Origin of the sequence: Bradyrhizobium sp. BR 10261, assembly GCF_019455395.1 — a bacterium.
GTDB classification, from domain to species: Bacteria; Pseudomonadota; Alphaproteobacteria; order Rhizobiales; family Xanthobacteraceae; genus Bradyrhizobium; species Bradyrhizobium manausense.
Window position 1 is genome coordinate 1 of sequence record NZ_JACOFQ010000034.1, and the last position, 84,344, is coordinate 84,344.

An 84,344-nucleotide genomic window follows, 5' to 3' on the forward strand; every position below is an offset into this window, starting at 1 on the left:
CGCTGATCGGGCACCACATCGTCGCGTTTCCTTACGTGACGGAGCTGCACCTATTTGTAAAACAGGGCTGACCGCAATACTCGGCCGTCGGTCGTATCCCATTCACTTGCTGCGGTGCATGACCCGATGCTGCCTACCTCGAAGTTCGTCCAAGTGTCGGCTGTCGAGTGTAGACCAGAAGCGCCTTGCGGGGAGCTAGACCGCCGATTTTGACCCTTAGCCGACTTGCGCGCCTTCATTCAGCGCGCCGCTCTTGCCTTCATCAAAACGAATAGGTGGGAGCCCGCGGCGACCACCGAGAAAATGACTATTCCTAATTCAACACGGTGCACACGCTGCGGCACATATGTCGAGGTCAGCCAAATAAAAAGCCGAACGGCCGCCATGAAGACATTCATTCCCCACATCGCCAACCTTCGCTGCCGTATCCAAGGCCGAAGATATGTCGGCTCTCAGGGGTCGACCGGACCTAACTTGAACCGGGCCAAACCGTCGCGATTGATCCCGAAGCAGACGAAGGGTTGGGAAGGTTCGCGACAGCCGAACCGTCGTGGTGGGCCCGAGATTGACCGGAGCGCAATGACGTTCGTGGTGAGCTCCTATCCAGTGTTTCTGACCGCCTCAGCCAAAATGGCGTAAAGCTGCTGCCTGTTGAATTCCTTTGGCGGCTGGCTCTCTGCTGTACTCGACGACACCTTCCGCGCGACGGGACGGGCGCAGGCTGCGGACGACGGCGTCAGCTTCGGGGCCGGCCTTATCTGGGGCCGAGCTGTGGGCGGCTTGTGGCCCCGCTTGAGGCCCAGACGGTTCAGCATACCGCAGACCGCGTTACGGCTGCAGCCGAGGTGTCGCGCAATCTGCGCCGCGCTCAGTCCTGCGGACCAGAGCCTTTTGAGAAGCGCTATGTCTTTCGCATCCCAGCCCATGGTAGATATTATAACGCTGACTGCCAGACACTGGCTAGTCTAGTCTTCGTCCGGCTCGCGCACGACTGCCGGTTCGTCAGCATCATCTTGCTCATCCTCGTCTACGTCTTCGTCCTCCTCGTCCTCGTCGGGATTCCTGGGTGGCATCACGCTGCGAGTCAGCATGAGTGGTGTCCGGCCGATCGCTGCAGTGGAAAATACTTCGCAGGTGTGTTGCTTCATGTCCGTGTGCTCCTTGAAAACATATGCGCAGTCGCAAAGTCTTTGCCGGCAAACGCAGGTGCCAGGGCGCGATCGCCGCAAACGCGATGCGGGTTAGGTTGACTGCATCATCAGCGGGCGGCAGGCCATGCAGCAGGCAGCGTTTTCGGCTACTTGATGCCTGAGGACCCATTAGGCTCTATGTTTACCAAAACCTCGCCGGCAGCGATTTCAGGAACCCCAAGATCGAGGTCATGGAGACTGGCTTGAACAAATGCCAGTATCTTGGCGTTCGCCGCGTCGGCGCTTTCGCGGTCGTCAAAAATCATCACGGCGATACCGACACCGTCGCCCGCATCCAGCACATGGTAAGATCTGAATCCCTGCGATTGCCTTAGGATCTCGCCAACGCCGCTCCTAGCGCGACGAGCGGCGTCCGCCACCGAACGAACCTTGCTGTACTTGCGAATGACCATGTACATGGGGCCACCACGCGCCATACGCACCCTCGCACCAAAGCATTCAATCTTAGTCGGACTAGTGCCAACTTCCGGGATGGGCCGCGGCCTCCGATCGGCGGATCGCAACGCGCCCTTTTCCAACAGGAGCCATCCTCGCCCTAGAAGGGGCGAGGCGCTGAGGCTCAGGAGCCCTCGAACTTGAACGATACGTTGAGCTTGGCGCGATAGGCCTCGACTTTCCCCTTGTCATCCAGTTGCATATCGAGCTTGACCACCTCTGCAATGCGAAGATCCCGGAGAGATCGAGCAGCTTGCTCGACCGCATTAGCGGCGGCCTTCTCCCATGAGTCGGTGCTGGTACCGACCAGTTCTATGACCTTGTAGACGCTGTCGGGCATATTCGTCCTCCTAATCGGTAGGAGCAGGAAGTCTAGCACCAGGATCTCGACGCTGATACGTCTCGGGAATGCCGCGGAAAAGGTCCGACTGGCTGTCATTTTCCTGTTCGGCCCGATGGTTTCGGGATCAGGACCTCGCACCCATTGAACAGGTATTTAGTTGGGGTGTCCCGCTCTACTACTCGGAACTCGGCCACTTGCACCACAACCGAGCGATGCCGAACGATCGCCCGTCATCACAGTGACCAAGATAAGCGGAGTTCGTTGCACCTTGACCCATAGAAAGTCGGCCCGGAGAAATTGGTACGCCACCGCATCCAATTCCAGGATCCATCGATACCTGACATCAGAGCTGACAATCCGACTGATGCCTGCGCAACGATTGTAGCCGCCATCACCTTGGAGCGCGGAGCCAAGACTGCGATCTGATCGGGAGGCGGACATGCCGTTGAGCATAAGCGTTGGTGTGGGCGTCAGCTCCTCAACATTCGCCCCTCCTATCAAGGCAACTGGTGTGCCGTGATCGGGAAGCCCGCAAGTTCAAGCGTTGGAAGCTCCGCAGCCGACGCTCTGGCTATACTGAGGAGAGCTGCAATAGCTCCGCTCGAAAATAGCTTCTTCATAGAAATCTCCTACGCAAAGAAATATTCGCAGCAGGACGTGTTTGTTCTAGTTGGATTCTCCGGCGTCCCCTGTGAGCCAGTTCGCATGTCGCATCGAATTCTGATGCACGTTATCAGCGAAGCATGGCCAACTGCCGCACGTGGTGCTTAGTCGGATACCGCCAAACGGAAGCGGTCTTCGCTTACTCGTGAAGTGCAGTAGCGCTGACCTGTTAAATTCGTAATGCGATTGAACTATGGGATATCCGTCGGGACCTATAAGTGAACGGGCTAACACAACGACTCGGCGCTCACGTGTAAGGTAATCTTGGAATTTGCAGTACCCCAAACTCGGAGGGGAAATCCCAAACACTCACAGAATCAAATTCAAGGGGTGTTCCTATGGATTATTTTAGTGAGGATTCCGCCCATGTTACCAAGCCGTTTTCACTGGACGAACCTGCTGCCAGAACTCACGAAGACAGGATCACTCACAGGCGCTGGGCGAGAGCAGTCCTAGCCTTGTATGCGGTCTTGTTCTTCGCTGGCGCTGTCGCGATTGGTCTCCACCAGAGCATGATTATGTCGGGCGGCATGGAACAACACGCTAACTTGCGCGACGAAAATCGATCAGCTCACTAACTGTCATTTCACCACATACACCATCGCCTCATCTCAGCACGTCCATCGAGTGCAAACGGGAAGGACTTAGGTCATGGCAACCACAGCATATACTCACGCGCCGTCAGCCCAGCTAACAAGGGATTACGACGGACGGATTATCGCCGGCTACTGCGTCCTGGGGATTATCGCCCTAGCTGCGCTATATTTTGCGGCAGCTGGTCCGGGAAGTGGCGGGGCTGCTCTTGCTCTCATGGTGGCTATGCCTTGATTTGACGACGAACAATGCGAGGGCTCTTAATACTCTTTGTCGTTTTCGCGCTGATGTTGGCGGCGCGTGGCCAGCATCAAACTGATTTCTTGCCGCGCGCGGCGGCGCCTATGCCGCCAGTCAACGTGCCCTAGCTTCGACCCCATGTCGCCTCCTTGAAGTGGCTGAAAGCGCGGCTTCCCTGCCGGCGAACCCCCGGTAACCGGCGACTTAGTTGGTGCGACCATGACGAAGGCGAGATACTTCGAGATCGGGGTGGACTGCCTCGAAGTCATCGCGGTGTTGCTTGCGCTCCTTTTGGCAGTGTACGTCTCCATCTGGGCCGGCCTTTTCCTGCTCGGGGTGCTCCTCCTGGGATTGGTCTCGCTGATTTGCAACTATGATGCCTGGGTCGTGCGACGTCTATCGACGCTGGAAAACCCGCTGATCTTGCCGCTATGCAAAACTGGATTCGTTGGCAGGCACCGGCGAATGCTGAGGCTACTCCCGTCAGAGCCGCGATGTAGGTTCTGCATGGTGCCCTTCGGTGGCCTGGGCAAAGTGTTCGGCATCAGGCCGTCGCCGCCCAACCCAAACTACTGCCGGAGCTGCTTCGAAGCCTTGCCGACAACAACTCACGAGCTGGAAGTCGGAGTGCTTTTCGCCGACCTACGTGGGTTCACCTCGTGGTCCGAGACCCACAGCTCGAGCGCAGCAGCTGACTTGGTGAGCCGCTTCTACGCGAGAGCTAATCGGGTGCTCACCTCCGATGACGCCTTGGTCGACTTCATAGGTGACCAAGTCATGGCTATCTACCTCGTCGATATGCCCTCGCTCGGCGCGCGAACGGCGGACATCATGGTCGCAGCGACGAGACGGCTGATCCAGGCCGAGGGGAAGGTCACGGACTTGCTGCCGGTTGGTGTCGGGATTCATATGGGCAAGGCGCAAGTCGGCTCCCTGGCCACAGGAGGATCGAAGAATTTTACAGCTATCGGGGACGTGGTGAACACGGCTGCACGCCTGCAGAGTGCGGCCAAAGCTAATGAGATTCTAATTTCCGAGACGGTTTACGATGCCCTTTCTGAGAAGAAGCAGCAGGCAGACCGCACAACTTTGGGACTGAAAGGAAAGGCCGAGCTACTGACAGCCTTTATCTTGCGGTAGCCGCCACTTGGCCGGATCAATCCGCCGTGTCGGCTGCGGCATTGCCATGGCTCTTGGCTGCAAACCAGAATCTTAAGTTGCACAGAGCATTGCCTTAAACAAGCCAGCGTGATCGTCGATCGCGGCAAAGTTGATGGAGCCACGTTCAAAATGAACCTTTGGCTCTAATTCCAAACGACAATCGTGAATGGGTCCACCAGAAGTGCCCGGCCGTTGGTCAAAACGGCGAATGTTTCCGTCAGAGCAGTGGTTGACGTCCAAGGTCAGATCATAAAGTCGCTACGTCAGAAGATACAGTTATCCCGCTTCGACTTGTCGAACACAGGGATATGTGCGCGATGGCCTTCTCCTCGACCGGCCAGTTCAGCATCGGAGCAGCCCCATAAGCGATATCTCTCTGTCTACCCGCTGAGCGCCCCTCCGAGTCGTTGACGCTTCCCTGCGGCCTGGATGTCTGAGGCGCGTTGCATCTCGGTTTTATCTAGCCGGCGGTCACACCGGCCTCCTGCAGGCCCGCAACATAACGATCCAAGAAACGCGGGTCCTTGCAGAAGAAGAGTTGCTGCTTTGCGGTATCGGTGCTGTAGCCCGGCTTGCTCTGAAGCAACCCGGCAGCAGCCTCCCGTGCCTGTGCCGTCTCTCCCAAGAGACCCAAGGACGCCGCCAGCGTAGCGAATGCCTGATAATTCACATTCCTCTGCCGGACTGCTCGGCGGGCGAACTCTGCCGCGATGTCGTACTCTCCCAAGGAGAAATGCGTCAAGGAGCGAACGTGGTGGAAACTCCAGAGATCACTGTCCCGAGGGCTGAGGATTGTTGCTCGATCGAGCAGGACTTCTGCCTCGATCTCACGGCCATGCCAGAGCAAGTTGAAGCCTTGAGCAAAATGCGCTTGCGCGAAGCTCGGGTTGAGCTCCAAAGCCAAATCGATTGCCGCGAGCGCTTCATCGTTCTGATGCGTAAGGCATAGGGCTCGCCCGAGCACGCAATGGCAGAAGCAATCCAGATCGTCGAGCGCGACGGAAGCGCGCGCTTGATGAAGGGCCTTCTTCAATCGTGGCAACCGATCGCTGGGATTGTCCAGGAACGCCCGCTGAACGTTTACATAGGCCAATGCACCGTGAGCGCGTGCGAAGTTCCGATCGGCTTCTATTGCACGTTGAAAGTAGGTCTCGGCCTCGTCAAAGCCCGGAGTGGTGAACCGCCATAGATTCCACAACCCGCGCTGATAGCAATCCCATGCATCCAGGCTGCTCGGCGCCTTGCGGGTAGCCAACTTCTGCTCAACCCTCGACAATTCGGGCTCGATCGTTGCGGAAATCTGGGTAGCCATTTCTTCCTGAATCTCGAAAATGGATGCCAGCTGGAGGTCGTAGGTCTCGGACCACAACTGCAGGCCATCGGAGGTTCGAACCAGTTCCGTGGCAATCCTGACGGCGTCGCGCGACCTCCGAACGCTGCCCAACACCAGGTATTTGACCGACAATTGCTGCCCCGCCTCGCGGGGATCGATCTGCCTGTTTTTGAATGCCACCGTCGAGTGACGTGAAATGACTGAAAGCCAGCGGTTGCGCGCCAGCAGTCGAATGATGTCTTCCACCAGTCCGTAACTGAAGTAATCGTTCTCAGGATCGCCCGAGATGTTTTCGAACGGCATCACGGCGATCGAGGCTCGCAGAGCGGCGTCCGCTCGGATAGACTCCGAAACGACATCGCCCAGTGCGCCGACTTCAGCAGAAGCCGAGATCTCGGCTGGAACGCTGGACGTCGGGACGGCAACAGGAGCAAGCGGAATCTCCTGATTTGCTATTTCCTGCACATCCCCAACGAAACGAAAGCCGCGCTTATGCAGCGTCTTTATGAAGATCTGGTCGTTTCCAGTATCGCCCAACGCCCGGCGCGCGCCGTTAATGCGGCTACTGAGTGCTGCCTCCGAAATAACGCGACCGTTCCAGATTTCATCTATGAGCTCATCCTTGCTCACAATCCGATCCCGGTTGCGCACCAGGTGGACGATCAAGTCAAACACTTGAGGTTCGATGTGCACGGACTCACCCGCGCGCCGGACCTCCTGCCGGCCGGGGTCAATCTCAAACTGCGAGAAGCGGTATCTCACCGTCACCTTGATTGCGCCTCTTGGTAGGACGGATCGGGAAACTGACGGCCGACAAAATGAATAGTGACGAGAGCAAGCAGCCGTCCGCCAAAGCTGAAACAGCGTGCAGCTGCGCAGGCCTTCCCGCAGTCTACAGATTGGCCTTTGGGCCTTCAACCGGCATGAGCGACCCTTTTCCGCGGGATCGGACGCCCGTGAAGGCCTCCGGGTGCTGACGAGCACCTGCGTCGCTTTCGCGCATGCCCATCAATTCGCCGCGACGTATCGCGGCACAGCCAAGCAGAATATTGGCTGTAGCCCGGCTTTTTGTCCGGCTCACCAGCCCCGGACACCCGGATTACCCGGAATTTGGGCCCTATCCTGAGCCAGAGGTCGCCTTCGAAGCAGCGGCCGCCGATCGCGGCCTGGGAGCGAGAGCGGCACACAGTGCTGCCAGATCAGAAAAACAAGGTTCTCTGAAGGTTCTCTCAATCTGGGTTGAAAGGCACCAAGTCTCAGTTGGGCCATACTCCAGTCCATGAGGCGAAGAGATTTCATGGCACTGCTTGCTGGAGCACTTGCGTGCCCGTTAGCCGCTCGGGCGCAAGAGGCTGCGCGCAAGCGCCGCATTCTGTGGCTCTCAACGGCCTCCAGTCCGGATCCGTTCCTGGATGGATTTATCGAAGGACTGCGGGCGCAAGGGTATGTCGAAGGCAAGAACGTGATCGTGCAATCCCGCTATTCTCCCGGCGACCCGCAGGGTCTTCGGGCGATCGCATCCGAACTGAAGGCCGGCGACGTCGACCTCATCGTCTCGAGCGGACCTGCTACGCGCGCGATGATTGCCGTCAGGGACATTCCCGTGCTGTTTGCGCAGAGCGGCGATCCGGTGGCACTCGGCATCGTCAAGAGCCTGTCTCAGCCCGGCACCAATTTTACCGGCACCACGTTCCTGTCGCTGGCGCTTGCCGGCAAGCGCGTCGAACTGCTTAAGGATATCTTTCCGAAATTGCGTCGGCTCGCGGTGCTCTCAAACCGCGATCATCCAGGCGAGCCGTCCGAATGGAAGGCGACCCAGCAGGCTGCCTCGGCTTTGGGTATCGACGCGCTCTACATTCCATTTTTAGGTCCAGGGGAATTCGAAGCGGCGCTGAAGTCGGTGGCCGAGACTCCAGCAGATGCGCTGCTGGTCTTTCCAGAGCCGGTCACCATGGTCAACCGGGCGACCATTGCGCGATTCGCCGCGAAGCAGCGGCTGCCATCGATGTTCGGCTGGAGCGAATACTGTGAGGCCGGAGGACTGCTCAGCTACGGTGCCAATCAGCGAGCGACCTATTTCCTGCTCGCCAAATACGCCGATCGAATTCTGCGCGGCGAGCGGCCAGCCGATTTACCCGTCGTGCAGCCCGAAAAGTTCGAACTCGTCGTTAATCTGAAGACGGCAAGGCTGTTCGGCGAGGACCTGGATCTGTCGTCCATCCTCTTCCGTGCGAGCAGAGTGCTGGAATGAGCCTTTCAGAGCACAAGGCACTCCGTTCCCCGCCGCGCCGCGCCTACATGTGGTGGCTGGGGCTCCGCCGATCGCTCGGCTTCAAATATCTTGTGACGTTGTTCACAGCCGTCGTGTTGCCGCTGACCATGGGTGCAGCAGGCGAAGCATGGTTCGGCTACCGCGAGCAGAGCCGGCATACCAGCGACGTTCTTCAGCTTCAGTCGAGCTCCGCCGCTGAACGGATCGATGCCTTCGCGGATGAGATCAGCGATCAACTCGGCTGGGCGGTGCAGTTCCCATGGAGTGATGGCAGTGAAGGCACACACAAGATGGATGCACTTCGGCTGCTGCAACAAGTGCCTGCGATCCTCTCCCTGGTCCTGGTCGACCAGAACGGGATCGAGCGCGTCTCCGTGTCCAGGACACGGCTGAACGTGGTCGGTCGTGGTAGCGATATGTCGAACGATGCCGCCGTCCTCGGCGCGCATGCAAACAGGGTCTGGTACGGTCCCGTTCGGTACGAGCAGGACTCCGAGCCATATATGCGGATTGCAGTGGCGCGAGAACTCGCCGCAAGCGGTGTCGCTGTGGCAGACATCAATCTGAAGCTGATCTGGGAAGTCATTGCCGCCATTCGGATCGGGAAGACGGGCTATGCTATTGTCGTTGATGATGCAGGCCGGCTGATTGCTCATCCCGAGATCAGCCTGGTTCTGCGCGGCACGGCAGGTTCGGAGGATTATCAACGGCTGAAGCAGACACTCAGTGGGAGTGGCGCTGCCACGGTGACAACGGTTGTCGCCGGCAAGGCCAGCATTGCCGCGGCAACCCCGGTTTCCAAGCTGGGCTGGACTGTCATCGCCCTGCAGCCCACCGGAGAGGCCTATGCAGCCCTCCGTGCGGGGCTGTGGCGCTCACTCGTTCTAATCGGCATCGGCACACTTATTGCCGTCGCGTTGTCCTATGTGCTCGCGATGCGCATGGCGAGCCCCATTCGCGAGTTGGAGGACGGAGCAAGGCGAATCGGGAGAGGACAGTTTGATCATCGCATCACTCTTTCCAGCGGTGATGAACTGGAGAAACTCGCCGCGCGCTTCAACCAAATGGCCGGTGAACTCGCGGCCTCGAAGCAGAAATCCGAACGCATCAACCTCCTGAAGCGCTTCCTCGCACCCCAGGTCGCCGAACTCATCGAAACGCCCGAAGGACTGCTCGAAGGGAAGCAGCGTGAGGTGGTCGTGGTTTTCGCCGATTTGCGCGGCTTCACGGCGTTTTCGTCGCGCGCCGATCCCGAGGCCATTATCGCCACGTTGCGGGAATATTATGAAGCCGTGGGCGTCGTGATCACCGCGCATGAGGCAACGCTCATCCAGCTTGCTGGCGACGGAGTCATGATCCTGCTGAACGCGCCGCTTGCCTGCACCGATCCTGCCCGCAAGGCGGTGCAGCTTGCCGTGGACTTGCAGGCTGCGGTCCAGCTTCTTGCAAGAGGTTGGTCCGCAAAGGGATACGCCATGGGGTTCGGCGTGGGTATCGCGATGGGACCGGCCACTGTTGGAACGATCGGCTACGAAGGCCGGCTCGACTACACCGCGGTCGGGAGCACCGTCAACCTGGCCTCACGGCTTTGCGATCTGGCCCGCGACGAACAAATCCTTGTGGATTTCATCGTGGCAGAGCGCGTCGCTGGCAGCATATCGATGGATTTCCTGGGGGAGCGAGCCATCAAGGGATTCAACGGCTCTACCAGGATCTTCGCCGTGACGGCTGGCTTGCAGGGCCCGGCAGCCATGGGAGCATCCGGAAGAGAGGCCGCGGAGAGTGCCTTGCTACCGCTCTAACTTGCAATGGGAAAAGCAGGACATGCGAGGTGAACACCCCGCGGGTGTTGCTGTCGATCAAGGCCTGGAGCGCTAACGAGATGTCGCTCGCAGGCCCTGGACCTTTAGCCCGGGCTCCGATCTATTTAATCGCATCGTCATAGGTAGCAATCCAGTCGAGCTTCCCGTCCAACACCCCATTGATTTTCGGTCGCTTACCTTGACCTAAGGCTGCCAGCTATTCTTAGAGCGTTTTAGATACGGCTTGCCGTGTCGGCTCCATTAGGCAACACTCGCCCTGTTTCAGAGTAGTTGTTTTTGAGGCAATTCATGCCTGAGATATTGGAAGTGCTGCTGTGGTGTGCCGCGCTTGCGACGTGGCTGTTGCTTCTCTTCGCCTTCTTGAGCGAGGCCCTGAAACCGCTCTCAAAGAGCGTCCGCCGAGTGATCGAGGAAGCTTTCAGACCCAACTTGAAATGATGTCGGCTACGATGAGCTTAGCCGTGTCGCGGTCTTATCTTTGGAGGCAAAATGGCTGAACTCATCGAGGTTGGCGCAATGCAGTTACGATTTTTGCGTACCAAGTATGATACGAGCGGGGCGCTTGATATGTTTGAGGTGGTGATCCCGCCAAACTCCCGTATGCCGGTCCCGCACCATCATCGTAACTGGGAAGAAACAATCTACGGCCTTGAGGGCGTCGTCAGTTGGACGGTCGCCGGCAAGCGCATCGAGATCAAGCCGGGAGATGATCTTTTCATCCCGCGCGGTGTTGTCCATGGATTCCTCAACGAGACGCAGGCGATTGCGAAAATGCTTTGCGTTCTCACGCCAGGCGTTCTCGGGCCGGAATTCTTCCGGGAAATGGCCGTTGCCCTCGGCGGCCCTGCGCCTCCTGATCCTGCCCGGATGGGCGAGATCATGAAACGTCATGGCCTAATACCTGCGCCATCTTAATGAAGGGGCATTCTGCATTCGCGCTCTGCTCGCGAACCGCGTTACTTCTGGATGTCGGCCCGTGGCTGACCTTAGCCCAAGGCGCCGTGAGGTCTGCTTCCTGATGGTAATCCGAACAAGGCCATGCAAGGTGGCCAAGGCAGCCTTTGACCCCGAGCTGACCTCGCTCATCGGTGACAATTCCGAACGCCGCTGCGCGGTTGAGGGAACGATTTCGGATTCAGGACCTCGGAAGAGATCGAGTCAGGGAACCTTGCCACGGCAGGCCCATGCGACGTTTGCAAAGGATCGCGGCCCATCGGGCCGGCCGGCCTCGTAGGCATCGCGCACGGCGGCATCGGTGCGCGCTCGCTCCGCAGCGTCGAGCGCTGCCACATACTTGCCGAGCGGCCCTTCGCCAGCGGCAATCGGAGCCCAATAGTCGGCAAAGTCTTGGTAGTCCATGCGGATCATCAGCTCCATTTCCGCAATGTCCACGAGACCCTGTTCGGCAAATGTCCGTCTCAGTTCGCCTGGCTGCATCATCGGTTGAAAGCAATAGCGACGGCGCAGCTCGCGTCCGCTTTCTCCGAGTGCCGCCACCGTGTCGACCATCATGCGCATGCCGGGCATGCCGCCGAGATGATCCCACACCGTTGCCGCGACCACGCCGCCCGGCCGAACGACGCGGCGCATCTCGGCCACTGCCTTGCCGGCTTCGGGAACGAAGTGGAGCACGAGAAGCGCCAAAGCACGGTCGAACGCGCCCCGCTCGAAGGGCAGGGCGCAGGCATCTGCCTGTCGGACCTTTATCCGCGGGTTCGTGTTGCGCCGGATCACCTCCTCGACAAAGACTGGTGAATAGTCGACCGCGTCAATCTCGGCGAGGTCGGCGGCTTTGACGAGCGCGAAGGTCAAGCTCCCGCTGCCGCAGCCGAGGTCGAGAATCCTTTCGCCGTCGGCAACCCCTGTGAAGTCGATGAATAGCGGCGCGAGTCGTCGGCTCCAGCGGCCCATGAGTTGCTCATAGCCCGCAGCGCTGTGGACGTTGAATTCCGAGGTCATCGAAGTCTCCGTGCGCTCGCCAAATTCTTGGACCTCGACGGGGTGGTTACCAAGCCGCTAAAGCATCGCATTGCAATCGTGGCGAGCACGCCGTGCGGCTGCTCTATGACGCGTATGAGAAGATCTGCCACGGCGGGCTCCATTTGACGGCTACCATGCCTCCTCGAGGCCGAGATGCTCGAACACCTCGCGACGAAGCTTAACGAAATGCGGATCGCCCCGGTGGCGAGGATAGGGCTGGCTGTTGACGACTTCGGCCTTGATCCGTGCAGGTCGGTCGCTCAGCACGATGACGCGGCCGGCGAGCAGGAGCGCCTCCTCGACATCGTGCGTGACCAACAGCGCTGTGAAGCTCGAGCGCTGCCAAAGTGATACAAGTTCCGTCTGCATCGCGATGCGAGTGAGCGAGTCGAGCTGGCCCAAAGGTTCGTCGAGTATGAGCAGCGTCGGGTCGTTGACAAGCGCACGTGCCAGAGCCGCGCGCTGTGCCATGCCGCCGGAAAGCTGGTGCGGGTAGGCATTGGCGAAGCCCGTGAGCCCCACCAGGCGCAAGGCGTCTTCGATACGTTCGCGATGGGTGCGCAGCAAGCCGCGGGCTTCCAGACCGAGCGCAACATTGCTCCATACTGTCCGCCATGGATAAAGCGTGGGGTCTTGAAAAACGACGACGCGCGACGGATCGGGTGCCTCGATCTCCCTTCCCTCCGTTAGCAGGGCGCCGGCTGTTGGAGTGTCGAGCCCCGCGACCAGGCGGAGCAAGGTCGATTTTCCGCATCCACTCGGTCCAAGGATAGCGACAAATTCGCCGCGGCCGACCTGCAGGCTGATGCGATCCAACACCGGTAGGGGCTGCCCTTCGAAATTGAAGCGATGGCTCACTTCGCGGAGTGTTAGCGTCGATCCACGGACCGAGTGATCGCCTGCCATCGCCGCTACCATCGCACCAGACCTTTCTGCCAGGATAGCAGGCGATCCCGGAGGCGGAACAACAGTGTGATCAGCCCTGAGCACAAGAACGCCATGAGCAGCAGCGCGGCGTACATATTGGCATAAGCCGCCCAACCCTGCGCCCATTGCAGATACCAGCCGAGCCCGGCCTTCACGCCCAGCATCTCGGCTACGACAAGAACCGCAAACGAGTTGCCGAGCCCCATGAACAGGCCAACAAAAACATGCGGCATTGCCGCCGGAATGGCAACCTTGAGCACGAGGAAGCGCTGGGTTGCTCCCAATGTCCGCGCAATATCGTAATAGGCACTCTTCACGCAGGCAACACCTGACCAGGTGAGCACGGTGACCGGAAACCCGGTGGCGAGCGCGATCAGGAAAATGCTGGCGCTGAAGCTCGACGGGAAAACGAAAAACGCAAGTGGCAGCCAAGCTGTCGCGGGCAGCGGCCCGATGAACCGCAAAACTGGGTGGATCCAATAACCGGCGAGCCGCGACCAGCCGATCGCGACGCCGGTTACGAACCCCACCGCCGCACCGAGAAAATAACCGGTCGCGAGCAGACGCGCCGAGGCGAAGATGCCTTCAGCCAGCCGCCCCCAATCATCGATGACGACTTCGACAATGGCCTGCGGCGGCGGAAAAAATGGCAACGGCAGCAATCCAAGCTTTGCTGTGACGGCCTCCCAAGCTGCCAAAAACAGCCCGAGCGCGAACAGCCACGGAGCAAGCCGCTGGAGACGCTGAAAAGCAACAAATCGAACGCCGGCAAAGGCCGCCAAGGCAAAGGCAAGAGCCCATGCGCCGCAGGCAGTGGCGAAGCCGCCCGTATAGACCCAATCGCTCTCGGGCTTATCTGGCCAGAATGCAGTGAGCGCGGCGACTAAAGACCATGCCACCGCAACAGACAGCCCGCCAATCAACGACCGAGTGGTCGAACTTTCAAAAAAGCCGAAACCCGATTTCTCTGATGGCCTCGGCACTTCATCGACGACCGAGCTCACTGCGGATCTTCCCAATTGGCTCAGCTTAGAACGTCAAGATAAATCCGGTCCGCGAACTTGGCCGGGTCAGTGCTTCGCTTGATGACGTTCACTGCCCTGAGTTCATCGGTATAGAGTAGAAGTTGCTTCTTGAGCTCCGCCCCGACGGGATGCCTGTGGTGAGTATGGCTACGATACATCGTGGCGAGATCCTCTACGGACCCTCTCCCGCCATAGCCCGAATAGATTGCCGCGGCATCGGCGGGATCGCTGGCAATTCGATCTGCCGCTTCCAGTATCGATCGTGTCAGAGCGGCCGCCACCGCCATTTCGCCTCGGGTGAGGCTGCCCCGTATCGCGAGAACGCAGCAGGTGCGGTCGGCGAATTCACCCGTTAGGTTCGTCGCGATCTCGTTAAGTTTGCCTTCCTTGAGCCAGAGGTAGGGCAGCGGATCTATCTCGGCTAGCGCCTGCACTTCGCCCTTATCGACGGCAAGCGCGAGCAGATTGGCTGGGTACTGGCGCCACTCTACTTCTTGGGCCGGATCGATGCCCTTCTTGGCGAGGTAGATCGAAAAGAAGTTCTTCGCGGGGCTCGCTTGATCGCTAATCGCGATAGCCTTGCCCCGCAGGGATTCCAGGCTGTCAATATTCGCAGCCTTGGAGCCGAGGAGCCGGATGCAGCCGCCGTGCACACCCGCGGTGATCCGAACGTCAAAACCTTGCTCGAGCGGTTTGAGCCAGCGCAGGGCCAACCCCAAACCGGCATCCGCCTTGCCAGTTGCAATCGCCTCCAACAACTGGTCGGTCGAACCGCCGAAATTGACGAAATCGACATCGAGGTTGTGCTTGGCGAAGATACCCCGTTCTTTTGCGACTGGCGCAGCGACAGTGCATGCCGCGTTCGCGTTCCAGGCGAGTTTCAGTTGACGGGGTGGACCCTGCAGCTCTTCACTGTTCGCTGCGGTGCGGCAAATGAGGGCCTCGCCAGGAACATAAGACAGCGATCCAGTCCCAGAAGCCGTCAGCGCGCGAGCCGCTCCGAACATCCCAAACGGCGCCGCGGCGCCGAGAGTGCAAACCATCGTCAGCACCGAGCGGCGGGACAAGGTGCCCCGCTTCGCTTCAGTCAGATCTTTCGTTAAGCTGTTGCCAATTTCGCGCTTTTCCATTTGTCGCTCCCAAACTCGCGTGTGAATGGAATAGAACCGGGCGGCGCTTTGCGGGGCTTTAGCTCACCTCTCCGCGGGCATCATCCGAGCCCGTCTGCTACACAGGTGTGAAGACGTTCACATTAGCGCAAAAAATTGGAAGGCGATAGCGGCGAGGGCGACTAAGGCTCTTGTCAATCGTGTTGACCTACTGACGGCAGCCCTGTCGCATTTAATCGCGATCGGCGGGGGTAGATGATCGAAATTTCGATCGTGCGCACGCACCAGCATGGAGCCAGCGTTGCGTGGATTCAGCGACGCGATCTAACTTCTAACGCCAGGTCGGCATGATCTGGGATATTCGGCTGGTCGCAGCAGAAGGAAAACTACTGGTTAGGCTTTGCACTTTTGATCCATTTCGGCTTCCCGCTTCACTTGCTTTCGCGGGAATGTCAATTGAGCTGGGGCATCCTTACAAGGAGGTCGCATGATTACCGCCGTTGTACGATACAAACTGCCGTCGCAGATCGACCACGCCACGTGTCGCGAGCATTTTCATAAGATCGCACCCAACTTCCGCGAGGTGGCGGGACTGATCAGTAAGCACTTCATCTGGTCCGAAAGCGGCTGGGCGGGCGGCGTGTACCAGTGGGAGCGCATTGAGGATGCCAAGGCGTTCTACACCGGGCCGTGGCTCGACGGCATCATCCAGCGCTACGGCATGAAGCCGCAGATCGATTTATACGAGGTTTTTGCGGTGACAGACAACACGAGCGGCAAGGTTGAGCTGTTCAAGGAGACCGTTGCCTCCAAATGACGCCTGAGCAGATCTCGCTGATCTGCTGTGCGAGAGGTGGCGGTCGGTCGCACAGGCGAATGCCGGCGCTCGCTTCCGCTTGTGGGGGGAGCTCTTGACGCAATCCAGCGCGCCGCAGGCTGCACCGCGACGCGCAGTGTCGCCTAGGCGAGGCTCATAAAGTCGCGGACGTCAGCTTTCGACGACCATCGAGCACAATGTGGCCGTGCGGTGCGGCGATAGTCGGAGCCTTGGTTACTATCGAGTGGCTACGGCAAGCATGCGCATAAGCTTTCCGTGGATCGTGGGTTGGCGACAATGTGCAGGTTGCCGTAGTGCATATCCTTCATGCCGCGCTCCCCTCTAGGAACAGCATATCGTCAGTTCTAGGATATTCGAAAAATCAAACGCTCGCCCTTCCAGGACCACCCTCATAGGAGGTTCGACGGCGTGTTGGCCGGTTTGGCACGTTCTGAAGCAAAGTCGTGGAGCGTTGCACATTTGCAACCCGCACAGCCGTTTGGGGGAGTAAGCTGGTCGATCAGAATGACCGAAATATATTTCGTTTTAGTTCGACAGTCTCAGCGGGGGCGAAAAGTGTTTGATGTCTATCGCAGCGGGAAGCGTGACTTGCTCGTTCTAAGCACAGGGTCCGCGATACCCGGGGCTTACTCTGCAAATAAGTGGCGCAAGAGCAGAAAAAGAATTCTCAAAGTAAGCGATGAGATTCGGTCAAGCGTTCAGCGACAAGGCTATTACGTTCGTTGCTTGCAGGTGGGGAAGAAGGCTTCGATTTAGTTCAAACGCATCGGGTCGGATCTGCCGATTTGTAGAGCTGTACTGGGTCCGACGGAACCGGTCATCCCGCGGCTATGACTTCCGGCCGGCCGCGCCGAGCGGACATTGTCAGCGTCCGTTGGAGGGTCTCAAATAGACCATCAGCGGAGGCCCTCAACCCTCGTTACTCGGTATGTGAACGAATCCCTCGGACCAACCAATGCGGTCGAAGGGGTGATAGTCTACTGAAAGCCGAGCGGGTAGTCAGCAAAGCCCTGCATCTTCTTCAAAACGCCTACTGCAGCCTCTGCGCTCTCTTTGGTGGAAAAGATGCCGATGAATTTTGTGTGTTCGTCTCCGTTCTCCTCCTCATAGCTATGAAACACCGCAAATGCTCCTGCTACCATCCAGTCTAGCTGTTCAATTGTGTGCTCATCCATAAGCCGTGCTCGCCGCGGATCGCGCTGGTCGATTTCGATGATCCATTCGTCCGTGGGGCCTAGCCATAGCCAAGTGCCGATTACTGGGGGGTGCCAATCGGCACATGCTCTTGCATCCAAGGCGCGAGTGCAAAGGAGGAGGCGAGACGGTGGGCAAGATTATTTTTTCAGAATAAGCCCCATTGCGCGCGCCATTCGCCTCACGGATCCGGCGTGCCGACCCAGCGCAATCGCTATCTCCGACACGACACGACGACGCGCCAGCCACGCAAGCCGTTTCCGCTCAGCCTCAGTCCATTCCTTTGGCTTCGACGATCTCATTTCGAAATGATCGAATGAGCTCGACGCGTGCGATATTGGGAAATTTACGGGTGGCGGCGAGCGACTAAAGCACTCCGTAGCGCCCCGGGACGGGGATGGATGGAAATCAGCTCGGGCGAGCGTCAATGGGGTCTCTGGTTGTTCTCAGCCAGCCGGACCCTCTCTCTCAGCCTCTCTAGGTCCTCCATTGCTTTAAGCAATCTCACCAGATCGGAGACCATGTGTGCCAGAGTGGGCTTGCGCGGCTTTGGGACTCGAGATTTCTGTTTCATCGCGAAACGGCTCCCTTCCAGGACCGACGGAGATCGGCTGGCTCCGCAAAGAGCATGCCAGCGGGAGTGCAACCGGGGAGTCACGCCAGAGAGCGCAGGGGCGGGTGCAAGGACCTCTCCGCGTGTCCCCAAAGCTTATGCGGGGAGCGCAAGTAGCCAGGGTTGCACTCGCTATCCGCTCAAAGCCACGCGACCCGCCGCGGTAATTCGGTATTCAGTTTCGCCGGATGTTTGGGGGATTGCGTCAACCAGGCCCAGTTCCACCAGGCGCGCGACGAGTTCGTGATCAAACAGTGGAGTGCTGATCCACGGTTCGGAAGACAGCTCCTTCAGGAACGTGCGCTCGATCTCAGTTAGATCCACGGTCGCCTCTCTGGAGACAACTCGACGCGCAAGACTGCCGTTCCGTGTTTGGGGATGAACCTATCAACTAGGACAGGAAGCACTTGCAAGCCCGATTACGACGAGAACTTGCCCGATGAGGGGGCAGTTAGGACAAGTGAGCTAGACGACACGCAGGCTGTATTCCCCCGGACGCCGAAGAGGATCGTCGTCGAAATTTCACAATTACCGTGGGCGGATCCCGCCGCGTCCGGCTGTCCTAAGTGCTGGAGGGGACCTTTAGTGACGGCGCGAACCGTTCCGAGAATGTTGCGGCCTTCGCGTCCCGCGCTGCAGAAAGGGCGGCCGAAATAAACGATGAAAATCCGAGCGTTCCTAGCCCTACAAGCACTGCGCCGAAAACGAGGACACGCATTAAACCCTCTTTCATGGGCGACAATCCTTCTGAGTATCGGATCGCATTGTTTCAACATCGCTTCTTTCGACAGGGAGGGGCGGTCGGATGAAACCGAACGTGAGCTTGATGAATGCTCAATCTGAAAGCAGCTCCCATCGAGACGCTTGGCGTTTGCGCATTGCAGCAAAACGCGCGCTCGGGCAACGCCGCGGCGGAAGCTAGGCCAACTGTCTGATTTATGAGGAGCCCGGGCATTTGAAATCACGGCGCCTGCGGCGGGCCGCTGCTCGTCTCCTTGCGGAAATGAGCGCTCTAGCGCCGTACCCAGTAATGACGCCGATGATGAATGCGGCCGCCACTATCAAAGATACAGACAACCGCTCCATACCAGCAACTCGCTACCAGGCTGCAGCGTTCCTCGTGGGCCACCTATGGGCCCAAACCCCGAGGGTTAGTGCAATACTCGTGCGGCCTCTGCGACGCGAACCTTCTCTCTAAGGTCCTCGAGCTCCTGAATCATCTTCAGGAGATCGGGCAAAAGGTGCGCCCGCTTCAGAATTCGAGCCTTTTGTCCCATCGCCATACGCCTCCATGGCAAGCTAACGCGAGCCACATCAAGGCGCACACAGGCAAATTTTCCGCTGCACAGAGAATTGCATTTTTAACGAACCGGCTGAACATGTCCGTCTGCCTGATAGCCCGGACCGAGATATATCGTCCGCGACGAGTTCGTGAAGGCGTCTGGTCGCGCGCTTTCCAGATTGGCACGACTGGCGACGAAGGCGGACGTTTTGATAACCTTCGAGCTCCATTCGCTGGCTCGGGTTGCGAGCTTCATCATGAAGGAGGCCGCAGAGCAGGGGTATTGTATCGAAGCCGAGGGGTCGAGTTGCTGATATCGTTCGTGGTCGAGCACCTTGTCGCCGCGCAGTACGATCGGGAGTGCAAGTCGAAGCCGCGGCGGCTTGGCAGGCAGACACATGAGGCGCCGGCCCAGATCACATAGAAACGCGGCCAGTGGCTGGCGGCACATGCCGGAATGCTGAGCGATGAATAGGGGCCCGCCAGGTTTGGCGGGCTGCTCTCTTGCCGCTCTCTCGGGCAACCCGTTTAATGGTTTCGATAGCTGGGAGGATCGCAATGCAAAAAATGATCACGGTGAGCGTTATGACTGTCGCGCTGGTCCTTTCAGCGTGTGGCAGAGAGCCTGGACCAAAGGGGGATCCGGGACCGCAGGGCCCAGCCGGCCCGCAGGGGGCCCAAGGTATTCAGGGTGTGCCGGGGCCACAGGGCCCTGCCGGCGCGCAAGGACCACAAGGACCGCAGGGGCCAAAAGGTGACAAGGGAGACAAGGGCGATCCGGCGGCGGTCAATATCCGAGCGGTACAGGTCGATGGCGCCGTCAATTGCGACAACGGAGAAACCCTTGTCTCAGTGTTTTGCCCCGGTGGTGGGAGCGCAGATGGCGCGAAGTGCGGCACTTCACCGACGATTGGTCTTTGCCTGAAAAAGTGAACTCGGAAGAAGGCCCGCCGGTTCACGTTGGCGGACCTATCATCTCATATTGGGACACGACGCCCTCCGGGTCGTGTTCGTCAAACCACGCCCGCGGCTTCCGCGGTGGCGAAAACTTTCAACTGCTTGCCCTAGGTGCTCCATAACTTGGGCCAGGTCGCGCATGTCAAACACCTCGTCCGCAGATTAGGCAGCGCATAAAGTGTTCGGACTCGCTTCGCACTGGCGGGCCAACGGATCGCCCTTCGCTCGTCATAGCTCGCGCTCCATGGCTGTCTCTTCATTGGCCGGGAGCTAACTGGTGCTTGTTAGCTCAAACTTGCCCATGATGGATTGGAGCGAGAGTTCAGGTTTTTCAAACGCTTAAAGGGCAGCGTGTGCACCATGTGTGCACCGAGAGGTCAAGAAAAATCTAAAGTGATCAAGTTTGGTGAGGCACATTCTTCCACGTGCCGGCGCGACTCGAGGCGTGAATCGTCTCAACGAGCGTTTGGATGCGCAGGCCAGCGCGGAAGTTGAATGGCTCCGGTTGACGTCCGGCGATAGCGTCAAGGTACCCTGCAGCTTCGATCGCTTTCAGGTCATTGAAGCCAAGCTGATGGCCCGGTGCGACGCAGAACAAGCCGTATGGCCGATGGTCCGGGCCCGCCTCGATCCGGCGGAATCCCTGACGGCCGCGGCGGTCATCGGTCGAGAAGAAATGCAACTCGTTGAATCGTTCCTGGCTGAAGGCGAGGGCGCCTCTGGTTCCATAGACTTCGAAATCGTGTTGCATCTTCCGCCCGGTCGCAATCCAATTCCCCTCGATCGAGCCGGAGGCACCGTTCGCGAAACGGAGGAAGGCTCGCCCGACATCGTCGACTTCGACGCGCTTGCGCCCGCCTTTGCCGTCGGGACGTTCCTTGATCATCGTCACGCAATCTCCCATGACCCCGGTGATCGGCCCGGCGGCCGGACCCACCAAGAACTCGGCCGTTGCCAACGCGTGGCTGCCAATGTCGGCCAGAGCGCCGCCACCAGCCGGATCATGCCGGAAGGTGAAGGGCCCAGCGCTGTCTGCCATGTAATCCTCGGCGTGGATTCCGCGGTAGCCGCGTAATTCGCCGAGTTCTCCGGCGGCGATCATGTCGCGCGCGAGTTGCAGCATCGGGTTACAAAGGTAATTGAAACCGACTTGTGTCTTTACACCGGCCGCTTCAGCGGCCTCGGCCATTTCGCGGCAGTCCGTCGCAAGCGGAGCCAGTGGCTTCTCGCAGTAGACATGTTTGCCACCGGCAATCGCAGCCAGGGCCATTTCCTTGTGGAGCGCGTTGGGCGTGGTGATGTTCACAACGTCGATGGCTGGGTCCACCACGAGCGAGCGCCAGTCCGAGGTCGCGCGCGCGAAGCCCAGGGCTGAGGCTGCTTTCGCTGCCGCCTCGTCGCTGATGTCCGCGATCGTATGCAGTTCCAGTTCGAAAGGCAGATCGAACACCCGCGCGGCTATGGAGTAAGCGAAAGCGTGCGCTTTGCCCATGAAGCCACTACCGATGAGACCGATGCGAAGCTTCGGTTTGGTCATGTTGGAATCCCTGATCACGATGAGGCCTGAGTTGAGGCGACTAGCGAAAAAGTCCAGGGCGTATGTCGTTGACGTTGCCGTCTTTAGCAATAGTTGTTGCTAAAAAATATGATTGTCAATATTTAATGCAGGAGGCTATGCTTCTCCCAAACTGTCGAGGGAGGACATCACATGACAGGCGCCACAATCCGACTCACCATGGCCCAGGCCGTGGTGCGATGGCTGACACAGCAGTTCACCGAGATCGAAGGTGTTCGCGTGCCCCTGTTCGCCGGCGTGTTCGGTATTTTTGGTCATGGGAACGTAACCTGCCTGTCCGAGGCGCTGGAGGCTGTGCAGGATCGTCTGCCCACATGGCGCGGGCAGAACGAGCAGTCGATGGCGTTGGCAGCCGTCGGTTTTGCCAAGGGCAAGCTTCGGCGGCAAATCATGGTCGCGACGTCGTCCATTGGTCCCGGCGCGCTGAACATGGTGACGGCAGCGGGAACAGCTCACGCAAATCGCTTGCCGCTTCTTCTCATAGCTGGCGATACGTTCACCAACCGGCTGCCGGATCCGGTTCTTCAGCAGGTCGAGCATTTTGGCGACCCGACCGTTACCGTAAACGACGCCTTCAAGGCGGTCACGCGCTACTGGGATCGGATCACCCATCCCGCGCAGATCATTTCTTCGCTTCCACAGGCGGTCGCCGCGATGCTCGATCCGGCTGACTGTGGCCCGGCCTTTCTCGCTCTGCCCCAGGACACACAGGAGGTGGCATTCGACTACCCCGAGGCCTTCTTCGAGTCTCGAACCTGGACCATTCCGCGAGCGCGTCCCGACCGTCAGAAACTCGCGGAGGCAGCCGCGCTGCTCAAGGCTGCGAAGAAGCCGATCCTCATCTCCGGCGGCGGTGTGCGCTACTCGCTGGCGGGAGATGCCGTCGCGGATTTCGCGGTCAAGCGTGGAATTCCTATTTTGGAGACGATCGCCGGCAAGGGCGCCGTGACCCACTATCACCCGGCCCATGCGGGCCCGATCGGAATTATCGGCTCAACCTCAGCGAACACGCTAGCAGCCGAAGCCGACGTGATCCTTGCGATCGGAACGCGTCTTCAGGATTTCACGACGGGTTCGTGGACCGCTTTCAGCCCGGGCGCGCGCTTCATCTCGATCAACGCGGCCAGGTTCGATGCGGTGAAGCATCGTGCGCTAGCGGTGGTAGGCGATGCGCGGGAGACGGTCGCAGAGCTGGATGGGGAGCTCGGCGCGTGGCGAGTCGACCCCGTCCACATGACGCGTGCCCAGATGCTCTTCAGAGAATGGGACGCACTGCTCGAGTCATTGCAGGCCGCCAGCAATGCTCCGGTACCGACCTACGCGCAGATAGTCCAGGCGGTGAACGCGTCCGCCGGCGAGAGAGATACCTTGATTTCGGCTGCCGGCGGTCTCCCGGGAGAAGTGACAAAGGGCTGGCGCGTCAAGGCGCCGAATACATTTGATCTCGAGTTCGGCTTCTCTTGCATGGGCTACGAGATCGCCGCCGGTTGGGGCCATGCAATGGCCAATTCCGGGCCAGGCGGGCTCGGCGGCACGCCCATCGTGATGGTCGGCGACGGCACCTATTTGATGATGAACTCGGACATCTACTCGACGGTTCTGAGCGGCCACAAGATGATCGTTGTGGTCTGTGACAATGGCGGGTTCGCAGTGATCAACCGGCTGCAACAATTCAAGGGCGTGCCAGGCTTCAACAATCTGTTGACCGATTGTCGGGTTCAGAATCGCGACAATCCTCCTCACGTTGATTTTGCCAAGCACGCCGAGTCGATGGGCGCGGCTGCACGGCGTTGCGAGAGCCTTGCCGACCTTGTTGCAGCGCTCGAATGGGCCAAAGGCAACGATCGCACCACGGTGCTTACGATCGCCTCGGATGCGTATTCGTGGGTTCCTGGCGACGCCGACTGGGACGTCGGCGTCCCCGAAGTATCCTCGCGCGAGGCGGTTCGAAGTGCGCGCAAGCAACAAGAAGCTATCCGCGCGAAGCAGCGCATCGGAGTGTGATGAGCCATGAAAGCGAAACTCGGAATCGCCCCCATTGCCTGGTGGAACGACGATCTTGCGGAGCTATCCGATGACGTGAGTCTGGAGGAGTGCTTGCGTCAGGCGAGGGTCGCCGGTTTCACGGGAATGGAAACCGGTCGGCGTTTCCCAATGAACATGACGGAACTCGGGCCGATACTCGCCCGGTTTGGGATTACCGTGTGCGGCGGCTGGTTCTCCGGCCTTCTGCTTGACGGCGACATCGAGCGAGAAAAGGACCGCATTCGCGCCCAGATGGACTTCTTCATTGCGGCGAAGGCGCCCTGCATCGTCTACGGCGAAACTGCGCGTTCGATTCAGGGCAATCGCTCCGCGCCGCTCGCGACCAAACCGAGGCTCTCGGACGAGGAGATGAAGGCCTATGGACGCAAGATGACGGCGTTCGCCGAGTGGTGCGCGGGGCAGGGAATGCCGATCGCCTACCATCACCACATGGCTGCAGCGATCGAGACCGAAGCTGAACTCGACCTGCTCATGGCGAATTCGGGAGAGGCGTTACCGCTGCTGTTCGATGCAGGCCACATGGCTTTTGCCGGCGGCAACCTCTTGCGTGTGATCGACAAGCATCATTCCCGCATCAGTCATGTGCATACCAAAGACGTCCGCAGCGGCGTCATTGAGAAACTCGACCGGATGCGGGAGAGTTTCCTCGACGCGGTGGTGAAAGGGGCGTTCACCGTGCCAGGCGATGGCTCGCTCGACTTTGTCGCGATCATCGCCCGTCTCGCGTCCTATGGCTACGAGGGGTGGTTCGTCGTCGAAGCGGAGCAGGACCCGAGGATCAGTCCGCCGTTGGAAATGGCCAGGAAAGGGCACGCGGAACTGATCCGCTTGATGGCGTCGGCCGGTTATGAGGTCGTGCCATGAACCGCATGGATCGGGTGTCGCCGCATTCCAGGAACCGCCGCGGTCTTGCCCTGGATTGGCGGGACAATATTGGCACGAGACTGGGTGTGGAGACGAAATGAGCATCGGGATAGGAATTATCGGAACAGGTGTGATGGGCGCCGAGCACGCTCGGATACTCCGACATGAGACCCCCGGTGCCCATCTTGCGGGGATTTTTGATGCGGACGTGGCTCGGGCGCAGGCAGTTGCCTCTGGAGCAACCGTCTTTTCGGATCCTCAATCGTTAATCGCATCGGATCAGATCGACGCGATCGTGATTGCATCTCCCGATTCGACACACGCGTCGCTAACACGCGCATGCATCGCGGCGGGCAAGCCGGTTCTCTGCGAAAAGCCGTTGGCGTCTTCAGCATCTGATGCCCTGGACGTGGTGCAGGCAGAAGTCGGTTTGGGACGTAGGCTCATTCAGGTCGGATACATGCGCCGGTTTGACCCTGGCTATCGGGAGATCAAGCGGGCCAAAGACGCCGGTCACTTGGGTAGGGCCGTGCTATTGCACAACGTGCACCGCAATGCTCGCGCGCCGGATTGGTTCAACGGCCCGATGGCCATCACGAATTCGTTTGTCCACGAGATCGACGTTAGTCGTTGGCTCCTGGGATCGGAGATGGTTTCTGCGCACGTAGAAGCGGGGCCGGGCGGCGAACCCCTCATGATCATGATGAAAACCGACAAGGACGAGATTGTTTCGACTGAGGTTTTCGTAAACGCCAGCTACGGCTATCACGTCCATGTCGAGTTGGTAGGTCGGCAAGGCACGATATCGCTGGCTCCGGCATCGCTGACGTTGCTGAACAGGGACCGAGCTGGTGGTCTTTCGTATCCGGACAATTGGGTGCCTAGGTTCGAAGAGGCATACCGCAGGCAGATGGCCGATTGGGTCAGCGCAGTGAAAACCGGTGCCTCAGTCGGAGCGAGCGCATGGGATGGCTATGTCGCCTCGGCCATTGCGGAGCAAGTCGCTGAGGCACTCGCCGGAGGGGGTGTGGCAACCCTGAAATATGGACCGCGTCCTCCGTTGTATGATTGATGGCGAGCGAACGCCGTTACCCGCTGGACCCGGGAGAGGAAACGATGATCAAGTATGCAGTTGTCGGCGCGGGCTGGATTTCGCAGCAAGCCTTCCTGCCAGGGGTTGCGCAGTCCGCAAACTCAAAGGTCAGCGCGATCGTGACGGGCGATCGAGACAAGGCCGCCCGTTTGGCGGATTTCTATGGTGTCGGCCGGATCGCCGACTATGACGGATACGATGCGCTTCTAAGAAGCTCTGAGATCGATGCAGTGTATATTGCTCTGCCCAACGACTTGCATGCAGACTACGCAATTCGGGCAGCTCGAGCCGGCAAGCACGTTTTGGTTGAGAAGCCGCTGGCCACAAGTGAAAAGGATGCTCTCGCCATGATCACCGCCGCGCGTGAAGCCGGCGTATTTCTGATGACGGCGTACAGGCTCCACAACGAACCCGGAACCGTCGCGGTTCTCGAGCACATTCGCAGCGGCGCGATCGGCCAACCGCTTTTCTTTCAATCGATTTTCAGCTTCCAGGCAGCGGCAGGCAACCACAGACTTAAAGCTGCGAGTTGGGGTGGCCCGCTCCAGGACGTCGGCGTCTACTGCGTCAATGCGGCTCGTCACATCTTTGCCGAGGAGCCGATCGAGGCAATGGCCATGGTCAACCGACCGATCGATGATCCGCGCTTTCGCGAAGTGGAAGCATCCGTCGCAGCCTTACTGCGTTTTCCTTCTGGCGGTCTGGCGCAATTCGTCGCCAGCTTCGGGGCCACTGCCGTAGACACTTATCGGGTCGTCGGAACGTCGGGCGATCTCGAACTCGACCCCGGCTTCAGGTTCGAGACTGCAACAAAACTGCGCTTGCGCCGCGACGGCGATGTCCGAGAAATCACCTTCCCGCAGATCGACCACTTTGGTGCCCAGGCGGAATACTTTTCAGATTGCATCGAGCGTGGAACGCCGCCGGAGGCTGATGGCGAGGAGGGCCTGGCGGATTTGCGCGCGCTGGTCGCAATTGAAAAAGCGGCCCTGACCGGACAGCCACAATCCATTGCATCACCTCCACGTGGCCGCCATCCAACGGCCGACATGGTGCGAAAGATCCCAGCAACCGATCGGCGACTTGTTTTGTGAGGCGCTGCGTGCCGTTCGGGCCTTGCCGGATGACGAAAGTCGAGAACGTGACTGAGCCACCGCAAGCCACCTCGAGTTGTGTTATTGATTAGTAACTGTTGGGATCCGCGGGTTGATGTCCTTCTGCAGTCTTGCTGCCAGCGCCACCGTCAAGGCCTGGGCAAGGCACATCGGAGCGGCAAGGGAACGTGAAAACGTGTATTCATGCTCGGGGACGGCGAACAGAACGCGGACACTCTTTGCCAGCGGAGACAGTGTGCTATCCGATATCGCGATGATCGGAATCCCCTTGCGCCCGGCTTCGTCCACGACATTGACGACCTCGTTGGCGTAGAACCGGAACGATACCGCGAAGAGCACGTCCTTCTTGCGGATCGTGCGCCCGATGTGTGTCGCGAGTCCGCCGCCTGCGTCGAGCAAAACGCAGCGCTTTCCCAGCATGGTCAATATGTAACGAAGGAATTCGACGACAGGCGCCGAACGCAATTGCCCGATCAGAAAAACGGAATCGGCCTTTTCAAGGAGGGTGACCGCGTCCGAGAGAGCTTTCGGCGAAATGTCCGCGAGCATGTCCTGAAGGGAGGCAATGTCCCGAACTACCAGGTCGCGCAGGAAACCAACTTCGCTACGATCGGCGCGGGCACCCAACTCGATGTCCAGAGCTTTGATGCGGGCCTCGAAACCCGGGGCGGCGGTTGACAGGCGCCGTTGAAATAAGGCCTGCAGCTCCTTGAAACCTTCATAGCCAAGTGACTGGGCGAAGCGCACGAAGCTTGAGGCGTGGATGCCGCAGCGATCGGCGATTGCGTTTACCGACAGGACCGCGACATCATTCGGGTTCTGGGTCAGATAAACGGCAATCTTTTGATAAGACTTGCTCATGTCATCATGGCGATCGTGGATGACACGGATCAATTCCTCATAGTCTTCCGGTGTCTTCACGCCCTGCATTTAATGTGCTCTCGTCACTGGTTTCATCGTGTGCGGATGCTGACAACTTCACTCTCGTTCGGAACGTTGTCCTCTCCAAAAATTCACAAGCGCCAGGGCGTCGGCATTTGGTCGAGTATCCAGCTGCACAGCCTGGCCGTTGACCGGACGGGTCAAGGACCAAAGAGACTCGCGCGCCCTCGCATCACCATCCCTGGCGGCGGAGCACATCATCGATAGCGCCGGCGAACAGTTATTGACACTTATGCATATCCGCAATAACTCTTGCAAGCAAATCGAACATTCGTCGGCATTCATTGCGGGCGTTCGCGACGCTGCGCCGTCCCAAGCGACATTCGACGACGGATACCGCGCGCTCATGCTCGCGGACGCAGCGGTCGAGTCCGGCAGGACCGGAAAGAAGGTCGGAGTTCGCAATATCGCGTGAACCTTGAGGTCCCTTTGGCGTCGAGCAGCAGCGACACGCCGAGCAGCGCTCAGGCCGACTCTTGGAGAACCCAAATGACTTCGATGCATGGAAAGATCGCGATTGTCACGGGCGGGACCCAGGGGCTCGGTGCCGCCATCGCCAAACTCTTCGCCGAGCGCGGCGCGCAGGGCATCGTCACGTGTGGTCGTGACGAGGCGAAGGGGCGAGCAAAGGCCGATGCAATCGCCACAGCCACGGGCGCAGCCGTGGTGTTTGTGCGCGCTGACCTGACGAAGACCGAGGATTGCGCCAGAGTCGTTGCTGAGGCGGACAGGGCCTTCGGGCGCGTCGACGCCTTGGTGAATGCTGCGGGTGATACGAGCCGCGGCACCATCATCGATACAAGCCCAGAATTATTTGACAAGATCTTCGCCGTCAACGCGCGTGCCCCGTTCTTTCTGATGCAGGACGCGATCAAGCTGATGCGCCGCGACAAAGTGCAGGGAACGATCGTCAACGTCTCTTCAATGTCGGCGATGGGTGGCCAGTCTTTCATTGCGGCATATTGCGCATCGAAAGGCGCGCTCGACACGCTGACGCGAAATACTGCCCATGCGCTGCTGCGCAACCGCATCCGTGTGAACGGTCTCAACATTGGTTGGATGGCCTCAGAAGGCGAGCTCAACACGCAGGAGGTCTACCATGGCCGGTCCGCGAGTTGGCTCGAAGAAGCCGCCGCGCGGCAGCCTTTCGGCCGATTGCTCGATCCCACCGAGGTGGCGCGCGCCGTCGCGTTCCTGTCCTGTGATGAGTCTGGGATGATGACGGGGGCCACGATCAACTTCGATCAAAGCATCTGGGGCGCCTATGATGCATCACGCACCCGGAAGCCCCGCTCTGAGAGGTTTCGAGGCCATTGGCTTTACTCTGCGACTAGCGGGCGACGGCATGGACGGCATCGCGCCAGGCAAGCTGGACGTGGTCTTCCTACACTCGCGATGTCCACGCATTCTGGCCAAGCCGCCATGAGCGTCCATGCAAGAGCCCTCGCCAGCATGTGAAATAGGTGTTGCAGGATTGCAGGCCATGCAATATTGATTGCAAAAAGAACGATGTGAAGCGGCCGGATAGAGCCGCCACCGCATGGAGGGAACGCGTGGCTTTGCTCGATGTGCGAAGCATCTCGAAGAGCTTCGGTGCTATTCGGGCGCTGTCCGATGTCAGCTTTTCGGTTGATGCGGGGGAAGTGGTCGGGCTGATGGGCGACAACGGCGCCGGCAAGTCGACCATGGTGAAGCTGATTGCCGGAAACTTCCCGCCGACCGAGGGCGCCATCGTCGTCGATGGCAAGGCATGCCATTTCCACAGGCCGATCGAGGCCCGGGCCGAGGGTATCGAAGTTGTATATCAGGAGCTCGCGCTCGCCGACAACCTCACGGCCGCGGAGAACGTCTTCCTCGGACGCGAAATCAAGAAGGGTTTCTGGCCGTTCCGCATCCTCGACAAGCAGTCGATGATCGGGCGCGCCGGCGAGCTCTTCGCGGAGCTCAAATCGGAAACGCGTCCCCGGGACCTCGTGAAGAAGATGTCGGGGGGGCAGCGCCAGGCTGTTGCGATTGCCCGAGCCCGGCTGTCTAATGCCAAGCTCGTCCTGATGGACGAGCCGACAGCCGCCATTTCCGTGCGACAGGTCGCCGAGGTGCTCGAACTTATCCGCCGGCTGAAGTCTCGCGGAGTATCGGTGATGCTGATCAGCCATCGCATGCCTGACGTGTTTTCCGTCTGCGACCGTATCATTGTGCTCCGGCGTGGCTCAAAGGTGGCCGACAAGGAAACCGCGACGACCTCGCCGGAGCAGATCACCGGCCTGATTACGGGGGCGATCCGTGAAGCCTAGTTCTGCCAAAGTGATAGAAGAAACACACGCCGCAATCAGTGATGTCGTCAGCATTCGCGAGCAGACCACCTTCCAGCGCCTGATGGCCAATCAGGCAATCTGGGTCGCAGCCGCACTCTTGGCTCTGGTGATCTTCATGACCTGGCTGGAGCCGAGCTTCGGCACCACGGACAACGTCACGAACATCACGCGCAACTTCGCTCCGCTTGCGATCATGAGCCTTGGCATGACTGTTGTCATCATCACGGGGGGCATCGATCTGTCTGTCGGCTCGGTGATGGGGCTCGTTGCCATTGTCACCGGGTTGCTGCTGACCTGGCATCATTCCTGGTATGTCGCCTTCGCAGCCGGACTCCTTGCGGGGCTGGCGTGTGGGGCCTTCAACGGCTTCTTCGTTGCCTATGTTGGCATGCCGTCCTTCGTCGTGACGCTCGGCATGCTGTCGATCGCGCGCTCGCTGGCCGTGGTGCTGTCCGGCAACCAGATGCTCTACCAGTTTGGTCCGGACGCGCCGATCGTCAGGGCGATCGGCCAGGCGAAGTGGCCGCTCCATGCGCCAGCTGGCTGGGCTCCACGCTGGATTCCCGAGCTCTCATCCCATTTTTGGGTGATGCTGATCCTTGCATTCATTCTTGGCGCCGTCTTCATATTCACGGCCTGGGCGCGCCACCTCTATGCGCTCGGCTCCAACGAAAACGCCGCGCGCCTGACCGGCGTGTCGGTCGACTGGATCAAGTTTCAAGCCTACCTGTTTTCGTCATTCACGGCTTCCATTGCTTCGCTGCTGCTCCTCGGCTACAGCGGCTCGGCCATCAACGCGATGGGCACCGGCTACGAGCTTCGTGTGATCGCCGGCACGGTCATCGGCGGCGCCAATCTGATGGGCGGCTATGGGACCGCCTTCGGTGCCGTGATCGGCTCGGCGTTCCTCGAGGTCATTCGCAACGCGCTTCTGATGGCCGGCATCGATTCGAACTGGCAAGGCGCGTTCGTTGGCATGTTCATCGTCATTGCCGTGCTGCTCGGCATGCAGACGAGCGGGACGTCGCTTCTTGCTGCGATCCGCGAGTGGATTGTTTGGAAGCGTAGTTAGAAATCCGATGGCAATCAGGTCGGAGACTTGGAGTCAACAAAAAGGGAGGAGAACGTGCATAAGCATTTATTGATGGCCGCCGTGGCGTTTTCAGCGCTGTTGGGAGGACAGGCCAGCGCACAGCAGAAGTTCACCTTTGCGCTCGTTCCCAAAAACATGAACAATCCGTTCTTCGATCAGGCGCGGGACGGCTGCAAGAAGGCGGAAGCCGAGTCCAAGGGCGCGTTCCAGTGCATGTATATCGGCCCCGGAGAGCATGGCGGCGGCGAGGAGCAGGTGCAGATCGTGCAGGACCTTGTGGCCAAGAAGGTGGACGGCATTGCCGTGGCACCGGCCAACGCGGCGGCGATGGCCGTTGCGCTGCAGGCCGCCAAGGGCGCCGGCATTCCCGTGTTGACCTGGGACTCCGACGTTCTCCCCGAGAACAAGGATCTGCGCCTTGCCTATATTGGCACCCACAACTACGAGATCGGCGTCAACATCGCCAAGATCGTGCAGACCATCAAGCCGAAGGGGGGCACGATCTGTATCCAGTCCGGCGGCGCAGCTGCAGCCAACCACAACGAGCGCATGAAGGGTATCCGTGACACGCTCTCAGGCAAGGAATCCGCCCAATCGCCCGGGGAGCGGCTGACCGGACAGAATGGCTGGAAGGAGATCGAGGGCTGCCCGCTTTACACCAACGATGATTTCCCTCTGTCGGTGCAGCAATTCCAGGACATTATGGCAAAGAACCCGAGCCTGGACGCGTTCACGCCGACGGGCGGTTTCCCGCAATTCGTGCCGGACGCTAATCGCGCTGCGGTCGCGCCCTTCAAGGACAAGATCGGCAAGAAGGACTTGGCGTTGGTGGTTGCCGATACGCTGCCGGTTCAGATCGATCAGATGAAGGAGGGGCTGTCGCTCGGCCAAGTCGGGCAGCGTCCGTTCGAGATGGGCTACAAGACCATGTTCGCTTTGAAGGACGTCAAGGAAGGCAAGGCTCCGCCTAAAGATCCGACCTATACGGGTCTTGACGTTTGCACTTCCAAGAACGTCGATACCTGCATCGCAAAGTAGTTTGGATGGACGGCAGCGGGCAAGGGAGCTGGCCCGCTGAGAAGTTCGTCGAAACTGGTTCCATTGTCGGAGACGGCGTAGCCAGAAACGTCGGCGCACGGGCTGGTCTAAGTGCCAGGCCCTGGCCGCACGTTTCCGGCTGCCGGCTCCCCGTATCACATGGACTCAGGCGCAGATATGGCGCCCGCCGGAACTTTGAGAGCAAAGCCGAATGGCCGAGGTAATCGACAACGATTGGCAGCGCTAGGCTTGGTTCGCGCAGCAGGCCACCGCGGTTTTGAACTCACTGTTTGCGAAGTCCATTTTGGCCAGTGATCGGATTCCGGACGAGCGCAAGTGATCCGATCGCCATGGGATCATCGAGATCGAAGTCGCCGGCATGACGATCCGATCCAAAATAGCGGCCAAAGTACGATACCGCGTTGAGATACGATCGTTGCGTCGCCGGCGACAGATTGCGGACAGTCATATTCTCCATCATGGGTCGGCGCAGAGGGCTGAGCTGGCCCATCGGCAAACCTCCTGTCTGAAGGAATTTGGCTCTGAAAATCCTCAATCCTCGCCAGCGGCTTCGTTCAATCTCCGCCGATCCCCGTCCGATTGGCTAACGTTCCGGGGCAGGGACGTTACTGCGACCATCGATCGGACTTCCGTCTGGCTTCGCAGCTCGTGTTCCAGGATCCTTATTCCTCGCTCGATCCGCGCATGCGCGTCGGCGAGATCGCCGCCCGAACCGTTGCGCCACGTGCCGAAATTGACGCCGGCCGAACGCGACAAGCGCGTCGAGACGATGCTGGAGGAGGTCGGGCTTGCCGGTTTCAGGGCGGCAAGATCGTTGAGCAGGGCTCGCGTGACGACGTGTTCGATTACCCTCGACGCGCAAAGGCGTCGCTTGCAAAAGAGGATGCCGATGCAGACGCTTTCCCCGGAATTTAAGCGGCATTCCTCTGATAACGAATCGTGAAAGCTACTTGGTGGCGTTCCGCGCGAGAAACGGCCACGGAACGTAGCAACCAAGCGCGTTCGATCGGGCGGGACGCAAGCGCAGCCTCTGCATTTCCTAGCTCAATCGGTTGCCGTTGGGAGGAAATAGACCGGTACCGAACCGAGTCTGGCTCTCACATGAACGGCATTGCAATGGCAACGAATATAAAGTAGTTAGGTTGTATACTTCAGTGATTACTACCGCAGGGACATGAGAAAAAGTCGAGTGGGAGTGGTTCGTGGATAGACCATTAACAATCAAGAAGTTGGTCTGTGCCGCAGCCACGGCTGCGACGGTTTTAGTCAGCGCCGGGGCTGCGCTCGCCGATCCGATCCGGGTGGCGATCGCCAATTTCGGGGAACATCCCGATCTCGCCGCGACGATCAAAGGATTCAAAATGGGCCTCGCCGAAAGCGGGTTCGCGGACGGAAAGGACGTCGTCTTCAACGAGAGCCATACCAACTTCGATCGCACCCTCCTGCCACAGATGCTCGCGAAACTACTCGCCGCAAAACCGCAGCTTCTCCTCACCGTCACCACACCGGTGTCGCAAACGGCGCAAGTCACGCTGAAGGACAAGAGAATTCCGCAGGTGTTCGCCGCTGTCACCGATCCGGTTTCTGCAGGCCTTGTTCCAGACTGGAAAAAAGGTGGGCCGGGGATCACTGGCGCCTCCGATTTGCAGAGCGGCGCCGCCGTGACGGAGCTTGCGCGCAAGGTGCTGCCGAACGTCAAAACCATCGGCGTTCCCTACAACCCCGGTGAGTCAAACGACGTGGCTGCCGTTAAATTCATGCAAGACGCAGCGGTCGCGGCGCATTTGCAATTCGCTTCGGTCGGCGTTGACAGCACCAACGATATTCCGCAACGCATCGCGTCGCTGAAGGGTAAAGCAGACATCATCTATGTGCCGGCCTCGAACCTGTTGCAGCCTGCGGCGCCTGCTATTGCGTCCGCGGCCCGCGAAGCTGGGATTCCGGTTCTGTCGCCTGACGATGCCTCGGTGAAGGAAGGTCTTGCCGTCGCGACGACATCCGTGAATTATCTGCAGGTCGGCGAGAATGCGGGCCGGATCGCCGCACAACTCTTGAAGGGAGCCGATCCCGCAACGATCGCTGTCAGCGTGCCGACGCTTGCGGAACACCAGACTTTCGCATCTAAGAAGGCTTTCAAATCCTTCAAAATGGACATTCCGGCGGCTCTGAAAGATTGCAATTGCTTCGTCGATTGAGATCACGAAGGCGGCCTGGAAAGGCGACCTTTTCATCATTGTGGAGCAGAGCGTGCTTTCGATCGTCGACGTTCGGAAAACGTTCAATCGTGGACAGTCGGCTGAGAAGATTGCACTCAACGGGCTGACTTTCAACCTCCAGCCCGGCGATTTCGTGGTCGTGATCGGATCGAATGGTGCCGGCAAAAGCACCATGCTAAACGCGGTCTCGGGCGCTCTGACGATCGATAGCGGCTCTATCCTGATCAACGGGCAGAACGTAACGGCCATGCCTGTGCACAAGCGCGCTCGTTATGTCGCACGCGTGTTTCAGGATCCGATGCGCGGGACGGCCGCAAGCATGACCATTGCAGAAAACATGCTGCTCGCGGAATTGCGAGATCAGACCCGCAAGATCAAGATCGCCCTGACGCAACAGCGGTTGCAAAACTACAGGGAGCGCCTATCGGTATTGGGCCTCGGCCTTGAAAATCGGCTCGGCTCACGGATGGATCTTCTGTCTGGCGGGCAAAGGCAATCCGTGTCTCTGGTTATGGCGGCCGGCGGCAAGCCCGACATCTTGCTGCTTGACGAGCATACTGCCGCTCTTGACCCGATCACTGCCAACCGCGTGATGTCGGCTACGGTCAAGGCGATCGCGGCATTTCGGATCACGACGTTGATGGTTACGCATAACCTGCAGTACGCCATCGACTACGGCAACCGGATCATCATGCTCGACGGCGGCAAGGTCCAGCTCGAAATTGAAAAGCGGCCGGAGCAAAAGCTGACTGTGTCCGACTTGATTCAGAAATTCTCCCGTCAAGACGATCGGCTGCTGCTGCGGAACTAAGACGATGATTGACTATATCGCCAATACATTCTCGACGTTCCTGCAGATCGTGCCGGCCACGCTCGCGCAAAGCCTTGTCTTAAGTTTTGTCGTTCTCGGCGTGATGATCCCGTTCCGTATGCTGCAATTTCCAGATTTGACCAGCGAGGGCGCCTATCCGTTGGGCGGATGCGTCTCTGCGGTGGCGCTGAATGTCGGCGTGCCGCCGATCCCGGCGATTCTCGTCGGTGCGGGCGCCGGTTTTCTCGCCGGCTGCAGTACTGCGCTGATCCATTTGCGGTTCAAGATTCACACGCTCCTGTCCGGCATCATCGTTACGACCATGCTGTACAGCATCAATTTGGCCGTCTTGGGCAAATCAAACCAGTCGGTCGCTAACGCGAATTCGATTTTCGAGGCCGCGGATGCGGTTGGGCTATCCGATACGCAGTTCAAAATTTGCGTCACCGCATGTTTGGCCATCGTCGTCACTCTCGCGCTCGTCTGGTATCTCAAGACAGAGAAAGGCATCGCCTTTCGCTCGGTCGGCGCCAATCCTGACATGGCCGAGGCGCAGGGGATCAGCGTCTGGTTCGCAACCGTCGGCGGCATCGGCGTGGCCGGGGCATTCTCCGGGTTCAGTGGCGCGTTGATGACGCAGTCGCAAGGGTTTTCCGACGTCAATATGGGCCTCGGGATTTTGATCAATGGCCTTGCGGCGCTGATCATCGGCGAGGCAATCGTCGGCCGCTCCAGTGTGCCGCGCCAGATCTTGGCGCCGTTCGTTGGCGCCATTGCCTATTATCTGCTCGTCTCGCTTTGTCTTTCCGCCAACATGCCGCCACCGAACCTGAAACTGGCGACCGGCCTGTTCGTGCTGATCATGCTCGCGCTTCCCACCTTGAAATTCGGTCGCGGCGCTGCACCCGCCCGCGAGGAAGTCCGCGAATAGAGGCCCAATATATTCGATTTCACAACTTCCAAGGCTCGCGGCGATGCGCCGCCATTGTGCTCACGCCGCCCCAAGATCGTCCCGGGCGAAGGCGGTGGCGATGAGGGCGGAGACGACGCGCCGTCCGCTCTTGCCGCCATGCCCCGGCGAGTTGTGTGTTTTGGGGTGGGGTCTCGACCCGAATCGGCTAGCTGATAAGGCCTCATCGATGCGATCACTAGCAATGAACCGAAAGCAGGGTGCTGACTTCCTGCCGTTCATTTCACCGCATATTTGTGTTTTGAAATCGGAAGATAAGCTCACGCTGGATGCTCTCGGGGCAACCTATCGATATGCCGGTCGTGCCGCCAGACTGATGCGGCCGCTTCTATCGCAGTTGCGAGGTCAGGTCGATGCTCAAGGGCTGGGCCGAGGATACAAGAACTGCGCCGACAGTGGTCGATGCGGCTCACGGCATGGTCCGCTTGCTCTGTGAATGTTTTTGACGGAATATATTCGTACTACCGATCGCCCGAGCAAAGATCCCGCGTCCGTCACGAGCGTGAGAGATAGGTAAGACCCCGGCTGGATTCGAGTCCGGCCTGCGCGGGCCTGGCGAGTCGTTCGCGCAAGCAGGCGATGTTGCTGATCTCTCGGGAGCTGGCGAAGGGATCGTGGGTTGCGGACATTGATAGCCTGACGTCGCTCCTTGGGGGAGCGCAGGGCCATGCAGTTTTCCGACTCACGCTTTAGCCGTCAGCTTGCATTGCGCCAGCGCGCTCGACGCGAGGCGACGGAGACCGCGTCGAGAAAGCGGTCGATATCCTCCTCACTGGTGTAGGCGTGAGGTGCGACGCGATTGACGGCCTCGAGGCCTCGTGCCTCGAGATCCGCCCGCGCATAGTCGCGATCGACCACCGCCGCCGCGATGTTAGCTTCGGCGAGATTATCGTTCAGCGCGGCCGGCGCGAGAGCGTCGGTCGTGAATGTGAGGAACGCGGATTCGGTCGCGTCGTCTTCGAACACGGTCACGCCCGGAATGGCCGTCAGCCCCGCATGGACACGGACGAGGCGCGTGCGGATCAGGTCACGAATATTCTCAATCCCGTGCCGCAGCACGTGCGTGATGGCCGAACCCAGCCCGAGCCTGCCGGCGACCGAAAATTCGTAGGTTTCGAAGCGTCGCGCATCGGCGCGCGTGGCGTAGCTGTCGATCGCTGTCCAGCTCGAACCGACTTGGCTCAAAACGGGAGGATCGCCGAGCCGCTCCAGGGCGCGATCCGAGAGCACCATGATGGCCTCGCCGCGAGGACCGCGCAGCCATTTCCGGCTTGGCGCGACCAGCAGGTCGGCGCCCGTATTCGCCATCCCGACGGGAAATTGTCCAACTGCCTGGGCGCCGTCGACAAGGACTAGGCATCCCTCCGGCCGCGGCAGCGCGGCGAGGAGCTCCACGGGTTGCCTCACGCCAAATCCGCTCGCCGCCACCGGAAGGCAGATCGCGACAGTCCGCTCATCGATCAGATCGGCAACACGGTTCACGTCAATTCGGCCGGTCCGCTCGTCGACCGGCATGACATCGATCGTGATGGCGTCGGCCAGACGCCGCTTCATCAGATTGAGGACATTGCCGGCCCATTCCGATCGCGCGACCAGGACGCGTGAACGCCGCTTCACCGGCATGGCCAGGAACGCCATGGCCCACATCGTGCCGGCGCTGCCGCCGAATGCAACATTGTGCGGGCGGCATTGCAGGAGTTCGGCGGCGGCGGCACGGACGCCATGGAGGTCATCCCGTGCCCGCGCGGCTGCCCAGTGCGGGCCGACGCTTGCTTCCTCGGCGAGGTGACGCATGACCGTCTCGGTCACGATGCGTGGCGGCAGTCCGGCGCCGGCCGCGTTCAGATGAACAACCGTTGCAGCGCCGGGCGTGTCGGCGCGAAATGCGGCTGCGTCGAAATGCTCGCGGGAAGGGGCGATACGCATGGGTCGTTTCTCTCCTTGGTGTCGTTCCGGCGAATCATTTGCGACCGCCGCCGGAGTGATGAGATCGAAATCGTCATCGGCTCCGGGTTATTGTTCGAGCATGGTCTCCGCGCAGACGCCCGGAGCGCCTGTTGCGAGGGAAAACCGCCGCGTGCGTCTCCGGATCATGATGGGAATCTCATTGGCGCAATATCTTGGACAGGAAAATGCGTGCGCGCTCGGTCGAAGGTTGTGCGAAGAAGACGGAGCTCGGGGCATCCTCGAGGATGCGTCCGCCGTCCATGAACACGACACGATCGGCAACATGGCGCGCAAACCCCATCTCGTGGGTCACGACCATCATGGTCATGCCGTCGCGCGCGAGTTCGGTCATGACGTCGAGCACATCCTTGATCATTTCGGGGTCGAGCGCCGATGTCGGTTCGTCGAACAACATCGCGATCGGATCCATGGCCAGTGCGCGCGCTATGGCGACCCGCTGCTGCTGGCCGCCCGAGAGCTGGGCCGGATGGCAACCGGCCTTGTCGCCCAGGCCGACACGGCGAAGCAGCGCCATGCCCTTTTCACTGGCCTCGATCTTCGACCGGCGCAGCACCTTGACCTGAGCCAGCGTGATGTTCTCGAGCACCGACAAATGCGGATAGAGCTCGAAGTGCTGGAAGACCATGCCGATCCGGCTTCTGAGCCGGGTGAGGTCCGTGTTGCGGTCGCCGACGGACACGCCATCGACCACGATCGACCCGCTCTGGAAGGTCTCGAGACCGTTGACGCATTTCAGCAGGGTTGACTTGCCCGAACCCGACGGTCCGCAGACGACGACGGCTTCGCCTTTCCGAATGCTCATGGAACAGTCGTTCAGGACTTCCAGCGCTCCATAGCTCTTCGAAATCCGCGTAATCTCGATGGTTGCGGGCCGCTCGACGGATGCGGGTGCGATCGGGGACGCCTTACGGACGGCGGAGATGGTCATGGACTTACCGACTGCCTGTTGAGGAGCTGGACCGATTGGGAGGCGACGAAGCAGAGCGTGAAGTAGATGGCAACGGCGAACAGATAGAACTCGACCAGATGTCCTTCCCGGTTCGCCGTCACGGAGACCGCCGTCATGAAGTCGTGCAGGCCGACGACATAGACGAGCGAGGTGTCCTGAAACAACGCGATGCTCTGCGAACACAGGATAGGCAGCATCTTCCGGACCGCCTGCGGCAGGATCACAAAGCGATAGGCTTGCAGCGGGCCCAGCCCGGATGCGAGGGCGGCCGCAAGCTGCTGCTTCGGCACGCTCTGGATGCCGGCGCGTATGATCTCGGCATAATAGGCGGCCTCGAAAATGACGAAAGCGACCAGCGCCGATGTGAACGCGCCGATCGCACGGCCGATCAGCAGCGGCACCAGGAGATAGAACCAGAAGATCACCATGATCAGGGGCACGGAGCGCAACCCGTTGACATAGCAGGCCGCCAGGGCGGCGATCGGTCTTGGTCCGGCGATGCGCATCACGGCGAGGAGGGTGCCGAGCAGCCCGCCGCCGGCCATCGCAAACAGCAACAGGCCGAAGCTCGTCAGCAGGCCGTCCCAGAGAAACGGCGCCACGGCCTTGAGGAGATCGGGATCGAAATCGCTCATGGATCAGGCCCGCGCCATCAAACCGGGAATCGCAACCAGCCGCTCGACGGCGCGCAGCACGAGGATCACCGCGGTCGTCAGGACGACATAGGTCAGCGTCGCGGCGGTGAACGCCTCGATGCCGTGAAACGTTGCGCTTTCGATCTGGCGGCTCTGACCGGTGAGCTCGAGCAGGCCGATCGTCAGCGCGAGCGAGGAATTCTTGATCACGTTGAGAAATTCGGACGTCAGCGGCGGCAGGACATTTCGCGCGGCGATCGGCAGCAGGATGTAACGATAGCTCTGCGCAAGGGTCAGGCCGCTGGCCGCCGCGGCCAGCACCTGGCCGCGCCCGATCGCCTGGATGCCGGCGCGAGTCTGCTCGGCAACCCGCGCCGCCGTGAACAGGCCGAGGCCGATGACGGCGGTCCAGTATTCCGGCAGCGGCAGCTCGCGCTTGATCCAGTTGCCGATCGGAGCCGGCAGCAGTTCCGGGAGCACGAAATACCAGACGAACAATTGCAGCAGCAGCGGGATGTTGCGGAAGGTTTCGACATAGGCTGTGCCGAGCGTTCGCGCCGCACGGTTGGGCAAAGTCCGGAGCACACCGACCGTGACCCCGACGGCGAGGGCCAGCACCCAGGCCGCGCCCGCAACCAGCAGGGTCCATCCCAGCCCTGCCAGCAGCCAGCCGAGATAGGGGTCCGAGACCAGCACGCTCCAGTCCCAGCGATAGGTCATTGCGGCAGAGCCTGGATCGCGAAGGCCGTCTTGAGCTCGGGTTCGATCTCGATGCCGAGCGGGCCGAACCATTTCGCGTAGAGCTTCTCGGCCTCGGCCGAGCGGAACGCATCGGCGAAGGCGCGCTTCACCAGCAGGGCGAATTCCAGGTCTCCGCGCTGCATCATGGCCGAATAGGGATCGTAAGTAAGCAGACGCCCGATCACCTTGAGCGCTCCCTTCGGCTGCCCCTTTGTCGCGGCGTAGACCTTGATCTGACCGCCATCGGCCGCAAAACCGTCCACCCGGCCGCTGGCCACGAGCAGCGCACCTTCGCCGAGATCCTTGGCATAGACGAGCTCGATGCCGAGCTTCTCGGTATCGTTCAGCATCCGCAGGGACTGCTCGTTGCTCGATCCTTGAAGCACGGCAACCCGCTTGCCCTTGAGATCTTCGACTTCCCTGGCGCCGTTGTCGGTCTTGACCAGGACCTGCGTGCCCGTGATGTAGAAGATCGGCGAGAATTCCACCTGCTCCTGCCGCGACAGGGTGTTGGTGGTCGTCCCGCATTCCAGGTCGATGGTGCCGTTGGCGACCAGCGCAATGCGGTTCGTGGTGTTGATCGGCACATATTTGACCTCGAGGCTCGGCATCTCGAGCCGGGCCTTCACGGCCTCGACCGCCTTCATGCAGAGGTCGATCGAGTAGCCCTCGACCTTCTGGTCACGGTCGATGAACGAGTAGGGGGCGGACGCTTCGCGATGCCCGATGGTGATTGCATTGCGCGCAGCGATCCGTTTCAGGATCGGACTTTCGCCGGGGCCGGAGGCCCGGGCCGGGGCCGCCAAGGCGATCGCGCCCAACAGGCCGGCAATAGAGCAGCACCAAAAGCTTCGCCTTTGCATGAAGGTCTCCTCAAGATGATGGCCGCACGTCCCCGCTCACCGCGGCGGCAGCACGGCCGGCGGCTATCGGGAAGTCCCAAGAGATGTCCCAGATGAGGTCAACACCCGGTCCGGTCGAAATCGACAGCACCGGGATCAAGGGGAGACTAACCGTGGCATTGCGGCTCGGCCAATGCCGATCGCTCGGTCTGCGATGCGAAATTCGCATGATGCGAGGCGAGCGCGGCGTGTCATCATCATGTCAAGGCGGTCTGCGGCCGCCTTGACATGAGGGTGCGATGCTCGACATACGCTGGCTTGAAGATTTCATCGTCGTCGCCGAGACGCGCAACATCACCAAGGCCGCCGAATTGCGCAACGTCACGCAGTCCGGCCTAAGCCGCCGCATCCAGTCGCTGGAGAATTGGGCCGGCGCCCCCCTGATCGATCGCCGCCATGCACCGCTCGAACTTACCGAGGCCGGTCACAAGCTGCTGGATGTCGCCAACGAGGCGCTCGGTCGCCTGAACGGCATTCGCCGCACGATTCGTGAGGACCAGAACGAACGCTTGCGAAGCATCCGCTTCGCGGCCCCGCATATTCTGTCCGTCACGTTCTTTCCGCGCTGGCTGCTCGCCATCCAGGCGAAGCTCGGCTCCACCCGACTGTCAGTCACCTCGGACAATCTGCCGGGCTGCGCCAGCCTGTTTGAAGATGGCGGGGTCGATTTCGTCGTCTGTCTTGTCGATGCGAAAGGAGCGATTCTGCGCGGCGCGGGCCGACCATTGGCCATCGAGCGCTGCGCATCGATCTCGATCGGCAAGGAGCGGCTCATTCCGCTCTCCGCCCCCGCCGCCGACGGCAAGCCTCTGCATCGGCTCGACCTCAACCCGCGGCTCTCCACATCCTATCTCGCCTATAGCCGGGAATGCTCGCTCGGCTGGGCGGTCGAAGACCTCATCGCGCGCCGGCCCGATCTGGTACAGCTCCATAGTCTCTACGACAACTCTCTGGCCGATGGCCTGAGGACCATGGCGCTTGCAGGCCTGGGTGTTGCGTGGCTGCCGCTGACGACCACGCATAACGACATCATTCGCGGCAAGTTGGTGCGAACCGGCGATCCGCAACTCGCCATCGATCTTGATGTTCGGCTCTATCGTCCTGCGCAGCGGCTGGCGAAGAAGGCCGAGGAGCTCTGGTCCCGGTTGACGACAGAAGGACTGGGAGCTCTGCTGGGGCCCGCTGCCTTCCCTCCCGACATCGCTACGACGGTTCACGCCGAGGACGTGCAGACGCTTCGCCAGTAAGCCCGCGAGGCTGCTCCAGTACTTTCAATCGAATGCTTGGCTAACGCTTTGTTGTTGTCGGCAGGTGGCGATGACTTACGGCTGCATCATTCGTTTCAACGTCTGCTTGTTATGATGGCAGATTGCACCGGCTGGTGCCGCCGATATGAGCGGATATCGTCATGATGCGAAGTTGTCATGGTCGAATTCGTCTTCGGAATTGGACAAATCATTTCGCGCCGCAATAATTCGATCGTCGCAATCGCAGCAAAGGGGCTGACGCGATGCTCGACCGACGTGGCTTCATCGCATCAGGTGGTGTTCTTGCGCTCACACGCGGCGAAGCGGCTGCCGCGCCGGCGGCGGAGGCTGCCACGAAGGACAGCCCCGCCGCGACCTCCGATGCGACGGCAGGGCCGCTTTATGCGCTGACGCCGAGCGAGGCGGAATTCCTGGTGGCTGTCGTCGATGCCTTCATCCCGGCCGATGACCTGTCGCCGTCAGGTTCTGAGTGTGGCGTGGTCGCCTTTATCGATCGGCAGCTCGCTGGTGCCTACGGCGCGGGGGCGCGGCTTTATCAGGACGGGCCGTTCCACCCGTACAACGGTCAGCCGGGGTTCGGGCCGCAGTCGCCGCTCGCGCCATTGGCTTTCATCCGGCTCGGCATTGCCGAACTCGACGCATGGGTGGTGGCGCAGCGCGGCGCTCAGGTCAGCCAGCTGCCGATGCCCGCTCTGGAGGCGCTGCTGCTGGAGGTCGAAGGCGGTAAAGTCGCTCTTCCGCGCATCGATGCGCGAGCATTCCTGGCCGCGTTGCTGCAGCTTTCGATGGAGGGCTTCTTCTCGGATCCGATCTATGGCGGCAACCGCGGCAAGGCATCGTGGCGGATGATCGGCTATCCCGGGCTGCCGGCGACCTACGCAAAGGCAATCAAGGAGCATCGGGGGCGACGCTACGTAGCCGAACCTCGCTCGATTGCCGATTTCCTCTGATCGGTTGGTGAAGCGGAGCGCATCATGGCAAAGGTCTTGAAGGCGACGGATGCCGTGATTGTTGGCCTCGGATGGACGGGCGCGATCATGGCGCGCGAGCTGACCCGCGCCGGCCTCGAGGTAGTGGCGCTGGAGCGCGGACCGGATCGCGACCCCGCTGCTGACTTCGCATTGCCGGCGATCCGTGACGAGCTGCGCTACTCCGTTCGCCAGGAGCTGATGCAGGACCCGAAGATGGAGACAGTCACGTTGCGTCATCGCCTCGACGACGAGGCGAGGCCGGTTCGGCGGTTCGGCGCCTTTCTGCCTGGTGACGGCGTCGGCGGCATGGGCACGCACTGGAACGGCAATACGTTCCGCTTCCTTCCCTCGGACCACAATCTCAGAACGCATCTTACCGAGCGTTATGGCCGCGGGCGCATTCCCGACGATATGACAATCCAGGACTGGGGCGTCACCTATGATGAGCTGGAGCCGCATTATGCGCGGTTCGAAGCCCTCTGCGGCGTGTCGGGCAAGGCCGGCAATATCGGGGGCAGGATTCAGGCGGGTGGCAATCCTTTCGAAGGGCCCCGCAGCGGCGAATATCCGAATGCGCCGCTGGTATCGTCTCACGCCAACGAGCTGTTCCGGCGCGCGGCGACCGAGCTCGGTTTGCATCCGTTTCCGGCACCGGCCTCGAACTCCAGCGCGCCATACCGCAATCCGGAAGGGGCCCAGCTCGGAGCCTGCCAGTACTGCGGCCATTGCGATCGCTTCGGATGTGAAGCGAACGCCAAGGCCACGCCGCTGAGCACGCTCGCGCCTGCGCTCGGCAAGGCGCCCGGCTTTCGCAAGGTGACCAATGCCTACGCGACGCGCGTGCTTTACGATCCGCAGGCCCGACGCGCGACGGGGGTCCGCTACATCGACCTGAGGTCCGGCGAGACTTACGATCTGCCGGCGGAGATCGTCATTCTCTCGGCCTGGGTATTCGGCAATACCCGCCTGATGCTGTTATCGGGGATCGGCCAGCCCTACGATCCCCGCGCCGGCACCGGCGTCGTCGGCAAGAACTACTGCTACCAGATCCAGCCGACGGTGCAGCTGTTCTTCAAGGACGAGGAACTGAACCCGTTCATGGGCGCCGGCGGTCTCGGCATGGTGGTAGACGACTTCAACGGTGACAATTTCGATCACGCCGATCTCGGCTTCCTCGGCGGCGGTTACATCTCGTTGAACAGCACCAATGGCCGACCGATTTCGTTCCGCCCAACTCCACCCGGAACGCCCGCATGGGGCGCGGCGTGGAAGCGGGAAACCGCGAAATGGTACCGCAAGACTGCGATGGTGCTGTGCGAGGGCATGAACTATGCATCGCGCGCCAACTCGATCGATCTCGATCCGACCTATCGCGACATGTTCGGCCAGCCGCTGTTGCGGATGACGTTCAATTTCTCGCAGAACGATCGCGCGATGGCCGATTATCTGCTCGGGAAGGCGGCGGACATCGGTCGCGCGATGAATGCGACCATCGTCGCGCCGCAGCCGCGCAAAGGCGATTTCAACGTCGTCTCCTACCAATCGAGCCACAACACCGGCGGCACGATCATGGGGCGCACGCCCGCGGCCAGCGTGGTGAACCGCTATCTGCAGAGCTGGGACGCGCACAATCTGTTTGTGCTGGGATCATCGGTGTTCCCGCAGAACGCCGGCTACAATCCGACCGCCGCGGCCGCGGCGACGGCCTATTGGTGTGCGGATGCGCTGGTCAAGACCTACCTGAAATCTCCTTCTCCCATGGTGCAATTGTGACGACACGCTGGATCCTTCGACTTGATCTTGGGCTCGGTCTTGCCGCGCTGCTGTTCGGAGTGACAGCAAGCGTCACGAAGGCCGTAGCCGATATCGTTGCCGGCAAGGCGTTGTTCGAACAATGCGCGGCCTGCCACGGCGCGACCGGCGAGGGCAGCGAGCAGGGCCCCTCGCTGCATGGCGTTGTCGGCCGTAAGGCCGGCCAGATGCAGAATTTCCGCTACTCGCGCGCGATGCAGCGGAGCGGGATCGTGTGGAGCGAGGAGACGCTGGCGCGATACCTGTCCGATCCCCAGGATGTCGTTCCCGGCAATCGCATGCCTTTCGGGGGGCTCGCCACGCCGGAGGAGAGCAAGGACGTCGTGAATTACTTGGAAAGCCTGAAGTAACCCATCGCGAAAGACCGATCGAATGCACATCCGGCGCACATCTTTGCGCCGGACACACCACCCCTTTGCCTGAAGCCGGACCAAGCAATGACCAGATTCCCTTCTCAACAGACAAGAGGACGAGAATGCCGAAGACCCTGATACTTGGATGCTGCTCGACCGGTGCGAAATATACGCCCCTCAATCATCATCCGTCGGGCGACGCCGTGCTCGATCGCATCTGCACCGGCGTCGATATCGCCATCACTGAGGAGGAGATCGCGCGAGAGGTGGAGGAGCTGACCGATCTCGGCTGCCGCTATTATCACTATCACGGCCGAAATCCATTGACTCGCGAACAGACCACGGACAACGACATTTATCGCAGGGTCAGCCTGCTGGTGCAGCGCCTGTCGCCTGACATGTTGATCAGCTTCGGAGCCAGCCGGAACGGCCGGGAGGTGATCCAGCGGATCAGCGCGAATGGCGAGTGGGAGCGGGTCAGCCACGCCGGCCTGTCCCTCGGTGCGGGCGGCGCACATTTCATCACAATGCAGGCGGCCATCGAGCTGCAGATCGTCTGCGACCTCGAGGATCGCATCGGTCCGCTGACCCGCGAGCTTGTCGACAGCGATCTATTCCTGCGCGAGGTCGAGCGTTATCAGCCGTCGACCCGTCAGGAGGAGGTGAAGATGAACACCAACTCGACGGCGAATGGCAACAACTACGGCCGGTCATCGCCCGCGGTGCAGCTGACTGCCTATGGACAGGCGGTGGCAGCACGCCGGCGGCTGCATCTTCTCGACGAGATCGAATGGGTCCAGACCATCCGCAGTTATGCGATGTCGCGCATGGCGATCGCGCGCCACGACATCAGGCTGGCCGGAGCCGACCAGCTCAATGTCACCCTGCTGTTCGGCTTCTCGCCGAAGCTGCCGTTCCCGGAGACCTACGATCAATTCCGGTCCGTCGTCTCCATGGCCAAATCGCTCGAGCGTGATACCCCGGAGGGGGTGCGCAAACGAAAGGTATCGATCACGGTCGGAGCTGCGATCCTGCCGCATCACGCCGCGCGCGAGGTTCGGGTGATGGATGTAGGCCCGTTGGCAGGCCATCCGCTCGACGCCATGCTCAGGGTGATCGGCTATGCCGCACAGGATGACAGCGAGGTGGACGTCGTGCGCGTCGGCATGGAAGACACACCGTTCCTGCTCGGCGATGACGGCAAGATCAGGCCGACCACCAATGTCGAGCTGTGCACCGTCGCTGCCGACATGCTGGATCGTCACGGCGTGACCGTGCGGACCGATCCATCCGACATCACCGAGCGGCGGGCTCCCCTGATGCGCGCGGCCGCATGATCGGCATCGCGCCGGGCCGGGCGGGCGCAATTCCGACATGTAAATCCGTTGAGAGTCATGATGACCTTGACCGTCCTCGTGCCGATTTTCGCGATGCTCGCTCTGGGCTTTGCCGCTGCCCGGAGCGGGCTGCTCACGGCCGAGGCCAATGGCGGGCTTCTCAAGCTGGTTGCCTGCTTCGCAATTCCGGCGCTCCTCTTTCGATCGCTCGCGGGAGGCGCGCAGGCGGCTGGCGACGGCGAGATAGCGTTGATCTATCTACTCGGCTGTGCGGCACTGCTCGTCATCGCCTTCATTTACGGGCGTCTTGCGCTCGGCCTGAGTCTGGCCGAATGCGTCGTGTTCGGGATGGGCGTGATCTATTCGAACTCTTCGCTGATCGGTGTTCCGATTGCCCAGGCTTTGCTCGGGAACCAGGGTGTCGCGCTGCTGAGCCAGATCATCGCAATTCACACGATCGTCCTGATTCCGCTCGCTACGCTGTTGCTGGCATTCGGCAACAGCGCAAGGGGAGGCTCGAAAGCGCTGATCTCCGCGATCAGCAACCCGATGACAGTTGCTCTGGCCGCCGGCCTTGTCTGGCGCCGAACCGGGCTCGCTGTTCCGGAGCCGATCGATCACGTCATCGGCATGCTGGCGGCCGCAGCGCCGGCATTGTCGTTGATCGCACTGGGGGCGACTGTGGCGCGCGTGCCGCTGCCGACCAATTTCGCGGCGCCGGTCGCGGCGGTCGTGCTCAAGCTCGTCATTCACCCGCTGCTGATCTGGTCCATTGCGCATGCGATGGGGTTACCCAAGGAGCAGATCCTGATCGCAACGATGACCGCGGCGCTGCCACCTGGCATCAACGTCTATGTCCTGGCGTCGCATTTTGGTCGCCATGCCGAGGACGCCGCGCGCTCGTTCGCGCTGGCGACGACGCTGTCGGCCGTCAGCATTTCCATTGTCGTCCAGGCGATCGCCTGGCGCTGAGTCCAATCAAGAAGGGAGAGTACGCATGACACCGACAATTGCGATCATCGCACCTGGTGCAATGGGGAGCGCCATTGCGGCCCGCCTGACCCGCCAGGGCGTGAAGGTCCTCACGTCCCTCGAGGGACGCGGTCCCAGGAGCCGGGAGCGGGCGGAGGCAGCCGGCATGCAGCATGCCGACGACCAGCGGCTCGTGGACGAGGCCGGCGTGATCCTGTCGATCGTGCCGCCGAGGCAGGCGAATGCGCTTGCGGAGCGCTTCGCTTCACGACTAGGACGCGCCGGCCATGCGCCGCTCTTCGTCGATTGCAACGCCGTCGGCGTCTCGACCATGGCAGGCATCGAACGCGTTTTCCGGCGCACCGGCGCACGCCTCGTCGATGGCGCGATCATCGGCTTTCCGCCAAAAGGCGACGATCCAGGACCCGCCTTGTATTTTTCGGGCGATGCGGCGTCCGACCTCAAGGGATTGGCCGAATATGGTCTCGACGTCCGTATCGTCGACGGTCCAATCGGCGCGGCCTCGGCTTTGAAACTATCCTACGCCGGAATTACCAAGGGGCTGGTGGCGATCGCGACCGCGATGGTGCTTGCAGCCGAACGCGCGGGAGCGGGGTCGGCGCTGAAGGTGGAACTGGCCTTGAGCCAGCCAGAATTATTGGCCCGCTTCGCCAAGACCTTGCCGGACATGTATCCGAAAGCCTATCGCTGGGTCGAAGAAATGCATGCGATCTCCGAGTTCATCGGCGCGGAGTTTCCGGAAGCGCTGATGTACAAGGGCGCGGCCGGCCTCTATGAGCGGATCGCCGCCGACGTCGCGGGCGATCGTGAGGCCTGCAAGCGCATCGGTGCGTTCCTCGCGTCGTAGCGGTCCTGACGGCGGGCCTTTTTGTCCCTCCTGGAGATGGTAGTCTGGTGGTCGCTGCGCGGGCAAATTTCTCTGGACGATCTCTCGCGGGCGCTTGCGGACGTCTTCCGCCAACGGTGATTCTAGGAGGGAGGTGATGGGCTAGTCGCCGTTCTCGGCCTTACCGCCAAGAGCGCGAGTGGCGCGGGACGCGCTGGCGAGCAACGATTTCACCTGCGCACTTGTGGGCTCGGTCTGCATGGACGCCCGTGTGCCGGCCAAGCTTAACGTGAACCGGAGATCGCCGTTCCAGTCCAGTACGGGTGCCGCAAGAGAGACATAGCCGGCGAGATCGGAGCGGACGATGGCCGTAAAGCCTTTGCGCTTGAGTTCCCGGCTTGCGTCTTCCCTGAACTTGCAGACATCGGGTTTGCCGCCGAAGGCGGCACCCCATTGCTGTTCAATCAGGGGCGTCGTCAAGTTCGATGGCATTCGGGCCGCATAGATCTTTCCTGCAGCAGTCGTCAGCATCGGGATCAGCCCGGTACGAAATTCGAAGGCGCCTCGCTGGTCTCCGTCCTGCTTGAACAGACTGATCGGACCGTCGTCGGTCCACGTGGTGACTGCAGCGCTTCGCCGCGTTGTGTCGCGCAGAATGGTCACCTCCCGGCGGACGACTTCAAAGCCGTCGATCTGCTGTATCGCGCTGACACCAAGGGAAAGTGCCGCAGGCCCCAGTCGGTAGAAGCCGGGCTTCTCATCAGCGGCAGCGAGCCCGATCCTCACCAGGCTCACCAGATAATTGTTCGCAGCGCTGGTCGTCAGTTCCGCCAGCGGCGCGATATCCTTGAGAGCCATCGCCTGCTGGCTCTTTTGCAGAGCGTTGAGGATGCGAAAGGCAACTTCAACCGACTGGATGCCTCGGCGGGGCTTCTTTTCCTGCATCTGCTTCTTTCACCGGTCCGGGATTGAAAATCCGGATTGACACAAACGCACGGGCAGCATTTTACAACATTAAACAATATCTTCAATAACATTGAAGGCGGGGAGGGGAGGACAAGGTGTTTCGCGGTGCTATCCGGAGCGTCTACACGGTCGCTGGCTGGTGACATGGATCTGCAGCGCTTCTATGAAGGAGCGCTGGAGCTTCCGCTGGCATTTCGGGATAGCAACAACTGGTGTCAGGTCAAGGCCGGAGGGGAGGGATATGCTGGTCGATCGGCATCAAGCGCGGGATTGGACGATGACGAAGAACTTACTTCCTTGCTCGTCGGGCTGAAAAGCTATCGACGTCGGACGTCTTGACCAAAACGCCGCCGGGCTCGTCGACCGGCGCTGAGAGGTACTTGGCGCGAGCGATCGCCTCGATCCTCGACCTGTTCTTGAGGAACGCTTGCATGCGGCCGTCCTGCCCGAGGCCGTCGGCGCCGAAATGGTCGTCCAGTGCCTCGCGGCTGACTGCGCAGTTGACCGCGCCGCCGGGCGCTCGGCCCTGGAACGTCACGACATCGCGGCTGAAGTCATAGCGAGCAGGAGGATTGTCGAAGGAAAGATCCATGTCCGGAATGATCGAGCGAGGCGCGGCAATGGTCTTGAGCACTTTGTCGCGAACCGAGGCCGCAAGGAGAGCAAGCCCTTCGAGGATCGATTGGCGCCATTTGGGACCGCGACCATGAGCCTCCTCCCAGGCCGCTTTCAGCTCATGGGGTCGCTTTTCTGCCAGAGCCGCGAGCAAGGCCTCGGACTGCTGCAGGTCCTTGTCGCGTTTGGCAAGCCCCTCCGGGCGCCTGCGGGAGATGATGAGCTTGTGGACGGCATAGCGCGCCGGCGCCGGCACCTGCACATAGATTCCGGCGCCATGCAGGATGACCGCGGGTTCGGGATCGCGGATCAGGAAGTCAAGGAAACGCAGCGGCTGCGCATCTGTGTTCAGGGCGGGCAGCTTTTGGGGTCGGGCGGTCTCCTTGCCCTCGTGGGGCGTGAGAAAGTCGACGCGCAAGCCGCCCTTGGCGACATAGCTCGTCACGCGCCGGCCATCAGATACGTGAGGGACGGCACGAAAGGATCTGTCGACTTCCTTCAGAACGTCCAGAACAGGCGGCGTGGAATCCTCAATCGCCACCGAGACGTTCTTGAACTGCGCGATGTCCACGTCGCCGGTCTGCAGCGAGGCGGCTGAGAGGCGAACGCCGAGCATCGCGGCATAGGTTTGGTAGGCTATCGTCCCGACGAGCACGCCGCGAAGGCGAAACACACCTACCTTGGCGAGCGCTGCGATGACGTCGCCGATCTCTGGAATGGGACGAGGGAAGCTGAATGAGCGGACCAGCGTAGAGACAAGCGCCCGGCGTTCACGCTCGTCTTCGCGAACCTCCTTGTGGTGGGCAATGCGCTCCAGAAGCTCTGGCGTCTCGGGCCCGACATAGCGCTGGGACCGATCGGCGCCAGTTCCGGTCTGGAAGTACCAATACTTGCGGCCATTGATGCTCTTGGCCGTGAATGAGCCGTTGTCTGCGAAGGCATCCTGGAAGGCGGCGTTCGCGGCGCGCTCCAGGAGCTCGGCGTAGGTCGTCTGGGCAATCAGGGAGGGGGCCGGCATAGTCGTTTTCCGGGTTATACTCAGTCCGCAGATTGAGTATAAACGGGATGGAACCCGGCGTCCAGTACGTTATACTCGTTTCGCGAAATGAGTATAACGCCAATCAACCCCGCGTTACACTGTTTCGTGAGGAGGTCCGCGAGCGGATTGAGCAGATGATCAACTATTTTATCGCTCACGGTATTGCGGACTATGCGACGGCTCAGCATCAGGCAATCAATGTCGATTGCCAGTCTGCGCGCGCAAGCGCTTGTCATGGGATTTGCTGACACGTTTGCCGTCTTGGGGGCGTTCTGGTGGTATCTGCCGGTTGTGTCGGTATCATGCGCAAGGGACACTCGTCGGGAGGTGGTGCGCATTAGGGGCAAGACGTATCAAACCGGTTCGCCGAACACCATGACCTCGACACCGCGATTCCGCTGCAGGCCGAGCGGTCCATACACATTGCTGGCTGGGTTCGTGAAAACCGCCTCGAGATCTTACGAGGATTTCGTGAACCTCGTAGACTCGCGACATCCGCGCTCTTCACCCAGCCGCTGCTCAATCCGACCTGAAAACAGAAATCTTCACAGTCGACTAACCTTCAGGACGTGCGCGACGGCGAGCGCAAGGCGTGCATCGCATTGAGTCAAGCCGGTTGCGCGCGGCACCTGACGGCGGTAAAGCCCATCCCCATCGGTGGAACACCGAACGCCTGCGCGCCCTCCAGATTTCTTATGGTTTCCTTGCCGGCCTTTGTCGAGCAGTTGCACGATATGTGGATGATGCACGCGGGCACACAGGCTGGTTTCGCGGTGGAAACGGGCCTCGCGGCGCGGATCGCCCTCGAGCCGGGCAACCTTTATGGCGACGCGCATGGCGGTACTCTGCTGAATCGCAAGAAAGACGGTCCCGTAGGCTCCGGTGCCCAAAGGCTCGATCAGGTCATAGCCGGGCAGCTGAGGGCCGTCTAGAAACACCTCATCGATCGACGGCTTAAAATTGCTAGTGGCTTCCAAGTTGTTGCTCCTCAACACGCTCCGCCCAGCTGGTGCGCTGTGACGCCCACGCGCACTCGGCGAGAATCGAGGTGTCCAGCAGATATGCCGTCAGATAGTGGCGCAAAGAAAGGTTCACGAAGCTCAGGAGCTCGCTCGAAATGGCAATAAAGCCACCCTCGAGAACTTTCAGGGACTCCTCAAAGTCTTTTGGGGTCTCTGGTCCCTCCGAAGGCCGAGCAGAGGAGGGAATGCAGAGCTTCAAACGCCATCCTGACGTCGGGTATAGTAGCGCCATAGCGCTGACGGGTTGCTGCCGCGAGAAACACTGCGGGGTGCGTGATGCGTGCAGGTGATTATAGAGAATTCGTGCCCTTGTCCTTCGCGTGTATTTACCGACGTCAAGCACATGTTTGCTGACGCCCAATCGCCTGTCCGCCAGGTGTTCAGAAGCACGCCGCGCTTCTTCGAAGATGTAGGCGCGGGCGGTCAGTATGAACCGCGGTGGAGTCAATCTGTGCGTCAACGTTGATTTGCAGATCACCTGGCCCACAATCTCTCTAATCGCTTGCAACCATAGCGTGTTTTGTTGTAACAGGATTGTGCGGCTCTGATAGAGGTATTCTTCCGAGCAGTTTGGCAGGTTCGAGGTGAAGCTGGCCGTGAGAAAAGACGTCGCTCTTAAGCAAAGCGCCGGCCGTTTGGGCCGCGGCGTTCGCGACCTAGATGAGCGTCTCGATAGCGGAGGGGTTATTGAATGCTCCTAAGATATGGGAAGTCAGTTCAAGGAAGCCGCGTACGGGTGGGCTGTGAGCTTGCAGGTGACGGTTCTCAAGGTGCTGGTCAGCTATCCAGACGGGTTCGCCGTCATGGAGGATATCAAGCGCGATATGGCGATTCTGGCGACCAGCGGACGCGACTGGGCCGAACGCACGAAACGATTGGCAGCCCGCGTGCCTGACCTGGATATCTTCTCCCAAGGACTTATCGAGCGGATGAACGGCGGCTGGCGTATCACTGACAAGGGACGCGCGGTTCTCGCGGTCATGGAGGAGCGGCCTGCACCCGCCCCGCGAGCGGATTGAGCCGATGATCAACTATTTTATCGCTCACGGTATTGCGGAGTATGCGACGGCTTAGCCCGGTTGCCGATCGATCTCTTAGTGTCAGCCCCATAGAGCACCCCTCGCGAATCAGGTGCTCAGAAAGGAATCACAAGCGATTCTTTCGATTCAAGTTCTCGCCGATCAGCGGATCAGCCCGAGTAGTCTACGTATGGGTAATTGAAACCTCCACCGGGGCTTTACAATTCAACTATAGGTCGTGATAGAAAAGTGGCGAGACGGCGGTTCGAAAATGGTGGTTTATGGGAAGTTCGGATAAGTTTGAGTTGAAGTCTTCTAACCCAGTTGGCCTCGCGTCCACTACGGGGTACTCGCAGATCATCGAAGCCTCCGGCAATCGCATCATATTCATTTCCGGGCAAACCTCGATCAATAGCGCTGGAGACACCATTGGAATTGACGATTTTCCTGCACAAGTCTCCCAGGTCTTCCAGAACCTAGAGGTCGCGCTGAGGGAGGTCGGCTGCAATGCAAGCAATCTCGCCAAGATGACCGTATTCCTCAGGGACATGAATAACCTCGCCGCATACCGAGAGGCTCGGAATAGTTTCCTTCAAAGCGTCATTCCTCCTGCCGCTCCTGCGATCACTCTAGTCGAAGTTTCTCGGCTGTATGGAGCGGACTTCCTGATAGAAATTGAGGCAATTGCAATAAAGTAGGCGGGAGTGTTCGCAGTACTCGCAGCGAGACGCTCGTCATTTTAGAGCATGGCGTAAGGCGTCAAAAATCTTCATCGTCAGCGAGATTTTCCCGAAGTCGAGTGGTTCGTCCTGAGACGAAACCTTGGCCAGTACTATTTTGCGATGGTGGTCCATGATGGCAGAGATGAGCAAGTCGCAAGACGGCGCAATTTCGCTTTCCGTGCCACCCGATGAGATGTCGTCCGGCGTCTTGCGAGTTTGTTGACGGTGCTCGAGCGATTCGCATAACCTTCATTATGGAATTTCCGAAGCGAAGCTGTGTCAGAGTCGCAGCTGCCGAAAGGAGTGTCCAGTCAAATTCCTGTCGACCGGTTTGCGAGCATCGCTATCGAATCGGCTAGAGGATTCGATATGTGGCCTTAGCAGGTCAACTGTCTCGATCAACCCCGCAGCCTCCATGGTGAGCCACCGACCAAGCAACAAGCTGGGGTGCCGGTCGCCTGGTGACCTCTCCTCATTACTGAGTGCCCAGGGCCACCCGCTCGGGAGATGTTCCGGAGCTAAGGCCACACACCGTGCTTGCGTCTGATCTCGCCGATCCGCTCGCTGTGCGATGGCACGTCGTCTTCCGTCAAACCGAGATCGCGGCGTAGCCAGTTGGATGCGATATGCGATTCAAGCCGTCCGCAACTGCCCGCGCTCGATACGCGTTTCCACGCGCTCTTCAGGGCTTCGAGCCACCAGCGAAGTCCCAGAATAGGTCCATTTTTCCGGTTTGATGTCCGCGTGAGACGGGCCGTTGAGTGAGATAGCTCGCATTGCTTCTTCTCTGTGGCGTCTCGTTCGAGCCAGAATCCGGGCGCTCGAAACCAGATCTTTTCTGCATCGTCAGAACGTGGATCACCGACGTGCAGCGCGCGAATCGGAACCTTGCCAAGCGGCAGGCCTTCAAGCGCGCCATGCAGACGCTTTCCAGCCTCCTCATCGCGTCCACCCACACAAGGATAGATGGCGACGCTGCCAATGGAAGAGGCCTCAAGCCGGTCCCCATGCCTGACCACGCGGAGAAGAAAGCCCCTCCAGGACTCACTGGTCAGCGGCATCAGAAACCGGCCGCCGTCAGCGAGCCGATCAAGCCAGAGGCGGGATGGGTGGGTGGAACCAGCGAACACGATGACGATGTCAAGTTCACCAATGTCCACTGTCCGGCCGTCGCCCGAGATGACGTTGATCTGCGGCCAGTTCGCGACATTCGCTCGGGCCTGCGCCGCCAATGCGGGGTCAGTTTCCACCGCCGTGACGCGACCGGCTGGTCCGACAAGCTCGGCCAGCACTGCGGAATAGTATCCGGTCCCGGCACCGACCTGGAGCACGCGCTCGCCGCGCGTGATGTCGAGACGTTCAAAATTGCGCGCCCAGAAGCCGGGCATTCCATTATTGAGGTTGCGGCTCGCATCGATCGTCACGAGAACGTCATGATAGAGCCAGCGCGGGTCGACGTCGGGAGTCAGGAATGCGTCGTCGGCGTATGGGTCGGAGATGATGCGCCACGGTCCGGGGCCGACGAATTGCTCGCGCGGAACAGACGCAAATGCCTCGATCAGGCGAGGATTACGCAGGATTGGGGTTCTGTACCGCAGATCCTCGGCATACCAGCGGCAGGCCGCTAGCAAGGTGTCGTCCATGGCAATCTCCTGTTGCGATGCAGACGATACGCCTGCGATCTCCGCGCGCGGACAAGCAAAAAAGTTTGATCCGTTGTCCGCGTTAAGCCCGCGGAAGCGCATAGCGGTATGGACATGGAAAAATTGACGAAACCCCCTACACCACCCGACGCGGTTGCCGGCACCGCCGATGTCGCATCTGCCATCGATTCACTGTCCGATGTCGACCTTGTGCGGCTCAAAGCCCTGGCGCGGTTATGGAGCCGCGGCCTGCCGGGAGGACTCGGCTGGAGTGACATCCTTGACGAGGCGGTTGCGCGCGTTCTCGACGGCTCGCGCCCCTGGCCGCCCGAAGTCCCCATTCTGGCGTTCCTGTCGGGCGTCATGCGCAGCATCTGCAACGACCATTGGCGGCGTGCACGGCACGAGCAAAGGCTGCTCGTGAGCCGTGATGACGCGAACCAGCGAAGTTGGCCCAGTGAAGATGCCGACGAGGCGCCCGATCCCGAGCGGATCCTCGCTGCTGCACAGATGCTGGCCAACGTCTATCGGCTTTTTGAGGGCGATCCGCTGGCGCTGAAGATCATCGCGGGGATGGCCGAGGGCTTGCCAGCCAGAGAGATCTGTAAGGTCCACGGCATGTCGCAACTCGACTACGACACGACGCGGCGGCGGATGCGGCGCACCCTACTGCGCCATCAGGGAAACTGGAGAAAGTGATGACACGCTGGCACCCAAGTCTCGATCTAACCCGCCTGCTTGAAGCGCTAAGCGAGGAAATCATCGCCGCCACCGATGGGGAGGTACGACAGACGGCCGGTCTTCAAGGATGGATGATCGCCAACACTGCTAACGACATCAGAGAGCTGATCAGAGTCGCGCGCTCGGATGAGGATGGGAATTCTAGCCGGAAGTTTGATCAGAGCCCAAACGAAGATTTGAGCGAACTCGGAGCAGGAGCGCGGCGCATGCGGCGGCTTCGCTGCTCGCCGCGCAATCAGTCGCACTAGGGTGAGCGCGGCGGCCGCCAAGGCGCCTACGTGGTGCATTGCGGCCGGCGTCTTGTATGGTCGTCCTTCATCGTTTGGATCTCCCGAAAGCCGACTAGCCTTTCGATGCTCTAAGGTCGTAAATTCGGCGGCTGCATCGCGAGAGAGGATCAACTGCCTTGGAGGCATCGTCGCCGAGCACGAGTTGCAAACCATCGTTCACGGCTCCCACGTAAGGCAGGATATGATCGCCATCATCAACGCGATGCATGTGAGGGCGCCATCGTTGCTGAGAAAGCCGAAGCGTGGCTCGCATCGTTGGCAACGAAACGCCCGATGGGCTGGTCGACGTGACCTAGGGGGTCCCCTAGTTTGCGACAGCAGCAACCAAGACCACAATACGCGCCAGAGTATTATCGCTTGTGGTTCATTGCGACTCGCGCTGAACACCGAGCGTTTCGGCATCGCGACTCCGTGGGTCTTCTGTCTGTGTGAAAGCACGCATCATCAAGTGCCTCAACGGCCTCGCTGTTAAGCCTAGCGAAGCGATCCCTATAGGGAATTACCACGAAGATGGTCATGCTGCCAAAGCGTCAAGCGTGATCGACGTCCTGATAGATCGCAAGGAGCATTTGCCCGATCCAGCGCTCTGTCCGCCGTCTTTCGTCATTGGCTGCCTCGGCGAACTTCTTTTGCCTGTACGCGGGACGGTAGCAGGAAAAGAATAATTGTAGCCTGACATCATCAGGGTGTGACCCCCTTTATATGGAGGCAGTTCTAATGCCGACAAGTCTGCCGACCTCTCAACATTGGTCTACCGTGAGAGACAGATGGGATGAGCTGGTCCTTCTTTCCAAAGGAGAATCGAAGGAGATCCGGATTGTGGATCAGGACCACGTTATGGTCCGAATGATTCCGAGCCTGTACTCTTTTACAAAAAACCGAGCCGCTATGATTGAGGGAACGGACGAACTCCGTCTTCGGGCCTTCGAGCGTCTTACCAGCGTGCTACGTACATGCGGCGTACTCGTATCAGCTGTTCACTTTGGAAACGACTTCTATGTAACGCGCCGCATGAAGCGAGGAGAGCTAGACTTCCGAATAAGCGCGCCGTTCGATGAACGCGCTGTCAGCCTTCCGGCCCTCTCCAACTGCTCGACTGCAATGACAGCTATTGTCAGCAGACCACCCCGAATACTCGCAACGAGATCTGTAATCCAACTAGGGAAGTCCCCGGGTTTTGCTGGGGCTAGGCATCAACGCATTCACCGGATCGAACCGCTACGGGTTTGCCGAAGGCCATTTGGTTTGAGTTCTGCCGCCATGGTCGATTGTTCCAGCATGGCGTCGCAGCGTTACGCGGGTTCGAGAGTGTTCGAACTCGACGGCCTCAAAGCTGTAACCCGCGCCAATGCATGTGGATTTCAGCCGGAGACGTCCAGCGACTTTCAGGGCGAGCTCGTGGAGGGTTGGAAGCGGATCGTGGCTTCGGACTTTTACTTCACGACGAAGCCGTAAGCGTAGGGATCGCGATCGTCTATAAAGATTGTATTGATGCCGGTCATGCGGGCCCAGCCGGCAATCGAGGGCACGATCGCGTCCCGGTTGGCGACCCTGGCGGCGGCCTCGACTCGTCCCTTGAACAAGGAGCCAATGATCGATTCATGCACGAATTCGTCGCCAACCCGTAGCCTGCCTTTGGCGGTGAGCTGCGCCATGCGCGCTGAGGTGCCGGTACCGCACGGTGAGCGATCGATCGCCTTCTCGCCGTAAAAGACGGCGTTGCGCCCATGCGCCTCCGGTTTCGTCGGCTTTCCCGTCCACTGAATATGGCTGAGACCTTTGATCTCCGGATGCTCGGGATGGACAAACTCATACTTCTCATTGAGCGCGGCGCGTAGACGCCGCGACCACGCCACCAGTTGGTCGGCGGTATGGTCGGCCATGTCGCGAAAATACCTTTGCGGTTCGACGATGGCGTAGAAATTTCCACCATAGGCGACGTCGACGACAATTTCGCCGATACCCTCGACCTCGGCCGTCAGCCCCTCCTCGTAGAGAAAGCCCGGGACGTTAGTGAGACGCACCTCCTCCACGAAACGGCCTTCTTGGCGGTAGGTGATATCGACCCTGCCGGCCGGTGCGTCGATCGACAATTTTTCGGGTTTGCGCGGCATTATCAGGCCATTCTCAATGCCCATCGTGACGGTTCCAATGGTGCCGTGGCCGCACATCGGCAGGCAGCCGGATGTTTCGATGAACAACACTGCCACATCGCAATCCGGACGTGTCGGTGGATAGAGGATGGAGCCCGACATCATGTCGTGTCCGCGCGGCTCGAACATCAGGCCGGTGCGGATCCAATCATAGTCGCGCAGGAAGTGGGCGCGCTTTTCCAGCATGTTCGCGCCCTCCAGATGCGGCCCCCCGCCGGAGACGAGACGCACCGGATTGCCGCAGGTATGGCCATCGATGCAGGAAAATGTGTGGGTGGCCATGGTCAGAGTCTCCGAAGCGAGAAGGGAGAGAGGTCGTCGGATCGTTCGGTTGCTAGCTGACAGCAGATTGAAGGTGTCTTCCAACAATGCCCTTCGCACGATCTGATGCCAAGAGCCTACCTCGATTCCTATCCGACTTATGCTTATCGTCACCCCGGTCGGACCGATCCTCTTCGTCCTCCAGATCGCCCTGACGCTTGGAGCGGCTAAAGAAATTGCGTCGACGAGGCAAATTGAACTCAACGCGCTTTCTGCGCCATCTTGTCACGTTCGCGAGAAAGTGACCGACAAAGCGTCGCACCTAAGAGTAATTCTAAAAGACAACAACCCAGAGTTTAATAATAAATCCCGCAATGACGCGGGCAAAGGGAGTTACCTGCCGACGGCAATGACCGGATAGTCGCCGGCGGCGTGTTAAACGCAGAGCATGAACGATTTCGGCCTCTATGGCGAGCGGCTCGCCACACTTTTCCCAATGATCCAGCAGCCCCGCTCGGGACTCGTCAAATCGCTGCAGAGGGGAACGTTCGCCGCTGTACGCATGGCCCATTTCGGCCGGTCTAGCGATCCGACCCTGCCATCACCGCCCGACGAGGCGTTCGCGCTTTGTCTGCGGCTGCGACATCAGCGAGCAGAGGCGTGGATCGATGGGCGCTACGCGCGCAAAGGTGCTATGAAGGATGAGATCAGCATCTACGATCTGCGATGCGAGACGATCGTCCGCTTCCAGGATCCATTCGATTTCCTCTATTTGTACCTGCCGCACAGCACCTTGAATGGGCTTGCCAGCGAGTTCGATGCCAGCCGCATTCAGTTCGACATCGCAGCCGGTTTGAGCATTCGCGATCCGGTCGTGGCGCATCTCGGCAAGTGTCTATTGCCGGCGCTGGAGAGGCCGCATGAGGCAAACGAACTGTTCGTTGGCTATGTTGCGATGGCGCTCAATACCCATTTCCTTCGCGAATATACAACCATCCTGCCCGTCGGTCGCTTGCAACGCAGCGGCCTGACAGCCTGGCAGCTTCGGATCGCGAAGGACTTGATCCGTGCCCATCTCGACGGTGAGGTTTCTCTCTCACGTATCGCGAGCGAATGCGGCTTGTCGGCGGCCCATTTTGCCCGCGCTTTCAAGATCAGTACGGGCACCCCGCCCCATCGTTGGCTGATGGATCAGCGCATCGAGGAAAGCAAGCTCCTGCTCTTGGGGACAGCATTGTCGCTCACCGAGATCGCAATCAAATGCGGCTTCTCCGACCAAAGTCATTTCACGAGGGCATTCTCGGCGAAGATCGGGACGACACCCGGGCGCTGGCGACTCATTCGAAAGAGCTGACGGTGCCGCGTGCTCGGCATGGGGTATGATAGCTGATGATCTCTGCTGTTTTGTTCGACCTTGACGAGACGCTGCTCGATCGCACCACGTCTCTTGTGGCGTTTTTGGGCGATCAGTACGCGCGCTTCGCAGCAGGTCTTGGCTCTGGCTCGTTCGAGGCATGGCGTGATCGCTTCCTCGAGCTCGACGCTCGCGGGCGCGTTCTCAAGGCAGTCGTTTATCGCTCGCTGCTGGCAGAATTTCACGGTGATGCATCGCTCGCTGAAACGCTGCTGTCCGATTACCGAACGCGCTGCTCGCGCTTCGCTCGCCCGTGTGACGGCATGGCGAGCACCCTGATGTTGCTCCGCGCAAAGGGATTGCGACTGGGTGTCGTGACTAACGGAGAGACCGAGTTCCAAGCCCGGCATGTGGAAGCGCTCGGGCTCGATAGTCTAGTGGACGCAGTACTCGTGTCGCAGACTGAAGGGCTCAGGAAACCGGATGCAGCGCTGTTCCGTCTTGCCGCAGGCAGGTTGGGAGTCGAGCTCGCCAATTGCCTCTTCGTGGGCGACAACCCTGTGGCCGACATTCTGGGAGCCGACGGAGCTGGAATGGCAACGGCATGGTTCCGGTGCGGACAGGAGTGGCAGCCGGCCTTGCCACCCACTCCTGGTTTCGTAATCGACCGGCTTTCTGATTTGCTGGAGCTTGTGTGACTGCATACACAGGTGAAGCGGTTTTCCGAAAAGATCATGCTCAAACAGGAGAGGGACGCACCAAATACTGAGTGCTGCGACAGGGCTGTTTCGGCGGCAGCGCTGTCGGGAGCAAGGCGATCAGGACAAGTACCATCACCGCGCCATGCAACAGCGATCGATATTCCGCCATCGTCAGCTTCCTTTGGGGCGCGCAGTCTTGAGCCAGGTGCCCAGCGCCGACAAGCATGACAAAACGTAGAGCGTTGCGACGAGCGGGAATGCGGCTTCAAGACCGAGGAACTGCGTCACGCCGACGCCGGCAATGATGCCACTTGCGGAGGCGATTTGCTGGGATGCCTGCGCGAGACCCAGAACCGACCCCTGCCGATCATTGATAGCGGTTGCCGAGATGAGCGCGAGGAGGACCGGCGTCGTTCCCCCAAGAAGCGCGCCCCAGATAAAGTACAGGAGCGCGAACACGGCAACGGAGCCCGTACCGCCCGCCAGATATGTGACCACAACGCACGCGGCCGAGATGAGCACGTTGGCCCCCAGCACATAGGATGGCGATCGGTTCTCAAAGAGACGAGCCCACAACGGCGCGGCCAGAACAAAACCACAAGCCAGTAGCCCATAGGTCAGGCCGGCCACCCAGTGCGGGGCACCAAATACCTGGGTCATGTACAGTGAGAAAGGCACCTGGAGGACCATGCGGCTAGCGAGCAGCATTCCCATCAAGGCAAGAAGAGCTGCGATCGGGACAACGGTCGACGTCGCAGGTTTTGCGGTCGTTGCGTTCCCGGGATTGGCAGCACCCGCTCCTCGCGCCGGCACCGGCAGGCTCGACCAGGCAACGGCAGCGCACAGCGCACAAATTATCCCGGCCGTCAGATTGACCGCGGCAAAGGGAAAGCGATCGAGAATGAGCCCACCCAGGAAAGCGCCGCCCAGCGAGCCCACATTGGTGGCAACCTGAAGCCAGGCAAAGAGGCTTGCGCGGTCCTTCCCGCCGGTGATCTGCACGCCGTAGGCCTGGGCCGGGGCGATATAGCCGGCGCAGGCACCTTGCAGGAAGCGCAATGCCATGATCGTCCAGACATCCTGTGCAATGGCAACGAGCAGCTGCGTGACCGCCAGACCGCAGAGCGCGCGAACCATCATCAGCCGATTGCCATAGCGATCGCCGATGCGCCCCCAAAGGGCGCTGGTCAGAGACATTCCGATCATCGGGCCGACATAGACGGCAACGCCTGCCAGTCCGAAGACGCCGTCGGATTGGCTCAACGCCTTGATCTGGATCGGCCAGAATGGACCGCTCATTTCCATGGCCCCCATGGAAACGAATTGCAGGCCGAACAGCAGAACAAAAACAGGTCCGAAGCCGCGAACCGCGTCGGAAGCATTTGTCATTGCGCTCCCGCCAGGGGATTTGGCAACTCGTGCTCAAGGCGATAGTCACGATAGCGCTCCAAATGCATCCGCAGCACCGAGCGGCTGGGCCACGGCTTCTCAAGGAAAGCCTTGCGCTCTTCCAACCAGAACGCGTCCGACAATACCCGCGGCCTAAGTGCGTCGAAAGCGGCCTCGGTCTCCTCCCGCAGGATCTGCCAAAGGTTGGCTCCGGGTAGCGCATAAAGTTCGTCGAGGCACTGTGCGACTTCATGAAGATGGCAGACAAAGCAAGCGTTGATAAGGAATGAGCGCACGAGGCCGATATCGTGGTCGAATGTGGTAGGCAAGATTCCCGCGCGTGTGAAGGGTTGGAGATTATGCCCTCGCTCCCTAAAGAGTGGAGCAAAACTGCGCCCATCGCCGAAATCACGGATCAGGAGTTTCTGCGGGCGGCCAGTTTCGTCGAACAGAATAGTGCTGTTTTGCTGATGCGCCTCGAAGGCAATTCCGTAAAGCAGGTACATGGCGAGCGTAGGCCGGATGACGGTCCCCGCATAGGCGCGGAAGAACGCAGAAACCGCTGCTTCGCTCTCGTTGCCGTTTCGTGCAATCAGCTCGCAAATGAGCGGACGGCCATCGATCGGGCTTGCCGTCAACAGCGCCGCGACGGTGACCGGCAACAGCCCATCGTTTCGCGCCAGAGCGTCGGAGTTGCGGTAGACGACCGAAAGAAAGCGGCCCGGATGCTCGTCACCCGTTACCGGATGATGCAGAATCGCACCCAGCTCTTCGGTGAGGATCTCCAACCTGTCACCAAGATCCTTCTCCTTTGACAGAATATCGGAAATCAAGGTGCTGAGACGCGGCCCCATGTGGATCGACTTGGCCTGCAGAGTGCGCTGTTCGCTGGTCATCCAGATCGCCACCGGCAGCTTGATAAAGGGTCGTGGTTCCCGTGTGTCCGGCAGCATTGTGCGGAACGACATCGACGGTAGCGTCACGACCTCCGGGCCATCCGGGTCGAAAACTCCGGCAGCTATCTCGGAGGCGAATTCACGATACAGGAAATTGTCGAGGTGCCAGATATGGACGGGCAGAGGCAGCCAGTCCTCAGGAGACTTTCCACTCTTGTTCAATCCTTCGGTCCAGTCCCGCCAGAGTTCAGGAAATTTCTGCGAGAACCATTCCGAATAGCCGCCGACATGCGGCATCTTCTCCACATAGGACCATTCTTTGCGCAAGGCTGCTATCCGGACGCGTACGCGAGCACCGAACTCAGGCGACAACGCCGTGACGTCCTCGGGCGGCAGGTCGGGTTTCGCCTTCCATGTTGGATAGAAGGGATGACCCTCCAGCGCGCCCCACTGATCGAGAGTCATGGCCGCCAGATGCCGCGGCTGGCTCTTTTCCAGATATGCGAGGAAACCACGCGCTCCTGCCTCAACTATTGCGCCTCGAAGCTCAGCGCTCCAATGCTCCCGGTGACGACGCGCCAGAACGTCGTTGCGCATGCTGTCCTCGACATCTCTTAGTAGATGCTCGAGGCCGTCCGATGCGGGTGCGATCGCCAAGGCGGGCGCGACCTGCCGCATGAGGTCGGAGGGACCATCGATCCGGTAACGAGCGCTGGTCTCGTCCAGGACTTCGACAGAACCACGATTCCGCAATGTTCCGGCAGGCTTACGACGTAAATCGGTGAAATGCAGAACCCGATTCGACTGCCAAAGAGGCAGCCATGCCTGGTTACCCTCGCGCGCCCACAACAATGCATCCGGGTTAAGAAGACGTTCGGCAAACAAGCATCGAATCAAGCGATTGAGGGCATTGCGCGCTGCAGCCGACCAACGCTGTGCCTCACGCGCCCGGGCTTCGGTCTCTGCTGGGGAAGACATCCGCTCGTCCATTACACTTCCTCCGGCCAGTTGGCGGGCAAGCAGGCCGATGCGCCTTCGGAGAGCCCGCCGTGGTAGTCGAGCGCCCATTTGTAGGTTTTCGAGATCGCGGGAGTAGCTACGTCAAGTCGCGCGGCCAATTCCACCAGTAGCGCCTGTCCGAGGGCGATGTCTTCGTGGAAAGCGCGGCTGGCGCGATCGATGACAAGACCGGGCCCGTCCGGATTGGGAACAAGGGGAGCGTGAATGCCCGCGTAAGCACGGTTGGTACGCAACAGGGAATACATGGTCCTGTCGTCCTCGATCTGGCTGCCATAAGCCTCGACCAACTCCTGTCGGAGCGGCTTCACCGAACTCAGATCAATGCCCAGGTGTGATTCGGCCGCATAACGGATTGCCTGGTTGTCCGCATCGCAGGCCTCCAGCAATGCAGCGCCGGCGCGAGGGCAATCGCTCCACCAGCAAAGAGGACGGTCAAAGGGCTTGTTTTCCCAGGGGGCGCCGGGGCCGATCAAGGCATAGAGCACCGCGGGATGCATCAATGCGTTGCCCGGCGTCAGCGTGATTTCGAGATAGTCCCGCAGCAGGGTGACCGGAGCTTCGTAAAGGTGGCTCAGCATCGCTTGAAGCTTGTCGCGGCTCGCGGCGGTCTCGCGGCGATGGAGCGCCGCGAACAGCTGAGCTTTGGCCCCTCCCATGCGAACCCGCTCGCCCGGCGCCAGATCAAAGGCGGTATGCGGCACGTCCTTCAGGCCCCAGATCACCACATTGTCCACGCCCGAAAGGGCTTTGGCCGCGAGCCAGTCGAAGCCGCAAAAGCCAGGGATCGCGCCGACATAAACCAGCTTGTCCCGGGGCAAATGCCGCGAGAGCCCGAGGAGAAGCACGGGCCGCGCGTGGGCCGGCTGCGTCACGATCACCATGTCGGTATCGACGAGTGCCTCACTCGGATCGATGCCAACATAATCTGGTCGCCCACTCAACACGCGACCGTCGGGCGTCTGTGCCCGCCAAACACCATCACCGCCCCCCCACCGGTCGGCGACCGCAGGCGCTCCTGTCAGGACGGAAACGGTGATATGTGGCCGCTGCTTGAAGAGCACGGCATTCAAATGCCCGGTGCGCCCTGCGCCGCAGATCGTGACCTTCATGCTGCGCGCGCTCTTCCAGGTAGCCAGGCGTCGAGTTGTGCAGCGATTGTCGGATCCAGCAAATCGCGCTTGCCCATCCATTCATCGTCGAAGACCGAGCCGAGATATTTCTCGCCACCGTCGGCAACTGGCGTGACCACCGTGCCATGCAGCTTGCCGGCCGCAATGAATTCCAGCGCCTTGTATATGGTGCCCCCAGTCGAACCCCCGACCAGAAGCCCGTAGCGCCGCGCGATAAAGCGTGCTGTTTCGAAGGCTTGGCCGTCGGTGACCTGGACCCCCTCGTCGATGCATCCATAGTCGAGCACCTTGCCGACTTCGTCACCCGCAGGTGTTCCCGTGCCCGACTGGTAATAGGGATGCCCGGGTTTGCCAAAGATGATCGAGCCGGCCGGCTCAACCGCGATGGTCCGAATAGCAGGGTTAGCCCGCTTCAGACGCTGGGCGATGCCGGTCATTGATCCGCCAGTGCCGACACACCCAACAAAGGCGTCGATACCCTCCGGAAGCTGTGCCAGCAATTCGTCGACGAAACCGGCATAGCCTTCCGGATTCGCCGGATTGTCGGATTGGTTCATGAACAAGGCATCAGGAAGCTGGGCACCAAGTTGGGCGGCCAGCCGTTGGCGTTCAACAACCGCGACCTCGTCTTCCCGAAAATCGCCCTCGACATAGCGAATTTCTGCGCCCAGCGCGCGCATCGTGCGAATCTTGTCCGGCGCGGCGTGATGATCGACGACAGCGATAAAACGCAGGCCCAACTCCACTGCGGCCAGCGCCAGCCCGATCCCGGTGTTTCCGGACGATGACTCCACGATCGTACCGCCCGGCGGAAGCCTTCCGTCCTGAAGCGCGGCGAGCACCATGCTGCGCGCCATGCGGTCCTTCATCGACCCACCCGGATTATTCTTTTCGAGCTTCAGCACAAGCGTGGCGTCGCTGTCAGGGACCGCGATCGGCATCACCGGCGTTTGGCCGATCAACTGGCTTACGGTCGTGCAGAGCATTTTGTCTCTCCTATCGTGTCGGGAACGAGCGTCGGCAGTCCTTTCGCATCCCCAACCACGCAAAGGCGGCGCGGCATCGGATGGCGATGGAATTCGTTTTCGAGGAGATCCATCTGGTAGCCGCCGGTGTTGGCGTAGATCAGGAGGTCTCCAGCGCGTGGAGCGATTGGAAAGGTGAGCCATCGATTGCTGAGCACGTCATCATCCAGGCAGCTGTGGCCCGCCAAATAAGCTCGAATCGGTCGTGCGCCGGCAGGCGACGGAGAGGCCGGCACCAAGATCGGATCGACCAGAAATTCGGAGCTGAACCAGGTCTCGCAAGCGCTGAAGCTGCTGCCTTCGACGAAGACGACATGGGTATCAGGGCCAACGGCTTTCACTCGCAGCACGCGGAAAACGGAAATTGCCACCTGATCGGCCAGTGCTCGGCCGGGCTCCATCCCGAGCACCAGCCCTTCGTGAACAAGATAGTTCGCGAGACTTCGGCCATCGGCCATCCGCGCGCGCAGCAAATCGCGCAGCCACGCGGCCGCCGAAAGCTCTCCACCATAGGGATAGAAGGATGCAGGCACCTTTGCGGTGCGGTAATCCTCAGCCGTTTGTCTCTCAAGATGCGCGTGGTAAGCGGTCTGATCGACGTATTGAATTGGCAGGCCGCCACCGATGTCGATCATACGTGGCGCAAAACCTTGCGCCCGCGATTCCGTGATCAGGCCAGCGGCCTCTCCAATCGCCTGCGCGCGAGAGTCCCACTCATAACCGCTCAGGTGGAAGTGCAGCCCGTCGAAGCGCAACCTGTCTTCGCTGCCAATCCGGGACAGACAATGCCTGATGGACGCCGCTGGCATCCCGAAGCGACTCCGCGGCTGGTTGGTCGGACGCAAACGCAGCAGCACCGGCTGAGCCGCGCCACCTTCCGGAAGCAAGCGGATCAGATCCTCGAGCTCTTCCGGCGAATCCAACGATATGAGAGCGTTGCAGCTGATGAGTTCCCTGTGGAAGGCGACGGTCTTCGCCGGGCCCGTTGCCACGAGTTGGGTGCCGACGGCACCGAGCTGCCTCGCATCGCGCAACTCATAGAGGCTCGAGACGTCAATGCCGGCGCCCGCACGCAACGCTGCGGCCAGTAACCCAGGCGATTTGTTGACCTTCGCTCCGTAATAGATGGCGCTCGAGACGCCGGCTTCTCGCAAAACGCCCCTGAGTGAGACGAGATTCGTCTGAAGCTCATCGGGCCAGATCAAATTGACCGGAGACCCGTGTTGGGTGATCCAATCGATCAGCAGCCGACTGTTGCCATTCAGGAGGTTCGTCGCGCTTGGTCGCAGGATCGGCGGGAGACCTGCGCCGGGCTTGTGGCAATACAAGGTCATGCCTCCACCTCAGGCACGAGCCACAGCGCGTTCCGTCGGAGCAAGGACGTGCAAGCTCTCCAATGGCAAATTGCAATTGGGAAGGCTCTGATCAAAGATATGCCGCGTCGTTTTGCAGGGAAACTTCCCGCCGCTGCGCGCCATCGCGAAGATGGACGCGGGTGTAATCGTCTGGTCCGGGCGCCAGCTCTCCACCCGGACCGCGGTGTAGTCCAGCAGAACTACCGGCACCAACGGCAGCTGCAGAAGATGCGCAACTGCCAGGCGGTGATGACCGTCCATCACGAACAGGGCGTCCTTTTCCACCGTGATCGGAACAGTCCAACAACCCGCACGGAGGATCTGCGCCTGTAGCGCCTCCACCCCGCAGGGATCGACCTCTTCCGTTGGGATCAAGCATGTCGGCGAAAGGAGGCAAACTTGCATATCGACCAGCCTGATTTTGTCAGCAGGATCCGAAACGTCTCACCACGCTGTGAGATCAGCGATTACATGTCGACGGTCATCGACAGAAGATACGTGCGCGGCGCTCCCAGGAAGAACGTGCCGAATGAGGCAACGCTGGACCAGTAACTTTCACCGGTCACATTCTGGATATTTGCGCGGAAGACCGTCTTCCTGCCGTTGATCGCCGTCGTGTAGCGGGCCCCGAGATCCAGTCGTGTCCAATCCGGGATTGGTTGCTTATTTGCGCTGTCGACGAACTGCTTGCCGGTGTAGACAACTGTTCCGCTCAATGTGAGATCTCTCATCCACGGGAGATCCCACTCTGCCCCGATGTTGGCTTGTACGTTCGGAACGCCGATTGGCGTGTTGCCCACGTTTGCCGAGATGGCCGTCTTCGTCAGAGTACCATCCAGCAGCGAAACGCCTCCGAGCACACGAACATCGGGCATGAGTTCGCCGTAGACGTTGAACTCGAGCCCACGCACTTGCGTTTCCGCGGTCGCCGCGAATCGCCCGACGGACAATTCGCCGCTCGCCTTCGATATCTCAAAGGCGCTGAAGGTAGTTGCGAAACGGCCGAAGTCCACCTTGATGCCGGCCTCGTACTGCCTGGCGACGTAGGGTGCGAGCACTTCGCCGAAATTGGAAGCCGTCTGAGGCGCCACGTCGCCTCGGGCGAGCCCTTCGATATAATTCGCGTACAGGGAGATATTGTCCCGAGGCCGGACGACCAGCCCGACCACCGGGGTGGTCGCCCACTGGTCGTAGGACGACGTCAACGTTCCGACATTGGAGACATAGTTGTTCGCTTCGATACCCTGGCGACGGACACCCAAAGTCAGCAGCACCCGCTCGTCGAGCACGGACAAGGTGTCGGCAATCGAGAACCCCGTGAGCTGACTGTCCGAGAGCCGGGGGCGCCCCGGGACCTCATTTGCGAACTGTGTTGCCGATACGGTCGGACTATAGATGTTCGAGGCGACCAGGCTGCCATTGGTGAGCCGCCGGTACAGCTCGTCGTGATAGACCGAGGCCTGGAAGGTGACGGCATGGTGAACGAAACCGGTATCGAAACGAGACCGGACGCCGCCATCATACGTGTACCGATCAATGCTTAGGCCGAAGAATTGCGGCGTTGAAGCGGTGTTGCCGCTCGCGCTGGTGATCGTCGGAAGACCGAAGAACCGCTCGACATTGGTCCGCGATCCCCCGACATCGGCAAACAATGTAACATGATCGTTGACATCGTATTCGTTGCGCCACAGGACCGATTGATCGTCGATGCGCGACCATTCCCAGGGTTGCGTCACGTTCAGCCGGGCGTCCGGCGCCTTCGGTACTTGCAAGCCGGCAGCCATGAGGAATGGACGTGACGGAGCGTCGAACCGATCGGTTTGGGCAATGAGGTAGAGCCAGGACCTGTACCGTTCGCCCTGATAATCGAGAGCCAGCGATCCGACACCCGTCGTTTCGGACTGGCGGTCAATCGGCGTATCGCCGTCGCGGAAACTACCACTGGCTCGCACGCCCCATTCCCTGCCGTCGCCATAACGCCGCGCAACATCCCAGTGGCCGCCAAATCGTGCGGTCGAGCCGTAGCTCGCAGTCAGGCGGGTCAAGTCCTCTTCCGCGCGCTTAGGCACGACATTTATGACGCCGCCAACGCCACCGTTTGGCGCAATTCCGGAGAGCGCGGCCGAAGGACCTTTCAGCACCTCGATACGTTCGACGTAGTCCGTGAAGATGCGGAATGTCGGCGCGATTCCGTAGAGGCCCTCGAAGGCGAACTCACCGCTGTTGCCTTCGTTGATCGGGAAGCCGCGAATGTTGAAAGAGTCCACCACACCGCCCGTTGGGTGGGAACTTCGCACGGAAGGATCGAGGATCAAGGCATCCGCACCCGTCGCAGCCTGCTGGTCCCGGATGAATTTATCCGTGTAACTCGTCACGTTGAACGGTGACTTCATTGTGTCGGTGTTTCCGAGCAGTCCGAGCCGTGCGCCTTGAGCGACCTGGCCGCCTGCAAAGGCGGGCACGACCCCTGACTTGGACAGCTGCGATTGCGCTGTGACGGTTTCGGTTTGCGGAGCGCTAGGCGCCGCAGCGCGTCGTGACGCTGATCGGACCCCGCCGGCACTTCGTTTGACCGGTGCGCGGCGGGCCGACGGCTGCGTCGGAGCATCGACGGTAACGGGTGGGAGAGAGTTTACGCCTTGCGATGTTTGGGACCGAGCCGGCGACCCGAACCACGCCAGCAACGCCACTCCACCCAGCAGCGTCGCACCATAGCGAGCTGCCGTCCCGACATCACCTGCACGCCGCATTTCCAGAAAGTCCCTCATCAACTACACGTCGCCACACCGAAATGACTCCGTGCTCACCTGCACCAAACATGGACCGAAGATCTGATCTTCCGCGTGCGAGCGCGGTCGGCGCTAGAAGCGCGGGAATTAGATCCTCCGCAGATCGGAGCTTGCAGACAGTTGCTCGCTCTTTGTTTTCAACGTCCGATTGCCGCGTCTGCACCGCCTCTTTAGAGAGACGCTATCGCGATCGCAATGCAAATGCGTGCGATGCGACTTAGAATGTCTCGACCATTGATGACGCGAGGCAGTCGCCAGCGCGTTTGGAAAGAATCCAAAAGCGCGTTGGAAGATTTCAGGTCAGTGCTGTTGGAACGTCGCGAGAAGGATAGACGCGAGTGCTCTGCGAGCTCGCCGTGCCGTTCGTGGGCACGGCAACGCAATAGCCTCGTCCTCTTCAGTAATGCAGCGGCACTGCCATGGAGGGAATGTCGCGCGTCACCGTGTCGCTGATACGGCGCTCCCGCGCTCGGGTCGATCGTCAAGCTTTCCTTGCCGACATCGCGCACACTTGGAGGTCGTGCCGAAGGGCGCGACGCACTTCCCCCGCACGGCATCAACGGCACCTTGCCGGCAAGGCAAGGAAGCTCGGCATCCCTGTCTGGCGAATCGGCGGCGCGTGAGCGCTATTCGCGTCGCTTGCGCTCGTTCATGTTCTGACGGATCACGTTACGCAGTCCTTCAGCTTTCGCGACGGCCGTTCAGCGATCCCCTCAATGACAATGCGGATGAAGCCTAACAACTCCCGTACCAATCAGGACCCGGGTCCGAAGAAGCTTTCGCCCCGCCGCGCGACCTGGCCGTAGAGCCCGGGCGAAGCCAGTGTCGCCATCGACAGCTCTTGCGCCGTCTGCAACAGCGACGGCGCAAGCTCGAGCATGCACTCCTCGGTCAGGCGGATGTGGGGACCGGCGATCACCACGGCGCCGGTCACCTCCTTGGTCTTGGGATGACGGATGGGAGCAGCGGTCGCACTCATCCAGGGCGTATAGGTCTGCACGCAGATGCTGACGCCGCGCTTGCGCGTCTGGCGAAGGAACTTCAGCAGCGCCGGCCAGCTCTCCGGCGCTCGCGGACCATAGTCCTTGCGCAGCCCATAGCCCTGCTTCTCCACCAGCGCGCGCGCCTCTTCATCCGACAGGCATGACAGCCAGGCGTGGCCGCTCGCCGAGCAGGTCAGCCGCCCGACCTGGCCCATATCCGGATCATAGCGCAGGCCGGCAGGCGAGCCCTGCGCCTTGGCGACCCACACAAGCTCGCGGCCGTCGATCATGGCGAGACGCACGAGTTCGCCGCTCTCCCGCGCGAGGCGGTCCAACAGCGGCTGGGCAAAATCGGTGATGCCGCTGCCGGCGAGGAACGTGAAGGCGAGCGAAGCGATCTTGGCGGTGAGCTGGTAGGCGCCCTGCTCGCGCTCCTGCTTGACGTAGCCATGCTCGATCAGGCTCGTCAGCACCCGGTGCGTGGCGCTGCGTGGGATGTGCAGCAAATCGGCGATCTCGAACAGCTGCATCCCATGGGCATTAGTCGCGAGCAGCTCGAGCACCCCGAGCGTCCGCTCCAACAGGCCGCTCGGCGCCTCGGCGGGATCCGGTTTCTTCAACATCAAGGCAGTTTCCTGATTCACAACTGCATCTCCTGATCAAGTCCCACTATCACCGGTTTCAGCGGCCTTGTGACGCCATCGTGCCCGCAGAGTCAGCATACCGTCGCGCGCCGTGCTAATCGGACCGTCCGATTGCGCCGGTTCCGATCACCGCCACCTCTGTCATTTCTGCATCCTCGTGAACTGCCGTTGCTCCTGGGCGGGCTCAACATGCCACGATTGCAAGTGGAATTGAATTCCAATTCCGGAAAGTTCATATTGGAATCCAATTCCAGTCGTGATACTGCATGCCCAAGATGTCGTGATGGGCGGCATCGCCGCGAGCGATCTCACCGCCTTCCTCAAGCAGTGGAACGAGCTCGGCATCAAGGACAAGATTCCCTTCGATATTTCGGTCGGCAACGCCGACCTGTGGGGGCCTCGGCCCGGAAGCCGCCGACGGGCGACATAGCATCACCCGGTAGTACAAGAATCCGAACAACTCCCGCGAGGAGCAGGCGATGGTCGCCGCCTATGAGAAGAAATACACCAGGCCGGCCGCCGACAAAGCCTGGATGGGCTGGTTCGGCCTGAAGAGCCTGCTCGATCCGATCGAGATGGCGAAATCGGCCGAGCCCGGCGCCCTCGATGGCTCGAGCTAACTGCCATGTTCAGGACCATCGACGAGATTTCCGAGGGCGCGCGATACGACCTGGTCGTGATCGGCTCCGGTGCAGCCGGCATGGCCGCCGCTCTGTTCGCCGCGATCGAGGGTCGAAAAGTCCTGCTGATTGAACGCACCGACTATGTCGGCGGCACCAGCGCCCTCTCCGCGGCAACGACTTGGGTGCCGAACTCGCACCATTCCAGGAGCGTCAATCCCGACGACAGCAAGGAGAAGGTCCGCACGTTCCTCAACGCCGTCGTGGGCAATCATTCAGCGCCCTCGATGCGCGAGGCGTTTCTCGACAGCGCACCGGAAGCAATTGCGGCGCTCGAAGCCAACAGCATGGTCAAGTTCCGCCCCTATGCGACGCATCCCGACTACGAGCAGCAGTTCGAGGGCGCGACCATGCGGGGGCGCGCGCTCGAACCGGTGCCGTTCGACGGCCGCAATCTCGGACCCGATCTCGACAAGATCCGCCCGCCGATTCCGGAGTTCACGATTTTCGGCGGCATGATGGTCGACCGCACCGACATCGGCCACCTGCTCGCGATCAAAAAGTCGGCGCGCTCCGCGGCGCACGCTTGCAAGATTATCGCACACTACGCCGGCGATCGGCTCAGGGGCCGGCGGGGCTCGCGCCTGGTCATGGGCAATGCACTGATCGGGCGTTTTCTGGCGTCGCTGAATGCGCGAGGCGTCGAGATCCTGATCCGGACCGAGGTGCAGGATCTCGCCACCGAGAACGGCGCCGTCAACGGCGCGATCCTCAAATCGGGTGCCACGACCCGCCGCGTCGCGGCCACGAACGGCGTGGTGCTCGCGGCCGGCGGGTTCAACCGGCATCCGCAACGCCGCGCCGAGCTATTGCCCCAGGCCGAAACGTACAGCCCGTCGGCGCCGGGACATACCGGCGCCATGCAGGACATCGCATTGCGGCTCGGCGCCCGGCTCGGCGAAGGCAATCTCGACAGCGCCTTCTGGGCGCCGGTGTCGATCCGCAAGCGTGCCGACGGCAGTACGGCGAGCTTCCCGCATTTCGTCATGGATCGCAGCAAGCCGGGGACGGTCTGCGTCGATCAAACGGGCCGACGCTTCGTCAATGAATCCGTGTCCTATCACCTGTTCGGGCGAGCAATGTTCGAGCACAACAAGCAGGTACCGTGCATCCCGTGCTTCATCATCACCGACGCGGTCGGGCTCTCGAAATACGGTCTCGGCATGGTGCGGATGGGCACGCGCAACCTGGTGCCCTATCTTGCCGACGGCTACCTGACACAGGGCGCGAGCGTCCCCGAGCTCGCGACCAGGATTGGCGTACCGGCAAGCGGCCTGGAAAGCACGATTGCGGCAATGAACCGCTATGCCGCAAGCGGCGTCGATCCCGATTTCGGACGCGGCACCACGCCCTATCACCGCGTCAATGGCGATGCCTCTGTCGGGCCCAACCCCACGATCGGCCCGATTTCGACCGCGCCCTACTACGCCGTGCGGCTATATCCCGGCGACATCGGAGCGGCCACCGGTCTCGTCATCAACGAATGGGCGCAGGTCACGCGCGCCGACGGCAGCGAGATCGCGGGGCTCTATGCCTGCGGCAACGAGGCCAATTCGATCATGGGCGGCACCTATCCTGGACCCGGCATCACCATCGGCCCGGCCATCACGTTTGCTTACCGCGGGGTGCGGCACGCAATCGGAGCGGCGCAGGCGCGGCGCGCGGCTTGAACCGGAGTTCTGGTATGACAGGTGATCACAAACTCGATTGCGATCTGCTCGCCATCGGCTCGGGCGCGGGCGGTCTGGCGACGGCCGTCACAGGCGCGGCGCTCGGTCTCGACGTCATCGTGATCGAAAAAGAGGCGCAGCTTGGCGGGACCACGGCCTGGTCCGGCGGCTGGATGTGGATCCCGGGCAATCCGCTGGCGAAAGCCGCCGGCATCGTCGAACTTCCCGAGCAGCCGAGACTCTATTTGCGGCACGAACTCGCGGATGGCTATGACGTGAGGCGGGTCGAGATGTTCCTCGAGCAGGGTCCGCGCATGGTCGAGTTCTTTCAGAGCGAGACCCATCTGGCCTTCATCGACGGCAATCGGATTCCGGATTTTCACGGCAGGAGTCCGGGCGCGGTGACGGGCGGCCGCTCGGTCTGCGCGGCGCCGATCGACGGCCGCGAGCTCGGCCCCCGCGTTCGTGATCTCAAGCCGCCTCTGGGTGAAGTCGCCCCGTTCGGGATGGGCATCGCCGCGGGCGCCGACCTCAGGCACTTCCTCAACGCCCGCTCGTCACTGACGTCGTTCTTCCACGTTACCCGCCGGCTTGTGCGGCATCTGCTCGACCGGTTGCGTTTCGGTCGCGGCATGCATCTCGTCAACGGCAACGCCCTGGTGGCCCGGCTGCTGAAATCCGCCGATGCGCTCGGCGTCCGCATCATGCCGGCGACGCCGGCGCAATCGCTCTTGCGCGAGGGAGCCCGCGTCATCGGCGCCCGGGCTGAGCATGACGGCGCGACGCTCGAGATTCGGGCCCGCCGCGGTGTCGTGCTCGCCTGCGGCGGCTTTCCGCATGACACGCAACGGAAGGCTGCGCTGTTCGCCCATGCCCCGAGTGGCAACGAGCACTGGTCGGCAGCGCCGCCGAGCAATACCGGCGACGGCATCCGCCTCGGCGAAGCTATGGGCGGGTTGCTGCGGACCGACCTCTCCGATGCAGGGGCCTGGGCGCCCGTGTCGCTGGTCCCGCATCGCGACGGCTCGTTCGGTCACTTCCCGCATCTGATCGAGCGCGCCAAGCCCGGGCTGATCATGGTGCGCAGCGACGGGACACGCTTTGCCAACGAGGCGGACTCCTATCACGACGTGATGAAGGCGCTATTTGCGGCCACGCCGAAAGCCCTGCCGGCCGAGGCCTGGGCGATCTGCGATGCAAAATTCCTCAAGCGTTACGGTCTTGGCCGCGTGCGTCCCCCGCCCTTCCCGGTCTCGCCCTGGATTCGCAACGGCTACCTGAAACAAGGCGCGAGCATTGCGGCGCTTGCGCAGGCCTGCGGGATTTCCGCCGACGGGCTCGCAGCGACGATCGAGCGCTACAACCACTTCGCAGCGCGTGGCGAAGACCCTGCCTTCGGGCGCGGCGACACGCCCTACAATCGCGTGCAGGGCGACGCAGCGCATCTGCCGAACCCGTGCGTCGCACCGATCGCATCCGGCCCGTTCTATGCGGTCAAGATCCTGGCCGGCAGCCTCGGAACCTTCGCAGGCCTCAACACCGACGAACACGCCCGCGTCCTCGATGGGCAGGCGAAGCCGATCGAAGGTCTCTACGCCGTCGGAAACGACATGGCCAGCATTATGGCCGGCCGCTACCCGTCAGGCGGCATCACCTTGGGACCGGCGATGACCTTCGGCTACGTCGCAGCCCATCATGTCGGTGGAATTCCACTCGCGAACAACCGGTCGGCGGCCGCCTGACCGCAAGGAGAAGAACATGCTCTATGAGATCGCAACACTGACGGTGAAACTCGGCACCGCGGCCAAGGCCGTGGCCGGCATCGGCGACTACGTCGGCGCATCGGACGCCAACGGCATGCTGCTCGGCTGCTGGGCCAGCGAGATCGGTGAGCTCAACCAGCTCCTGGTGCTGCGCTCGTTCAGGGATCACGAAGCATGGCGCGCCGAGCGCGAGCGCACGCTTCGTACCACAAATCCCTTCGGGGCCGGCGAGGCCATCACCGAGATGAGCTTCGATACCTATGCGCCTTTTCCGTTCCTGCCGCCGGTCGTGCCGGGCAAGTACGGCAGCGTTTACGAGATCCGCACCTATCGACTGAGGCACGGCGGTGTTCCACCGACGATCGCGGCTTGGGACGCGGCCATGCCCGAGCGCGGCAAGTTGTCGCCGCTCTCGATCGTTATGTATGCGCTCGACGGCCCCCCACGTATCTGGCCGTTCGCGAGCTTGGATGCACGCACCGCGCTGCGCGCCGAGTCGGTTGCCAAGGGCGTCTGGCCGCCGAAGGGCGGCCCAGACTGGCTGACCGGCAACATGCGCTCGATCATTGCCCTGCCGACCGCAATCTCTCCGCTGGCCTGAGGCGACGGACATGCCGCATATCTATTCACTCGCCTATCTGACCTCGGCACCGATGGCCCCACCCGACGCGCTGGTGCTCGCCGCAAAGCTCAGCTACCAGGCAATCGGGGTTCGTATCGCTCCCGCCGCCCCTGGTGGCGATTTCTCGCCGCTGGCGACTAACGGCGTCATGCTGCGCGAAGTCCTTCGCCGCATCGACGACACCGGCGTGACGGTGTTCGACGTTGAAATCGCGCGGCTGAACGCGGATTTCACACCGGATCGCTTCGCCCGGTTCGTCGAAACAGCGGGCAGATTGAAGGCGAGCGCGATCCTCGTCGCCGGCGACGATCCCGACGAGGCACGCCTGACGGAGTCGTTCGCGACATTCTGTCGGGCTGCGGCGCCTTACGGCCTCACCGCCGATCTCGAGTTCATGCCGTGGACCGCCGTCAAGAACGCACGGGCGGCACTGCGAATCGTAACGAACGCCGGCGAGCCGAACGGCCGTGTGCTGGTCGACGCACTGCATGCCGCGCGCTCCACGACAACCCTCGATGACATCGCGAACCTGCCGCGGCAATTGCTGAGCTATGCCCAGCTCTGCGATGCGCCCGCAGGCATTCCGGCCAGCGATGATGAATTGATCCACACCGCGCGGTGCGCACGGCTCCTCCCAGGCGAAGGCGGCATCGATCTCCCCGGAATCCTGCGAGCGCTACCGGGCGACCTCCCGTTCAGCATCGAGATTCCGAACCACGAATGGCTCCCCAAGCTCGGCGCAGAGGAGTGGGGACGACGGGCGCTCGTCGCTGCACGCAGAATCGTCGCGCGCGCGGCGGAGGGAAAGGCGAGCTAAGGCAATGCCACCATGGCCGGCTAGTCCGCTGCAAAGGACGGCGTGATCACGCTGACGAAATCTCGCGGCAAGGAGCTAGCCGCTACGGAAATCCGCGTCAACGCATCGCAGCCGCCGTGATCGCCACCGATCTGGTCAAGCAGATGACGGAGGAAGCCTATCGGAACGTGCTGGCGCAGGCCTGCCCGAGGAAGTCGCCGCACTGGTCGCCTGGCTCGCCTGCGATGATCTTTTCGGCAAACCGCTTCGCACTTTTCCGGATCATGCTTTAGCTCTCCTTGAGGCTCTCATTGACAAATCATGGCTCAAAACGTTCAAGCGCGTCTAAATCGACAATCCTAGAATTGCAGCAGCGCTATTCGGAGTTGCCCTGGAGCAAAGTAGTCGATGTCCTGCGCGCCGACCAACGCTCAAGCAGCATCCGCGTCAATGGAGATTCATCTGGCGCTGCTCGAGGCGCTCGGTGGAACGGTGGCGATCGACGTTGCTATGGGGCCCAGTGGTCGGCTTGAGCGACCCGTCCCTGGCGAACCAGGCATTTTGAAGAAGGCGGCTAGGCTGGCATGGACAATGATCGGGGACGCCGCATCACCGGCGCGCCGCAGGACACGATCGCCATCATTAACGAATGGTTCGGATGGCGGATGAGATCTTGTTTGGAATTCAAGCAGCCGAGTATCGCTGACAGCAGCGAGTGTCCCGCACGTCTGATCCGGCCCGTCATCTCTACCGGAAAGTGCTTTCGAGTATGCCAGCCTGATGAGCGACATTTTCGACACACATTCGGTTCACCCGATTGCGATACTTACGCGTTCGGTGATTGTGCAATCTGCGCGCGATATCTCTTTATCGACGACAGCGATATGAAACCGATGGAGGTTGTCTGTTTCACTCGCAAAAGCCGCTCGACGCGGCCTTTGGTGTGATGAGCGTGACGTACATCAAATGCTCCGGATGCCGTTAAGCGAATAGCGGCGGCGCAAATCCAGGAGCTCTTCAACAGAGAGCGCTTGCACGTAGTGAGCCATGAACCCTTACGGCCTCCTACTTCGCCTCCCGGCGCCAGAGACTTTCGACCGAGAACACCGCAAGCGCTATCCAAATCGCGCCATAACCGATGAGTTGCACACGACCGAATGGCTCGTCATAGGCAAATACGCCAAGTAGCAATTGCAGCGTGGGCGTTACGTATTGCATGATCCCCAGGGTTGACAACGGGATGAGGCGAGCTCCCGCCGCAAACAGCAACAATGGTACTGCTGTCACGGGACCGGCTGCGACCAGCAGCAGCTGCATGCCGACATGCACACTGCCGAAATGACTGTCGCCGTGCGCCGCGAGCCACAGCAGATAGAAAAACGCGGCGGGAAAAAGCAGCGTTATCTCCAGCGCAAGTCCCTCGAGGGAGCCGAGCTTCGCGGTCTTACGCAACAATCCATATGCACCGAACGTGACTGCGAGCACGAGGCTGATCCATGGCAGCGTGCTATTTTCCCATGTCAGCCACAGGACGCCCGCAGCTGCGATGGCTATCGCGCCCCACTGCAGGCTCCGCAAACGCTCGTGCAAAAACGCAAGCCCGAATAGTACGCTGACGAGCGGGTTGATGAAATATCCGAGGCTCGCCTCGACGATCCGGCCGGTGTTAACCGCCCAGATATAGAGGCCCCAATTCGCCGACAGCAGTGCGGCGCAGGCTCCGAACCGCACTAAATTGGCGGGCTGGCGAAGCGCAGCGACGAACCAACGGCCGTCGCGCCGGACCGCAAGCGCAACGGCTACGAACACCAGCGACCATACCATCCGGTGCGCAAGCACTTCGAGAGGCGGGATGGCAGCCAGCAGCCTGAAATAGAATGGGAAGAGCCCCCAGATCGTGAACGCGATCAGCGCATAAACGAATCCCGAATTCATCTTACCCAACCGCCAGATCGCTGCCGGGAACGGCTTGCGATCCAGATCATTCCGGCGGGTCCCATTGCGGTGCGTACTCCGGACTAACCACCCGCTGGTCTTTCGGCAAGGAAGCGATCAATGCGCGATCCTCATCGTCGAGTTGCACGTTGAGGGATGCCAAGTTGCTCGACTGGTTGGCCATGCTGCTGGCTTTGGGAATGGCGGCAACATTCGGTTGATCGACCAGCCATTTGAGTGCCACCTGGGTCGGAAGCACCCCGTGCTTCTCGGCGATTCGAACAAGTGCCGGCATCTGGGGCGCTTTGCTGCGCATGAGTGGGCTATAAGCGGTCAACGCCATGTCGTGTTCACGGGCGAACTGGAGCAAGTTTCTCTGGCCCAATGTGACGTGATACTCGACCTGTATGGCCGCCAGCGGAGCACCCATTCCCTCAACAACCTGGCGCAGCAATGGCAAGGGAAAGTTGGCCACGCCGATGTTGCGCGCCCGCCCCTGCTCTTTGAGCGCGACTAGCGTCTCGATCGTGCGCGGCAAGTCCCAGTCCTTTGCTGGCCAGTGAATCAGAAACAGATCCACGTACTCGCTCCGCAGCGCGCGCAGCGTGTTGTCAAATGACCGGCGCATGTCCGTGGGGGCTAACTTGTCCCACCAGACCTTGCTCGTCACGTGGATATGTTCGCGGGGCACGTCGGTTTCGGCGAGCGCGCGACCTACCGCATCTTCGTTCTCGTAGGCCGCCGCGGTATCCACGTGACGGTATCCGATGTCGAGGGCCTGAAGCACGGCTCGCGTGCAGTCCTCGCCTACCATAGGCCAAGTTCCCAAGCCGAGCTTCGGCATGTTCAGCTGGCGGGAAGTGATAACATTGTTCTTCATGTTTGGTCTTTCCATCAGAGAGTCGCATCAGGCCGGGCTATGGGCGGACGAGTGTTCTTCAGCGGTGCAATCGCCCTGCGCCGGCACCGTCGTCTTGGAGAGCGCAACGCCGGCGAGATATCCAAACGTCATTGCCGGACCGAGCGTTATCCCGCCGCTCGGATAGAAGCCACCCATCATGCTGGCGCTGTCGTTACCTACTGCGTAGAGCCCAGGAATGGCGCAGTTATTCTCGTCTAGCACCCGCGCGTCGGTGTCGGTCGCCAATCCGGCGAAGGTGCCAAGGCTGCCGGGCAACAATTTGACCGCGTAGAACGGCCCCTTTTCGATTGGCGCAAGACACGGGTTCGGCTGATGTTCGGCATCGCCCAGCGCTCGATTATACGGTGTCGCGCCCCTATGGAACAGCGGATCGGTGCCTTCCCTGGCGTGCGCGTTGTAGGTTTCCATCGTGCTCTTCAACGCCTGCGGGTCGATGTCGCATTTTGTCGCCAGTTCATCCAGGGTAGCCGCCCGTACGAGATATCCCGAGCGCCGATATGGGCGGACGGGAAACGGAAACGGCTTGGAGAAGCCCAGGCCGTATCGGCGCTGAAAACGATGATCGCAGATCAGCCAGGCGCAGACCTCGTCGCCGTCACGCGTGGCGGCCAGCAGTGCGCAGATGAAATCTCGATATGAATCGGCTTCATTGACGAAACGTCTGCCGGCGCGCGTCACCGCAATCACGCCAGGCTTTGCCCGATCAATCAGATGCGGAAAGACGATATCCGCGCCGCCTCCACGTTGAGGAACCAACGAGACGGGAGTCCATGCGGCGGGAGCGTCAAGAGTGTTGTTGAAGCGAGCGCCGACGGACTCTCCAAGACGTATGCCGTCTCCGGTGTTTGTGCATGGGGCCGCAGACCAATGGTCTAGCCCAGACGGGGTATAGGCGAACGTCCGCGCCCTTCTTTCTACGTCATGTGGATAGCCACCGCAGGCGAGCACAACACCGCGCCTCGCATGCACCTCATACTCACTGCCGGCGACGACTACGGTTGCTCCGGTCACGCGGCGGCCATCCCTCAGCAGGGCAACACCGCGGGCATGCGTGCGCAGGTCGACCCCGCGATTATCCGCCGATTTCAGCAGCCGGGCCACCAATGCATTGCCGTTGACGAGGTGCATCGAACGTCCGTACCGAAGCTTGTGCCAGGCAAATGCAAGCAGTCGGCGGCCTACGTAGAGGGCAGAGCTCGGCGAGCGCGTCGCTCGGTAAAAGTGCGAGATGTCTTGCCCCGCCGCAATCCCCATGCCCTTGATCGTAATGACCGAGAGTGGCTCACGCAGCTTGTCGATCAATGGGCCAAGTTCACGCGCGTCGAACGGCATGGCACAGACCGAACGCCCCCCTGTCGCCGCACCAGGTGTGGTATGGAAATCCGGAATACTGTTGCCATCGATGAACCGAAGCGAGGTGTGACGTTCGAAGAAGTCGAGCATTTCAGGGCCACGTTCGAGCAGCGTATTTGCCTTGGCGGCGTCGAATTGCGCTCCCAATTCGCTTTTCAGGTACGTGAGTGGCGCATCGATCTCCTCCCGGATGCCTGCCCGCGTGGCTAGCGAATTGCGAGGGATCCACATCCAGCCCCCCGACCATGCGCTTGTACCGCCGAAGACGTCCTCCTTCTCCGCTACGATCACGGTCAGGCCATACGTTGCGGCCGTCACCGCCGCCGACAAGCCGCCTGCACCGGAGCCAAGCACCAGCACATCACACTCGAGCATCCGTTTATGGCGCATGTGTTGCACTCTCTACTGCCCTGACGGTCACTTTGAGTTGCTGAGGAACCGTGGTACCCTTGCCAATGTCATGATGCGCACGTGGGAGAAGCTCGTGGGCAGTTCGCGTCCGATTGCGATCCGGCAGCATGGTTGATCTCGGGAGCGAGACTTGCACTATCGTCTTGCAGGTTGGTCGAAATGACGGTTGGACAACCGATTGGCTTCCAGATGCAGCTTGGTTTCATTTAACGCCCGGCGGACATATCCACGAAATCCGACCTTCCTTACGGACGGATCGTTCGGTATCTCAAGCGAATAGACGATGCCTTCCGGTAGACAAGCTAGGATGCTCTTTATGTCTATTCCGCCTTCACCGGGAATAAGTCGTTCACACCTTGCCGTGTAGATCGCTTCTGCTGGGCCAGGTGGATGATCTGCTGGAGCGTCGCAAACCTGAATCCATTTGAACCATCCGGGCGGGAGCGCCCTTAGGAAAGTCAGATCGGAGCAAGACCGGTCAAAGTGCAGCACGTCCAGCAGGATGCTGGCGTTAGGGCGATTAACCTCGCGCACGATGCGAGCGGCCTCGACCAGACCCGGTGTCTCCGTCCACGAGACAAACTCAAGGCTGATATTGAGATTGAGTGGCTGGGCCATGTCACATAACGCCCCGAACCGGTCAACTGCGCGACTTTTTTCGGGATCGGGCAACTGGGTCAGGACGTGCCGGGCTCCGAGTTCAGCGCCGGCTTCGAGAAACGCCTGGTAGTGCAGGTGATCACGCGAGGGATCCATTCGCGCCGCCTCGATGTCCCAAACCTTTATTCCGGACCTTGCGAGGCTCGTCTTGGTTTCTCTCATAAGCATTCGATCATTGACCAGATCGTACAATGGTTCCTCTGGTGTCGTACGGTTGAGCCGCAAGCCCACATATTCGTAACCAGCGTCGCTTGCTGCGTCGATCAACTGAGGTGGAGAGAGTCCAAGAGCCGTCAGGTGCGCTAGCGAATAGAGATTTCTCATCGCGACTGTCCCTTGGAGAGTAACTGATGATGGTGCAAGCGACGCGCAACCCTCGCGTCAAGCACATGACGCGAGGTAACGACCAATTCGAGCTGTCCGAGTCGAGTGCGGTCGAAGCACGTCATGTAATTTGAGCCTGCGCTATGGCACTCATTCCCGCACAGTGTTTCACAATCCCCTGCTGCACCAGGGTGAAACGCGCGGGATTGAATGAGCACGTCTCGTCGTCGTTGCTGACATGCGATATGCGCGAGTGTATCGCCGGCCTCGAAGGCATCGTGCGTCGACTCGATCTGCTCGGTCGTCGAGATCGGCGGCGCGGCATTGTCCTCCTTGCGCGGAACGGAACGGGTGATCGCAACGGTATTGACAGCGGGGTTCATCATGCAACCTCGTGATCGCGCTCGCGCGCATGAAACGTCGATCGACAGACGGCTTACCGAGAGGCTGCGCCGCTGCGAACGCGTTATCCATCGCAGCGGCGCCCCTCCGGCAGTCAGGTCCGAGCGGCGGCAGCACCGGGCGCCCCGCTTGTACGCCACCGATCATAGTCGGCCCGCGCGATCGGAACGGCTTTGGGATTGCCGAGATCGTCA

General features: G+C 60.7%; 73 protein-coding genes and 4 pseudogenes. 38 read left to right on the plus strand and 39 right to left on the minus strand.

From position 1 onward, the window contains the following. Nucleotides 1-599 precede the first annotated feature (599 nt). From HYH07_RS30155 to HYH07_RS30170, 4 genes are all read right to left on the minus strand, one after another. Nucleotides 600-926, minus strand: coding sequence for a GcrA family cell cycle regulator (locus tag HYH07_RS30155; protein ID WP_220005879.1), 327 nt, complete (start codon nt 924-926; stop codon nt 600-602). Nucleotides 927-965: 39 nt separating this feature from the next. Continuing rightward, nucleotides 966-1,148 carry a hypothetical protein gene (locus HYH07_RS30160; RefSeq protein ID WP_220005880.1) on the minus strand — a complete coding sequence of 61 codons (183 nt, stop codon included), beginning with the start codon at nt 1,146-1,148 and terminating at the stop codon, nt 966-968. A 149-nt stretch (nt 1,149-1,297) separates the two neighbouring features. After that, entirely contained in the window at nt 1,298-1,609 is a 312-nt protein-coding gene (locus tag HYH07_RS30165) for a hypothetical protein (protein WP_220005881.1), read from the minus strand. A gap of 161 nt (nt 1,610-1,770) precedes the next feature. Continuing rightward, entirely contained in the window at nt 1,771-1,986 is a 216-nt protein-coding gene (locus HYH07_RS30170; RefSeq protein WP_057756602.1) for a dodecin family protein, read from the minus strand. A 1,719-nt stretch (nt 1,987-3,705) separates the two neighbouring features. Between HYH07_RS30170 and HYH07_RS30175 the strand changes: the two genes are divergently transcribed. Further along, nucleotides 3,706-4,626, plus strand: coding sequence for an adenylate/guanylate cyclase domain-containing protein (locus HYH07_RS30175; protein ID WP_220005882.1), 921 nt, complete (start codon nt 3,706-3,708; stop codon nt 4,624-4,626). A 481-nt stretch (nt 4,627-5,107) separates the two neighbouring features. Here the strand turns inward: HYH07_RS30175 and HYH07_RS30180 are convergent, their stop codons facing one another. Continuing rightward, entirely contained in the window at nt 5,108-6,748 is a 1,641-nt protein-coding gene (locus tag HYH07_RS30180) for a winged helix-turn-helix domain-containing protein (protein ID WP_220005883.1), read from the minus strand. Nucleotides 6,749-7,277: 529 nt separating this feature from the next. On the opposite strand from HYH07_RS30180, the gene HYH07_RS30185 reads away from it, so the two are divergent. The 4 genes from HYH07_RS30185 to HYH07_RS30200 all read left to right on the plus strand — a co-directional run bounded on the left by HYH07_RS30185 (nt 7,278) and on the right by HYH07_RS30200 (nt 10,990). Beyond that, nucleotides 7,278-8,231, plus strand: a complete 954-nt coding sequence (locus tag HYH07_RS30185; RefSeq protein WP_228749845.1) for an ABC transporter substrate-binding protein — start codon at nt 7,278-7,280, stop codon at nt 8,229-8,231. Continuing rightward, on the plus strand, nt 8,228-10,054 hold the full coding sequence (locus HYH07_RS30190; protein WP_228749846.1) for an adenylate/guanylate cyclase domain-containing protein: 1,827 nt from the start codon (nt 8,228-8,230) through the stop codon (nt 10,052-10,054). The genes HYH07_RS30185 and HYH07_RS30190 overlap by 4 nt, the downstream gene beginning before the upstream one ends. A 309-nt stretch (nt 10,055-10,363) precedes the next feature. Beyond that, nucleotides 10,364-10,513 (plus strand): hypothetical protein, encoded by a 150-nt coding sequence (locus HYH07_RS30195; RefSeq protein ID WP_220005885.1) that lies wholly within the window; start codon nt 10,364-10,366, stop codon nt 10,511-10,513. A gap of 51 nt (nt 10,514-10,564) precedes the next feature. Next, entirely contained in the window at nt 10,565-10,990 is a 426-nt protein-coding gene (locus HYH07_RS30200) for a cupin domain-containing protein (protein ID WP_220005886.1), read from the plus strand. Nucleotides 10,991-11,233: 243 nt separating this feature from the next. Here HYH07_RS30200 and HYH07_RS30205 read toward each other — a convergent pair whose 3' ends face one another. The 4 genes from HYH07_RS30205 to HYH07_RS30220 all read right to left on the minus strand — a co-directional run bounded on the left by HYH07_RS30205 (nt 11,234) and on the right by HYH07_RS30220 (nt 15,137). Further along, nucleotides 11,234-12,034: a class I SAM-dependent methyltransferase gene (locus tag HYH07_RS30205; RefSeq protein ID WP_220005887.1), complete on the minus strand. Its 801-nt coding sequence runs from the start codon at nt 12,032-12,034 to the stop codon at nt 11,234-11,236. Between the two features lie 150 nt (nt 12,035-12,184). Then, the gene (locus tag HYH07_RS30210; RefSeq protein ID WP_220005888.1) at nt 12,185-12,973 is read right to left on the minus strand and encodes an ABC transporter ATP-binding protein; all 789 of its coding nucleotides are present in this window, start codon (nt 12,971-12,973) and stop codon (nt 12,185-12,187) included. Continuing rightward, nucleotides 12,967-13,905 carry an ABC transporter permease subunit gene (locus tag HYH07_RS30215; protein WP_228749852.1) on the minus strand — a complete coding sequence of 313 codons (939 nt, stop codon included), beginning with the start codon at nt 13,903-13,905 and terminating at the stop codon, nt 12,967-12,969. Before HYH07_RS30215 ends, HYH07_RS30210 begins: the two co-directional genes overlap by 7 nt. A 101-nt stretch (nt 13,906-14,006) precedes the next feature. Then, a complete protein-coding gene (locus tag HYH07_RS30220; RefSeq protein ID WP_409363922.1) occupies nt 14,007-15,137 on the minus strand; it encodes an ABC transporter substrate-binding protein in 1,131 nt (376 codons plus the stop codon). 466 nt (nt 15,138-15,603) lie between these two features. Here HYH07_RS30220 and HYH07_RS30225 point away from each other — a divergent pair, with 466 nt between their 5' ends. After that, nucleotides 15,604-15,933: a hypothetical protein gene (locus HYH07_RS30225; RefSeq protein ID WP_220005889.1), complete on the plus strand. Its 330-nt coding sequence runs from the start codon at nt 15,604-15,606 to the stop codon at nt 15,931-15,933. 576 nt (nt 15,934-16,509) lie between these two features. Continuing rightward, nucleotides 16,510-16,710, plus strand: a complete 201-nt coding sequence (locus tag HYH07_RS36445) for a hypothetical protein (RefSeq protein WP_312016704.1) — start codon at nt 16,510-16,512, stop codon at nt 16,708-16,710. A gap of 221 nt (nt 16,711-16,931) precedes the next feature. On the opposite strand, the gene HYH07_RS30230 is transcribed toward HYH07_RS36445, so the two are convergent. From HYH07_RS30230 to HYH07_RS30240, 3 genes are all read right to left on the minus strand, one after another. Next, on the minus strand, nt 16,932-17,129 hold the full coding sequence (locus HYH07_RS30230; RefSeq protein WP_220005890.1) for a hypothetical protein: 198 nt from the start codon (nt 17,127-17,129) through the stop codon (nt 16,932-16,934). A gap of 764 nt (nt 17,130-17,893) precedes the next feature. Further along, nucleotides 17,894-18,085 (minus strand): hypothetical protein, encoded by a 192-nt coding sequence (locus HYH07_RS30235; RefSeq protein WP_220005891.1) that lies wholly within the window; start codon nt 18,083-18,085, stop codon nt 17,894-17,896. Nucleotides 18,086-20,397: 2,312 nt separating this feature from the next. After that, a complete protein-coding gene (locus tag HYH07_RS30240) occupies nt 20,398-21,537 on the minus strand; it encodes a Gfo/Idh/MocA family protein (protein WP_220005892.1) in 1,140 nt (379 codons plus the stop codon). A 171-nt stretch (nt 21,538-21,708) separates the two neighbouring features. On the opposite strand from HYH07_RS30240, the gene iolD reads away from it, so the two are divergent. The 4 genes from iolD to HYH07_RS30260 all read left to right on the plus strand — a co-directional run bounded on the left by iolD (nt 21,709) and on the right by HYH07_RS30260 (nt 26,673). Continuing rightward, nucleotides 21,709-23,580, plus strand: a complete 1,872-nt coding sequence (iolD, locus tag HYH07_RS30245) for a 3D-(3,5/4)-trihydroxycyclohexane-1,2-dione acylhydrolase (decyclizing) (protein WP_220005893.1) — start codon at nt 21,709-21,711, stop codon at nt 23,578-23,580. Nucleotides 23,581-23,586: 6 nt separating this feature from the next. Beyond that, entirely contained in the window at nt 23,587-24,486 is a 900-nt protein-coding gene (gene iolE / locus HYH07_RS30250) for a myo-inosose-2 dehydratase (RefSeq protein WP_220005894.1), read from the plus strand. A 97-nt stretch (nt 24,487-24,583) separates the two neighbouring features. After that, nucleotides 24,584-25,558, plus strand: coding sequence for a Gfo/Idh/MocA family protein (locus tag HYH07_RS30255; protein ID WP_220005895.1), 975 nt, complete (start codon nt 24,584-24,586; stop codon nt 25,556-25,558). A 44-nt stretch (nt 25,559-25,602) separates the two neighbouring features. Then, the gene (locus tag HYH07_RS30260; RefSeq protein WP_220005896.1) at nt 25,603-26,673 is read left to right on the plus strand and encodes a Gfo/Idh/MocA family protein; all 1,071 of its coding nucleotides are present in this window, start codon (nt 25,603-25,605) and stop codon (nt 26,671-26,673) included. Nucleotides 26,674-26,754: 81 nt separating this feature from the next. Here the strand turns inward: HYH07_RS30260 and HYH07_RS30265 are convergent, their stop codons facing one another. Further along, the gene (locus tag HYH07_RS30265; RefSeq protein WP_220005897.1) at nt 26,755-27,624 is read right to left on the minus strand and encodes a MurR/RpiR family transcriptional regulator; all 870 of its coding nucleotides are present in this window, start codon (nt 27,622-27,624) and stop codon (nt 26,755-26,757) included. 501 nt (nt 27,625-28,125) lie between these two features. On the opposite strand from HYH07_RS30265, the pseudogene HYH07_RS30270 reads away from it, so the two are divergent. From HYH07_RS30270 to HYH07_RS30285, 4 genes and pseudogenes are all read left to right on the plus strand, one after another. Then, a pseudogene (locus HYH07_RS30270) lies at nt 28,126-28,934 on the plus strand (SDR family oxidoreductase). Between the two features lie 255 nt (nt 28,935-29,189). Further along, nucleotides 29,190-29,930, plus strand: coding sequence for an ATP-binding cassette domain-containing protein (locus tag HYH07_RS30275; protein ID WP_220005942.1), 741 nt, complete (start codon nt 29,190-29,192; stop codon nt 29,928-29,930). A 10-nt stretch (nt 29,931-29,940) separates the two neighbouring features. Further along, the gene (locus HYH07_RS30280) at nt 29,941-31,023 is read left to right on the plus strand and encodes an ABC transporter permease (protein WP_312016705.1); all 1,083 of its coding nucleotides are present in this window, start codon (nt 29,941-29,943) and stop codon (nt 31,021-31,023) included. A gap of 54 nt (nt 31,024-31,077) precedes the next feature. Further along, nucleotides 31,078-32,082 (plus strand): substrate-binding domain-containing protein, encoded by a 1,005-nt coding sequence (locus tag HYH07_RS30285; protein ID WP_057740290.1) that lies wholly within the window; start codon nt 31,078-31,080, stop codon nt 32,080-32,082. Between the two features lie 391 nt (nt 32,083-32,473). On the opposite strand, the pseudogene HYH07_RS30290 reads toward HYH07_RS30285, so the two are convergent. Then, nucleotides 32,474-32,593 (minus strand): annotated as a pseudogene (locus HYH07_RS30290) (transposase); the annotation flags it as partial. 41 nt (nt 32,594-32,634) lie between these two features. Continuing rightward, on the minus strand, nt 32,635-33,099 hold the full coding sequence (locus tag HYH07_RS30295; RefSeq protein ID WP_220005898.1) for a hypothetical protein: 465 nt from the start codon (nt 33,097-33,099) through the stop codon (nt 32,635-32,637). A 206-nt stretch (nt 33,100-33,305) separates the two neighbouring features. Here HYH07_RS30295 and HYH07_RS30300 point away from each other — a divergent pair, with 206 nt between their 5' ends. From HYH07_RS30300 to HYH07_RS30310, 3 genes are read left to right on the plus strand one after another with little or no spacing between them, the layout of a single operon-like run. Continuing rightward, nucleotides 33,306-34,298, plus strand: a complete 993-nt coding sequence (locus HYH07_RS30300; protein WP_312016706.1) for an ABC transporter substrate-binding protein — start codon at nt 33,306-33,308, stop codon at nt 34,296-34,298. 52 nt (nt 34,299-34,350) lie between these two features. Continuing rightward, complete coding sequence (locus HYH07_RS30305; protein ID WP_220005899.1) at nt 34,351-35,130, plus strand: ABC transporter ATP-binding protein; 780 nt, start codon at nt 34,351-34,353, stop codon at nt 35,128-35,130. A gap of 7 nt (nt 35,131-35,137) precedes the next feature. Next, nucleotides 35,138-36,061, plus strand: coding sequence for an ABC transporter permease (locus HYH07_RS30310; protein WP_220005945.1), 924 nt, complete (start codon nt 35,138-35,140; stop codon nt 36,059-36,061). 735 nt (nt 36,062-36,796) lie between these two features. On the opposite strand, the gene HYH07_RS30315 is transcribed toward HYH07_RS30310, so the two are convergent. The 5 genes from HYH07_RS30315 to HYH07_RS30335 form a co-directional block, all read right to left on the minus strand. Further along, nucleotides 36,797-38,026 carry an aminotransferase class V-fold PLP-dependent enzyme gene (locus tag HYH07_RS30315; RefSeq protein ID WP_220005900.1) on the minus strand — a complete coding sequence of 410 codons (1,230 nt, stop codon included), beginning with the start codon at nt 38,024-38,026 and terminating at the stop codon, nt 36,797-36,799. Between the two features lie 178 nt (nt 38,027-38,204). Continuing rightward, complete coding sequence (locus tag HYH07_RS30320; protein ID WP_220005901.1) at nt 38,205-38,996, minus strand: amino acid ABC transporter ATP-binding protein; 792 nt, start codon at nt 38,994-38,996, stop codon at nt 38,205-38,207. Beyond that, nucleotides 38,993-39,652 carry an amino acid ABC transporter permease gene (locus tag HYH07_RS30325; RefSeq protein WP_220005902.1) on the minus strand — a complete coding sequence of 220 codons (660 nt, stop codon included), beginning with the start codon at nt 39,650-39,652 and terminating at the stop codon, nt 38,993-38,995. The genes HYH07_RS30320 and HYH07_RS30325 overlap by 4 nt, the downstream gene beginning before the upstream one ends. Before the next feature lie 3 nt (nt 39,653-39,655). Continuing rightward, a complete protein-coding gene (locus HYH07_RS30330; protein WP_220005903.1) occupies nt 39,656-40,372 on the minus strand; it encodes an amino acid ABC transporter permease in 717 nt (238 codons plus the stop codon). Beyond that, on the minus strand, nt 40,369-41,256 hold the full coding sequence (locus tag HYH07_RS30335; RefSeq protein ID WP_220005904.1) for an amino acid ABC transporter substrate-binding protein: 888 nt from the start codon (nt 41,254-41,256) through the stop codon (nt 40,369-40,371). Before HYH07_RS30335 ends, HYH07_RS30330 begins: the two co-directional genes overlap by 4 nt. Nucleotides 41,257-41,534: 278 nt before the next feature. Between HYH07_RS30335 and HYH07_RS30340 the strand changes: the two genes are divergently transcribed. The 7 genes from HYH07_RS30340 to HYH07_RS30370 all read left to right on the plus strand — a co-directional run bounded on the left by HYH07_RS30340 (nt 41,535) and on the right by HYH07_RS30370 (nt 48,876). Continuing rightward, complete coding sequence (locus tag HYH07_RS30340) at nt 41,535-42,542, plus strand: LysR family transcriptional regulator (protein ID WP_220005905.1); 1,008 nt, start codon at nt 41,535-41,537, stop codon at nt 42,540-42,542. 263 nt (nt 42,543-42,805) lie between these two features. Beyond that, nucleotides 42,806-43,513, plus strand: a complete 708-nt coding sequence (locus HYH07_RS30345) for a gluconate 2-dehydrogenase subunit 3 family protein (protein WP_220005906.1) — start codon at nt 42,806-42,808, stop codon at nt 43,511-43,513. Between the two features lie 24 nt (nt 43,514-43,537). Beyond that, on the plus strand, nt 43,538-45,307 hold the full coding sequence (locus HYH07_RS30350; protein WP_220005907.1) for a GMC family oxidoreductase: 1,770 nt from the start codon (nt 43,538-43,540) through the stop codon (nt 45,305-45,307). After that, nucleotides 45,304-45,696, plus strand: coding sequence for a c-type cytochrome (locus HYH07_RS30355; RefSeq protein WP_312016707.1), 393 nt, complete (start codon nt 45,304-45,306; stop codon nt 45,694-45,696). Before HYH07_RS30350 ends, HYH07_RS30355 begins: the two co-directional genes overlap by 4 nt. Nucleotides 45,697-45,821: 125 nt before the next feature. Further along, nucleotides 45,822-47,036 (plus strand): 3-keto-5-aminohexanoate cleavage protein, encoded by a 1,215-nt coding sequence (locus tag HYH07_RS30360; protein WP_220005908.1) that lies wholly within the window; start codon nt 45,822-45,824, stop codon nt 47,034-47,036. Between the two features lie 60 nt (nt 47,037-47,096). Further along, complete coding sequence (locus HYH07_RS30365; protein WP_220005909.1) at nt 47,097-48,008, plus strand: AEC family transporter; 912 nt, start codon at nt 47,097-47,099, stop codon at nt 48,006-48,008. A gap of 25 nt (nt 48,009-48,033) precedes the next feature. Next, entirely contained in the window at nt 48,034-48,876 is an 843-nt protein-coding gene (locus HYH07_RS30370) for an NAD(P)-dependent oxidoreductase (RefSeq protein ID WP_220005910.1), read from the plus strand. Between the two features lie 141 nt (nt 48,877-49,017). On the opposite strand, the gene HYH07_RS30375 is transcribed toward HYH07_RS30370, so the two are convergent. The 4 genes from HYH07_RS30375 to HYH07_RS30390 all read right to left on the minus strand — a co-directional run bounded on the left by HYH07_RS30375 (nt 49,018) and on the right by HYH07_RS30390 (nt 52,984). Next, a complete protein-coding gene (locus HYH07_RS30375) occupies nt 49,018-49,800 on the minus strand; it encodes an IclR family transcriptional regulator (RefSeq protein ID WP_220005911.1) in 783 nt (260 codons plus the stop codon). 310 nt (nt 49,801-50,110) lie between these two features. Beyond that, nucleotides 50,111-51,454 (minus strand): GSU2403 family nucleotidyltransferase fold protein, encoded by a 1,344-nt coding sequence (locus tag HYH07_RS30380; protein ID WP_220005912.1) that lies wholly within the window; start codon nt 51,452-51,454, stop codon nt 50,111-50,113. A gap of 566 nt (nt 51,455-52,020) precedes the next feature. Continuing rightward, nucleotides 52,021-52,452 carry a protein kinase domain-containing protein gene (locus HYH07_RS30385; RefSeq protein WP_220005913.1) on the minus strand — a complete coding sequence of 144 codons (432 nt, stop codon included), beginning with the start codon at nt 52,450-52,452 and terminating at the stop codon, nt 52,021-52,023. Beyond that, complete coding sequence (locus HYH07_RS30390) at nt 52,439-52,984, minus strand: hypothetical protein (protein ID WP_220005914.1); 546 nt, start codon at nt 52,982-52,984, stop codon at nt 52,439-52,441. The genes HYH07_RS30385 and HYH07_RS30390 overlap by 14 nt, the downstream gene beginning before the upstream one ends. A gap of 256 nt (nt 52,985-53,240) precedes the next feature. On the opposite strand from HYH07_RS30390, the pseudogene HYH07_RS30395 reads away from it, so the two are divergent. Next, nucleotides 53,241-53,504: pseudogene (locus HYH07_RS30395) on the plus strand (hypothetical protein); the annotation flags it as partial. Between the two features lie 317 nt (nt 53,505-53,821). Continuing rightward, nucleotides 53,822-54,214 carry a RidA family protein gene (locus tag HYH07_RS30400; protein WP_220005915.1) on the plus strand — a complete coding sequence of 131 codons (393 nt, stop codon included), beginning with the start codon at nt 53,822-53,824 and terminating at the stop codon, nt 54,212-54,214. A gap of 542 nt (nt 54,215-54,756) precedes the next feature. On the opposite strand, the gene HYH07_RS30405 is transcribed toward HYH07_RS30400, so the two are convergent. Next, nucleotides 54,757-55,881 (minus strand): protein-L-isoaspartate O-methyltransferase, encoded by a 1,125-nt coding sequence (locus HYH07_RS30405; protein WP_220005916.1) that lies wholly within the window; start codon nt 55,879-55,881, stop codon nt 54,757-54,759. A 108-nt stretch (nt 55,882-55,989) separates the two neighbouring features. Between HYH07_RS30405 and HYH07_RS30410 the strand changes: the two genes are divergently transcribed. Beyond that, nucleotides 55,990-56,580: an RNA polymerase sigma factor gene (locus HYH07_RS30410; protein ID WP_228749849.1), complete on the plus strand. Its 591-nt coding sequence runs from the start codon at nt 55,990-55,992 to the stop codon at nt 56,578-56,580. Continuing rightward, nucleotides 56,580-56,870: a hypothetical protein gene (locus HYH07_RS30415; protein ID WP_220005917.1), complete on the plus strand. Its 291-nt coding sequence runs from the start codon at nt 56,580-56,582 to the stop codon at nt 56,868-56,870. Before HYH07_RS30410 ends, HYH07_RS30415 begins: the two co-directional genes overlap by 1 nt. Nucleotides 56,871-58,345: 1,475 nt before the next feature. Here the strand turns inward: HYH07_RS30415 and HYH07_RS30420 are convergent. Next, nucleotides 58,346-59,347: a 4-hydroxyproline epimerase gene (locus HYH07_RS30420; RefSeq protein WP_220005918.1), complete on the minus strand. Its 1,002-nt coding sequence runs from the start codon at nt 59,345-59,347 to the stop codon at nt 58,346-58,348. Between the two features lie 139 nt (nt 59,348-59,486). Between HYH07_RS30420 and HYH07_RS30425 the strand changes: the two genes are divergently transcribed. Genes HYH07_RS30425 through HYH07_RS30435 form a run of 3 tightly spaced genes read left to right on the plus strand, consistent with a single transcriptional unit; the run spans nt 59,487 to nt 61,378 of the window. Beyond that, nucleotides 59,487-59,747: a hypothetical protein gene (locus HYH07_RS30425; RefSeq protein ID WP_220005919.1), complete on the plus strand. Its 261-nt coding sequence runs from the start codon at nt 59,487-59,489 to the stop codon at nt 59,745-59,747. Between the two features lie 27 nt (nt 59,748-59,774). Continuing rightward, the gene (locus HYH07_RS30430) at nt 59,775-60,680 is read left to right on the plus strand and encodes an AraC family transcriptional regulator (RefSeq protein WP_220005920.1); all 906 of its coding nucleotides are present in this window, start codon (nt 59,775-59,777) and stop codon (nt 60,678-60,680) included. A gap of 35 nt (nt 60,681-60,715) precedes the next feature. Further along, the gene (locus HYH07_RS30435) at nt 60,716-61,378 is read left to right on the plus strand and encodes an HAD family hydrolase (protein ID WP_220005921.1); all 663 of its coding nucleotides are present in this window, start codon (nt 60,716-60,718) and stop codon (nt 61,376-61,378) included. A 174-nt stretch (nt 61,379-61,552) separates the two neighbouring features. On the opposite strand, the gene HYH07_RS30440 is transcribed toward HYH07_RS30435, so the two are convergent. From HYH07_RS30440 to HYH07_RS30475, 8 genes are all read right to left on the minus strand, one after another. After that, nucleotides 61,553-62,770 carry an MFS transporter gene (locus tag HYH07_RS30440; RefSeq protein ID WP_220005922.1) on the minus strand — a complete coding sequence of 406 codons (1,218 nt, stop codon included), beginning with the start codon at nt 62,768-62,770 and terminating at the stop codon, nt 61,553-61,555. Further along, a complete protein-coding gene (locus HYH07_RS30445) occupies nt 62,767-64,656 on the minus strand; it encodes an IucA/IucC family siderophore biosynthesis protein (protein ID WP_220005923.1) in 1,890 nt (629 codons plus the stop codon). Before HYH07_RS30445 ends, HYH07_RS30440 begins: the two co-directional genes overlap by 4 nt. Further along, nucleotides 64,656-65,795: an NAD/NADP octopine/nopaline dehydrogenase family protein gene (locus HYH07_RS30450; RefSeq protein ID WP_220005924.1), complete on the minus strand. Its 1,140-nt coding sequence runs from the start codon at nt 65,793-65,795 to the stop codon at nt 64,656-64,658. Before HYH07_RS30450 ends, HYH07_RS30445 begins: the two co-directional genes overlap by 1 nt. Next, on the minus strand, nt 65,792-66,802 hold the full coding sequence (locus tag HYH07_RS30455; protein WP_220005925.1) for a PLP-dependent cysteine synthase family protein: 1,011 nt from the start codon (nt 66,800-66,802) through the stop codon (nt 65,792-65,794). Before HYH07_RS30455 ends, HYH07_RS30450 begins: the two co-directional genes overlap by 4 nt. Further along, nucleotides 66,784-68,175, minus strand: a complete 1,392-nt coding sequence (locus HYH07_RS30460) for a Y4yA family PLP-dependent enzyme (RefSeq protein WP_220005926.1) — start codon at nt 68,173-68,175, stop codon at nt 66,784-66,786. The genes HYH07_RS30455 and HYH07_RS30460 overlap by 19 nt, the downstream gene beginning before the upstream one ends. A gap of 9 nt (nt 68,176-68,184) precedes the next feature. Further along, the gene (locus tag HYH07_RS30465) at nt 68,185-68,601 is read right to left on the minus strand and encodes a hypothetical protein (RefSeq protein WP_220005927.1); all 417 of its coding nucleotides are present in this window, start codon (nt 68,599-68,601) and stop codon (nt 68,185-68,187) included. A gap of 62 nt (nt 68,602-68,663) precedes the next feature. Continuing rightward, nucleotides 68,664-70,946, minus strand: a complete 2,283-nt coding sequence (locus tag HYH07_RS30470; protein ID WP_220005948.1) for a TonB-dependent siderophore receptor — start codon at nt 70,944-70,946, stop codon at nt 68,664-68,666. Between the two features lie 793 nt (nt 70,947-71,739). After that, the gene (locus HYH07_RS30475; RefSeq protein WP_228749850.1) at nt 71,740-72,591 is read right to left on the minus strand and encodes an IclR family transcriptional regulator; all 852 of its coding nucleotides are present in this window, start codon (nt 72,589-72,591) and stop codon (nt 71,740-71,742) included. Nucleotides 72,592-72,895: 304 nt separating this feature from the next. Here HYH07_RS30475 and HYH07_RS30480 point away from each other — a divergent pair, with 304 nt between their 5' ends. From HYH07_RS30480 to HYH07_RS30505, 6 genes are all read left to right on the plus strand, one after another. Further along, nucleotides 72,896-73,042, plus strand: coding sequence for a hypothetical protein (locus HYH07_RS30480; RefSeq protein WP_220005929.1), 147 nt, complete (start codon nt 72,896-72,898; stop codon nt 73,040-73,042). Between the two features lie 49 nt (nt 73,043-73,091). Further along, entirely contained in the window at nt 73,092-73,232 is a 141-nt protein-coding gene (locus HYH07_RS30485) for a hypothetical protein (RefSeq protein WP_220005930.1), read from the plus strand. 5 nt (nt 73,233-73,237) lie between these two features. Further along, the gene (locus HYH07_RS30490; protein ID WP_220005931.1) at nt 73,238-74,962 is read left to right on the plus strand and encodes an FAD-dependent oxidoreductase; all 1,725 of its coding nucleotides are present in this window, start codon (nt 73,238-73,240) and stop codon (nt 74,960-74,962) included. 14 nt (nt 74,963-74,976) lie between these two features. Next, nucleotides 74,977-76,704 (plus strand): FAD-dependent oxidoreductase, encoded by a 1,728-nt coding sequence (locus tag HYH07_RS30495; protein WP_220005932.1) that lies wholly within the window; start codon nt 74,977-74,979, stop codon nt 76,702-76,704. A 16-nt stretch (nt 76,705-76,720) separates the two neighbouring features. Then, nucleotides 76,721-77,326, plus strand: coding sequence for an NIPSNAP family protein (locus HYH07_RS30500; RefSeq protein ID WP_220005933.1), 606 nt, complete (start codon nt 76,721-76,723; stop codon nt 77,324-77,326). A gap of 73 nt (nt 77,327-77,399) precedes the next feature. Next, nucleotides 77,400-78,164: a TIM barrel protein gene (locus HYH07_RS30505; protein ID WP_312016708.1), complete on the plus strand. Its 765-nt coding sequence runs from the start codon at nt 77,400-77,402 to the stop codon at nt 78,162-78,164. 1,044 nt (nt 78,165-79,208) lie between these two features. Here HYH07_RS30505 and rarD read toward each other — a convergent pair. The 5 genes and pseudogenes from rarD to HYH07_RS30530 form a co-directional block, all read right to left on the minus strand. Continuing rightward, nucleotides 79,209-80,078: an EamA family transporter RarD gene (rarD, locus tag HYH07_RS30510; protein WP_220005935.1), complete on the minus strand. Its 870-nt coding sequence runs from the start codon at nt 80,076-80,078 to the stop codon at nt 79,209-79,211. A 46-nt stretch (nt 80,079-80,124) separates the two neighbouring features. Then, nucleotides 80,125-80,958 carry an aldo/keto reductase gene (locus HYH07_RS30515; protein ID WP_220005936.1) on the minus strand — a complete coding sequence of 278 codons (834 nt, stop codon included), beginning with the start codon at nt 80,956-80,958 and terminating at the stop codon, nt 80,125-80,127. Between the two features lie 27 nt (nt 80,959-80,985). Next, nucleotides 80,986-82,743, minus strand: a complete 1,758-nt coding sequence (locus HYH07_RS30520) for an FAD-dependent oxidoreductase (protein WP_220005937.1) — start codon at nt 82,741-82,743, stop codon at nt 80,986-80,988. Nucleotides 82,744-82,899: 156 nt separating this feature from the next. Then, on the minus strand, nt 82,900-83,748 hold the full coding sequence (locus HYH07_RS30525; protein WP_220005938.1) for a sugar phosphate isomerase/epimerase: 849 nt from the start codon (nt 83,746-83,748) through the stop codon (nt 82,900-82,902). 151 nt (nt 83,749-83,899) lie between these two features. Beyond that, a pseudogene (locus tag HYH07_RS30530) lies at nt 83,900-84,131 on the minus strand (3-keto-5-aminohexanoate cleavage protein); the annotation flags it as partial. Between the last annotated feature and the right edge of the window lie 213 nt (nt 84,132-84,344).

Excerpts from the sequence above, each read along its gene's own strand:
- HYH07_RS30155 (WP_220005879.1), bottom strand. The coding sequence starts at position 926 with ATGGGCTGGGATGCGAAAGACATAGCGCTTCTCAAAAGGCTCTGGTCC.
- HYH07_RS30160 (WP_220005880.1), bottom strand. The coding sequence starts at position 1,148 with ATGAAGCAACACACCTGCGAAGTATTTTCCACTGCAGCGATCGGCCGG.
- HYH07_RS30165 (WP_220005881.1), bottom strand. The coding sequence starts at position 1,609 with ATGTACATGGTCATTCGCAAGTACAGCAAGGTTCGTTCGGTGGCGGAC.
- HYH07_RS30170 (WP_057756602.1), bottom strand. The coding sequence starts at position 1,986 with ATGCCCGACAGCGTCTACAAGGTCATAGAACTGGTCGGTACCAGCACC.
- HYH07_RS30175 (WP_220005882.1), top strand. The coding sequence starts at position 3,706 with ATGACGAAGGCGAGATACTTCGAGATCGGGGTGGACTGCCTCGAAGTC.
- HYH07_RS30185 (WP_228749845.1), top strand. The coding sequence starts at position 7,278 with ATGGCACTGCTTGCTGGAGCACTTGCGTGCCCGTTAGCCGCTCGGGCG.
- HYH07_RS30190 (WP_228749846.1), top strand. The coding sequence starts at position 8,228 with ATGAGCCTTTCAGAGCACAAGGCACTCCGTTCCCCGCCGCGCCGCGCC.
- HYH07_RS30195 (WP_220005885.1), top strand. The coding sequence starts at position 10,364 with ATGCCTGAGATATTGGAAGTGCTGCTGTGGTGTGCCGCGCTTGCGACG.
- HYH07_RS30200 (WP_220005886.1), top strand. The coding sequence starts at position 10,565 with ATGGCTGAACTCATCGAGGTTGGCGCAATGCAGTTACGATTTTTGCGT.
- HYH07_RS30205 (WP_220005887.1), bottom strand. The coding sequence starts at position 12,034 with ATGACCTCGGAATTCAACGTCCACAGCGCTGCGGGCTATGAGCAACTC.
- HYH07_RS30210 (WP_220005888.1), bottom strand. The coding sequence starts at position 12,973 with ATGGTAGCGGCGATGGCAGGCGATCACTCGGTCCGTGGATCGACGCTA.
- HYH07_RS30220 (WP_409363922.1), bottom strand. The coding sequence starts at position 15,137 with ATGGAAAAGCGCGAAATTGGCAACAGCTTAACGAAAGATCTGACTGAA.
- HYH07_RS30225 (WP_220005889.1), top strand. The coding sequence starts at position 15,604 with ATGATTACCGCCGTTGTACGATACAAACTGCCGTCGCAGATCGACCAC.
- HYH07_RS30230 (WP_220005890.1), bottom strand. The coding sequence starts at position 17,129 with ATGGATGAGCACACAATTGAACAGCTAGACTGGATGGTAGCAGGAGCA.
- HYH07_RS30240 (WP_220005892.1), bottom strand. The coding sequence starts at position 21,537 with ATGACCAAACCGAAGCTTCGCATCGGTCTCATCGGTAGTGGCTTCATG.
- iolD (WP_220005893.1), top strand. The coding sequence starts at position 21,709 with ATGACAGGCGCCACAATCCGACTCACCATGGCCCAGGCCGTGGTGCGA.
- iolE (WP_220005894.1), top strand. The coding sequence starts at position 23,587 with ATGAAAGCGAAACTCGGAATCGCCCCCATTGCCTGGTGGAACGACGAT.
- HYH07_RS30255 (WP_220005895.1), top strand. The coding sequence starts at position 24,584 with ATGAGCATCGGGATAGGAATTATCGGAACAGGTGTGATGGGCGCCGAG.
- HYH07_RS30260 (WP_220005896.1), top strand. The coding sequence starts at position 25,603 with ATGATCAAGTATGCAGTTGTCGGCGCGGGCTGGATTTCGCAGCAAGCC.
- HYH07_RS30265 (WP_220005897.1), bottom strand. The coding sequence starts at position 27,624 with ATGCAGGGCGTGAAGACACCGGAAGACTATGAGGAATTGATCCGTGTC.
- HYH07_RS30315 (WP_220005900.1), bottom strand. The coding sequence starts at position 38,026 with ATGCGTATCGCCCCTTCCCGCGAGCATTTCGACGCAGCCGCATTTCGC.
- HYH07_RS30320 (WP_220005901.1), bottom strand. The coding sequence starts at position 38,996 with ATGACCATCTCCGCCGTCCGTAAGGCGTCCCCGATCGCACCCGCATCC.
- HYH07_RS30325 (WP_220005902.1), bottom strand. The coding sequence starts at position 39,652 with ATGAGCGATTTCGATCCCGATCTCCTCAAGGCCGTGGCGCCGTTTCTC.
- HYH07_RS30330 (WP_220005903.1), bottom strand. The coding sequence starts at position 40,372 with ATGACCTATCGCTGGGACTGGAGCGTGCTGGTCTCGGACCCCTATCTC.
- HYH07_RS30335 (WP_220005904.1), bottom strand. The coding sequence starts at position 41,256 with ATGCAAAGGCGAAGCTTTTGGTGCTGCTCTATTGCCGGCCTGTTGGGC.
- HYH07_RS30340 (WP_220005905.1), top strand. The coding sequence starts at position 41,535 with ATGCTCGACATACGCTGGCTTGAAGATTTCATCGTCGTCGCCGAGACG.
- HYH07_RS30345 (WP_220005906.1), top strand. The coding sequence starts at position 42,806 with ATGCTCGACCGACGTGGCTTCATCGCATCAGGTGGTGTTCTTGCGCTC.
- HYH07_RS30350 (WP_220005907.1), top strand. The coding sequence starts at position 43,538 with ATGGCAAAGGTCTTGAAGGCGACGGATGCCGTGATTGTTGGCCTCGGA.
- HYH07_RS30360 (WP_220005908.1), top strand. The coding sequence starts at position 45,822 with ATGCCGAAGACCCTGATACTTGGATGCTGCTCGACCGGTGCGAAATAT.
- HYH07_RS30365 (WP_220005909.1), top strand. The coding sequence starts at position 47,097 with ATGACCTTGACCGTCCTCGTGCCGATTTTCGCGATGCTCGCTCTGGGC.
- HYH07_RS30370 (WP_220005910.1), top strand. The coding sequence starts at position 48,034 with ATGACACCGACAATTGCGATCATCGCACCTGGTGCAATGGGGAGCGCC.
- HYH07_RS30375 (WP_220005911.1), bottom strand. The coding sequence starts at position 49,800 with ATGCAGGAAAAGAAGCCCCGCCGAGGCATCCAGTCGGTTGAAGTTGCC.
- HYH07_RS30380 (WP_220005912.1), bottom strand. The coding sequence starts at position 51,454 with ATGCCGGCCCCCTCCCTGATTGCCCAGACGACCTACGCCGAGCTCCTG.
- HYH07_RS30405 (WP_220005916.1), bottom strand. The coding sequence starts at position 55,881 with ATGGACGACACCTTGCTAGCGGCCTGCCGCTGGTATGCCGAGGATCTG.
- HYH07_RS30410 (WP_228749849.1), top strand. The coding sequence starts at position 55,990 with ATGGACATGGAAAAATTGACGAAACCCCCTACACCACCCGACGCGGTT.
- HYH07_RS30415 (WP_220005917.1), top strand. The coding sequence starts at position 56,580 with ATGACACGCTGGCACCCAAGTCTCGATCTAACCCGCCTGCTTGAAGCG.
- HYH07_RS30420 (WP_220005918.1), bottom strand. The coding sequence starts at position 59,347 with ATGGCCACCCACACATTTTCCTGCATCGATGGCCATACCTGCGGCAAT.
- HYH07_RS30425 (WP_220005919.1), top strand. The coding sequence starts at position 59,487 with ATGCTTATCGTCACCCCGGTCGGACCGATCCTCTTCGTCCTCCAGATC.
- HYH07_RS30430 (WP_220005920.1), top strand. The coding sequence starts at position 59,775 with ATGAACGATTTCGGCCTCTATGGCGAGCGGCTCGCCACACTTTTCCCA.
- HYH07_RS30435 (WP_220005921.1), top strand. The coding sequence starts at position 60,716 with ATGATCTCTGCTGTTTTGTTCGACCTTGACGAGACGCTGCTCGATCGC.
- HYH07_RS30440 (WP_220005922.1), bottom strand. The coding sequence starts at position 62,770 with ATGACAAATGCTTCCGACGCGGTTCGCGGCTTCGGACCTGTTTTTGTT.
- HYH07_RS30445 (WP_220005923.1), bottom strand. The coding sequence starts at position 64,656 with ATGGACGAGCGGATGTCTTCCCCAGCAGAGACCGAAGCCCGGGCGCGT.
- HYH07_RS30450 (WP_220005924.1), bottom strand. The coding sequence starts at position 65,795 with ATGAAGGTCACGATCTGCGGCGCAGGGCGCACCGGGCATTTGAATGCC.
- HYH07_RS30455 (WP_220005925.1), bottom strand. The coding sequence starts at position 66,802 with ATGCTCTGCACGACCGTAAGCCAGTTGATCGGCCAAACGCCGGTGATG.
- HYH07_RS30460 (WP_220005926.1), bottom strand. The coding sequence starts at position 68,175 with ATGACCTTGTATTGCCACAAGCCCGGCGCAGGTCTCCCGCCGATCCTG.
- HYH07_RS30465 (WP_220005927.1), bottom strand. The coding sequence starts at position 68,601 with ATGCAAGTTTGCCTCCTTTCGCCGACATGCTTGATCCCAACGGAAGAG.
- HYH07_RS30470 (WP_220005948.1), bottom strand. The coding sequence starts at position 70,946 with ATGCGGCGTGCAGGTGATGTCGGGACGGCAGCTCGCTATGGTGCGACG.
- HYH07_RS30475 (WP_228749850.1), bottom strand. The coding sequence starts at position 72,591 with ATGTTGAAGAAACCGGATCCCGCCGAGGCGCCGAGCGGCCTGTTGGAG.
- HYH07_RS30480 (WP_220005929.1), top strand. The coding sequence starts at position 72,896 with ATGGGCGGCATCGCCGCGAGCGATCTCACCGCCTTCCTCAAGCAGTGG.
- HYH07_RS30485 (WP_220005930.1), top strand. The coding sequence starts at position 73,092 with ATGGTCGCCGCCTATGAGAAGAAATACACCAGGCCGGCCGCCGACAAA.
- HYH07_RS30490 (WP_220005931.1), top strand. The coding sequence starts at position 73,238 with ATGTTCAGGACCATCGACGAGATTTCCGAGGGCGCGCGATACGACCTG.
- HYH07_RS30495 (WP_220005932.1), top strand. The coding sequence starts at position 74,977 with ATGACAGGTGATCACAAACTCGATTGCGATCTGCTCGCCATCGGCTCG.
- HYH07_RS30500 (WP_220005933.1), top strand. The coding sequence starts at position 76,721 with ATGCTCTATGAGATCGCAACACTGACGGTGAAACTCGGCACCGCGGCC.
- rarD (WP_220005935.1), bottom strand. The coding sequence starts at position 80,078 with ATGAATTCGGGATTCGTTTATGCGCTGATCGCGTTCACGATCTGGGGG.
- HYH07_RS30515 (WP_220005936.1), bottom strand. The coding sequence starts at position 80,958 with ATGAAGAACAATGTTATCACTTCCCGCCAGCTGAACATGCCGAAGCTC.
- HYH07_RS30520 (WP_220005937.1), bottom strand. The coding sequence starts at position 82,743 with ATGCGCCATAAACGGATGCTCGAGTGTGATGTGCTGGTGCTTGGCTCC.
- HYH07_RS30525 (WP_220005938.1), bottom strand. The coding sequence starts at position 83,748 with ATGAGAAATCTCTATTCGCTAGCGCACCTGACGGCTCTTGGACTCTCT.